Source organism: Sinomonas sp. RB5, assembly GCF_054063535.1.
Genome location: NZ_JBSSGJ010000018.1, coordinates 1 through 100,286, shown reverse-complemented (window position 1 = coordinate 100,286; position 100,286 = coordinate 1). Strand labels below are relative to the sequence as shown.

94 protein-coding genes, 1 tRNA gene, 4 pseudogenes and 1 other annotated feature are annotated in these 100,286 nt (G+C 68.0%); of the genes and pseudogenes, 52 read left to right on the top strand and 47 right to left on the bottom strand.

All coding sequences use genetic code 11. The features are described from left to right. Positions 1 to 156: 156 nt before the first annotated feature. Together ACVWWH_RS17660 and ACVWWH_RS17655 are read left to right on the top strand one after the other, a co-directional pair. Positions 157 to 660, top strand: a complete 504-nt coding sequence (locus tag ACVWWH_RS17660) for an SRPBCC domain-containing protein (RefSeq protein WP_457317445.1) — start codon at positions 157 to 159, stop codon at positions 658 to 660. Between the two features lie 169 nt (positions 661 to 829). After that, a complete protein-coding gene (locus ACVWWH_RS17655) occupies positions 830 to 1,462 on the top strand; it encodes a DUF2461 domain-containing protein (protein WP_457317444.1) in 633 nt (210 codons plus the stop codon). 2 nt (positions 1,463 to 1,464) lie between these two features. On the opposite strand, the gene ACVWWH_RS17650 is transcribed toward ACVWWH_RS17655, so the two are convergent. The 4 genes from ACVWWH_RS17650 to ACVWWH_RS17635 form a co-directional block, all read right to left on the bottom strand. Further along, complete coding sequence (locus ACVWWH_RS17650) at positions 1,465 to 2,859, bottom strand: DUF4032 domain-containing protein (RefSeq protein ID WP_447421184.1); 1,395 nt, start codon at positions 2,857 to 2,859, stop codon at positions 1,465 to 1,467. A gap of 121 nt (positions 2,860 to 2,980) precedes the next feature. Continuing rightward, a complete protein-coding gene (locus ACVWWH_RS17645; protein ID WP_066501966.1) occupies positions 2,981 to 4,063 on the bottom strand; it encodes an ABC transporter ATP-binding protein in 1,083 nt (360 codons plus the stop codon). A gap of 237 nt (positions 4,064 to 4,300) precedes the next feature. Continuing rightward, positions 4,301 to 5,089 carry a trehalose-phosphatase gene (gene otsB, locus ACVWWH_RS17640; protein WP_306505421.1) on the bottom strand — a complete coding sequence of 263 codons (789 nt, stop codon included), beginning with the start codon at positions 5,087 to 5,089 and terminating at the stop codon, positions 4,301 to 4,303. Next, positions 5,086 to 6,561, bottom strand: coding sequence for an alpha,alpha-trehalose-phosphate synthase (UDP-forming) (locus tag ACVWWH_RS17635; protein ID WP_276508651.1), 1,476 nt, complete (start codon positions 6,559 to 6,561; stop codon positions 5,086 to 5,088). Before ACVWWH_RS17635 ends, otsB begins: the two co-directional genes overlap by 4 nt. 236 nt (positions 6,562 to 6,797) lie before the next feature. Here ACVWWH_RS17635 and ACVWWH_RS17630 point away from each other — a divergent pair, with 236 nt between their 5' ends. Further along, on the top strand, positions 6,798 to 7,694 hold the full coding sequence (locus ACVWWH_RS17630; RefSeq protein WP_447421189.1) for a DsbA family protein: 897 nt from the start codon (positions 6,798 to 6,800) through the stop codon (positions 7,692 to 7,694). A gap of 271 nt (positions 7,695 to 7,965) precedes the next feature. Beyond that, positions 7,966 to 8,036, top strand: a tRNA-Thr gene (locus ACVWWH_RS17625). A gap of 328 nt (positions 8,037 to 8,364) precedes the next feature. Here the strand turns inward: ACVWWH_RS17625 and ACVWWH_RS17620 are convergent. Further along, positions 8,365 to 8,760 carry a hypothetical protein gene (locus ACVWWH_RS17620; RefSeq protein WP_457317443.1) on the bottom strand — a complete coding sequence of 132 codons (396 nt, stop codon included), beginning with the start codon at positions 8,758 to 8,760 and terminating at the stop codon, positions 8,365 to 8,367. A gap of 206 nt (positions 8,761 to 8,966) precedes the next feature. Here ACVWWH_RS17620 and ACVWWH_RS17615 point away from each other — a divergent pair, with 206 nt between their 5' ends. Continuing rightward, the gene (locus ACVWWH_RS17615; RefSeq protein WP_457317442.1) at positions 8,967 to 11,021 is read left to right on the top strand and encodes a restriction endonuclease; all 2,055 of its coding nucleotides are present in this window, start codon (positions 8,967 to 8,969) and stop codon (positions 11,019 to 11,021) included. 177 nt (positions 11,022 to 11,198) lie between these two features. Here ACVWWH_RS17615 and ACVWWH_RS17610 read toward each other — a convergent pair whose 3' ends face one another. Together ACVWWH_RS17610 and ACVWWH_RS17605 are read right to left on the bottom strand one after the other, a co-directional pair. After that, positions 11,199 to 11,363 carry a hypothetical protein gene (locus ACVWWH_RS17610; RefSeq protein ID WP_457317441.1) on the bottom strand — a complete coding sequence of 55 codons (165 nt, stop codon included), beginning with the start codon at positions 11,361 to 11,363 and terminating at the stop codon, positions 11,199 to 11,201. 431 nt (positions 11,364 to 11,794) lie between these two features. Continuing rightward, complete coding sequence (locus tag ACVWWH_RS17605) at positions 11,795 to 12,544, bottom strand: hypothetical protein (protein ID WP_457317440.1); 750 nt, start codon at positions 12,542 to 12,544, stop codon at positions 11,795 to 11,797. Positions 12,545 to 12,803: 259 nt separating this feature from the next. Here ACVWWH_RS17605 and ACVWWH_RS17600 point away from each other — a divergent pair, with 259 nt between their 5' ends. Continuing rightward, a complete protein-coding gene (locus tag ACVWWH_RS17600; protein WP_457317439.1) occupies positions 12,804 to 12,956 on the top strand; it encodes a hypothetical protein in 153 nt (50 codons plus the stop codon). Positions 12,957 to 13,929: 973 nt separating this feature from the next. Here ACVWWH_RS17600 and ACVWWH_RS17595 read toward each other — a convergent pair. The 4 genes from ACVWWH_RS17595 to ACVWWH_RS17580 all read right to left on the bottom strand — a co-directional run bounded on the left by ACVWWH_RS17595 (position 13,930) and on the right by ACVWWH_RS17580 (position 15,878). Further along, positions 13,930 to 14,130, bottom strand: coding sequence for a hypothetical protein (locus ACVWWH_RS17595; RefSeq protein ID WP_457317438.1), 201 nt, complete (start codon positions 14,128 to 14,130; stop codon positions 13,930 to 13,932). 378 nt (positions 14,131 to 14,508) lie between these two features. Further along, the gene (locus tag ACVWWH_RS17590; protein WP_457317437.1) at positions 14,509 to 15,279 is read right to left on the bottom strand and encodes a metallophosphoesterase family protein; all 771 of its coding nucleotides are present in this window, start codon (positions 15,277 to 15,279) and stop codon (positions 14,509 to 14,511) included. Beyond that, the gene (locus tag ACVWWH_RS17585) at positions 15,279 to 15,590 is read right to left on the bottom strand and encodes a hypothetical protein (RefSeq protein ID WP_457317436.1); all 312 of its coding nucleotides are present in this window, start codon (positions 15,588 to 15,590) and stop codon (positions 15,279 to 15,281) included. Before ACVWWH_RS17585 ends, ACVWWH_RS17590 begins: the two co-directional genes overlap by 1 nt. 78 nt (positions 15,591 to 15,668) lie before the next feature. Next, positions 15,669 to 15,878 carry a hypothetical protein gene (locus ACVWWH_RS17580; RefSeq protein WP_457317435.1) on the bottom strand — a complete coding sequence of 70 codons (210 nt, stop codon included), beginning with the start codon at positions 15,876 to 15,878 and terminating at the stop codon, positions 15,669 to 15,671. An 88-nt stretch (positions 15,879 to 15,966) separates the two neighbouring features. On the opposite strand from ACVWWH_RS17580, the gene ACVWWH_RS17575 reads away from it, so the two are divergent. Next, positions 15,967 to 16,311 (top strand): helix-turn-helix domain-containing protein, encoded by a 345-nt coding sequence (locus ACVWWH_RS17575; RefSeq protein WP_457317434.1) that lies wholly within the window; start codon positions 15,967 to 15,969, stop codon positions 16,309 to 16,311. A gap of 125 nt (positions 16,312 to 16,436) precedes the next feature. Here the strand turns inward: ACVWWH_RS17575 and ACVWWH_RS17570 are convergent. Continuing rightward, a pseudogene (locus ACVWWH_RS17570) lies at positions 16,437 to 17,003 on the bottom strand (recombinase family protein); the annotation flags it as partial. A gap of 357 nt (positions 17,004 to 17,360) precedes the next feature. On the opposite strand from ACVWWH_RS17570, the gene ACVWWH_RS17565 reads away from it, so the two are divergent. Together ACVWWH_RS17565 and ACVWWH_RS17560 are read left to right on the top strand one after the other, a co-directional pair. Then, entirely contained in the window at positions 17,361 to 18,401 is a 1,041-nt protein-coding gene (locus ACVWWH_RS17565) for a zinc-dependent alcohol dehydrogenase family protein (protein WP_457317433.1), read from the top strand. A gap of 27 nt (positions 18,402 to 18,428) precedes the next feature. Next, on the top strand, positions 18,429 to 18,809 hold the full coding sequence (locus ACVWWH_RS17560; RefSeq protein WP_310078293.1) for a nuclear transport factor 2 family protein: 381 nt from the start codon (positions 18,429 to 18,431) through the stop codon (positions 18,807 to 18,809). Between the two features lie 35 nt (positions 18,810 to 18,844). Here the strand turns inward: ACVWWH_RS17560 and ACVWWH_RS17555 are convergent, their stop codons facing one another. Further along, positions 18,845 to 20,185, bottom strand: coding sequence for an MFS transporter (locus ACVWWH_RS17555; RefSeq protein WP_457317432.1), 1,341 nt, complete (start codon positions 20,183 to 20,185; stop codon positions 18,845 to 18,847). Positions 20,186 to 20,403: 218 nt separating this feature from the next. On the opposite strand from ACVWWH_RS17555, the gene ACVWWH_RS17550 reads away from it, so the two are divergent. The 8 genes and pseudogenes from ACVWWH_RS17550 to ACVWWH_RS17515 form a co-directional block, all read left to right on the top strand. Next, positions 20,404 to 21,306 carry a helix-turn-helix transcriptional regulator gene (locus ACVWWH_RS17550; RefSeq protein ID WP_457317431.1) on the top strand — a complete coding sequence of 301 codons (903 nt, stop codon included), beginning with the start codon at positions 20,404 to 20,406 and terminating at the stop codon, positions 21,304 to 21,306. Between the two features lie 122 nt (positions 21,307 to 21,428). Continuing rightward, the gene (locus ACVWWH_RS17545; protein ID WP_457317430.1) at positions 21,429 to 22,190 is read left to right on the top strand and encodes a carboxymuconolactone decarboxylase family protein; all 762 of its coding nucleotides are present in this window, start codon (positions 21,429 to 21,431) and stop codon (positions 22,188 to 22,190) included. Next, the gene (locus ACVWWH_RS17540) at positions 22,187 to 22,972 is read left to right on the top strand and encodes an SDR family oxidoreductase (RefSeq protein ID WP_457317429.1); all 786 of its coding nucleotides are present in this window, start codon (positions 22,187 to 22,189) and stop codon (positions 22,970 to 22,972) included. Before ACVWWH_RS17545 ends, ACVWWH_RS17540 begins: the two co-directional genes overlap by 4 nt. 86 nt (positions 22,973 to 23,058) lie before the next feature. Next, entirely contained in the window at positions 23,059 to 23,940 is an 882-nt protein-coding gene (locus tag ACVWWH_RS17535; RefSeq protein ID WP_307115902.1) for an aldo/keto reductase, read from the top strand. A gap of 20 nt (positions 23,941 to 23,960) precedes the next feature. Beyond that, positions 23,961 to 24,818 (top strand): SDR family oxidoreductase, encoded by an 858-nt coding sequence (locus ACVWWH_RS17530; RefSeq protein WP_457317428.1) that lies wholly within the window; start codon positions 23,961 to 23,963, stop codon positions 24,816 to 24,818. Positions 24,819 to 24,959: 141 nt separating this feature from the next. Continuing rightward, positions 24,960 to 25,379, top strand: a complete 420-nt coding sequence (locus ACVWWH_RS17525; RefSeq protein ID WP_457317427.1) for a cupin domain-containing protein — start codon at positions 24,960 to 24,962, stop codon at positions 25,377 to 25,379. Positions 25,380 to 25,492: 113 nt separating this feature from the next. Beyond that, positions 25,493 to 26,698 carry an IS30 family transposase gene (locus ACVWWH_RS17520; RefSeq protein WP_457317426.1) on the top strand — a complete coding sequence of 402 codons (1,206 nt, stop codon included), beginning with the start codon at positions 25,493 to 25,495 and terminating at the stop codon, positions 26,696 to 26,698. Positions 26,699 to 26,767: 69 nt separating this feature from the next. Next, a pseudogene (locus ACVWWH_RS17515) lies at positions 26,768 to 26,905 on the top strand (LuxR C-terminal-related transcriptional regulator); the annotation flags it as partial. 57 nt (positions 26,906 to 26,962) lie between these two features. Here the strand turns inward: ACVWWH_RS17515 and ACVWWH_RS17510 are convergent. Further along, positions 26,963 to 27,364, bottom strand: a pseudogene (locus ACVWWH_RS17510) (FUSC family protein); the annotation flags it as partial. Between the two features lie 688 nt (positions 27,365 to 28,052). On the opposite strand from ACVWWH_RS17510, the gene ACVWWH_RS17505 reads away from it, so the two are divergent. Together ACVWWH_RS17505 and ACVWWH_RS17500 are read left to right on the top strand one after the other, a co-directional pair. After that, on the top strand, positions 28,053 to 28,472 hold the full coding sequence (locus ACVWWH_RS17505) for a MarR family winged helix-turn-helix transcriptional regulator (protein WP_457317425.1): 420 nt from the start codon (positions 28,053 to 28,055) through the stop codon (positions 28,470 to 28,472). 221 nt (positions 28,473 to 28,693) lie between these two features. Then, positions 28,694 to 28,920, top strand: a pseudogene (locus tag ACVWWH_RS17500) (3-hydroxyacyl-CoA dehydrogenase family protein); the annotation flags it as partial. A gap of 17 nt (positions 28,921 to 28,937) precedes the next feature. Here the strand turns inward: ACVWWH_RS17500 and ACVWWH_RS17495 are convergent. The 3 genes from ACVWWH_RS17495 to ACVWWH_RS17485 form a co-directional block, all read right to left on the bottom strand. Next, positions 28,938 to 30,533, bottom strand: a complete 1,596-nt coding sequence (locus ACVWWH_RS17495; protein ID WP_457317424.1) for an FUSC family protein — start codon at positions 30,531 to 30,533, stop codon at positions 28,938 to 28,940. Between the two features lie 95 nt (positions 30,534 to 30,628). Continuing rightward, entirely contained in the window at positions 30,629 to 31,462 is an 834-nt protein-coding gene (locus ACVWWH_RS17490; RefSeq protein WP_457317423.1) for an NAD(P)-dependent oxidoreductase, read from the bottom strand. A gap of 13 nt (positions 31,463 to 31,475) precedes the next feature. Further along, complete coding sequence (locus tag ACVWWH_RS17485) at positions 31,476 to 31,889, bottom strand: carboxymuconolactone decarboxylase family protein (protein ID WP_457317422.1); 414 nt, start codon at positions 31,887 to 31,889, stop codon at positions 31,476 to 31,478. 105 nt (positions 31,890 to 31,994) lie between these two features. Here ACVWWH_RS17485 and ACVWWH_RS17480 point away from each other — a divergent pair, with 105 nt between their 5' ends. Beyond that, the gene (locus tag ACVWWH_RS17480; protein ID WP_457317421.1) at positions 31,995 to 32,630 is read left to right on the top strand and encodes a TetR/AcrR family transcriptional regulator; all 636 of its coding nucleotides are present in this window, start codon (positions 31,995 to 31,997) and stop codon (positions 32,628 to 32,630) included. On the opposite strand, the gene ACVWWH_RS17475 is transcribed toward ACVWWH_RS17480, so the two are convergent. Both ACVWWH_RS17475 and ACVWWH_RS17470 read right to left on the bottom strand, forming a co-directional pair. Beyond that, positions 32,595 to 33,956, bottom strand: a complete 1,362-nt coding sequence (locus ACVWWH_RS17475; RefSeq protein ID WP_457317420.1) for an MFS transporter — start codon at positions 33,954 to 33,956, stop codon at positions 32,595 to 32,597. The genes ACVWWH_RS17480 and ACVWWH_RS17475 overlap by 36 nt on opposite strands. A 177-nt stretch (positions 33,957 to 34,133) precedes the next feature. Further along, positions 34,134 to 35,903 (bottom strand): sigma-54-dependent Fis family transcriptional regulator, encoded by a 1,770-nt coding sequence (locus ACVWWH_RS17470; RefSeq protein WP_457317419.1) that lies wholly within the window; start codon positions 35,901 to 35,903, stop codon positions 34,134 to 34,136. A 248-nt stretch (positions 35,904 to 36,151) separates the two neighbouring features. Here ACVWWH_RS17470 and ACVWWH_RS17465 point away from each other — a divergent pair, with 248 nt between their 5' ends. From ACVWWH_RS17465 to ACVWWH_RS17450, 4 genes are all read left to right on the top strand, one after another. Next, on the top strand, positions 36,152 to 37,072 hold the full coding sequence (locus ACVWWH_RS17465) for an alpha/beta hydrolase (RefSeq protein ID WP_457317418.1): 921 nt from the start codon (positions 36,152 to 36,154) through the stop codon (positions 37,070 to 37,072). Between the two features lie 46 nt (positions 37,073 to 37,118). Further along, entirely contained in the window at positions 37,119 to 38,744 is a 1,626-nt protein-coding gene (locus ACVWWH_RS17460) for a flavin-containing monooxygenase (RefSeq protein ID WP_457317417.1), read from the top strand. An 84-nt stretch (positions 38,745 to 38,828) separates the two neighbouring features. After that, complete coding sequence (locus tag ACVWWH_RS17455; RefSeq protein ID WP_457317416.1) at positions 38,829 to 39,905, top strand: alcohol dehydrogenase; 1,077 nt, start codon at positions 38,829 to 38,831, stop codon at positions 39,903 to 39,905. Positions 39,906 to 39,930: 25 nt separating this feature from the next. Continuing rightward, on the top strand, positions 39,931 to 41,316 hold the full coding sequence (locus tag ACVWWH_RS17450; RefSeq protein WP_457317415.1) for an NAD-dependent succinate-semialdehyde dehydrogenase: 1,386 nt from the start codon (positions 39,931 to 39,933) through the stop codon (positions 41,314 to 41,316). Here ACVWWH_RS17450 and ACVWWH_RS17445 read toward each other — a convergent pair. Further along, positions 41,311 to 42,267: a LysR family transcriptional regulator gene (locus ACVWWH_RS17445; RefSeq protein WP_457317414.1), complete on the bottom strand. Its 957-nt coding sequence runs from the start codon at positions 42,265 to 42,267 to the stop codon at positions 41,311 to 41,313. The genes ACVWWH_RS17450 and ACVWWH_RS17445 overlap by 6 nt on opposite strands. Positions 42,268 to 42,382: 115 nt before the next feature. Between ACVWWH_RS17445 and ACVWWH_RS17440 the strand changes: the two genes are divergently transcribed. From ACVWWH_RS17440 to ACVWWH_RS17420, 5 genes are read left to right on the top strand one after another with little or no spacing between them, the layout of a single operon-like run. After that, positions 42,383 to 43,624, top strand: a complete 1,242-nt coding sequence (locus tag ACVWWH_RS17440) for a CaiB/BaiF CoA transferase family protein (protein WP_457317413.1) — start codon at positions 42,383 to 42,385, stop codon at positions 43,622 to 43,624. Between the two features lie 29 nt (positions 43,625 to 43,653). Continuing rightward, positions 43,654 to 44,856 (top strand): acyl-CoA dehydrogenase family protein, encoded by a 1,203-nt coding sequence (locus ACVWWH_RS17435; RefSeq protein WP_457317412.1) that lies wholly within the window; start codon positions 43,654 to 43,656, stop codon positions 44,854 to 44,856. A 33-nt stretch (positions 44,857 to 44,889) separates the two neighbouring features. Further along, on the top strand, positions 44,890 to 46,122 hold the full coding sequence (locus ACVWWH_RS17430) for an acetyl-CoA C-acyltransferase (RefSeq protein ID WP_457317411.1): 1,233 nt from the start codon (positions 44,890 to 44,892) through the stop codon (positions 46,120 to 46,122). After that, positions 46,122 to 46,901 (top strand): enoyl-CoA hydratase/isomerase family protein, encoded by a 780-nt coding sequence (locus tag ACVWWH_RS17425; protein WP_457317410.1) that lies wholly within the window; start codon positions 46,122 to 46,124, stop codon positions 46,899 to 46,901. The genes ACVWWH_RS17430 and ACVWWH_RS17425 overlap by 1 nt, the downstream gene beginning before the upstream one ends. Positions 46,902 to 46,905: 4 nt before the next feature. Continuing rightward, positions 46,906 to 47,775: a 3-hydroxyacyl-CoA dehydrogenase family protein gene (locus ACVWWH_RS17420; protein ID WP_457317409.1), complete on the top strand. Its 870-nt coding sequence runs from the start codon at positions 46,906 to 46,908 to the stop codon at positions 47,773 to 47,775. A gap of 186 nt (positions 47,776 to 47,961) precedes the next feature. Here the strand turns inward: ACVWWH_RS17420 and ACVWWH_RS17415 are convergent, their stop codons facing one another. The 4 genes from ACVWWH_RS17415 to ACVWWH_RS17400 all read right to left on the bottom strand — a co-directional run bounded on the left by ACVWWH_RS17415 (position 47,962) and on the right by ACVWWH_RS17400 (position 52,503). Further along, positions 47,962 to 48,543, bottom strand: coding sequence for a recombinase family protein (locus ACVWWH_RS17415; RefSeq protein ID WP_457317408.1), 582 nt, complete (start codon positions 48,541 to 48,543; stop codon positions 47,962 to 47,964). Positions 48,544 to 48,869: 326 nt separating this feature from the next. After that, a complete protein-coding gene (locus ACVWWH_RS17410) occupies positions 48,870 to 50,078 on the bottom strand; it encodes an MFS transporter (RefSeq protein WP_457317407.1) in 1,209 nt (402 codons plus the stop codon). A 261-nt stretch (positions 50,079 to 50,339) separates the two neighbouring features. Next, positions 50,340 to 51,134 (bottom strand): shikimate dehydrogenase family protein, encoded by a 795-nt coding sequence (locus tag ACVWWH_RS17405; protein WP_457317406.1) that lies wholly within the window; start codon positions 51,132 to 51,134, stop codon positions 50,340 to 50,342. A gap of 25 nt (positions 51,135 to 51,159) precedes the next feature. After that, positions 51,160 to 52,503 (bottom strand): MFS transporter, encoded by a 1,344-nt coding sequence (locus tag ACVWWH_RS17400; protein WP_457317405.1) that lies wholly within the window; start codon positions 52,501 to 52,503, stop codon positions 51,160 to 51,162. 326 nt (positions 52,504 to 52,829) lie between these two features. Here ACVWWH_RS17400 and ACVWWH_RS17395 point away from each other — a divergent pair, with 326 nt between their 5' ends. The 4 genes from ACVWWH_RS17395 to ACVWWH_RS17380 are packed head-to-tail and all read left to right on the top strand — an operon-like array spanning position 52,830 to position 55,352. Beyond that, on the top strand, positions 52,830 to 53,726 hold the full coding sequence (locus tag ACVWWH_RS17395) for a helix-turn-helix transcriptional regulator (RefSeq protein ID WP_457317404.1): 897 nt from the start codon (positions 52,830 to 52,832) through the stop codon (positions 53,724 to 53,726). Further along, positions 53,723 to 54,160 (top strand): cupin domain-containing protein, encoded by a 438-nt coding sequence (locus tag ACVWWH_RS17390; protein ID WP_457317403.1) that lies wholly within the window; start codon positions 53,723 to 53,725, stop codon positions 54,158 to 54,160. The genes ACVWWH_RS17395 and ACVWWH_RS17390 overlap by 4 nt, the downstream gene beginning before the upstream one ends. Next, a complete protein-coding gene (locus ACVWWH_RS17385) occupies positions 54,157 to 55,014 on the top strand; it encodes an aldo/keto reductase (protein ID WP_457317402.1) in 858 nt (285 codons plus the stop codon). Before ACVWWH_RS17390 ends, ACVWWH_RS17385 begins: the two co-directional genes overlap by 4 nt. Before the next feature lie 14 nt (positions 55,015 to 55,028). Further along, positions 55,029 to 55,352: a carboxymuconolactone decarboxylase family protein gene (locus tag ACVWWH_RS17380; RefSeq protein WP_457317401.1), complete on the top strand. Its 324-nt coding sequence runs from the start codon at positions 55,029 to 55,031 to the stop codon at positions 55,350 to 55,352. 376 nt (positions 55,353 to 55,728) lie between these two features. Here ACVWWH_RS17380 and ACVWWH_RS17375 read toward each other — a convergent pair whose 3' ends face one another. The 9 genes from ACVWWH_RS17375 to ACVWWH_RS17335 all read right to left on the bottom strand — a co-directional run bounded on the left by ACVWWH_RS17375 (position 55,729) and on the right by ACVWWH_RS17335 (position 66,664). Next, positions 55,729 to 56,682, bottom strand: coding sequence for an amidohydrolase family protein (locus ACVWWH_RS17375; RefSeq protein ID WP_457317400.1), 954 nt, complete (start codon positions 56,680 to 56,682; stop codon positions 55,729 to 55,731). Then, positions 56,679 to 57,587, bottom strand: a complete 909-nt coding sequence (locus ACVWWH_RS17370) for an NAD(P)-dependent oxidoreductase (RefSeq protein ID WP_457317399.1) — start codon at positions 57,585 to 57,587, stop codon at positions 56,679 to 56,681. The genes ACVWWH_RS17375 and ACVWWH_RS17370 overlap by 4 nt, the downstream gene beginning before the upstream one ends. Continuing rightward, positions 57,584 to 58,510, bottom strand: a complete 927-nt coding sequence (locus ACVWWH_RS17365; protein WP_457317398.1) for an NAD-dependent epimerase/dehydratase family protein — start codon at positions 58,508 to 58,510, stop codon at positions 57,584 to 57,586. The genes ACVWWH_RS17370 and ACVWWH_RS17365 overlap by 4 nt, the downstream gene beginning before the upstream one ends. Next, positions 58,507 to 59,610 (bottom strand): ABC transporter permease, encoded by a 1,104-nt coding sequence (locus ACVWWH_RS17360; protein WP_457317397.1) that lies wholly within the window; start codon positions 59,608 to 59,610, stop codon positions 58,507 to 58,509. The genes ACVWWH_RS17365 and ACVWWH_RS17360 overlap by 4 nt, the downstream gene beginning before the upstream one ends. Next, positions 59,607 to 61,109 (bottom strand): sugar ABC transporter ATP-binding protein, encoded by a 1,503-nt coding sequence (locus tag ACVWWH_RS17355; RefSeq protein WP_457317396.1) that lies wholly within the window; start codon positions 61,107 to 61,109, stop codon positions 59,607 to 59,609. The genes ACVWWH_RS17360 and ACVWWH_RS17355 overlap by 4 nt, the downstream gene beginning before the upstream one ends. Positions 61,110 to 61,130: 21 nt before the next feature. Next, positions 61,131 to 62,183, bottom strand: coding sequence for a sugar ABC transporter substrate-binding protein (locus ACVWWH_RS17350; protein ID WP_457317395.1), 1,053 nt, complete (start codon positions 62,181 to 62,183; stop codon positions 61,131 to 61,133). Positions 62,184 to 62,220: 37 nt separating this feature from the next. Then, positions 62,221 to 64,119, bottom strand: a complete 1,899-nt coding sequence (locus ACVWWH_RS17345; protein WP_457317394.1) for a TRAP transporter large permease — start codon at positions 64,117 to 64,119, stop codon at positions 62,221 to 62,223. 80 nt (positions 64,120 to 64,199) lie between these two features. Beyond that, complete coding sequence (locus ACVWWH_RS17340) at positions 64,200 to 65,228, bottom strand: DctP family TRAP transporter solute-binding subunit (RefSeq protein WP_457317393.1); 1,029 nt, start codon at positions 65,226 to 65,228, stop codon at positions 64,200 to 64,202. A 92-nt stretch (positions 65,229 to 65,320) separates the two neighbouring features. Next, positions 65,321 to 66,664 (bottom strand): NAD(P)H-dependent oxidoreductase, encoded by a 1,344-nt coding sequence (locus ACVWWH_RS17335; protein ID WP_457317392.1) that lies wholly within the window; start codon positions 66,662 to 66,664, stop codon positions 65,321 to 65,323. Positions 66,665 to 66,855: 191 nt separating this feature from the next. Between ACVWWH_RS17335 and ACVWWH_RS17330 the strand changes: the two genes are divergently transcribed. The 4 genes from ACVWWH_RS17330 to ACVWWH_RS17315 all read left to right on the top strand — a co-directional run bounded on the left by ACVWWH_RS17330 (position 66,856) and on the right by ACVWWH_RS17315 (position 69,040). Then, the gene (locus ACVWWH_RS17330; RefSeq protein ID WP_457317391.1) at positions 66,856 to 67,893 is read left to right on the top strand and encodes a LacI family DNA-binding transcriptional regulator; all 1,038 of its coding nucleotides are present in this window, start codon (positions 66,856 to 66,858) and stop codon (positions 67,891 to 67,893) included. 55 nt (positions 67,894 to 67,948) lie between these two features. Further along, positions 67,949 to 68,260, top strand: coding sequence for a putative quinol monooxygenase (locus tag ACVWWH_RS17325; RefSeq protein WP_457317390.1), 312 nt, complete (start codon positions 67,949 to 67,951; stop codon positions 68,258 to 68,260). After that, the gene (locus ACVWWH_RS17320) at positions 68,257 to 68,772 is read left to right on the top strand and encodes a gluconokinase (protein ID WP_457317389.1); all 516 of its coding nucleotides are present in this window, start codon (positions 68,257 to 68,259) and stop codon (positions 68,770 to 68,772) included. Before ACVWWH_RS17325 ends, ACVWWH_RS17320 begins: the two co-directional genes overlap by 4 nt. A gap of 91 nt (positions 68,773 to 68,863) precedes the next feature. Then, entirely contained in the window at positions 68,864 to 69,040 is a 177-nt protein-coding gene (locus tag ACVWWH_RS17315) for a hypothetical protein (protein ID WP_457317388.1), read from the top strand. Here the strand turns inward: ACVWWH_RS17315 and ACVWWH_RS17310 are convergent. From ACVWWH_RS17310 to ACVWWH_RS17290, 5 genes are all read right to left on the bottom strand, one after another. Beyond that, positions 69,010 to 70,017 (bottom strand): carbohydrate kinase family protein, encoded by a 1,008-nt coding sequence (locus ACVWWH_RS17310; RefSeq protein WP_457317387.1) that lies wholly within the window; start codon positions 70,015 to 70,017, stop codon positions 69,010 to 69,012. The two genes, ACVWWH_RS17315 and ACVWWH_RS17310, sit on opposite strands and share 31 nt — an antisense overlap. A gap of 5 nt (positions 70,018 to 70,022) precedes the next feature. After that, complete coding sequence (locus ACVWWH_RS17305; protein WP_457317386.1) at positions 70,023 to 71,063, bottom strand: NAD(P)-dependent alcohol dehydrogenase; 1,041 nt, start codon at positions 71,061 to 71,063, stop codon at positions 70,023 to 70,025. A gap of 16 nt (positions 71,064 to 71,079) precedes the next feature. Then, positions 71,080 to 71,922, bottom strand: coding sequence for a carbohydrate ABC transporter permease (locus ACVWWH_RS17300; protein WP_457317446.1), 843 nt, complete (start codon positions 71,920 to 71,922; stop codon positions 71,080 to 71,082). A 35-nt stretch (positions 71,923 to 71,957) separates the two neighbouring features. Continuing rightward, positions 71,958 to 72,920 (bottom strand): carbohydrate ABC transporter permease, encoded by a 963-nt coding sequence (locus tag ACVWWH_RS17295; protein ID WP_457317385.1) that lies wholly within the window; start codon positions 72,918 to 72,920, stop codon positions 71,958 to 71,960. A gap of 131 nt (positions 72,921 to 73,051) precedes the next feature. Next, the gene (locus ACVWWH_RS17290) at positions 73,052 to 74,401 is read right to left on the bottom strand and encodes an extracellular solute-binding protein (RefSeq protein WP_457317384.1); all 1,350 of its coding nucleotides are present in this window, start codon (positions 74,399 to 74,401) and stop codon (positions 73,052 to 73,054) included. A 253-nt stretch (positions 74,402 to 74,654) separates the two neighbouring features. Here ACVWWH_RS17290 and ACVWWH_RS17285 point away from each other — a divergent pair, with 253 nt between their 5' ends. Continuing rightward, the gene (locus ACVWWH_RS17285) at positions 74,655 to 75,647 is read left to right on the top strand and encodes an AraC family transcriptional regulator (protein WP_457317383.1); all 993 of its coding nucleotides are present in this window, start codon (positions 74,655 to 74,657) and stop codon (positions 75,645 to 75,647) included. Between the two features lie 282 nt (positions 75,648 to 75,929). On the opposite strand, the gene ACVWWH_RS17280 is transcribed toward ACVWWH_RS17285, so the two are convergent. After that, complete coding sequence (locus ACVWWH_RS17280; protein WP_457317382.1) at positions 75,930 to 76,976, bottom strand: IS110 family RNA-guided transposase; 1,047 nt, start codon at positions 76,974 to 76,976, stop codon at positions 75,930 to 75,932. Positions 76,977 to 77,691: 715 nt separating this feature from the next. Between ACVWWH_RS17280 and ACVWWH_RS17275 the strand changes: the two genes are divergently transcribed. The 3 genes from ACVWWH_RS17275 (at position 77,692) to ACVWWH_RS17265 (ending at position 78,953) form a co-directional block, all read left to right on the top strand. Beyond that, positions 77,692 to 77,841 (top strand): hypothetical protein, encoded by a 150-nt coding sequence (locus ACVWWH_RS17275; protein WP_457317381.1) that lies wholly within the window; start codon positions 77,692 to 77,694, stop codon positions 77,839 to 77,841. Between the two features lie 12 nt (positions 77,842 to 77,853). Next, positions 77,854 to 78,036, top strand: a complete 183-nt coding sequence (locus ACVWWH_RS17270; protein ID WP_457317380.1) for a hypothetical protein — start codon at positions 77,854 to 77,856, stop codon at positions 78,034 to 78,036. After that, positions 77,991 to 78,122, top strand: a sequence feature (AL1L pseudoknot). (Overlaps the previous gene by 46 nt.) Next, complete coding sequence (locus ACVWWH_RS17265) at positions 78,066 to 78,953, top strand: IS3 family transposase (protein ID WP_457317379.1); 888 nt, start codon at positions 78,066 to 78,068, stop codon at positions 78,951 to 78,953. (Overlaps the previous feature by 57 nt.) Before the next feature lie 136 nt (positions 78,954 to 79,089). On the opposite strand, the gene ACVWWH_RS17260 is transcribed toward ACVWWH_RS17265, so the two are convergent. From ACVWWH_RS17260 to ACVWWH_RS17245, 4 genes are all read right to left on the bottom strand, one after another. Then, positions 79,090 to 79,554 carry a hypothetical protein gene (locus tag ACVWWH_RS17260; protein ID WP_457317378.1) on the bottom strand — a complete coding sequence of 155 codons (465 nt, stop codon included), beginning with the start codon at positions 79,552 to 79,554 and terminating at the stop codon, positions 79,090 to 79,092. Then, the gene (locus ACVWWH_RS17255; RefSeq protein ID WP_457317377.1) at positions 79,551 to 81,137 is read right to left on the bottom strand and encodes a hypothetical protein; all 1,587 of its coding nucleotides are present in this window, start codon (positions 81,135 to 81,137) and stop codon (positions 79,551 to 79,553) included. Before ACVWWH_RS17255 ends, ACVWWH_RS17260 begins: the two co-directional genes overlap by 4 nt. A 458-nt stretch (positions 81,138 to 81,595) precedes the next feature. Next, positions 81,596 to 83,191, bottom strand: a complete 1,596-nt coding sequence (locus ACVWWH_RS17250; protein WP_457317376.1) for a hypothetical protein — start codon at positions 83,189 to 83,191, stop codon at positions 81,596 to 81,598. After that, entirely contained in the window at positions 83,179 to 84,576 is a 1,398-nt protein-coding gene (locus ACVWWH_RS17245) for a tyrosine-type recombinase/integrase (protein WP_457317375.1), read from the bottom strand. The genes ACVWWH_RS17250 and ACVWWH_RS17245 overlap by 13 nt, the downstream gene beginning before the upstream one ends. 631 nt (positions 84,577 to 85,207) lie before the next feature. Here ACVWWH_RS17245 and ACVWWH_RS17240 point away from each other — a divergent pair. The 10 genes from ACVWWH_RS17240 to ACVWWH_RS17195 all read left to right on the top strand — a co-directional run bounded on the left by ACVWWH_RS17240 (position 85,208) and on the right by ACVWWH_RS17195 (position 95,483). Beyond that, a complete protein-coding gene (locus ACVWWH_RS17240; protein ID WP_457317374.1) occupies positions 85,208 to 86,488 on the top strand; it encodes a tyrosine-type recombinase/integrase in 1,281 nt (426 codons plus the stop codon). A gap of 245 nt (positions 86,489 to 86,733) precedes the next feature. Next, a complete protein-coding gene (locus ACVWWH_RS17235; RefSeq protein WP_457317373.1) occupies positions 86,734 to 87,993 on the top strand; it encodes an MFS transporter in 1,260 nt (419 codons plus the stop codon). A gap of 61 nt (positions 87,994 to 88,054) precedes the next feature. Further along, positions 88,055 to 89,218 carry an amidohydrolase family protein gene (locus ACVWWH_RS17230; protein ID WP_457317372.1) on the top strand — a complete coding sequence of 388 codons (1,164 nt, stop codon included), beginning with the start codon at positions 88,055 to 88,057 and terminating at the stop codon, positions 89,216 to 89,218. Between the two features lie 5 nt (positions 89,219 to 89,223). Next, positions 89,224 to 90,456 (top strand): alpha-hydroxy acid oxidase, encoded by a 1,233-nt coding sequence (locus tag ACVWWH_RS17225; RefSeq protein WP_457317371.1) that lies wholly within the window; start codon positions 89,224 to 89,226, stop codon positions 90,454 to 90,456. Next, positions 90,453 to 91,016, top strand: a complete 564-nt coding sequence (locus ACVWWH_RS17220; protein WP_457317370.1) for a Rieske (2Fe-2S) protein — start codon at positions 90,453 to 90,455, stop codon at positions 91,014 to 91,016. The genes ACVWWH_RS17225 and ACVWWH_RS17220 overlap by 4 nt, the downstream gene beginning before the upstream one ends. Then, positions 91,013 to 92,101, top strand: a complete 1,089-nt coding sequence (locus ACVWWH_RS17215; RefSeq protein WP_457317369.1) for an amidohydrolase family protein — start codon at positions 91,013 to 91,015, stop codon at positions 92,099 to 92,101. Before ACVWWH_RS17220 ends, ACVWWH_RS17215 begins: the two co-directional genes overlap by 4 nt. Then, positions 92,098 to 92,868, top strand: coding sequence for an HpcH/HpaI aldolase family protein (locus ACVWWH_RS17210; protein WP_457317368.1), 771 nt, complete (start codon positions 92,098 to 92,100; stop codon positions 92,866 to 92,868). Before ACVWWH_RS17215 ends, ACVWWH_RS17210 begins: the two co-directional genes overlap by 4 nt. Before the next feature lie 35 nt (positions 92,869 to 92,903). After that, positions 92,904 to 93,872, top strand: coding sequence for a phosphotriesterase family protein (locus ACVWWH_RS17205; RefSeq protein ID WP_457317367.1), 969 nt, complete (start codon positions 92,904 to 92,906; stop codon positions 93,870 to 93,872). A gap of 34 nt (positions 93,873 to 93,906) precedes the next feature. Beyond that, the gene (locus ACVWWH_RS17200; RefSeq protein WP_457317366.1) at positions 93,907 to 94,239 is read left to right on the top strand and encodes a 2Fe-2S iron-sulfur cluster-binding protein; all 333 of its coding nucleotides are present in this window, start codon (positions 93,907 to 93,909) and stop codon (positions 94,237 to 94,239) included. Further along, complete coding sequence (locus tag ACVWWH_RS17195; RefSeq protein WP_457317365.1) at positions 94,236 to 95,483, top strand: NAD(P)/FAD-dependent oxidoreductase; 1,248 nt, start codon at positions 94,236 to 94,238, stop codon at positions 95,481 to 95,483. Before ACVWWH_RS17200 ends, ACVWWH_RS17195 begins: the two co-directional genes overlap by 4 nt. A gap of 85 nt (positions 95,484 to 95,568) precedes the next feature. On the opposite strand, the gene ACVWWH_RS17190 is transcribed toward ACVWWH_RS17195, so the two are convergent. From ACVWWH_RS17190 to ACVWWH_RS17180, 3 genes are all read right to left on the bottom strand, one after another. Beyond that, positions 95,569 to 96,270 (bottom strand): GntR family transcriptional regulator, encoded by a 702-nt coding sequence (locus ACVWWH_RS17190; RefSeq protein WP_457317364.1) that lies wholly within the window; start codon positions 96,268 to 96,270, stop codon positions 95,569 to 95,571. 165 nt (positions 96,271 to 96,435) lie between these two features. After that, positions 96,436 to 97,140, bottom strand: a complete 705-nt coding sequence (locus ACVWWH_RS17185) for a hypothetical protein (protein WP_457317363.1) — start codon at positions 97,138 to 97,140, stop codon at positions 96,436 to 96,438. 171 nt (positions 97,141 to 97,311) lie between these two features. After that, positions 97,312 to 98,316: a DNA methyltransferase gene (locus ACVWWH_RS17180; RefSeq protein WP_457317362.1), complete on the bottom strand. Its 1,005-nt coding sequence runs from the start codon at positions 98,314 to 98,316 to the stop codon at positions 97,312 to 97,314. A 589-nt stretch (positions 98,317 to 98,905) separates the two neighbouring features. Between ACVWWH_RS17180 and ACVWWH_RS17175 the strand changes: the two genes are divergently transcribed. Beyond that, the gene (locus tag ACVWWH_RS17175) at positions 98,906 to 99,148 is read left to right on the top strand and encodes a carbon storage regulator (RefSeq protein ID WP_457317361.1); all 243 of its coding nucleotides are present in this window, start codon (positions 98,906 to 98,908) and stop codon (positions 99,146 to 99,148) included. On the opposite strand, the gene ACVWWH_RS17170 is transcribed toward ACVWWH_RS17175, so the two are convergent. Next, positions 99,145 to 100,286 (bottom strand): Nramp family divalent metal transporter (locus ACVWWH_RS17170; RefSeq protein ID WP_457317360.1); only part of this gene is annotated, 1,142 nt, incomplete at its 5' end. The genes ACVWWH_RS17175 and ACVWWH_RS17170 overlap by 4 nt on opposite strands.

The window sequence follows — 100,286 nt, the reverse complement described above, 5'->3', positions numbered from 1 at the left end:
CGCGAGGGTGTGGGAGAGTAGGACACCGCCGGACAACACCACACGGTCGAGCCCCCCAACCACCCGGTTGGGGGGCTCCCGCACTTAACAAGCACCTACGGAGCCCCTCGAGCGCACCCACGCCCGTGCATGGCGCTGCGGGCTACGATCGAAGGCGTGGATCCGCTCTTCTCCCATGCACCCCAGCCCTCCGGTGAGCCGGAGCAGGGCGGCGAGCTGCCGTCGTCGCGCGTGCTGCACATGCTGCTCCCGGCCCCGCGCGAGATCGTCTACGGCGCCTTCGTAGGAGACCTCCATCTGTGGTGGCCCTCCTCCTACACCGGGTTCGGAGAAGGGACGCACGCGTTCATCGAGGACTCGGTCGTGGGGGAGGAGGGCCCCGATGGGCAGCTCCAGGTCTGGGGCACCGTCACGGAGGAGCGCCCCGGTGAGCTGATCGAGATCGCGTGGACGCTCGCCGGCAGCCCCGATTCCCCGACGCGGGTGCGCGTCGAGTTCAGCGACGCCGACGATGGCACGCTCGTGCTCTTCACCCACGACGGCTGGGCCCGAGGCGCCGAGGGCGCGCAGCAGTACGCGAAGTACAGCGAGTGGCGCGTGATCCTGGGGCGCTTCGCGGCCTTCTTCGGCCAGCCTGGCGACGCCGTGACCGAGAGCTGAGGGTCCTAGCGGCGGTGCTGCGGGACCGCCGTGCTGGCCCGGACCACGAACTCGGGGTCGAAGATCCTGCTCCGGGGCGCCAGGCCGCCGTCGGAGGCTCCGACGGCCATCCCGTCCGGGGCCGCGCCGCGCTGGACGCGTGGCTGTCCCGGGCGCGAGGATGCTGGTCATGGTCACCTTTGAAGGCTTTCCCGCCGAGGGGCCGGCGTTCTATGCCGACCTCGAGGAGAACAACACCAAGGAGTGGTGGAGCGAGCACCAGGAGGTCTACGAGCGCGCGGTCCGGGCGCCGATGACGGCGCTGCTGGACGGCCTCGCCGCCGAGTTCGGCCCGGGAAAGGTCTTCCGGCCGCACCGGGACGTGCGCTTCAGCCGGGACAAGTCGCCGTACAAGACCTCCCAGGGCGGGTTCGTGCAGACCGCCGAGGGCACCGGGTACTACGTCCACCTCGACGCCGAGGGGCTCGCGGTCGGGGCCGGCTGCCACACGTCCACGTCCGCCCAGGTGGAGCGCTTCCGCGCAGCGGTCGACGCCCCAGCCGACGGGAGCTCACTGGAGGCGATTGTCGGATCGCTCGGCGGCGCCGGGTACGCGATCGAGGGCGAGCGGCTCAAGACCGTTCCCCGCGGCTACGCCAAGGACCATCCGCGCGCGGAGCTGCTCAGGCACAAGACCCTCACCGCCGGGAAGGCGGTCGGCACGCCGGAGTGGCTCGGATCGGCCGAGGCGCTCGAGCATGTCCGCGCCAGCTGGGCCGAGCTGCGCCCGCTCGTGGAGTGGCTCACCGCGCACCTGGGCTGAGGTCAGTCGTCGACGAGGTCCTCGTCGTCGTACTCGTCCTCCCGGTGCCTGGCTTCCTCCTGCTCGATGACCCTGAGCATCTGGGTGTCCGGGTTGAGCATGATCGCGGCCTCGTCCCGGCGGTGCCGCAGGACGCTGTCGATGTAGGACTGCACGGTCTCGGCGAGCGGGACGTAGCGGTCGAGCCGCTCGGACATGTACCACCGGTGCTCCAGGACCTGGTGCACCACCTCGGCGGGCTCGAGCTTGCCGGAGAGCTCGCGGGGGATGGCCTTGACGATGGGCTCGAAGACCTGGCTGACCCACGCGTGCGCGCTGATCTCCTCATCCTGGCCCGGGTAGTTCTCGGCGCGGAACGTGTCCATGTCGTTGAGCAGCCGGCGGGCCTGGTTCTCCTGGGCGTCGATCCCGGTGAGCCGCAGGAGCCGCCGCTGGTGGTGGCCGGCGTCGACCACCTTCGGCTGGAGCTGGATCGTGGAGCCGTCCGGGGTCGTCTTGATGGCGTACTCCTCCACGTCGAACCCGAGCTCGTTGAGCCGGCGGATGCGAGCCCCGAGCCGCCAGCGCTCGCCGAGCTCGAACGATTCCTTCTCGGTCAGCTCGTTCCAGAGGTTGCGGTAGGAATCCATGATCCGCTCGCTCGTGGCGACAGGATCGACCTCCTCGTCGATGAGGCCGCCGTCGAGGAGGTCCATGAGCTCCCCGGCGATGTTGACGCGCGCGATCTCCAGATCGTACTCGCGCTGGCCGGTGGAGAGGTCCGGGTACAGCTCGCCCGTCTCGGCGTCCACGAGGTAGGCGGCGAACGCGCCGGCGTCGCGCCGGAAGAGGGTGTTGGAGAGCGAGACGTCGCCCCAGTAGAAGCCCACGAGGTGGAGGCGCACCAGCAGCAACGCCTGGGCATCGATGAGGCGGGTGAGGGTGTCCCTGCGCAGCTTCTGGGAGAAGAGCGCGCGGTAGGGGAGGGAGAACTTGAGGTGGCGGGTCACGAGGGCCGTGTCCAGCGGCCTGCCGTCCGGGGTCTGGCGGTCGCGGATCACGGCCACCGGCTCCACGCAGGGCACATCGAGCCGCTGGAGCTTGCGCAGCATGTGGTACTCGTGCCGGGCCACGTGCTCGCTCGTCTCCTTGACCGCGATCACCGACCCGCCGAGCCTCGCGAAGCGGACGATGTGCCGGGAGATGCCCCGGGGGAGCGCGGCGAGGTACTGCTCGGGCCAGTCCTCGAGGGCCACGTGCCACGGCAGGTCGAGCAGCTCGGGGTCGGCCACCGCGGCCGTGATGTTCAGCGACCCCAGCGCCGGGGCCCCGGGGTCGGGCTCCTGCCGGCGGGCGAGCTTGCCCACCTCCTCGTAGTCGGTGGGCTCGTCCTGCCAGGTGGCGCTCTGGTCGGTCATGGCTTCCATTCTTCCGCTGATGGGCCAGGGCGCGCAGCCCCGCTCACACGAGTGCCCGCCGGGAGGACCCGGCGGGCACGTCGCTGTGGTGTGGTGCGGGCGGGCTCAGCCGCCCCCGGGCTCAGTCGCCGAGGCGCTGGGCCGACTTCGTGTCGAAGAGGTGGACGTGCCCCTGCTGCGGGCGGACCCAGATCGTCTCGCCCTTCATCGGCGGGCGGCGGCCGTCCACGCGGGCCACGATGTCGTGGTTCTGGCCGTCGAGGCTGGTGTGGCCGTACACGTACGCGTCCGCGCCGAGCTCCTCGACCACGTCCACCTCGACCTCGAGGCCCTCGCCCTGCGGGGCGGTCTCGAGGTCCTCGGGCCGGACGCCGAGCGTCACGGTGGGGCCGCTGGCCTCGGAGAGGACGTCGCGGGACACGGGGTAGATGGTGCCGCCGAACTTCACGCCGCCGTCGGCCTCCGGCAGCTCGAGCAGGTTCATGGCCGGGGAGCCGATGAAGCCGGCCACGAAGACGTTCGCCGGGCGGTCGTAGAGGTTGCGGGGGGTGTCGACCTGCTGGAGGATGCCGTCCTTGAGGACCGCGACGCGGTCGCCCATGGTCATGGCCTCGACCTGGTCGTGGGTCACGTACACCGTGGTGACGCCGAGGCGCCGGGTGAGCGAGGCGATCTGCGTGCGGGTCTGGACACGGAGCTTGGCGTCGAGGTTCGAGAGCGGCTCGTCCATGAGGAAGACCTGCGGGTTGCGGACGATCGCCCGGCCCATCGCGACGCGCTGGCGCTGGCCGCCGGAGAGGGCCTTCGGCTTGCGGTCCAGGTACTGCTCGAGGTCCAGGAGCTTGGCCGCCTCGCGGACGCGCTGGGCGCGCTCCTCCTTGGAGACGCCGGCGATCTTGAGCGCAAAGCCCATGTTGTCCGCAACGGTCATGTGCGGGTACAGGGCGTAGTTCTGGAAGACCATGGCGATGTCACGGTCCTTCGGCGGGACGTCGGTGACGTCGCGCTCACCGATGAGGATGCGGCCCGAGTTCACGTCCTCGAGTCCGGCGAGCATGCGCAGGGAGGTGGACTTGCCACAGCCGGACGGGCCGACCAGGACGAGGAACTCGCCGTCTGCGATCTCGATGTTGAGCTTGTCGACGGCGGGCTTGTCGGTGCCCGGGTAGAGGCGCGTCGCATTGTCGAACGTAACTGTAGCCACAGTCATCGATCCCTTCACCGGCAGGTACGTGCCGGACGATCCGTAGTGAATGGTTCTTGTTGTTCAGTTGTGTCCCCGGAGGGGGAGTGGAGCACTGGCCGCCGAAGCTGGCGCCGCCAGTGTGCCACAGCATCAGGAACGAGGGCAGCGCCCTCGCTCACACAGAGAGTATGGCATGGATCACATTCGGTTGGATAATGTGACGTGCGCAACGTCCACGATGCGGCCCTCGGGCGGTCAGGGGGTGCGCTGGGCCGGGAGTTCCGAGCGCAGCCGGGCAAGGAGGTCCACGACGTCGGCCACGTCCTCGGGGCTCCCGACGCGGAACGCGGCCGCGGTCTCGCCATCGCCGACCTTGAGCCCGACGTCGCCCGTCTCGAGGGCATGGAAGCCGTCCTCGTCCGTGACGTCGTCGCCCGCGAAGAACACCGCGTCCGCCTCGGTGACCTGCCGCAGGAAGGCGAGGCCCTCGCCCTTCGTGGCGTGCACCACGGAGCCCTCGAGCACTTCCTTGCCGTCCTTGAGGAAGATGTCGCTGCGGGCGGCGAGCAGCTTCTTGGCGCCCGTGACCGCGGCGGCGGCGTCCTCCCGGTCAGCCTGGCGGGTGTGCAGGACGCGTCCGGCGGGCTTCTCCTCCACCCACGTGCCCGGGGCCTGCGACGCGATCTCGGTGAAGACCCGGTGCAGGATGTCCAGTGCGTCGCGCTGGTCGGGATCGAGGGTGACGGGCTGCTCCTCGCCGCCGAGGCGGACCTCGGCGCCGTGGCTGCCGATCAGCAGCGTGCGGGTGTCCGGGGAGGCGACGGCCACGAGGCTCGCCAGCGACCGGCCCGAGACGTAGGCCGTCCACGTGTGGGGGAGTGCGGCGAGCCGCACCACGGCGTCCCCCGTCGCCGGAAGGGGGCGCGCGTCCTCGGCCCGGGGCACGATCGGCGCGACCACGCCGTCGAAGTCCAGGGCCACGAGGAGCTTGTCGACCTTGGCGAGGCGCGCGAGCGCTTCGCGCAGTTCCCCGTCGATGCTCACGGGCAGACCTCCTTGAGGCGGGCGAGGAACGAGGCGGACCATTCCTCGACATTGTGGACCACGATCTGCCGGCGCATGGCCTTCATGCGGCGCGCCGCGACCCCGCGGGGAAGGCTGATGGCCGTGGTGATGGCGTCCTTGAGGCCCGCGATGTCATGCGGGTTCACCAGCAGCGCCTGCTTGAGCTGGTCCGCGGCGCCCGCGAACTCGGAGAGCACGAGTGCCCCGGTCCCGTCGCGGCGCGCGGCAACGTACTCCTTGGCCACGAGGTTCATGCCGTCGCGCAGCGCGGTGACGAGCATGACGTCGGCGGCCAGGTAGAGGGCGACCATCTCCTCGACCGGGTAGGAGTGGTGCAGGTAGCGGACGGCCGTGTGCTGCATCGTGTCGAAGGTGCCGTTGATGCGGCCGACGGTGCCCTCGATCTCCTCCCGCAGGATCCTGTACTGCTCGACCCGCTCGCGGCTCGGGCTCGCGACCTGGATGAGGGTGACGTCCCCGACGCGGGCCCGGCCGTCCGTGAGGAGCTCCTCGAACGCCTTGAGGCGGTGGCGGATGCCCTTCGTGTAGTCCAGGCGGTCCACGCCGAGCATGATCGTGGTCGGGTCGCCGAGGTCGTGGCGGATCTGGCGCGCCCGCTCGATGATCTCCGGACGCTCCGCGAGCTCGCTGATCCGCGCCGTGTCGATGGAGATGGGGAACGCCTCGGCCCGGACCGTGCGCTCCCGCGGCGACCACTCGCCGTCGTGCGCGGGATCCGTGACCACCAGCCGGGAGCCCTTGCCCGCCGCGCGGGCATAGCGGCGGGCGGCGCGGGCGAAGTTCGCGGCGTCGTTGGGCCGCTGGAAGCCGAGCAGGTCCGCGCCGAGGAGGCCCTCGAGGACCTGCCGCCGCCACGGCAGCTGGGCGAAGATCTCCTGCGGCGGGAATGGGATGTGGTTGAAGAAGCCGATCTTCAGATCCGGGCGGAGCCGGCGCAGCATGGCCGGCACGAGCTGGAGCTGGTAGTCCTGCACCCACACCGTGGCGCCCTCGGCGGCCCGCTCGGCGGCGGCGTCCGCGAAGCGCTGGTTCACGCGCTGGTACGAGTCCCACCAGGCCCGGTGGAACTCCGGGGGCGCGATGACGTCGTGGTAGAGCGGCCACAGGGTCGCGTTGGAGAAGCCCTCGTAGTAGTTCTCGACCTCCTGCGCCGTCAGCGGCACCGGGAGGATCGTGATGCCCTCGTGCTCGAACGGCTCGAGGACCTCGTCGGGGGCGCCGTGCCAGCCCACCCACGCGCCGTCGGACTTCTCCATGACCGGCGCGAGCGCCGTCACGAGCCCTCCGGGGGAGCGCCGCCAGCCGGAGCCGCTGGCCTCCTCGACCCGGTCCACGGGAAGGCGGTTCGAGACCACCAGGAAGTCGTACAGCTCTCCCTGGGCCTCATCGGCGGCCTCTCCTGCGGTCTTGGTGGCACTGCTCTGGCTCACGCTCAGCCCCCTCAACTATTCCTCATTGGCCTCCAGCCTACCGGGGAGCACTGCGCAGCACGTCACACCGGGGTCCGGAACTGCCCAGCGGCGCAGGTCGTTGCGCAGTACGGAAGACCTGCGCGGGCAGGGGAGTGGCGCGGGCGCGGCCGGAAGGGCGCGGCGGCGCTGCACTACACTGGGCCCGTCGCCGCCATGCGCGCCGAGAAGGTGCCGCGAACCGATCATGAGGAACGATGAGCCCCGCCAACCAGCCACGACAGACCAAGGCAGAGCGCACCGCCGCCGCCCGTGAGAAGGCCCGCCAGATCCGTGAGGCGCAGCAGAAGAAGGAGCGGCGCAACAAGCTGCTGATCCGCTGGGGCGTCGTCGTGGCGCTCGTCGCCGTGATCGCCGTTGTCGCGCTCGTCGTGACCACGTCGATGCGGCAGAACGCCCCGGTCGGGGACACCGGGCCGCGCGCGGCCAACACCAACCAGTACGGCGGCGTGACCTTGGGGAAGGGCACCGCGGTGACGCCGGTGCCGGCCTCCACCGTCAACGTCGCGGACGTCCCCTCGCCGACCGCCCAGCCGACGCAGGGCCAGGCGGCCAACGCCCCCGGCGTCGAGGCGTCCGCGAAGGGCCAGCCGGTCAAGGTGGTCCTGTACGTGGACTTCATCTGCCCGATCTGCAAGCAGTTCGAGGACACCTACGGCTCCAAGCTGACGCAGGAGCGCAACGACGGGAAGATCACCGTCGAGTACCGGCCCCTCGGCTTCCTGGACCGCAACTCGACCACGAACTACTCTTCCCGGGCCGCGGCGGCCGCGGCCGCGGTGGCGAACTCCTACCCGGACAAGTACGCCGACTTCTTCAACGCCCTCTACGCCCAGCAGCCGGCCGAGGGCAGTGCGGGCCTGTCCGACGACAAGCTCAAGCAGATCGCCAAGGACCTCGGCGCGGACATCAGCAAGGCCGTGGACGACAAGACCTACCGCCCGCAGGTCAAGTACGACACCCAGCTCGCCTCGTCCTCCGGGGTGACCGGAACGCCGACCGTCTTTGTGGACGGCAAGCAGTGGGGCGTGGGCGCCGCCGCCAACACCCCGTTCGACCAGTTCCTGGACGCCGCGGTGGCGGCGAAGGGCTGATTCCCGCTCCCCGTCCGCGGCGCGGCGACGGACGACGGCGGCCCGGTCCCCTGTGCGGGGGCCGGGCCGCTTTCGTTTCTGGGACCCGGGCGGAGCCGGTAGGCTGGTGCTGCGCGCCCCGTGGGCGCCCCGCCCCCTTAGCTCAGTTGGCCAGAGCATCCGCCTTTTGGTGCAGATTGAGCGTGTCACACGGCTTCTGTGTCACACGGGTGGCGGGTACGAGAACTGAATAGAAGTGGACCGTGTGCACGTGTGTCACACTGGATCCTCTGCCGGATTGGCGTAGTGGTAACGCAGCTGCCTTGTAATCAGCCGTCGCGGGTTCGATTCCCGCATCCGGCTCTCTGCCGAGTGGGCCAGTCGGTCCTCCGTGCTTGGAATGGACGCTCAGGACGATCCGGGTGCCGGCCAGCCGACTATCGCACGTCCGGGAATGTGTCCCGTCCAAGGGCGGGTAACGGGAGCAGGTGCTCACTCCCGAGAAGGTCTTGACGCTCCTCTAACAAGCTGTCACTGCCCTGGGCGCGGGTTACTGTGCTCTAGAACAGAGGATTGCCTCTGCATCGGCGGCGAACTCGTCGCTCGTGGAGGTTGACGAGTCGTGCCGCACGGTGAGTTGGCCGCGACGAGCCCTTGCCTTGGCGACGAAGCAAGCTTTGCGAAGCTGTAGTCACAGGTGCCCGTCGGAGAGCAGCTTAGCCGTCAGATGAGGGTCCATCCCGGAAGAACCAATCCGATCAAGCTCCGAGAGGCGCTGTTGTAGGTGGTGCAGTTCTCGGACCTCCAGTTGGTGATTGTGAAGAGCGAGGTTCACCTCACACTCGAGATCAACCCACGCAGCCCAGAGAACAAGCAAAGGCTCGGGGACGTTGCCCTCATCGGGTGGTCCCTCCCGCCAACCAAGACCGCGCAGTCTGGATCCGGGGTCTAACCGATCCATCTTGGATTCAGCCTCTCTCTGACGGCGTCGGCCCGTCTCGTATGCGCGACGAACGGTCTCCCAGGGATCGCTGATTTCTTCCAGCTGACCCCGGATCTCGCTGCGTTCATCATCGATCCACGTCACGCGTCAATTCCCCCTGATCCGCCGAATGCGTTCTCACCATAACGCCCATTCGATGCCTTTTTCGCTGAGGCTGGGATGAATCAACAACTTTATTGGTGGAGCCGGTCGCGCGTGTTCACCTAAGCCTGTCTCGTGGGTTCGGGTGTGTCGGAATGGTTCGATGGCCTAGCCACGAGACATACTCATGGATGAGGGGGAAGCGCCAGGTGACAGCAGAACAGCCAGAAATGCAGCCTTTGCCATGGGCTCTGCGCGCGGGGGCTATGCCTTCCATGCCAGGTTCGGGGGTGGACTGGGTACGAACGCTTCGCGCGGTCCTGCAGGATCTAGAAGCCGGTTCATATAACGACCCGCAAGCTCTCGTCGTCAGTGGGACGGGAGGTAAACCCCAAACTCTCGCATGGTATGCCAACCAACTCGCTCCCGCTGGACTGCTGGAGCGAACCAGCGATGTGGGCGTTCAGCCCACTGTGTATGCTCAGGCGTGGCTGCATTCGCCGGATCCTGAAGCCACATTGGCGATGACATTCCACCGCCATATCCGCTATATCGGCGAACTCCTGCAAGCCCTCGCCACCGATGCAAGAACCATACGCCAGCTGCAAACGTCCGCCAATGAGGACTTTCGTCTGGGTTGGCAAGGACTCGATCCCGTGCGCCGGAGGGTGAAGTGGCTCAGCAACCTCGGGTTCGTGCAGGAGGTGCACGATCGAAACTACAGCCTGACGCCGGCGGGACAGGCGCTTCTTGAGAAGGTTGCTGTACAGGATCCGAAAGCCCTCTGGACGGCCGATGAAGATGAGGTATTCGTAGCCGAGCTGCCGGCTGCCGGGCCGATAATCCAAGGTCTCCTGGACGCCTTGGCTGGAGACGATACCCTTCACCAGAGTCGACGGCAGGGCGTGGGGTACCTCCCTAGCCGAGGAGCGGACACACTGCTGGACACGCTCAGGGCATTGACCTCTCTTGCTGTTCCCGAGGTCACCGTCGACGGTTTCGAGGCGCATTGCCGCGAGCACTTCGGGATCAAGGCAAGCTCTGCGCGGTCGGCCCTCAGCACTCTTCGCGCTGCAGGGCTCTACAAGCCGTGTGGACGGAATCGGTTCACAGCAACCGCGGCCGCTAGGGCATGGCTCGAAAGCAATGCCGACGTCGATCTCGTCCGCATACTTCACGCGAACTTCCGATTCGTAGGCGAACTCCTTGCCAAGGTGGACGAGCTCAAGCGTGCACCAGATCTGCACAGGTTCGCCATGACCGAATATGGACTTGAAGGAGCAAATCCCCAACAGACGGCAAGGACCATGCAGATCCTGCGTTCCGCCGGCTTGCTTCAGGAGACCGGGTACGCGCAGTACATGGCCACTGCGACTGCCAAAGCGCTGTTGCGGGAACTGCCTCTGTCCCCATCGAAGAGCGATCAGGAGCACAACCTTCTGTTGCAGAACCTCGAGGTGTCCTCAGAGGATGGGGAAGTCGAGCAGGTGGCTGCCGTAGTGGATGAACTTCGCGCCGCATCTGTGGACTCGATGGCACCGCGACGATTAGAGCATGCGGTGAAGGACGCATTTTCCCAGCTCGGCCTCTATGCTCAGCAGATCGGTGGATCGGGCGACACCGACGTCCTCGTCGAACTAGGACGGGGGGCCTTCTCCCGAGGCAAGGCTATCGTCGACGCCAAATCATCGGCGTCGGGGGCGGTCGGCGAGAAGGCCATCAACTTCCAGGCTCTGCGAGAGCACCGGACCAAGAATGGGGCCGATTACGCTGCAGTAGTGGGGCCGTCGTTTCCAGACGGGCGTCTTCAGCAGTGGGCGAGAGAAGAACGAGTTGCTCTGCTCCCCGTCGATCGTCTCGTCGCCCTGCTTGAACGTCAAGCAGTTACCCCGCTGTCGCCTGAGGAGCTCGTGTCGCTCTTCGATGGGTCTGAGGGCTGGGCCGTGCTTGAGCAAACGTGGGCTGAAAGAGACCGCCGAAACCATCTCATCAGACTCGTCGTTCAAGCACTGGCCCGGGAAGCCGAAGAGGATGACCCGCTCCTCGGTTCGGCGCTTGATCTCGTCGGAATTTATCGCGACCTCCGCGACCAGATTCACCCACGCCCAGACGCGAAGGAACTCCAAGCGGTCCTGGACTTTCTGGTGTCGCCGTTCGTAGCGATTGCCCGTCAGGACAAGAACGGATACTCCCTTCGAGAGCTGCCCATCACAGGCAGCCTCAGACTAAAGTCGCTGGGAGCTGTTCTGCACGCTGCCGGATAACTGACCAAGTGGCCGGAACGAACTGGCAAGAGCCGCCACTCGCGCGGATATGCAAAGAGCGCCCGTGGGAGCATAATCCATGATGACGGACGCGATAAGATCTGATGCCCCGATCCGCGCCCGCTCCTCGGGAGGCAGCTCGAGACCGTGGACCTTCTCAGCCACGGTCGTTTTCTCCTAGTAGGTCAGGAGAGTCAGGAACCGGTCGGGATAGGCGACCGACAGCACCATGGAGAGCAGAACCGCCTTGCACCCCGGGAACGAGATCGTCAGCCTCCCATTGATCAGACCGGGGAGCCGATCCTCCAGCGGCTTGCCAGTGCCGAGCAGCAGGTAGTCCACAATCTGCCTGACGTGGGCTGCTCCGTAGTCCGGGTTGTGGTCGAAGGCAACGAGGGACGTGCTCTGAATGCCGGGGTCAGCGCCCTCATCGCCTGCGGTGCACGCCCGCAGAGCGGCGGGACCAGCGGCGCGAAGGCTCGCTTGGCTGAAGACGTGCTGGTACTTCGTCCGGAAGGCCGGTACGCGCGGATCGAGCCCTGCGGCTATCGGAGGAAGGTGGGGATCAATCGGCGCATCTTCGCGCGTCGATCATCGCGGGCTTCCCGCTCAGCTGCCTCAAGCAGTCGCTTGTAAGTGCCTTCATCTGCGATCTTGGGGACCTTCGCCGCCGGGATGCGTCTGCGGGCCTTTTGAGTGCCCGATCTCTTGGAGTCAGCTCGCATGTCTTCCCTCCGATCCGTTCTGATACATCATGGGTCGTGGCTCCGACATTATCTCTTGCTTGTGGAGGCGCCCGCGATGCTGAGGACGTTGGCCGCGAGTGTCGCGATTGCTCTGTCATGCCCGGTCAGGTCTCCTGGGCGTGGAGCGTCAATCGTCAGCATGCCGACAGGTCCGTCCTTGCTACGGATGGCGGCCGAGATGAAGGTCGCATACCCACTACCGCTACCTTGCCAGCCGGGATCTACCTGGCTCACGTCCCGTATGAACTTGGCCGGATCGCCGCTGTCGACGAAGTCCAGTGCGGCTGCACCGCGTTGGGTATCACGTGTGAAGGCGCCGCTGGGAAGCCGGTCTCCGGAATGCCTGAGCGGTAGCAGCGTCTCGTCTTCGTACTTGTAGACCACCACTCGTACATCGTTCACCACTTTGGCATAGGCACGCCCCAAGGAGTGTGCCACATCCGCAGCCAATGCGACGAAGGCGTGGTGCCGGTTCTGCTTTCCACTTGGAAGATCGTCTGCAATCCTTCGGGCCACATTGGCGAGCTGATCGATCAGGATCTTCTCATCTGCGGAAGACCGGGAAGCTTGGCTCCCCCAGAGGTGCTCGGTGCCCTTCAGCCCGACCCAAATAGCCAGAGTCACTGCGCAGGCGATGGCGACTCCGAGCCTCCCCGAGGCTAGCCAATCGGTCTGGGGGTCGGCTGCAAAAGTGCCAGCGATCGCGCCGATCAAGACAGTGAAGCTGAAACCGGCGAGCCACTTGGCGCGAGAAAGCCACCAAACCAAGGTGCTCACGTCGTCCACCAGCCGGTGCGCTGCGCCTCGTGTCCGGCTAGAAATCCCCATGAGAGCAAATGCTAACGCTCGCGCAAGGGAGGAGGCGCTGGACGGACGGCGCATACTCGGTGTCGTGGCTGGCCTGGATGACACGAGATCCCCGGGGCTTCCCCGGCCGCGTCACCGCGCCTGAGCCTGGCGGCCCGGTGACGCGGCCGGCGAAGCCCATGCCCGGTCTGGCTCCGTCTCCGGCTGGGAGGACGGCACCGGGCGCACAGTGAAGGGCTTCGCCATGGCCTGGGCCGCCGGCGTCGTGCTCGTGCAGTACCTCGGTGCGGGCAGCTACCATCCCACGGCCCGCGAGATCTGGACCGAGGCCGCCAACGTGACACAGCGGAAGCTCGAGCCGCAATGGTTGGGCAGAGACTGACATGTTCGGTGGCTCGCGGAGCGTGCGCCCCTGCTAGGCTCGGGCGGTGCCTGAGTCGCCCCTCCCATCCAAGACTGCGGTCCGCAACGCCGGCTCCAACACGTCGCCGGCACCGGCTGCCGCCCGGCCGAGGCGCTCGGCCCGCGTGGGAGGACGTGCACCTGGACACGAGCAGCCGCTTCGGTGCGGGGGAGGGCGCAGGTGCGCGCGGCCGAGGCCCTCGCGCGAGCAGCTACGACCGCAGGGTGCAGCGCGCGCCGCAAGGGCCTGCGTTGCCATCGATAAGCGGCTCGGGATCCAGACTCCGGGGTGGGTGCTGGCCCTCTACCAACGAGGACCCGGGTTCGAAGTACGGGTCCGAGCGAGGGCGTGGTCCTTGGGTGCACCATGGCGGCATGACCGTCGAACCTGCACGCCGCCTGCCGGACGCGGGGCGAGCGTGTTCGAAGGAGGCGTGCAGGTGACAGAACGATCCCGGCCATTCCGCCCGAGCTATTCGGGCATGCGGATCAAGACGGGCGCCGGCTCCCTCATCAGTAACGACCTCAGCCTGAACGAGGAGGAGGCGGACCGTGCCGTCGCTGCCCTCCTGGCCAGGGCACGGAAGGCCGTGGCAGACCGAAAAGCGGCCAATCAGGCGATGCAAGGAAGACAAGGTGACGGGGGCGCAACCGAGACGTGGTGCCAGGAAGGCCCCCGCTGAGGCAGCACCGTCCGGGCGCGAGCACGAGCCCGTCCCAGTCCTCCATCTGGGCAGCCCGGCCGAGTACCGACCCAGTACGCCACCTTTCCACGGGTCCGGAGCGCGGTGTCCACGAGCACGATCCTCGCCGAGCTGCGCGGAGAGCGCTGAGGCCGTGCTGCCTGACGGACGGGCCGAGGAGGCCGAGGTTATGGGGGAGCGCCGGCCTCGCACCAGCAAGGCTCTCAGAGGGCCGCCAACGGATGCGAGCCCCAGTCAGCGGCGAAGGAGCTAACGGAAGCCGTGGGCGGTGGAGCCACTGCGCACCAGCTGGCCGACATCGATCTCCTCGTCGAACACCTGGCGGCCGCGTTCACCCCTGAACAGGCCCGGCTCTGGCTCGAAGGCCAGAACCCGGCCCTGGGTGCCCGCCCGATTGACGTATTCCGCCTCGGCGGAGCCACCCCAGTAATCGCTGCTCTTTGCGCCCACCCGCAGCCGGCCTTCGCGTAGCGGGGGCCCGGGAGGCCAAGGCCTGGGACCCCGACGCGGGGCCATACCAGGGCCGCGGTGGCTCTATTCGGAGGGCATCGCTACTTTGCGCCCTAGGGGGCTCACCTCTATGACGACAGCCCGGGGCACCAGCTTCGCCTTGGGTCGACTCGAAGGGTCGGCTGTTCGAGCTCGTCGTCCTCCAGTTCGAAAGGGGCAACGGGACGCTCATCCATGCCATGAATGCCAAGCCGCAGTACTCGACTTCCTCGATTCTCCCCGCAGAGCGGTACCAGTCTGGGCCGCGCCGGTACCCGGAGCGGCCCACACCCGGTACCAGGGCGGATTTCGGGGCGAGCGCCAGATGTTCGCGGCCGTTCAGGCCAGGATGGGCAAGGGGTTGACCTCGAGCCGGTCGTGGTCGACGACGAGCTCGACCATGCTGTCCTTCCACATCTCGTCGGCGGCGAGCACCTCCACCTTGGTGCATGACCCGTCCTGCCATTGCAGGAGGTCTGTGTAGCGGACATGCCAGTGGCCGCACAGGACGATGCGCGGCCGGAGCGTATCTACCACGCGCTGCAGGAGCTCGCGGGTCACGTGCGCACGGGCGGCGAGCTCCGGCGGGAGGTCCGGGTCCCGCAGGCCCGTCACCCCGGCGGGGGCGTCATGGGTGAGGAGGATGTCCAGGCGCCGCCCTGCGGCGTTCTCGACCAGTAGGGCGGCTTCGGCCTCGGTGGGTTCCTCCTCGGCCGCCCACAGCGACTTACCCTCGACTCTCCATGCAGCGTCCACTGAGAAGGCACCCCCTAGGCTGCCGATGAGCGCGCCGTCGATCTCGAGGACCAGGCCGCGGGGCAGGTAGGTCAGCCGGTCAGTGAGCCGGCGGGTGCCGTCGGATTGCAGTGGGAGGCCCCTGAGGGGGGGGGCGTCGTGGTTGCCGTCGGCCCAGTAGAACCGTGCCGAGGACTGCTCCATGAAGAAGTCCAGGCGGCGAACCACCTTGTCCCGGCCCAGGCCAGGCCAGAGGAGGCCGCAGTCGCCGACCTGCAGCATGGTGTGGATGCCGGCAGCCCGGATCGTCTTCGCAGCCAGCCGTGCGGCCATGACGTTCCCGTGCAGGTCACCCAGTACAGCGAAGCGGGCCATCATGACTCCTCGAGGCTACGGATGGACTGGACGGGGGTCGTCATGCGGAGGGTCGCCACACCATCGGTCCTTACTCGGAGGTAGAAGGCGCCTTCGACACCTGGAGTGATTATCAGGATCCCGATCAGCGGCAGGGTCTCACCATCGCGACGCAGGTCGGCCGAGATGTCCAGCTCGCTCGCCGGGTCTACCTGGCGTGGGAGCCGAGTCACTGTGGAGGTGCCGTCCGCGCGCAGATCGAACAGGTGGGTGGTTCCCGAACTGGTGGTCACAAGCCAATGGCCGGTGTCTAGGTCGGTCAGGGTCTGCATCGGTGACTTCCTCTACCGGTTCGGCATTCAGACAACGGGTGTGGGCGGACGCTCCGGTGCCCGACCATGGCGGGGGCTTCACTCGGCGGTCTGTTGGTTGGGTGCCGCCTCCGAGTGACGCGAGGCCGAGGGAAACTCCACGGCGAGGAAGGCGACCTTGTCGTCCTGCACGTAGTGGTAGCGGAGGTCTCTGGTCGCATCGACATACTGGGGCAGGCAGTTGAGGAAGGTGTTGAGATCGCGGACGGAGACCGAGTCCGAAAGGTCGAGTCTGACCTGTACTGCCAAGGGGCACTCCTTGTTTTAGATGGTGATTTGTGCCACATGTCCAACTAGTTGGACAGACAACAATGTCCCATCTTAGTGACATGGAACGATGCCCGTTCCCCGCAAAGCGTCCGCCGAACAGCTCGAGCTCTGGGCTACTCGGCGGAAGGCAGTGGGGGCTCGTCTACGCGAGCTGAGGCTTGAGCGAAATCTGACGCAAGAGCAGCTCGGGAACGCGGCTGGCATGGAACGGAAGACCGTTCTCTACGTTGAATTGGGCCAGAGGAGTCTGGGTTACGAAAGGCTGTGGGACATCGCTGCTGTTCTCAGGGTCGATGTCCGCGAGCTCCTCGTTCCGCCTGAGACTGTGCCAGGACGGATTGTCTACAGGGGTGGTCGCCGCCGCCACCGAGATCGGAACTTGGGCTCTCGAGAGCCAACTGCCGATGCCTAGTGCTCCTCTGCGAAGATCGGCGTGCTCCCGCCCTTCCCTCTAGGTCTCCTACTGACTTCGGTGTGGGACGTAACAGGGGTCGAAACCGACTTCGTCGGCCCAGACGCTGCTCCACGCGCCAACTGTGCCTTCTGGTGGCGATACAGTGTCGCCCGGCTCCAGCCCACCAAAGCGGCTGCTTCGGCCGCCGTGTGACCCCTTCCTCGGGCAGCCGCCACGATCGCCAGCTTCTCGGTGACCACCTTATGATCTGAGGAGGGTCGCCCAAACCGGATCCCGGATGCTCGGGCGGCTGCGATTCCGGCGCTCACCCTCTCTGAAATGAGCTCGCGCTCGTACTCGGCAAGGGTCGCGAGCATGTTCAGCATCAGCCTTCCCGAAGCAGTGTCCGGATCCATCCCGTCTTGAATAGAGCGCACACTAATCCCGCGCTCGCGCAGCTCGTCGACAGTCGTGAGTACGTCCAGGAGGGAGCGTCCGAGCCGATCCACTCGCCAGACCACGACGACGTCCCCGGGGGTCGCGTATTCGAGGAGTCGGACCATCCCCGGACGCCCGGACGCGGCCTGACGCCCGGACGTGACATCGGCAAAGATGTCGCGCGGCTCGACCCCCGCCCCGATCAGCGCATCGCGCTGAAGCTGGGCATCCTGAGCCGCCGTGCTCACCCGCGTGTATCCCAAGAGCCTCATGGTGCACATTGTGCCCCGAAAACCCTTAACCCGGATACCTGAGACACCGATAGGGGCGAGCCGACTTTCCGAGACACACTCGACCGCGGAACGGCGCGGATAAGCGGCAGCGGTGCGTAGTGGTGCCCCTTGTCTCAAAACCTCTAGGTTTTTGAGGCAATCATGATGTCCTCGTGCTCGAGGAAGGGGATCACGTCCCGGGCTCGTCACTTGGCGGTTGGAGTGGTCACTCATTCAGCTGCACTCCCGCACGTGCCGACAGGCACACCTTATACGTGTACTGGCGGTGCCTCCCTCACAGGCCGCGCGGCGCGTAGCGTCGAGACCTGCAACCATACGGAATCGGGAGAACCACTCATGAAGGCAGCAATCTTCAAGGCAGCACGCGATGTGGAGATCGGCGAACGCCCTGACCCGGTGATCCACGACCCGACTGACGCGGTCGTGCGTGTCGTGCGGGGCTGCGTCTGCGGCTCGGACCTGTGGTACTACCGCGGCATCAACCCGCACAAGGTCGGCAGCATCGGCCACGAGTACGTCGGCGTGATCGAGGAGGTCGGCGCGGACGTGAAGGATCTCGCCGTCGGCGACTTCGTCATCGCCCCGTTCACCTTCAACGACGGCACCTGCCCTGCCTGCCAGGCGGGCTTCCCTTCCAACTGCGAGCACGGTGGAGCCTTCGGCAACGGAGAGACCGACGGCGGCCAGGGCGAGTTCGTGCGGGCCCCGTTCGCGGATGCCACGCTCGTGAAGGTGCCGGGCTCGGACTTCACGGACGGGCAGTTGGCCTCGTTCACCGCCCTGTCCGACGTCATGTGCACGGGCTACCACGCAGCGGTCAGCGCCGGCGTCAAGGAGGGCGACACCGTGGCTGTCGTCGGCGACGGCGCGGTCGGCCTCAGCGCCGTGCTCGGTGCGAGGCTGCTCGGCGCGAAGCGGATCATCGCCCTGAGCCGGCATGCCGACCGTCAGGCGGTGGCCAAGGAGTTCGGCGCCACGGACATCGTCGCCGAGCGCGGCGAGGAGGCCATCGCCGAGGTGCTGCGCCTGACTGACGGGGTCGGGGTGGATGCGGCCCTGGAGTGCGTGGGCACGGACCAGTCGATCGAGACCGCGGCGGGGGTCACCCGGGCGGGCGGCATGATCGGCGCCGTCGGGGTGCCGCTGTACGAGGAGTTCACCTACCAGAGCATCTTCTGGAAGAACGTCGGCATCAAGGGCGGCGTCGCCCCGGCGCGGAGGTACATCCCGGAGCTGCTCGAGCGCGTCCTGGCCGGCGACATCAACCCGGGCCTGGTCTTCAACTTCACCACCGACCTCGACCACGTGGCCGAGGCCTACGCCGCCATGGACGAGCGCCGCGCGATCAAGTCGCTCCTGCGCGTCGGCAGCCTCTGACATGGCTGCCGCCCGGTGGGACATCTGATGCAGGCCTCACAGCAGCAGGCCAGGGCTGAGGTCCTGGCGAACTGGCGCGCCCAGCTCGAGGCCATGGTCCAAGGGGACACGGAAGCCCTCGGCGAACTCCTCGCCGAGGGCTTCACCCTGACGCACATGACCGGCTACGTCCAGCCCAAGGCAGAGTGGCTGGCACAGATGCGGGAGGGGCAGTTCGTCTACCACACGGCCCAGGAGCGGGACACCTCCCTGCAGCTGGAAGGGGACCGTGCCCGCCTCGTCGGGAAGATCATCACCGACGCCACCGTCTACGGGGCCCGCACGACGTGGCGGCTCCAGCTCGCCGTCGACTTCGCCCGCACCCCAGCCGGATGGCTGGCCGCCCGCACCGAAGCATCGACCTGGTGACCCGCGCGGCCGCAGCCGCGCGGGCCATCGCTGCGCTACCGGGCGTGCCGTGTACGGGGCAGGACCAGGGCCACGACGAGGACCACCGCGGCGGCCAGGATCACGCTCGCCGCCTCCAGGGCGCTGTGGACGCGGGCCCCGACCGCGGCCGGGGCCATGGCGTCCCCGGCCGCGCCGCTGCCGACGGCGACCAGCACAGCGAGGCCGACAGAGCTGCCGAGCTGGTGGAAGGTGTTCACCACCCCGGAGGCGGCGCCGGCCTCGGACGGGGCCACCTCCGTGATCGCGAAGCCGGTCAAAGGCGCCAGGGCCAGGCCCTGGCCCACACCGATCACCACCATGGGGACGGCCACCGCCACCAGGTACTCGCTCGCCGGCCCGGCCTGGCTCAGCCAGAGCATCCCGGCGAAGGTCAGGACAACCCCGGCCAGCAGCACCAGCCGGGCCCCGAAGCGGGCGACGAGTCTCGGCGCGGCCATCGCCACGGCGAAGTTCACGGCGCTCATCGGCAGGAACCCCGCCCCGGCCTGCAGGGGCGTCCAGTGCAGGACCTCCTGGAGGAACTGCGTGGTGAAGTAGAAGAAGCCCATCATCGCGGCCATGTAGAGCATCCGCACCGTGTAGGCACCGACCCGCACCCGGTTCCTGAACAGTCCCAGGGGCATGATCGGCTGCGCGCTGCGGGCCTCGTTCAGGACCAGGAGCCCCAGCAGCAGGATCCCGGCCGCCAGGGGAGCCCACGCCTGCGGCGCGGCCCACCCGTAGTCGGCCGAGGAGACGATCGCGAAGACCAGAGCGCCCATGCCCAGGGTCGACAGCAGCGCCCCGGCGACGTCGAACCGGCCTCGGCCCCGGCCCATCTGCGGGATGAACCGGACGCCCATGGCGATCATCGCGACCCCGATCGGGAAGTTCAGGTAGAACCCGGCCCGCCACGAGAGGAGGTCGGCCATCGTCCCGCCGACGACGAGCCCGAGGCTGGCCCCGATGCCGGCCACCGCTGCGTAGAGGGCCACGGCACGGTCGCGGGCCGGCCCCTCCTCGAAGGTGGCGGTCAGCAGCGAAAGGGAAGACGGGGCCAGGACGGCGGAGCCGATGCCCTGGAGCGCCCTGGCCGCGACCATCCACCAGCCTGCGGGCGAGGCCCCCACGAGGACGGATGCGAAGGTGAAGACCACGAGGCCGGCGATGAACATCCGCCGCCGGCCCACGATGTCCCCGGCCCGGGCGCCCAGCAGGAGGGCCCCGCCGAAGGTGAGCGTGTAGGCGTCCTGGACCCAGGCCAGCTCCGTGGGCGAGAAGCCCATCGTCCGCTCGATCGCCGGCAGGCCAGTGAAGATGATCGAGTTGTCCAAGATGATCATGAAGTAGCTCACCAGGATGATCGCTAGGATCGCCCCCCGATGCACCGGCCGCCCTTCCGCCGTGTCCTGGCCCGTTGCAGTCCCCTCAGTCAAAGCCATCTCTCCATCCAGATCTCTCGCCGGCAGCTTCCCTTCAAGACAATCCGCTCCCGCAATGCGGAAGAAGTGACCGCTCATCCGTGTACTGGCAGGGCGCCCCACGGGCCTCGCCTGCGACGTAGCCTCGAATCATGGACAGCAGAACGGAGGTGCGCGACTTCCTGCGCACCCGGCGCGCCAAGGTCACCCCGGAGCAGGCCGGGATCGTCGGCGGGAGCCGGCGGCGTGTGCCCGGGCTCCGGCGCGAGGAAGTCGCCCTGCTCGCCAACGTGAGCGTGGACTACTACGCCCGGCTCGAGCGCGGCGATCTCTCCGGGGTCTCCGAGGAGATCCTCGACTCGATCGCGCGGGCCCTCCAGCTCGACGAGGCCGAGACCGCCCACCTTTTCGACCTCGCCCGCGCCGCGCAGCGCCCGCCGGCTGCGCGCCGCCGCGCCTCCTCGAAGCCGCAGGTGCGGGAGAGCCTGCAGCGCCTCCTCGACGCCGTCACCGACGCCCCCGTGTGGGTTCGCAACGAGCGGATGGACTTCGTCGCCATGAACGCCCTCGGCAGGGCCCTCTACGCGCCCGTGCTGGAGGGCGGCGGGAACCCGCCCAACAACGCCCGTTTCCTCTTCCTCGACCCGGCCGCGACCGAGTTCTACCCCGACTGGAAGAAGAACATGGACGAGGTCGTCGCCACCCTGCGCGGCTACGCCGGCCGGAACCCGCACAACAAGGGCCTGACCGACCTGATCGGCGAGCTCGCCGCCGGCAGCAAGGACTTCAGCACCCGCTGGGCAGCCCACGACGTCCGCTTCCACCGCACCGGCCTCAAACGCATCCACCACCCCGTCGTCGGCGACCTCGAACTGGACTACGAAGCCATGGAACTGCCCGCCAACCCGGGCTGGACCATGTTCGCCTACACCGCCCCACCCGGGTCGCCCAGCGACGAACGCCTCAAACTCCTGGCCAGCTGGGCCGCCACGAACGTCCAGGCAGAGACCCGGACGCCAGAAGAGCTGCCCACAGACTCCGGGCGAGACGCCTGACAGGGAAGGCCCGGCTGATCACCGGCGCCGGCAGCCGCCCCGGAGGGGGGGCATCACCGGCCGCCCAGGCCGAGCTGGCCGCATCCACCGACCTCCCCCCGGGAACGAGAGGAACCATCCGCATGCCCACCGAGAACGCCCGCCGCAACCACGACGCGCTCTTCCCCGGCCACGTGTCCACCCTCGCGGAGACCGACCCGGAGCTGGTCGAGTACTTCGACAACTTCGCCTTCGACGAGGTCCTCGCCCACGACGACCTCGACCCTCGGCTGCGCCTGATGACCCAGCTCGCGTCCCTGATCGCGTGCCAGGCCCTCGGCGAGTACCGGGTCATGCTCGGAGCCGCGCTGACAGTGGGCGTCACCGCGGTCCAGGCCAAGGAGGTCCTCTACCAGGCCGTGCCCTACGTCGGGATGGCCAAGGTCTTCGACTTCCTCCACGCCACCAACGAGATCCTGGCCGAGCGCGGCGTCGAGCTGCCACTGCCCGGCCAGTCCACCACGGACCCGGCAACCCGGGTGCAGGAAGGCCTGGCTGTGCAGAAGCGCATCGTCGGCGCCGATGCCGTCGACGCCATGCGCGCCAACGCCCCCGAGGACGAGAAGCACATCCACCAGTACCTCGCCGGCAACTGCTTCGGCGACCACCTCACCCGCACCGGCCTCGACGTGCCGACCCGGGAACTGCTCACCTTCGCGATGCTCGCCTCCCTCGGCGGCTGCGAACCCCAGCTCGCCGGCCACGTCCGCGCCAACCTCAACGTGGGCAACGACCGCGCCCTGCTGCTGGACGTGCTCACCCAGCTCATCCCCTACATCGGCTACCCGCGCACCCTCAACGCCCTGCGCGTGCTCGACCAGACCACCCTGAAGGAGAACCCATGACAGACCGCCCCCAGAGCGTCCTCGTCGTCGGCGCGACCGGCAGCGTCGGCCGCCACGCCGTCGCCGAGGCCCTTCGCCAGGGCTACACCGTCCGGGCCCTCGTGCGGAACCCCTCCCCCTCCCGCACCCGCACCCTCCCGCCGGCTGCGGCGAGGTTCGTCGGCGACCTGACCAGGCCGGAGACCCTCAAGGCGGCGGTCGAGGGGGTCGACGCCGTGGTCTTCACGCACGGCTCGAGCACCAGCGAGCCGGACGTCAGGGAGATCGACTACGGCGGCGTCCGCAACATCCTCTCGGCCCTCGGCGGACGGCCAGTGCGGATCGCGCTCATGAGCGTCATCGGCGCCACCCGACGCGGCTCCGGCTACGCCGAATGGAAGCGCCGCTCCGAGCGGCTCGTCCGGGCCAGCGGCAACCAGTACACGATCGTGCGGCCGGGCTGGTTCGACTACAACAGCCCCGACCAGCGCACCATCGTCATGCTCCAGGGCGACACCCGCCAGTCCGGCAGCCCCGCCGACGGAGTCATCGCCCGCGACGAGATCGCCCGCGTCCTCATCGACAGCCTCAGCACCGACGCCGCCGACCACAGGACCTTCGAACTCGTCTCCGAGCGCGGACCCGAGCAGGACGACCTCGCCCCGGTCTTCGCAGCCCTGGCCGCCGACCCGGCCGGCTCCCTCGACGCCGCCGAGGACGCCGAGAACCTCCCGCTCGAGGGCGAACCGGCAGAGGTCCGACGGGACCTCGACGAGGTCGCCTCCGCCAGCCCCGAGCAGTAGCCGACGGACCTGCCCGTACGCATCGCATTCCAGACAATTCCGACCCCTGTGCACCCTCTCCCCGGTGCACTGTGAAAGGCATGACCATGGAACTCACTCTCAACAACGGCGTCACGATGCCAGCCCTCGGTCTGGGGGTCTTCCAGAGCGCCCCGGAGGAGACGACCGCGGCCGTGGAGGCCGCCCTGGCCGCCGGCTACCGGCACATCGACACCGCGGCAGCGTACGGCAACGAGCGCGAAGTGGGGGAGGGCCTGCGCCGCTCCGGCCTCGACCGCTCCGAAGTGTTCATCGAGACCAAGGTCTGGGTCAGCGACTACGGCTACGACCAGACCCTGCACGCCTGGGAGAAGGCTGCCGCCAAGCTCGGCCTCGACCAGATCGACCTGCTCATCCTCCACCAGCCCGCTCCCGACCGCTTCGAGAAGACAATCGACGCCTACAGGGCACTGGAGGCCCTGCTCGCCAACGGGCGTGTGCGCGCCATCGGCGTCAGCAACTTCATGCCACACCACCTCCAGCGGCTGCTCGCTGCGACCGACATCGTCCCCGCAGTGAACCAGGTGGAGCTCCACCCCTACTTCACCCAGCCCGAAGTGCAGGAGACCGACGCAGCGAACGGCATCCTGACCCAGGCTTGGTCGCCCATCGGAGGCATCACCTTCTACCCGGGCTGGGGCAACGAACGCAGGAACGTCATGCAGGACCCGGTTATCGGGGAACTGGCCACGACGCACGGCAGGACCCCCGCCCAGGTGATGCTGCGCTGGCACCTCCAGCAGGGCCGCTCGGCCATCCCCAAGTCAGTCAACCCCGGCCGCATCGCCGAGAACTTCGACGTCTTCGACTTCGAGCTCACAGCCGAGGAGCTCGCCCGCATCGATTCCCTCGACACCGGTGTGCGCAACGGACCCGACCCCGACCAAGTGCGCGCCGAACGGTTCGCCATGGTCATCCCAGAAGCCTGAGACAGAAAGGAAGGAGCACCATGAGCAGCGTCACCGTCGTCATCGGAGCCGGGTCGATCGGCCAGGCCATCGCCCGCCGAGTCAGCCCCGGACGGCACGTCCTGCTGGCCGACCTGAAGCAGGACAACGCCGACGCCGCGGCCGCCGTCCTCGCTGACGCCGGCTTCGACGCCACGACCGCCGTCGTCGACGCCTCGTCCCGGGAGTCCGTGCACGCCTTGGCAGCGCAGGCAGCGGGGCTCGGCGATGTCATCGCCGTCGTCCATGCTGCAGGCGTCTCGGCCAGCCAGGCCAGCATCGAGCAGATCCTTCGCGTCGACCTGTATGGCACCGCCGTCGTCCTCGAGGAGTTCGGGAACGTCATCGCCCCGGGCGGGGCGGGCGTCGTGATCGCCTCCCAGTCCGGGCACCGGCTGCCCGCCCTCACACCGGAGGAGGACCGCCAGCTGGCGACGGCCCCTGCCGACGAGCTCCTCACCCTGGCAATGCTGCAGCCGGAAAGCCTCAGCGATGGCCTGCACGCCTACCAGATCTCCAAGCGCGCCAACGTACTGCGTGTCCAGGCCGAGGCCATCCACTGGGGAGAGCGCGGAGCCAGGGTGAACGCCATCAGCCCCGGCATCATCATCACCCCGCTCGCCCGCGACGAGCTCGCCGGCGCCAATGGGGCCGGTTACCGCCGCATGCTCGAGCTCACCCCCGCCGGGCGCGCCGGCACCCCCGACGAGGTCGCCACCGTGGCCGAGCTGCTCCTGACCGACCGTGGCGCGTTCATCACCGGAAGCGACATCCTCATCGACGGCGGCGGCACGGCCTCCCACTTCTACGGACCCCTCGCGGGCCTCGCGCCCACGCCGAAGGTGGAGGAGCAGGCGTAGGCCCTCACCACCGGGGCTGAAGCGCCACGAGCGAATCCCACGTACTGACAGGGACTGCCGGCCCCGATCGGGGACGATGCCCGGCGTGGACAGCGCAGGTCGCGCCGACCCACGTCGACAGCGAACAGAAGAGGAATAAACATGACGGACAGCCACTTCGACCAGATCTTCCCCCTCGGGCAGCACAACGACGCGTATGCCCAGTACTTCACCGGGCAGAGCTACCTCGCGCCGCTCATCACCCAGGGGAGCGTCGGCGTCAGCAATGTGACCTTCGAACCGGGATGTCGCAACAACTGGCACGTCCACCATGGAAGCGGAGGCGGCGGCGACCAGATACTCCTGTGCACGGCGGGCAGCGGCTGGTACCAGGCCGAGGGCGAGGCCCCGACCAGCCTCGAGCCCGGATCGGTGGTCCGCGTCCCGGCGGGCACCAAGCACTGGCACGGCGCGAAGGCCAATTCATGGTTTAGCCACCTCGCCTTCATCACCCCCGGTCAGGACGTCAGCAACGAATGGCTCGAGCCGGTGACGGACGAGGCATACCAGAAGCTCGCCTGAATGACTATGGCAGCTTGGTTCAGGACCGGTGTGACGGGGTGGGTTCTAAGGATCGTCGCAACACCTGAGTAGTTTCAGGAGTTGTGTTGGCAGATGCGAAGTCTCGTCAGAGGATGCCCGGGGCGGTCGGGAAGACCGCCGAGCGGGCGAGGTACATCGAGCTGACCCGTCAGGGGCTGAACAATGCCGAGATCTGCCGGCAGCTCGGGATTCCCAGGAAGACGGGGAGCAAGTGGCGCAACGGCTACAAGGACCGCGACAAGTCCGGAGTCGTCCGCCATTACGCACCCATCGTCGAGGCTGCCCAGCGGGCTGAGAGGACGATTTCGGAGCGGTTCCTCTCGGAGGACGAGCGGGTGGCGATCGCGGACATGCTCGCCGCCGGACATAGCCTGCGGCGGATCGCCGCCACCCTCGGCCGGGCTCCCTCGACAGTGAGCCGGGAAGTGCGCCGCAACAGCGACGGGGCAGGAAAGTACCGCCCGTTCCACGCCCACAAGCTGGCCCAGCGTGCTCGACGGCGGGAGCGCAAGAGCAAGATCGCCGCCAGCCCCGAGCTGCGCGCCGAGATCCAGGAGCTGATGGGCAAGCGCTGGAGCCCGGCCCAGATCAGCCGGCACCTTCGCACCAGCCATCCCGACGACCCGACCCGGCGGGTCGTGCACGAGACGATCTACCGGGACATCTACGACTGGCGAGGCGGGGCTCTGCGCCGGGACTCGGCCCGGCTCCTGCGGACCAAGCGCAACCGGCGCCGGCCCTCCAGGCTCGTGCCCCGCCGCCGCTCCCGCTTCGGCCCGAACGTCCTGACGATCGCCGACCGCCCCTTCGAGCCCACTGACCGCACCATTGCGGGCAACTGGGAGGGTGATCTGATCATGGGCAGGAACAACTCCTCGGCCATCGCCACGCTCGTCGAACGCACGAGCAGGTTTCTGCTGCTCCTGCGCGTCGACGCCGCCCACCGGGCCGACAGCCTCAGGGACAGCCTCATCAAGGCCTTCCTCGAGCTGCCTGAGGGGATGCGCCGCTCGATCACCTGGGACCAGGGCTGGGAGATGGCCCGGCACGCAGAGATCACCCTCGCGACCGGCGCCGCCGTCTACTTCTGCGACCCGCACTCGCCCTGGCAGCGCGGGACCAATGAGAACACCAACCGGCTCCTGCGCGACTACTTCCCCAAACGCACCGACCCGAACGTGCACGGCCCCGCGAAGCTGAGGGCTGTCGCTGCCGAACTCAACGCCCGACCGCGGAAGACGCTCGGCTGGGCCACCCCGCAGGAACGATTCGCTACCCTTCTGGCAGGAGGCAGATAGCCGCCGGTGTTGCGACGAGCAATGGAATCTGCCCCGTCACCCTGGTCCTCGTTCGGGTTGACATGGCCACGCCCGCTTGCGAAGTCGCTCTTCATCTCCGAGGCCACGGTGAAGACGCACCTCGTGCACATCTACGCGAAGCTCGGCGTGGAGAACCGGACGGCGGCGATCGCCGAGGCCCGGCGTCGCCGCATCATCCGGGCGTAGGCGCTCGGCCCGGCGCTGCTCGACGGTCGTGGCCAGGATGACCCCGAAGGCGACAGCCGCCCCGACCAGGGTCTCCACGGCACGGTCACGGGTGAGGACCTCTCCGGGCACCGCGCTGACGAACTGCCCCAGCAGCAGCGCGACCGGCGTCATGAACACGAGGGCGACGCTGTAGTGCCGCACCACGTAGACCTCTCCGACGAACTGGAGGGCCGCGAGGCCCACGGCGAGCTGGAGCGGGGACCAGTGCACCGAGAGCAGCGCCCCCGTGAGGACGACGCCGCCGAGGGTCCCCACCGCGCGGTGGACGGCGCGGACGAGCGCGCTGCTGGCATCCGCCGCTGCGATCGGCGCGCAGGCCGCCACCATCGCCCAATAGCTGTGGCCGAGCCCCGCCGACGTGGCGACGAGTCCGGAGAAGCCGGTCGCCGCGAGGTAGCGGCCGCCGTGGCGCACCATGCGGCGCAGGCCAGGGCGGGGCGGCTCCACGAGGCCGCGCTCGGGCGTGCGGCGGCGGGCCCAGGCGCGCCCGGCGAACCCGAGGACGAGGACCACGGCGACGCTGCCGGCGGCCGCGGCCCCAGCCTCCCAGGGCGCGCGGGAGAAGGGCACGGCCGCGCTGCCCGTGAAGGCGAACAGGGGGAAGAACGGGCCCATCGGGCGCAGGCGCAGCACGTCGGAGACGACCGAGAGGACGCCGGCGAGGACCACCGTCAGGAACGCGACGGGCCACACCCCCGCCCCGGCCCGGTTGGCCGCGACGCCCAGGAGCACGCACAGGGTCATGATCGCCCCCGCCTCGGTCTGGTGCCTGAGCCGCAGCCAGTGGGGCTCCACCCGCCCGTAGACCCCCGTCAGTGCGCCGAACATGGCGTAGACCGTGAGGTCGAGCCGGCCCGCGAGCACGAGGGCCACGAGCGGTACCGCGATGCCGAGGGCGACGCGCAGGGCCGGGAGGCGGTGGCCGTCTCCCGGGGGCATGCGGAAGAACTGGCGGGCGTGCTCCTTCACCGGGCGGGCTTCCTCTTCTCAGTCGTGGGATGGGCATCCGTATAAGAATATTCGTATACGAACAATTCCAGTCTAGACTTGCCTGTGACCGCGGGACGGCCGCGGGCGTCGTGATATTGGACTCGGGCAGGGGCGGATGGCGGAGGAGCTCAACGGGGAGGTGTTCCACCTCATGCGGCGCCTCATGCAGGACCACGCGACCGCCTGGCAGGCGGCGGTGCCTGAGCTGACCAAGGCGCAGTACGCCGTCATGCGTGCCGTCGCAGAGCACCCCGGCATCGAGCAGGCGAGGCTCGGAGTCGCCGCTGCCACCGGCAAGGCCACCCTCGCCGAGCTCCTCGGCCGGCTCGAGAAGCGCGGGCTCCTCGAGCGCACGGTCGATGCCCGCGATCGCCGGCGCCGCTACGTGGCCCTCACGGATCAGGGCGCCGAGCTCCTTGAGAGCTGGCTCCCCGCCGTCCGCCGCGTCGACGAGGCGATGCTCGATGCGGTCAGCCCCGCCGAGCGCGCCGACCTCATCCGCCTGCTCCGCGCACTGCTCCGCGACACCCAGTAGCGCTCTTCCCCCGGGCACAATGGACCGGTGACCTCCCTGGCCCTAGGGATTACCATGACCGCCGTCGCCGAGGGGCTCGCGTTCGGGGCCCACTACAGCCTGCCGCAGGACGAGTTGCTGAACGGGTTGCTGCCTGTCGTTGTGTCGGGAAACGGCGTGCTGCAGTGAACGCCCCCGAGCGTGGGTGGCCTTGCATTGTTCGTCCCGCGAACTCTGCTTCTGCGAGAGCGGCGGACATCGACAACGCCATGGTGCGCAGCTAAAAAACACCGCGCCGGTCCCCTGGAGACTACGGACATCGTGGGCTTGGACCTCCGGCTCAGCATCGCCAATACCTGCAGTCGACCCTCGGCGCCCGGTTTGCCCCGCCGCTGATCCTGCGGGACGTGGTGGCCCGCGGAGAGCTAGGCCGCAAATCCGGGGGGAGGGCTTCTTCGACTGGAGCTGAACCTCGCTGCGCCGCAGTTAGACCCAGGTTTTCGCCAGCGCCGTGTACCCCTTGTCGATCAGGCTGTCGTCGGCTTCCTTCAATGTTGCAAGACGTGGGTCCTCGGTGGCGGCGCGGTCCAGGACGCTGTAGTGGTGGGTGAGTTCGTAGCTGAGCTCAACACGGGCGCGGCGGCCAGCTGCAGTGTTCGAGGTGCCTTCCGCGATGAAGCGTTCGACGGCGGCAATGGCGGCTTCCACGCGCATGTGTTGGGCGCGGAGGAGGCGTTCGGGGAAACGGTAGCTGGTGGCCCACGTGATGACCAGGGCGATGGCCCCTCCGATGATCGTTCCGAGCAACCGGTCCAGGAGCAGCCCGGAGGGGGGACCGCCTAGCCCGGTGGCTTCGATGGCCAGCAGCGTCATGGGGGTCACGAGGATCAGCGCGAGGAAGTAGTTGAAGGGGATCAGGACGTCCTGGCCGACCAGGCTGACAATGATGATGCCAACCACCCACCAGGGGCCGGGATCCAGGACCATGACAAACGCCACCACCAAGAGTCCGACGAAGGTGCCGATGGCCCGGTGGACTGCCCGCCGTGTGGTGGCAACGCGACCGGTCCATTGATGTAGCACGAGTGCGGCCGTCAGGATCGCCCAGTAGGAGTGCCCAATTCCAGCCAGCTCGCTCACGAGGCCTGCGAGGCCGGCTGCCAGCGCTATGCGCCAGGCGGTGAACCAGGGGACCGAGTCCCGGCGCAGCGCGTGGGCGAGCAGGAACGTGAAGCTGGGCCGGCCGAGCAGCAGCGGGGTGTCCGCGGTCAGCTGCCGGATCCGGGCGGGAGGGCTTGAGTGTTCAAGGACGCTGGCCGCCAGGTCCCGGTTGATTGCGAGGAGCTCGTTCTCGCGGTTGCGGTGGCCCCGGCCCGTCGTTGCCGGGTGCGCCGAGTTCAGTGTCAGCCAGGCGCGGTTGACGGCGCCGTATGCGCCGGCGAGGAGCCTGCGGCGCCGCTCGGGATTGGGGGAGCCGCTGCGCCCAGCTGGTCCTGCTGCAGCGCGGTAATCTTCGACGGCGCGCCGGGCGGCGGCAACTGCACGCTGTTCGGGGCGGTGCGGGTCGACGACGAGGACCAGCAGGGTCAGGCAACCGGTGAACAGCGCGGCAAAGGCTGTGATCCCCACAATCTTCCACCCAAGGTGGGGGTCCATGCCGAAATAGGTGCCGAGGACGGCCCCATAGAACAGCAGGAGGGGTCCCGGGCCGGAGGTCAGCAGAAACCCGTAATAGGCCACGACGGCGACCAGGATCAGGATCATGATGACCGGGATGGTGGCCCACCGGTAGGGGGCGAGCAGGACGCCGAGGGTCATCGAGAGGCTCATCGTCGCGGCGATCAGCAACCCGTTGCGCACCCTGGCCCACAATGGACGCTTTGACTCCCACAGGGCGAGCATCGAACCCAGCAGGGAGATGGCGCCGAGTTCCGGTCCGAAGAGGAGGCAGGAGGCCACCACCGTCAAGGATGAAATGATGCCCGCCTGGAGCGACGGCGCGATGGTTGCGCGCGCGTCCCGCAGGGCGAAGAGGTCGCCGAACCAGGCGCGGATACGGTCAAGGCTTGTGCGGAAGGCCACCGGGAGGGGGAATCCTTTCGAGGTAGGAGGGGCGCTGCGGGATCCTCCGACATCCCGACCGGTCGACCGGCGGTGTTGCAGGCCGCGCGCCGTCTTCACTTGCCGTGCGGTTCCTTGCCCATGGAGTGGAAGAGCTGGGTGGAGGAGAGCGCGTTGAACGGCATCGGGATGTTGTGCTCGAGGCCCTTGAGGTGGGCGGCCTTGAGGTCCTTCAGGAGCACGGCGAGGGCCGTGTCGGCGGTCCATTCGGAGACGGAGTCCCAGTTCCGGGCGACCCAGCTGTCGCCGGTGCTCACCTTGAACAGGTTCAGGAGTTCGTCCTGGGGCAGGCTGTAGTGTCCGCCGAAGGCGAGTCCTTCGGCGACGGCGTTCATGTTGATGCCGAGGACGAGGTTGTTGACGAGTTTCGCGGCCTGGCTGTTGCCGGGCTTGTCGCCGTAGTAGAAGACGTTGGAGCCGACGGCATCGAAGTAGGGGCGGGCGGCGGTTACGGTGTCCTGGTCGCCTGAGGTCATGATCGAGAGGGTGCCGGCCTGTGCGCCCGTGGAACCGCCGCTGACGGCGGCCGCGATGAGCTTGACGTTGCCGACGGCTTCGACGCGTCGGCCCAGCTCGTTCATCGTGTCCGGGTCGAGGGTGCTCATGACGATGATCGTCAGATCCGTGGACTCGGAGGACAGGAGCCCGCCGTCGCCGAGGATGACGTCGACATTCTGGGCGTAGTCGCGGACCATCGAGATGACGGCGTCGTCGGCCTGGGCGGCGACGTCCGCCAGGTTCTCGGCGATGGTGATGCCCGCGGCCCGGGCCTTGTCGCGGCTTCCCTGAAAGGCGTCGTGGCCGATCACCTCGAATCCTGCCTTGTTCAGGTTCACTGCCATGGGAAGTCCCATGGTCCCCAGTCCGACAAAGCCGATCTTCTTGCTCATGATGGGTTCCTTCCTAGTTAGCGTCGGTGGAAGTAGCCATGCCCCGCTCGGCCATGACCTCCTTGAGGAGGGTCAGGGCGTTGAGGACACGGGGGAACCCGACGTAGGGGAGAAGGTGGATCAGGGTGCCCACGATCTTCTCCTTGGTCAGGCCCACATTGAAGCCGACATTGAGGTGGAGCTTCAGCTGAGGCTCCGTGCCCAGCGCGGTCAGCGTGGAAATGGTCGCCATGGTCTGCTCCTGCTGAGTGAGGCTCTTGCGGGAGTAGATGTCGCCGAAGGCGAAGGAGACGATGTAGTCCGCAAGATCCGGGTCCAAGTCCCTGTACGACTCGACCAGCTTTGCGTGGTCGAACGTGTTCGCATGCTCTGAAGAGACGAGCTCCATCATGCGGTCCATGCCGCGTTGGTAACGGTCTACGGCCATCGTGTGCTCCTTAGCTGTTCTGGGCGCTTCGGTCGGATATAATGAAACGCTACGTTGCGTTTCAAGGATAGCACTGGGAGGGTGGGCGTGGTAGGGGTAAGGGTTGTGACTAACAAGACGGCGGAGGGCCCGAACCCGGAAACGGCGACCTCGGGCCACGGCAGGCGCCGCGCGCGGACGGAGCGCGCCGTCCTGGACGCCACCCGGGCCCTGCTGGGCGAGGCCGGCTTCGCCGGGCTGACGGTCGAGGGAGTGGCGGCCCGCGCCGGCGTGGCCAAGACGACGATCTACCGCCGGTACCGGTCCAAGACCGACCTCGCCCTCGCCCTCCTCATGGAGATGGTGGACCAGGTGAGCACCCGTCCCTATACCGGGGACACCGCGGCTGAGCTCGTGGCGCTGATCGACAAGACTGCCGAGCTCATGCAGACCTCCGTGATGGGGTGGATCATGAAGGGCCTCGTGTCGGAGGTCGCTGCCGATCCCCACCTCGCCGAGGTCTACCGCGGGCAGGTTGTCACCCGTCGGCAGGCCGAGGTCACTGAGCTTGTCGAGCGTGGCAAGGCGCGCGGCGAGCTCAGGGAGGACCTCGACCCCGAAATGGTCACCGACCTCCTCCTCGGGCCCATCTACTACCGGTTCTTCCTCAGCGGCTCTCCAATGGACCCAGGATTCGGACGCCGCCTCATCGCGGCTCTGCTTCCGTCACTCGCCCCGGCCGGACAGTCCGGGAACGACTGACCGGGTGTCCTGCGCCGAGGCGGCCGACGCACGGTATGGGTGATCCAGCTCGTCGATGGGAGTGAACGCCGTCTCCCTCATGTAGTAGACGGCTACCGAAGCGATGACCATGACCCCGGCGGCGCCCGCTGCAACAGGGACCCAGCCGAAGGTGCCCTCCCCGACGATGAGGGCCGCGATCATCGGCGCGAAGCCGGCCAGCAGATTGCCGATCTGGTTGCCGACGGCCATGCCGGAGTAGCGGATGGGGCTGGCGAACTGCTCGGCATAGAACGCCGGCCACACGCCGTTGTAGGCCGAGAAGAAGAGGGTCATGTTGACGAAGGCGACCGCAAAGACCAGCGGCAGGCTGTGCGACATGATGGCCATGAAGTAGAGCGGAAGCGTCAGGGCGCAGCCGACGGCCGAGATGATCATGAGGGGGCGGCGCCCGTACCTGTCGGCAAGCCTCCCGGCGAGCGGGAGCGTGAACATCGACAGGCCAATGGTGACGGCATTGATGGTCAGCATCGCGACCCGGTCGATCCCCGCCGTGGTGGTCGCGTAGCTGAGGATGAAGACCGTGAAGAGCGACTGGAAGATCGCGATGGTCGTCGCGAGGGCCACCCGGACCACGTCGAGGGGCTGGTGACGCAGGACCTCCACGATCGGCCTGCCCGAGACATCGTCGTTCGACTTCGCCTCCTCGAACGTGGGCGTCTCATGGAGGGTGTTGCGCACGAAGACGGTCACGGCGGTGACGACGATGGAGAGCAGGAACGGCACGCGCCACCCCCACGAGTACAGGGCCTCATGGGACAGGGTGGCGACGGGGAGGAAGACCACCGTCGCGAGGACCATCCCGAGGGCGTAGCCCACCATGACGAAGCTGGAGAAGAACCCGCGGCGGCCCTCGGGCGAATGCTCGAGCGTCAGCACCGAGGCGCCGGCGCTCTCGGCGCCCGCCGAGAACCCCTGCAGGAGTCGGCACGCGGTGAGCAGGACCGGAGCCCAGAGGCCGACCGAGCTGTAGGTCGGAAGGAGCCCGATCGCCAGGGAGACCAGGCCCATGAGGAGCACGGTGGCCAGGAGCGCCTTCTTGCGCCCCACCCTGTCGCCGAAGTGGCCCATCACGAGGGCGCCGATCGGCCGCGCGGCGTAGCCGACTCCGAAGGTGCCGAAGGCGGCGACCACTCCTACGGCCGGGTCGAGGCTGGGGAAGAACAGGGCGTTGAAGACGAGGGCTGCGGCCGAGCCGTAGATGAAGAAGTCGTAGTACTCGAGGGCGCTTCCGAGGAGCGACGCGATGGCCGCCTTCTTGGGGGTCCGGAGATGGGCTGTCTGCACGGGGGTTCCTGCCTGTCGGATCAGGTCTCGGCGGCGTCGTTGCCGGCGCGAAGACATGGAAGGGGTGGCGGACGCGGCGGGCGGAGGGCATCTGTATGTGATGGCCGCCACATCAGACTTCCACGGTAGGGGCGCGGTGCAGCCGGCAGGTGTTCCAGATTGGAACAGCCCTCGGGGTCAGCGCGCGGCCGAAGAACCCTCGTCGCGGTCCAGCCCGAACGAGCGCATCTTGCGGTACAGCGTGGTGCGGCCGATCCCCAGCGCGGCGGCGGCCGCGGAACGGTTGCCGCCAGCTCTGCGGAGGGCGTCGACGATGGCGTCGTACTCGAGGGCCTCGATGGCGCTCAGGGACCGTGCCCGGCGCCGGAGGTGCTCCGGGAGGTCCTCCAGCCGGAGGACGCGTCCCCCGCGCTGGGCGATCAGCAGTTGGAGCGTGGTCCTGAGCTCGGCCACGTTCCCCGGCCAGTCCCATCCCACCAGCGCCTGCATCACCGCGGGCGGCACCGCGACGCGGTCCTCCTCGGGCCACTCGTCGACGATGGCGCGGACGAGGGCCGGGATGCGGTCGCGCGTCCGGCGGAGGGCGGGAATCGTCGAGATCGGGGCCACCGCGACGATCCGTGAGCGGACCTGCTCGCCGAGCGATTCGTCGTCGAACGTCAGGGCAAGACGGGGCGCCGCCCCCTGCGCGTCCCCGGCCGCAGCCTCCGCGGCGAGGCGCACGGCCGGCTCGAGCGCGCGGTATCCGAGCAGATCGAGCGCGTCGAGGTGGCGGACGACGACGGACCGGCCCGCCGTCAGTGCCCGGCCGGCCAGCGCGGCCAGCTCCGCCATGCCGCCGGTGGGGGGCGCCGCAGCGTCGAGGGTGAGCGGCTCCTCGCCGGCGGACCTCCCGGCCAGCCACTCCCGGGCCGCATAGTGCTTGCCCGACCCCGGCGGCCCCGCCACCCCCACGATCCCGCTGGAGCGGGACAGCAGCTCGAGCTCCGCGGCGTTGGCGCCCGTCCGGCCAGGAGCGGCGGTGTCGTGCTGGGGGCTGGCCGTCCCGCTGTCCCTGAGCTCGAGCGCGAAGACCGCAGAGCCCTCGAGCCTGCGGGCCTCAGCCGTGGAGGTGGACGCGGGCAGCTCGACGACGTTCGACGCCGCCTTCCAGTCGAGCTGCTGGAGCCTCTGCCACAGGACGGCGTGGGCATCGGGGGACAGGTGCGAGAGGGCGCGGACGTCGGCGATGACCGTCTCCTGGCCGAGCACGAGGACCGGGTCCTTGGTGGACCGCGACCGGAGGAAGGCCGCCGTTGCGGCCAAGTCGATGGGCGCACTGATCTCGGTGAGCCGCGCCTCGATCTGCTGGGCGGCCTGCCGGGCCATCGCCAGCATGAGAGGATTCGAGGCTTCCAGCGTGGCGGCGAAGGCGATGGACCCTGCGACGCGTCCCGTCCGGGGGTCGATGATGGGGGCGCCGGCGCAGGCCAGCGACTCGAGGACGTCATTGAAGTGCTCGGGCCCTCGGACGGACACCGGGGTGCGGTCCTCCATGGGCGTCCCGAGCCCGTTGGTGCCCAGGGCTCCCTCGGAGAAGTCGAAGCCCTCGGTCGCGAAGGCCCGGTCCAGCCTCCGGCCGTCCCCGCGGTCCGAGAGGCGCCGGGCGACGATCTGGCCGCTGCGGTCGCTCAGGAAGACGGCAACCCGCATCCCGGAGAGGGAGTCCTGCCACATGTCCAGGACCGGCCCTGCGGCGACGACCAGCGGATTGCGCGCGTCGATCGCGTCGATGAAGCGGGGCGGCACCGGCGCGTTCGAGGCATGTACGCTCACCGAGCGGCGCCAGCTCCGCTCGATCGAGGGGCTGACCCCTGCGAGCTCCTTCTGGGCGAGCAGGCCGCGCTGAAGGAGGAGTTCCCGGGCAGCCTTGAGCCGGTCCAGCTCGCGCGCGTCGCTCTCAGCCACGTGGACCTCGGGACACTGACCGACGCTTCATCCTTCAATGATCCCAGCGCTGCTCATACGCGGCCAATACCAAAGATGAGGTGCATTGATTCCGCCTGTGCAATGGCGTTTGGGCGGCCGTCCGAGGGGGCTGGGCGGTGTTCCACATCGGAACAGTCGACGGGTCTTGTGCCACGGGACACTCGATGCAGTGGCCCCGATCACACCGATGTTCCCCACGGAGGCCAGACGTACAAAGGAGTATCTCGATGACTATCACCCAGGGCTCTTCGGCCACGGTCTCCCGCGAGTCGGAGAGCCTCCGCAGCCTCTACGCCGACTGGTCGGACATCATGGCCAGCAGCGAGCTCACGATGCGCCTCTTCCGGAGCATCTTCGACGAGTGGCACCAGCCGACGGCCGAGCCCGAGGACGTGACCTACAAGGAGGAGACGGTCGGCGGCGTGCCCGGCATCTGGGCCTTCCCCGCCGGCGCCGACAGGGCCCGTGTGCTCCTCTACACGCACGGCGGCGGCTTCGCCGTCGGCTCGGCCTCGAGCCACCGCAAGCTCGCGGCCCACGTCGCCAAGGCCCTCGGCGTGACGGCCTTCGTCCTCGACTACCGCCGCGCCCCCGAGCATCCGCACCCGGCGCAGATCGAGGACGGAGTGGCCGTCTTCAAGGCCCTGCTCGAGCGCGGCATCAAGGCCGAGGACATCACGACCATCGGTGACTCCGCCGGCGGGAACCTCGCCGTCGCCATCCCCCTCGCCCTGCGCGAGCAGGGCCAGCCCCTCCCGGGCCTTGTCATCGCCTTCTCCCCGTGGCTCGACATGGAGAACTCCGGCGAGACGCTCGTGACCAACGATGCGACCGACGCCCTCATCAGCCGGGGGCTCCTCGAAGGAATGATCGCCGGCGTCTTGGGCGGCCTGACCGACCCGGACAACCCGCTCGCCAACCCGCTCTACGCGGACTTCACGGGGTTCCCCAAGCTCTACGTCAACGCGGGCGGCGCGGAGGCCCTGCTCGACAACGCGACGCGGCTCGTCGAGAGGGCGCAGGCGGCGGGGGTCGAGGTGACGCTGTCCATCGCGCCCGGCCAGCAGCACGTCTTCCCGTTCCTTGCGGGCCGTGCGCCGGAGGCGGACCAGGAGATTGCCAAGATCGCCCAGTGGTACCGCGCCTGACCCTCACCGAACCCCATCTGACCCGAGAGACAAGGGAGTCCTCATCATGAGTGCACAGGACAACACGCCGGCCGAGAACTTCGATGCCATCGTCATCGGCGCCGGCTTCGGCGGCATCTACCAGCTCCACACGCTGCGCGACCAGCTGGGCCTCAAGGTCCGTGCCTTCGACCGCGCCGGCGGCGTGGGCGGCACCTGGTACTGGAACCGGTACCCGGGAGCCATGTCGGACACCGAGAGCTTCGTGTACCGGTACTACTGGGACAAGGAGATGCTCCAGGAGTGGGACTACGACCACCGGTACCTCAACCAGCCCGACATCCTTGCCTACCTCGAGGCGGTCGTCGAGAAGCACGACCTGGCCCGTGACATCCAGCTCAACACCGAGATCACGGCCATGGACTTCGACGAGTCGACGGACCGGTGGACCGTGAGGACGGGCGACGGCGCGGCCTACACCGCCCGCTACATCGTCTCGGCGCTGGGGCTGCTCTCCTCGACGAACTTCCCGACGTTCCCGGGCATGGAGACCTTCAAGGGCCGGATCGTCCACACGGGCGCCTGGCCGGACGACCTGGACATCACGGGCAAGCGCGTCGGCGTCATCGGCACCGGCTCCACCGGCACGCAGGTGGTCTGCGCCGCCTCCAAGATCGCCTCGCACCTGACCGTCTTCCAGCGCTCGCCCCAGTACAGCGTCCCCTCCGGCAACGGTCCGGTCACGCCCGAGTACGTTCAGGAGAAGCGGGAGAAGTACGACGAGATCTGGGAGCAGGTCCGCAACTCGGTCGTCGCCTTCGGCTTCGAGGAGAGCACGGTCCCCGCCATGAGCGTCTCGGAGGAGGAGCGCGAGCACCGCTTCCAGGCTGCCTGGGACCGCGGCAACGGCTTCCACTTCATGTTCGGAGCCTTCTGCGACATCGCGACCGACCCCGAGGCCAATGAGGCGGCAGCGGCCTTCATCCGCAGGAAGATCGCCGAGATCGTCAAAGACCCGGAGACGGCCCGCAAGCTCACACCGACCGACCTCTACGCGAAGAGGCCGCTGTGCAACTGGGACTACTACGAGTCGTACAACCGGGACAACGTCGAGCTGGTGAGCATCAAGGAGAACCCGATCGAGGAGATCACCTCCGAGGGCGTGCGCACGGCGGACGGCGTGGTCCACGAGCTGGACGTGATCGTCTTCGCCACCGGCTTCGACGCCGTCGACGGCAACTACCTCCGCATGAACATCCGCGGCCGCGACGGCCTCACCATCCAGGACCACTGGAAGGACGGCCCGACCAGCTACGTCGGCGTCACCACGGCGCACTTCCCGAACCTGTTCATGATCCTCGGACCGAACGGCCCCTTCACCAACCTGCCGCCGTCGATCGAGGCCCAGGTCGAGTTCATCACCGAGCTGATCCGCACCGCGGAGGCCGACGGCGTGACGACCATCGAGCCCACCGTCGAGGCCGAGGAGAAGTGGACCCAGACCTGCCGCGAGATCGCGGACATGACCCTGTTCCCGAAGGCCGATTCGTGGATCTTCGGCGCCAACATCCCCGGCAAGCCGAACACGGTCATGTTCTACATGGCTGGGCTCGGGGCCTACCGCGGGGTGCTCGCAGAGGTCGCCCAGAAGGGCTACGAGGGCTTCGAGCTCCGTTCGCCTGCCGTCGTCTAGCCGCAACGCCGCGTGGGGGCCGTCGAGCCCCCACGCGGCGCCCGGCACTGTCGATCCTGCAACGATCCGACCAAGAGGGATTCCATGCACGCCTACGCTGTTCTCAGCAACACTGCCCACGCCATTGCGGACATCGAGCTGCCCACCCACGAGCCCACCGGGACCGAAGTCCGGCTCCGCGTGGTGCGCTCGGGGATCTGCCACACCGACACCCATCTGCGCGAGGGCTACTACGATCTCGGGAGCCGGGGCAGGCTCAACCTCCTCGACCGTGGGATGACCTATCCCATGGTCATGGGGCACGAGGTGGTCGGCGTGGTCGAGGCGGTCGGTCCCGAGGCGACCGGGGTCGAGGTCGGCCAGACCAGGCTCGTCTTCCCCTGGATCGGCTGCGGCTCGTGCGATGCCTGCCGCGCAGGTCACGAGAACCTGTGCCCGGCCCCGCAGAACCTCGGAGTCGCGCGGCACGGCGGCTACGCGGAGTACATCGCCGTCCCGCATCCGCGGTACCTGCTCGACATCGACGGCCTCGACGAGAGCTGGGCGGCAACGCTGGCGTGCTCGGGTCTCACGGCGTACAGCGCGGCGCGGAAGGCACTGCCTGACACGCCCACCGTTCCCGTCGTCGTCATCGGCGCGGGCGGTGTCGGCCTGACGGCCATCGCGACCCTCGCCGCCCTTGGGCACCGTGAGATATGCGCCGTCGACCTCCAGGAGCGCAACCTCGGCCTTGCTCGCGAACTGGGTGCCAGCACGGTGGTCCGCGCGGATCAGGACAATCTGGCGGCGGCGATCACGGGTGCGCTCGGCGGTCCCGTCGCGGCCGTCATCGACTTCGTCAACACGGGCAAGACGGCATCGGTGGCCTTCGACATCCTCCAGAAGGGCGGTCGGATGGTGCAGGTCGGCCTCTTCGGGGGAGAGCTGACCGTGCCGACTGCACTGCTGACGCTCAAGATCATCACCATCCAGGGAAGCTTCGTCGGCTCGCTGGGTGAGCTGGGCGAACTCGTTGCCCTCGCCAAGACCGGCGCGCTGCCCCACATCCCGATCATCGAGGGGACGCTCAGTGCCTCCGAGGTCGATGCGGCCCTCGACAGGCTCGCCAACGGCGGGGTTCCGGGGCGCATCGTCCTCGGTGCCGCCTCCTCCATGTCCTGACCCTGCAAGGAAAGACAGCATTCCCGTGAGCATCTACCAGACCGTCAATCCCGCCACCGGCCAGTCCGTGGCGTCCTTCCCCGCGCTGAGCGATGCCGAGGTCGAGGAGGTCCTCGCCCAGTCTGCCGGAGCCTACGCGTCGTGGCGGAAGGCGCCGCTGAAGGACCGGGCGGCCGTCCTGAGGCGGGCGGCGGAGCTGCACCGCGAGCGTTCCGAGGAGCTCGCCGCCCTGCTGACCCTCGAGGTCGGAAAGCCGATCGCGGAGGCGCGCGGCGAGGTGGCACTCGTGGCGAACATCTACGAGTACTACGCCGACCATGCCGAGGAGTTCCTAGCGGATGAGCAGCTGAGCATCGCCGGACCCGGCGAGGCGATCGTGCGCACTGAGCCGATCGGCCCGATCGTCGGCGTCATGCCCTGGAACTTCCCCTACTACCAAGTGGCCCGCTTCGCGGCGCCGAACCTGGCCCTGGGCAATACGGTGATCGTGAAGCACTCCCGCAACTGCCCCCAGTCCGCCCTCGCCATCGAGGCCGTCCTGCGTGAGGCGGGCGTGCCGGAGGGCGTGTACACGAACGCGTTCGCCACTAGCGGCCAGATCGCGGCCATGGTCGCGGACCCGAGGGTCCGGGGCGTGTCGTTGACCGGGTCGGAGAAGGCCGGTGCGGCGGTCGCGGAGGTCGCGGGCCGGCACCTGAAGAAGTTCGTCCTCGAGCTGGGCGGCTCCGACCCGTTCATCGTCCTGGCCGACGCCGACCTCGACAGGGCCGTCGCCGACGCCCTCGCCGGCCGCCTCTACAACGCGGGCCAGGCGTGCACTGCCTCGAAGCGCTTCATCGTCGAGGATGCCGTCTACGACCAGTTCCGCACGCGCTTCGCCGAGGCGATGACATCGGTCCAGGCCGGCGACCCCACAGACCCGGGGACCAGGCTGGGCCCGCTCTCCTCACGCGCGGCGGCCGAGGAGCTCGCGGAGATCGTCGACGAAGCCGTCGCCCGCGGCGCCGCCGCGGTCGCCGGGGAGACCACGGAGGGTGGGGGAGCGTACTTCCCCGCGACCCTGCTCACCGGCGTCGTGCCGGGGATGCGGGCCTACTCCGAGGAACTGTTCGGCCCAGTCGCCGTCCTGCACCGCGCCTCGTCCGCTGCGGAGGCGGTCCAGATCGCCAACGACTCGCCCTACGGCCTCGCGGCCTCGGTCTACACCGGGGACGAGGCCGCCGCGCGGGAGATCGCCGCCCAGCTCGAGGCCGGAATGGTCTGGATCAACGGGATCAGCCGAAGCGCCCCGGACCTGCCGTTCGGCGGGGTCAAGCTCTCCGGCGTAGGACGCGAGCTCGGTCGCTACGGCATCAACGAGTTCGCCAACAAGAAGCTCGTCCGCACCCCCAAGCCCGCCACCGCCTCATAGGCCCGAGCCGGGACCGGAATGGGAACCGCCCTGAGGGGCCGTTCCCGTTCCCTCCGGTTCGCCGGACGGCCACACGGCCTCGGCGAGCCGGAGGACGGCGCCCAGCGCCTTGCTCTCCTCGTTGGGCATCCACGCCATCCGCAGCTGGATCGGCAGCGTCGGATCGAGCACCCTGAGGAACCTGACGTGGGGGTCGACCACATTCTCGGCCATCGAGGACAGGGTCAGGGAGCAACCCACTTCCGCGCCGACGAGCGCCATGGCGGTCCACGAGTCCGGGACGACCTGGACGATCTCGGCGTCGAATCCCGCCTCCACGCTGAGGCGGCGCAGCCGGTCGATGAGGACGGAACCCTCGTACGGAGGCAGCGAGACCCACGACTCTTCGGCCAGATCGGCCATGTGAACCTCGTCCTGCCCGGCAAACCGGTGGGAGGCGGGGACCGCCACGACGAGATGCTCCGTGGCGATGACCCGTGTGCTGACGCCCCCCGGGACCAGGTCCCAGCGGCCCAGGCAGATCTCGACCTCGCCCCGCAGGACCTTCCCGAGCGCGGGCAGGGCGAAGTTCTGGCTGTCCAGGCCGAACGTGATCCCCGGGTAGCGCCGCCGGACCTCCCGCGCGAGGACGCCGATCAGCACGTGGGTGGAAGCCCCCGAATAGGCGACACGCACGAGGCCGGCCTCGCCGCGGCTCGCGGCCAGGACCGCGGACTCGGCGCGCCGTGCCGACTCCAGCATCTCCCGGGCCGGCTCCACGAGGGCAACGCCCTCCTCCGTCAGCCGCACGTTGCGCGTGCTGCGCACGAACAGGTCTGCCTTCAGTTCGCGCTCGAGCTGCCGGATGGTCCGGCTGACGGGCGGCTGCGCCATGTGCAGCCGCTCCGCCGCCCGGCCGAAGTGAAGCTCCTCGGCGACGGCCAGGAAGACCCGCATCTGCTGCAACTCCATGTCCAGATTATTGCATCCGAGGCATATATATGGCCATCAATAGGTATTGGACGCGCAGTAATCATCGGTGGGACCGTAGCTGTATGCCGCCGCAGACGTCGACAGAGGAGTTGGGATGACTGCGCAATTGATCACCACGGAGCAGGATGCCAGCGTCCCGCCCGGGGCCGCCCCCGCGGTCCATGATGCGTTCGGCCGCAGGTCGTCCGGCCCGCTGGCCGGCCTCGTGGTCGCGGACTTCAGCCGGGTCCTGGCCGGCCCCTACTGCACGATGCTCCTCGCGGACATGGGAGCCACTGTCCTCAAGGTCGAGGGACACGGTGGCGACGAGACCCGCGCCTGGAAGCCCCCAGTCCGCGACGGCGAATCCACGTACTACCTCTCGATCAACCGCAACAAGCGCTCGATCGCCCTCGACTTCAACGACCCGGAGGACCTTGCGGCCGCCCGCAACCTCGCCGGCCGCGCCGATGTCGTCATCGAGAACTTCAAGCCGCACGGACTCGAGCGGTTCGGCCTCGACTACGAGACGGTCCGTGAGGTGAACCGGGCCGTCGTGTATGCCTCGATTACCGGTTTCGGGACCGCCGGCGGCGCCGCACTGCCGGGCTACGACCTGCTCGTCCAGGCCATGTCCGGCCTCATGAGCCTCACAGGCGCGGCAGACACTCCGGCGTACCGATCCGGGGTCGCGGTGTTCGACGTCATGACCGGCCTCCACGCCGCCGTCGGCATCCTGGCAGCGCTCAACGAGCGCGCCACCAGCGGGACCGGCCAGCAGATCGAAGTCAACCTGATGTCCTCGGCCCTGTCGGGGATGGTGAACCAGACGGCGGGGTACCTGCTCAGCGGCAAGGTCCCGGCGCGCCTGGGCAATGACCACCCGAGCATCTTCCCCTACGGGCCCTTCCCGACGGCGGAAGGCGAGATCGTCCTCGCCATCGGCAACGACCGGCAGTTCAGGGCGCTCTGCGACGCCCTCGGGGCGCCGCGACTCCGGGACGACCCCCGGTTCGCGACGGCGCACGAGCGCAGCATCTCGCGGGAGACCCTGCGGCCTCTCCTCATCGGCCTCCTGTCCGTCCACAGCGCGGCCGAATGGTTCGACATCCTCACCGCCGCCCGGCTGCCCTGCGCTCCCATCAACGATGTCCGCGGAGGCATCGAATTCGCCGAGGAGATCGGACTCGAGCCCGTCGTCTCGGTCGGCAACGGCGACGGCGCCCTGCCCGGCATCCGGAACCCGGTGGCGTTCTCGCGCACACCGGCCTCCTACGATCTGCTCCCGCCCGGGCTCGACGCAGACCGGGCCGCGATCCTCTCCTGGCTCGAGCAGAGCCGCCCCAGCCACCCCTGAATCCGCCCGAAGCCCCCGAAGGACCCCCCATGTCGACCTCCACCACCGAACGCACCGCGACTTCCGACTACTTCCACCTCGACGACGACCTCACCCCGGAAGAGATCGCGATCCGCGACAAGGTGCGCGACTTCGCCGAGAACCGGGTCCTCCCAGTCATCAACGGGTACTGGGAGCGCGCGGAGTTCCCCTACGAGCTCCTGCCAGGCATCGCGGAGCTGGGGATCATCGGCACGTTCATCAAGGGCTACGGGTGTCCCGGGATGAGCCGGAAGGCCGCCGGCATGGTGGCACGGGAGATGGCCCGGGCCGATGGGAGCATCAACACCTTCCTCGGGGTCCACTCCAACCTCTGCATGGGCACGCTGAGCATGCTCGGCAGCGAGGAGCAGAAGCAGCGCTGGCTGCCCTCCCTGGCCCGGATCACGACGACAGGAGCCTTCGCCCTGACGGAGCCGGACCACGGCTCGGACTCGGTGGCACTAGAGACCAGCGCCCGCCGCGACGGCGACGTATGGGTCCTGGACGGGCACAAGCGCTGGATCGGCAACGGCCACGCGGCCGACGTGATCGTGCTCTTCGCCCGCAACGCCGACGATGGCAATGTCAACTGCTTCGTCGTCGAGAAGGGCCCCGACGGGACCTACCCCGTCGGGTACGACCCGACGGTGATCACGGGCAAGATCGGCAAGCGCGCCATCCTCCAGGCGGACATCGTCATCAAAGGCCTGCGCGTCCCCGAGGCGAACCGGCTCACCGGGTGCCGCTCGTTCAAGGACGTCGCCCGCGTCCTGCAGGCCACCCGCGGCGGTGCAGCCTGGGAGGCCGTCGGCCACGCCATGGCGGCGTTCGAGATCGCCTCGGGGTACGCCAAGACACGGATCCAGTTCGGCAACCCGATCGGCTCGTACCAGCTCGTGCAGAACAAGCTCGCGAACATGCTCAGCGAACTGACCGCGATGCAGCTCATGTGCAATCGCATGGCCGATCTCGCAGAGCGGGGGGACCTGACCAACGCCCAGGCCGCGATGGTCAAGATGGCGACCTCGCAGAAGGCCAAATGGATCTGCAACGAGGCCCGCGACATGCTCGGCGGCCAGGGCCTGCTGCTCGAGAACCACATCGCCCGGCACATGACCGACATGGAGGTCGTCGCCACCTACGAGGGCACGGACTCGATGCAGTCCCTCATCGTGGGCCGCGACATCACCGGCATGTCCGCGTTCAAGTGACTCACGACTGACTGACGTACAAGGAGAGAAGACATGGCTGAGGCTTTTCTGGTCGGCGGGGCGCGGACCCCGGTGGGGCGGTACGGGGGTGCGCTCTCGGCAGTGCGTCCGGATGACCTTGCGGCGCTGACGGTGCGGGCCGCGGTGGAGCGGGCCGGGATCGATCCCTCCCTCGTGGACGAGGTGATCCTGGGCAACGCCAACGGGGCGGGCGAGGAGAACCGGAATGTGGCCCGGATGGCGTGGCTGCTGGCCGGGTTCCCGGACAGCGTGCCGGGCATCACGGTGAACCGTCTGTGCGCCTCGGGCCTGTCCGCGATCATCATGGCCTCGCACATGGTCAAGGCCGGGGCGGCGGACCTCGTCGTGGCCGGCGGGGTCGAGTCGATGTCCCGTGCCCCCTGGGTGATGGAGAAGCCCGCGACGGCGTTCGCCAAGCCGGGGGCCGTGTTCGACACCTCGATCGGGTGGCGCTTCCCGAACCCGAATTTCCTGTCCGGGGAGCTCTCCCGGGACGGGAAGGCAACGTTCTCGATGCCGGAGACGGCCGAGGAGGTCGCCCGCGTCTTCGACACCTCGCGCGAGGACTGCGATGCGTTCGCGGTCCGCTCCCACGAGCGGGCCCTCGCCGCGATCGAGGCCGGTCGGTTCGCCGACGAGATCGTGCCCGTGACGGTCACGGGCCGCAAGGGCGCCCAGACGGTGGTGGACACCGACGAGGGCCCGCGCCCGGGCACCTCGATGGAGGTCCTGGCGAAGCTGCGCCCGGTCGTGAAGGGCGGTTCCGTGGTCACCGCCGGGAACGCCTCCTCGCTCAATGACGGCGCCTCGGCGATCGTGGTGGCCTCGGAGGCCGCCATCGAGCGGTTCGGCCTCACCCCGCGGGCGCGGATCCTCGGCGGCGCCTCGGCGGGGGTGGCCCCGGAGATCATGGGCATCGGCCCGGTCCCGGCCACGCGGAAGGTCCTCGAGCGCCAGGGCGTCTCCGTGGCGGACCTGGGCGCGGTGGAGCTGAACGAGGCCTTCGCCTCGCAGTCCCTGGCCGTGATGCGCGAGCTCAAGCTGGACGAGGAGATCGTCAACGCCGACGGCGGCGCGATCGCCCTCGGCCACCCGCTCGGCTCCTCCGGCTCCCGCCTCGTGGTGACGCTGCTGGGCCGGATGGAGCGCGAGCTCGCGGGCGCGGGCGGCGGGCGGAGGCTCGGCCTGGCCACGATGTGCGTGGGCGTCGGCCAGGGCACCGCCCTGCTGGTCGAGGGGGTCTGATGGGGCTGGACGCCTCCGGCTTCACGACACTACGGGTCGAGGAGACCGAGGACCGGCTGCACGCCAGGCTGCACCGGCCCGAGGTCAGGAACGCGATCGACCAGTCCATGGTGGACGAGCTGCACGCCGTCTGCGCGCACCTCGAGCAGAACCCGAAGGTGCTGATCCTCTCGGGCACGCCGGCCGACCCGGAGACGGGTGCGAAGGGTGTCTTCGCCTCGGGCGCGGACATCGCCCAGCTGCGCGAGCGGCGCCGGGACGACGCGCTGGCGGGGATCAACTCGACAGTGTTCGACCGGATCGCCAAGCTCCCCATGCCCGTCATCGCCGCGCTGGAGGGCTATGCGCTGGGCGGCGGGGCCGAGCTGGCCTACGCGGCCGACTTCCGCATCGGCACTCCCTCGCTGCGGGTGGGCAACCCCGAGACCGGGCTGGGGATCATGGCCGCGGCCGGGGCGACGTGGCGGCTGCGCGAGCTCGTCGGCGAGCCGCTGGCCAAGGAGGTCCTCCTGGCCGGGCGCGTGCTCAAGGGCGCCGAGTGCCTCGCCGCGGGCCTGGTCACCGAGCTCGTGGAGGCCGAGGACCTGATCCCGGCCGCGCACCGGCTCGCGGACCGGATCGGCGCCCAGGACCCGCTGGCCGTGCGGATCTCCAAGGCCGTGTTCCACAGCCCGCGGGAGGTCCACCCCCTCATCGACACCCTGGCCCAGGGCATGCTGTTCGAGTCCCAGGCCAAGTTCGACCGCATGCAGGCATTCCTCGACCGAAAGAAGAAGTAGACACATGGGAAAGATCACTCTGGCCGAGGGGCTGCCCGCACGCGTGGGAGTGCTCGGCGGCGGGCGGATGGGCGCCGGGATCGCGCACGCGTTCCTCATGGGCGGGGCGGACGTGGTCGTCGTCGAGCGCGACGAGCAGGCCGCCCAGGGGGCCCGGGAGCGGGTCGAGGCGTCGGTGGCGAAGTCGATCGAGCGCGGCGCGGCCGAGGGGAACCTGGACGAGATCCTCGAGTCCTTCTCCACGAGCGTGGACTACGCCGACTTCCGCGGCCGGGACCTCGTGGTCGAGGCCGTGCCCGAGGAGCCGGCCCTGAAGACCCAGGCCCTGACCGCGGTCGAGGCCGAGCTCGCCCCGGGCGCGTTCCTGGCCACGAACACCTCCTCGCTGTCGGTGTCCAAGCTGGCCGAGTCCCTGGCCCGCCCGGAGCGGTTCCTGGGCCTGCACTTCTTCAACCCGGTCCCCGCCTCGACTTTGATCGAGGTCGTCATCGCCGAGAAGACGTCCGCGGAGACCGAGGCCGCGGCCCGGGCCTGGGTCGCCGGGCTCGCCAAGACGGCCGTGGTGGTCAAGGACGCCCCCGGGTTCGCGTCCTCGCGCCTCGGCGTCGCGATCGCGCTCGAGGCGATGCGCATGGTCGAGGAGGGCGTGGCGTCCGCCGAGGACATCGACAACGCCATGGTGCTCGGCTACAAGCACCCCACCGGGCCGCTGAAGACCACCGACATCGTGGGACTGGACGTCCGGCTCGGCATCGCCGAGTACCTGGCCTCCACCCTCGGCGACCGCTTCGCCCCGCCCCAGATCCTGCGCGACAAGGTCGCCGCCGGCGAGCTCGGCCGCAAGACCGGCAAAGGCTTCTACGACTGGAACTGACCTTCAGTAACGGCCCATGAATGCCAATTAGGGGACGACTTTTGGCCCCCGGGAACCGCAGGCAGATCAAGACGGTCGGAGCGCCTGCATTCAAAGGCCAAGCAGGCAATCGCTCGGGCCCCCGGGGCTCTCGCAGCGAAGGCGTGAGGCCAGCTGGACTGGACGCTACGGTTCAGTTCCACGCATTCAAATACGTTCGAGACTCAAATAGCGGTACACGGTGGCCCGGCCCACGCCGATGACCCTGCCGATGTCCGCCGGCCTGAGGCCCTGGGCCTTCAGCTCGCGCGCCCGCTTCACTCTCGGGTCCTCGGCGGTGACCTCGCGGCGGCCGGCCCGGCGCCCGTTGGCCGCTGCTGCGGCCATGCCCGCGCGGGTCCGTTCGGAGAGCTGGTCGCGTTCGAGCTGGGCGAAGGCGGAGATGATGGTGATCATGGCCTGGGCCATGGCCCCTCCGAGCTCGGTGTCCGGGTCAGTGGTGATGCCGTCGCGCAGCGAGCGGAACCTGATGCCCTTGGCCTTGAACGTATCGAGCAGCTCGAGCAGGTTCCGGGTATTGCGCCCGAGCCGGTCGAGCTTCCACACAACGACTTCGTCGCCCCGGCTGAGGCGGTCGAGCATCCTGTCCAGCTCCGGCCGACTGGCCCGGGTGCCGCTCACGCCATGGTCGCGGTAGATCCGCTCGCACCCGGCTGCCTCGAGATCTCGGATCTGCAGCGCCGTGTCCTGCTCCGCCGAACTCACCCGCGCATACCCAAGCCGTGCCATCCCGCCCCTCTCGGTCCAGACAAAGGTCAAATCTCGTCGAAGTTGAGAATACCGAAGTGAGACACATTGCTGGGACAGGAAGGATGCCGACACTCTGTTGAATTTTCAAGGTGATGGGGGTTCGGCTGTGCGTGTGGGCGTTGACTCCGCCCCTGCACCGCTTTTTTGGTCCACCCGGTGTGGCGGTGCCAGATCCTCTCGTGTCATCGACGAGTCGTTTACGCTCCGCCATTCCGAGGCAGCTTTCTAGGGCCCGATCCCCGGCAATGAGCCGGGGATCGGGCCGCTTCTCATCCGAGTGACGCGAGACCGTCTTCGCCTAGGCGTCACACGGCCCGACTCGCCTCGTCGTCGGTCAGCCGGAGCACCGCCATGACGAGGAGCACGACCAGTCCGAGCAGGGCCATCGCCAGGGCAACGGTCAGCGGACCCACCGTGCCGAGCGAGGAGCCGACGGCGATCGACCCTGCCCAGGTGCCCAGGGCAGTACCGCCGTTGAAGGCGGAGACCGCGAGGGCTGCGGCCAGCGTGGGTGCGGCCGGGGCGAACCGGACGGCAAGCCCGGTGCCGACGGGCGGGATGCCCATGCCCGCGACGCCCAGAAGGAGTATGAGCGGGAACAGGGCGGCGGCGGAGGTCGACAGCGGAACGAGCAGGGCTATCAGCAGGATCGTCCCGCCGGTCGTGGCGACGAAGGTGGTCAGGGGCCGTCGGTCGGCGAAGCGCCCGGCGAGGTCGGCGCCGATGACCGCGCCGACGCCGAAGGCGACGAACACCAGCGGCACGGCCCATCCGGGGATCCCTGCACGCTCGGTCGCCAGCGGGGAGAGGTAGCTGAAGGCGGTCATGTACCCGCCGGTGGCAAGGACCGTGGCGACGACGAGGATCACCATGCGCCGGGTCGCCACGGCGTCCAGCTCGCCGCGGACCGATGGGACGGTGCAGTCGGCGTCGCGGGGTGTCAACCTCGCGATGACGGGCGCGGCGAGCAGCGCGAGGACCGCCAGGGCCCAGAAGGTGCCGCGCCACCCCAGCAGCTGTCCGGCGAAAGAGCCGAGCGGCACGCCCACGACGGTGGCCAGGCCGACGCCGCTCATCATGACGCCGAGGGCGCGAGTGCTGCGCTCCGGCCCGGCGGCGGTCGTGGCGACTGCGGAGGCGACGGCCCAGAACGCGCCGGAGGCCAGGGCTGTGAAGAACCTGGCGACGAGGAGGAGGGCAAAGCCGCCGCTGAGGGCGGCGACGACGTGGCCGAGTGCGAACACGATCAGTGCCAGGACGAGGGCCGCGCGCGGGGGCAGGCGCAGCGTCGCGAGCGCCATCGTCGGCGAGCCGAGGATCATGCCGACGGCGAAGGCTGTGATGAGCAGGCCTACTTGGGCGACGCCGACGCCGAGGTCGGCCGCGATCTCCTGGAGGAGGCCGGAGACGATGTACTCGGTGGTGATCATCAGGAACGTGCCCAGCGCGAGCAGGGGTACGACGAGCGGGAGGCGCTGACCGGCCTGTCGGGCCGGCGCGGTGGTCTGCTGCATGCGGGGGCTCTCCTTCATCACGGCATGGGGGTGACTCGTCTGTCGGCGGCCGCCCGTCGTCCACGCTGCCGCGCCGGCGGCGCGCGCGGAAGGACCGGTTGAACCAGGACCTGACAGGTCCTGTCTCGTCCGACGGGGCGCGCAGCGTCGGGGGGCGTTCTACATGAACCCGGGTCCGTCCGGGTTCTGACCGGTTCGCGAGGATGGCGGGGACGGAATGGCCGGAGCCCGTCGGGATCCTGGCCGTTCCGTGCTGGATTGCTACTCGGCGAGCAAGAAGTCGGCCATGAGGTCCTGAACGGCCGCGACCATCTCGCTGCCGTCGGCGGCCGTGCAGCCGACGGCGCGCGCGGCGGCGATGAGCGGGGTGGTGCCGTGCCCGGCGATCACGTCGCCGACGTGCATCTGTGAGGTCAGCCGGCCGGTGTCGATCGGCGAGGGATCTCCGTCATGCAGTCCGAGGGGCGTGGCGTTGAGGACGAGGTCGAATCCGGTCGGGTCCGGCGATCCCTCGACGAGTCGGCCGCCTGCGGGCCCAGCGAGCAGCTCGGCCAGGGCATGGGCCTTGGCGGGGTCGGCGTCGTGGAGCGCGAGCTCGGCGACCCCGGCATCCAGGAGCGCGTAGGCGATCGCGCTGCCTGCGGCCCCGCTGCCGATCAGGAGCGCCCGGGACCCCTCGATCCTCGCGCCACGGACACGCTGGGCTCTGACGAAGGCGAGGCCGTCGAGCATGTCGCCGTGCCAGCTTCCGTCGCGGTTGCGGCGGATGACGCTGACCCCGCCGAAGAGGCTCGCGCGGCGGTCGCTGGTGGCGCAGTAGGCGAACGCGGCGTTCTTGTGCGGCATGGTGACGAGGACGCCGTCGACGTTGGCCGAGGCCGCCAGGCCCTTCATGACCGCGTCCAGGCCCGCCTCGTCCACCTCGACCGGGACGCAGATACCGTTGTGGCCGCGCTCGGCGAAGGTGCGGGTGAGCCAGACGGGCGACTGCACATACTTCACAGGGTCGCCGATGATCGGGTACAGGCGGGAAGCGCCGCTGAGCTGGTCGACCATGAGGGCTCTTTCTTTGGTGGAGGGATCAGGAGGGAGGCAGCGCGTCCGAGGCCCCCGGCCGGGGCCGACGGCCGATCGCCAGCGCACCGAGCACGGCGCCGGCGGCGACGGCGGCTGCGATCGCGAAGCTCAGGCGCAGCCCGGGCAGGAACCCGGCCGGGGCGGCGATCAGCGCACCGAACACGGCGATCGCGACCGCACCGCCAACCTGCCGGAAGGTGTTGAATACGGCGCTGGCGGTCCCCGCCCGGTCCGCGGGCACGGCCGCCAGGACGAGCGAGGTCACCGCGGGCATGGCTACCGAGCCGCCCGCGCCGATCGGCACGATCAGGACGGAGGTCAGCCACGGCGAGCCCAGAGGTGCGGTCAGGATCAGGCCAACGAGGCCGACGACCATGCCCGCGAAGCCGGTCAACACCGGCAGCCGCGCGCCGAACCGGTTGGTCAGCGGCCCGCTGGCCAGGTTGCCGAGCACGCTGACCAGCGCCGAGGGAAGGAACGCCAGCCCTGCCAGCAGCGGGGACAGCCCGAGGTGCTGCTGGAGGTAGAGGCTCGCGATGAAGACCGTGCCGTACCAGGAGACCATGAACGCGAACCCCGCCGCCAGCGAGATCCGCAGGTCCGCAGGACGGAACAGACCCAACGGCACCATCGGATGCTCGCGGCGCGCCTCCACGACGAAGAACGCGGCAAGAGCGACCGCGGCGACGACGAGGGAGGCGATCACGGACGGATCCGCGACGCCGGCCGCGCCCCCGCGGATCAGGCCGTAGACCAGTCCGGAGAGCCCGACGAGGGAGAGGGCCTGACCGTACCAGTCGAAGGGCGCAGAGCGGTGGGAGGAGGGGCCGACGGCGCGGAGGATGGCGAGCATGCCGAGGCCGACCGGGACGTTGACGTGGAAAACCCAGCGCCAGTCCAATGTGGTCAGGAGCCCGCCGAGAAGCGGCCCCGCCGCGGCGGCGACCGCGCCGCCCACGGCCCAGATGCCCAGCGCCCGCGCCCGCGGAGCCGCCTCGGGGAACTGCTCGCGGATCAGCGCCATCGACGCAGGCAGCATCAGGGCGGCGGCCACCCCCTGCCCACAGCGCGCCGCGACCAGTACCCCGATCGAGGGCGCGAGCCCGCACGCCAACGACGTCGTGGCGAAGAGGGCGGTGCCGACCACGAGCGCCCGCTTCGCCCCCCACCGCTCGGACACGTTCCCCGCCAGCAGCAGCAACGCGCCGAAGAACAGCGTGTACCCGTCGATCACCCACTGCTGCGCGACCGTTCCTCCGCCCAGCTCCGCCTCGATCCGGGTCAGAGCGACGTTGACGATCAGGATGTCGAGGGTGATCAGGAAGAAGCCCAGCGAGGAGACGATCAACGCGGGCCGGCCACCCCGAGGGCTCGGGCCGCCGACTGGGAGAGGGGCCGCGGCGCGGGCCCGGTCCGCAGGACGCTGTCCATCGGCTCCGGTCCCTCCGGGCAGCACCGGGAGACGTGCGAGATCGCTGCTGGCGGTCGAGCCTCTGGAATGGTCTTGGCGGGTCGCTCGTGTCATGAAGACGTCTCCTGGTGGGCCCCGCTCCACCGGGAGCGGTCGTGCGGTGCTTCGACGCTAAGCGAGCGCCCCGCGCGCGAAACAGGACCTGCCAGGTCTTGGTCCGTCAGTGCCTCCCCCCGAACGGACCGCGAACTTAGCCTTGCAGTATGGATTCGAAGGCCGAGATCAGCAGCTTCCTGACCTCCCGGCGGGCCAGGCTCACCCCTGAGCGAGCCGGCGTGCCGCTCTACAGCGGCGGCCGGCGCGTGCCGGGCCTGCGCCGCGAGGAGGTGGCCCACCTCGCCGGGGTCAGCGCGGACTACTACGCCCGCCTCGAGCGCGGCAAGGTATCGGGGGCCTCACGGGAAGTCCTCGAGGCCGTCGCCCGTGCCCTCCAGCTCGACGACGACGAGCGCGACCACTTGTTCGACCTCGTCCGGATCGCCCATCGCCGCTCGCCGCGCAAGAAGACCCCCAACCGCTCCACCGTGCGGCCCGGCATCCAGCGCGTGCTCGACTCGATCGACGCCCCCGCCTTCGTGCAGAACGCCCGACTGGACCGCCTCGCATCCAACCTGATCGGCCGAGCCCTCTACTCCTTGCCCGCTGACGGCTCCCGCGACAGGTACAACTACGCCCACTACCTGTTCCTCGACCAGCGGTCCGCGCGGTTCCACCGCGACTACGACAACGCCAAGCACAACGTCGTCGCCCTCCTCCACGCGGCCAGCGCCCAGGACCCCTACGACAAGGAGCTCGTCGAGATCATCGGGGCGCTCTCGACCCAGAGCGAGCAGTTCCGCAGGATGTGGGCCTCCCACGACGTCTTCCGCTACCGCTCCGGGGCCAAGCTCCTCACCCACGCCGACGTCGGGGACCTCGAGTTCGGCTACGAGTCCTTCGAGCTCTCCACCGACCCCGGCCTGGTCATGCTCGTCTACACAGTGGAGCCGAACTCGCCTACCGCGGAGGCGATGAGGATCCTCGCGAGCTGGGCAGCCGACCCGCCCGACGCAGCGGCCCAGCAGGGAATCATCGACCACGGAGAGAAGGACCTCGCATGACCAACGACCGATTCGACCAGATCTTCCCGCTCGGGAACACGAACGACGCCTTCGCGCAGTACTTCATCGGGCAGAGCTACCAGGCTCCTCTCGTCAGCGAGGGAAGCGTGCCCGTCAGCAACATCACCTTCGAGCCCGGTTGCCGCAACCACTGGCATATCCACCGCGGCACGAGCGGTGGAGGCGATCAGGTCCTCATGTGCACGGCCGGCTCCGGCTGGTACCAGGCCGAGGGCGACGAACCGGTCAGCCTCGAGCCCGGATCGGTGGTCCGCGTGCCGGCCGGCACGAAGCACTGGCACGGGGCGAAGGCCGACTCCTGGTTCTCCCACGTCGCCTTCATCACTCCCGGCGGGGGCGTCAGCAACGAGTGGCTCGAACCGGTCACCGACGAGGCTTACCGTCAGCTGCCCAAGAACGGAAGTGAAGCATGAGCATCCTCGACCAGGCCTACACCCTGTCCAACGGCGTCGAGATTCCCGCGCTGGGACTGGGCACCTGGTTCATCGACGACGACGAGACCGCCGACGCGGTGAAGGCCGCGGTCGGGATCGGCTACCGCAACATCGACACCGCGCAGGCCTACGGCAACGAGCGCGGCGTCGGCGAGGGCGTCCGGACCTCCGGCGTCCCCCGAGACGAACTGTTCGTCTCCACCAAGCTCGCCGCCGAAATCAAGGACTACGACGGGGCGGTCGCCGCGATCGACGAGTCGCTGGGGAAGCTCGACATCGACTACATCGACTTGATGCTCATCCACGCCCCTCAGCCGTGGGACGACTTCCGCGGCGGCGACTACGCCGAAGGGAATCTCGCCGCATGGCGGGCCCTCGAAGAGGCCCATCGGGACGGGAAGATCCGCGCCCTAGGCGTCTCCAACTTCCTGAAGGCCGACCTCGACAACATCCTTGAGCACGGCAGCGTCGCCCCGCACGTCAACCAGATCCTCGTGCACGCGGGCAACACCCCCTCGGCGCTGATCGACTACTGCGAGTCCAAGAACATTCTCGTGGAGGCGTACTCGCCGATCGCGCACGGAGAGATCCTCGGGAACGAGCGCGTCGCAGCGATCGCCGAGAAGTATGGCGTCGGCGTCCCGCAGCTGTGCATCCGCTACACGCTGCAGCTCGGCACCGTCTCCCTGCCGAAGGCGAGCAACCCCGCCCACATGCGAAGCAACGCCGACGTCGACTTCGAGATCGCCGATGCGGACATGGGCGCGCTGCGGGACCTCGACGAGCGCGACTACGGAAACTCCAGCGCGTTCCCCGTCTACAGCGGCAAGTGAGAGGAACCGGATCGATGGCAGAGAAGGTGACCGCGGGCCAGGACGCCCTCGGCGAGTTCGCGCCGAAGTTCGCGTCGCTCAACGATGACGTCCTGTTCGGCGAGGTCTGGTCCAGGGAGGAGGAGCTCTCCCCCAGGATCCGCAGCATCGTCACGGTGACGGCGCTGATGTCCAGCGGCGTGCTCGACAGCTCCCTTCAGCACCATGTCGCCCGGGCCAAGGCCAACGGCGTGACCGCCGAGGAGATGGCCGAGGTCCTCACCCACGCGGCCTTCTACGCCGGCTGGCCCAAGGCCTGGGCAGCGTTCCGCATGGCCAAAGAGGTCTACAGGGGCTGAGGCAGGCGCACCCGAAACAGCAGGGTGCCACCAGCCGGCCGGACGGGGTGGCCGCCTCGGTGCCCACGGGGGGACCGCGACACGAAACATTGTGGGGGGGTCCTTCACACCGGAGCTGAGCGAGGCACGCACGACCCGACCGGTCTTGTCCCGTCAATTCGACGGTTGTCGAGAGCCTGTCAGCAACTCGGAGCCCCGCCTCAGATTGCTGCGGCTGGGGAGGCCCCTGTGTCAGCCGTCGGTGCTCTGTCCGCGCTCGCGCTGGGTCATGCGGGTTCAGGGAACGTATGGATGTGGAGTTCCTCGAATTCGATGACGCGACGGTGTGAGGTGTCGGAGACCGCCCAGAAGAGTCGGTGGGTCGGAAGCATGTCGGTCACTCGTCCGGTGAGGTTGCTTCGGCGGGGCTCGTTTCCGGGGTGGCGCGGTTGATCCGGTAGAACTCGCGGGCGGTGCCGGCGAAGAGCCTCTTGCGCTCGTTCGGGGAGAAGTCGGCGGTGATGTGGTCGAAGGCCCGGAAGATGTCGGTGTAGGTGGAGTAGAGGCCGTCGACGGGGAAGTTGCTGGCGAACATGCACCGTTCTGGTCCGAAGATCTCGATGGTTGTGAGGACGATCTGGCGGATGCTGTCTGTGGTCCAGGTGTGGTCGTTGGTTCCCAGGGCCGAGATCTTCACGGTGGTGTTGGGCTCGGAGGCGAGGAGGCGCATTCCTTTCGCCCACCGGGCCAGCCCGTCCTGGTCGCGTTCGATCGGCATGCCCGCGTGGTCGAGCACGATGGGGGTCGATCCGTGGTCGGCGGCCAGGCGGGCAGCGTGGGCCAGCTGGTGAGGGAAGACCTGCAGGTCGAAGGAGAGCCCGAGGTCGCCGAGGGCCCGGAAGCCCCTGAGCCAGTCAGGGTCCCGCATGAGGTCGTCGCGGTCGCGGTGGGAGTAGTAGGGATCGGGGTGCCAGTTGAGGATGTCCCGCACGCCCCTGACCGACGCACGGTCCCGGTGTTCTGCGAGCTGCTCGTGCGCGTCGGGCGCGGTGAGGTCGACCTTCACGATCTGGACGCTGGGGTACGGTCCTCGGGCGATCAAGCCGTCGACCCACTTGGCCTCCCACAGGGGGTCGGCTGCGCCGTTCTCGATGTGCACTGAGCCGACGAGGCGGGCGTCGATCTCTGCGAGCCCGGACGCGTCGGCCAGATAGTCGTCGAGGAGGTAGTCCCGCCGCAGCGGCAGGTCATCGCCGTGGTACCGGTTCTGGGGTTGGCCCTCGAGCCAGGGGTAGCTCGCTGCGCTGAGCAGGCAGAGGTGGTGGTGGGCGTCGATGACTTCCAGCGTCACGTTGCGGTGCTCCTGGTCTTCCCGGTAGTGCCCGCGATGGTGAGCTCGACGGCGGAGTGGTCGAGGTCGCCGAGCCCTTCATTGATCATCTGCTCGAAGACGTCCTTGAGGGTCAGGGACACGGGCAGACGCAGGCCCTTGCCGGCGGCGGTGTCGGCGGCGAAGCGGAGGTCCTTGAGCTGGTTGACGGCGCTTCCGCCGCCGGTGAAGTCGCCGGTGAGCCATCGGTCGCGTTTCTGCCGGAGCACTTCGGAGTTCGCGAGGCCGCCGCCGAGGATCCGCAGGAGCTGGGCTCTGTCGAGTCCCCAGGCGTCGGCGAGGACGAGCGCTTCGGAGATGGCGGTGACGGTGCTGGCGACGATGACCTGGTTGCAGGCCTTGGCGATCTCCCCGGTCCCCGGCCCCCCGAAGTGGACGACGGTGGAGCCGACGTTCTCCAGCACGGGCATGGCTTTGGTGACGGCCCAGTCCTGGCCGCCGACCATGACGCTCAGGGTTCCGCTCTCGGCTCCGGCGACGCCGCCGCTGAGGGGAGCGTCGACGACGCCGATGCCATCCATGGCGAGCTCTTCGGCGAGCTCGGCGACCCCGGTGGGGGACACTGTCCCGTGGACGACCAGTACCGGCCGGTCGGTTCTGGCCCGGCGCCAGCCGGCCAGCAGCCCGTCCTCGCCATGGAGGACGTCCCGGACGTCGGACAGGTCCGTCAGCACGGTCAGGGCGACGTCAGCGGCTGCGTCCGCGGGGGCAGCGGCGAGGCGGGCCCCGCGGGCGGCGAGGGCATCGGCCTTCGACGCTGTCCTGTTCCACACCGTCAGGGTGCCCAGGGAGTCCAGGAGCCGCTCTGCGATGGGCAGGCCCATCCGCCCAAGGCCCAGGAGCGAGACAGCAGGCTGCTCTGTCACGGGTTCACCTCATCAAGGTCGACGAGAAGGTCTTCGGAGAGCTGCTCGAGCGTGTGCTCGGCCTTGAAGCCCAGCAGATCGTGCGAGCGGCGCAGGGAGACGGGGACGTCCCGGCCGGCGACCGGGTCGCGCGGGACCGTGGGGGCGTAGCGTTCCAGGGCATCCTCGGTCGGCTGGCGCAGGTAGGTCTGCGGGGCCGCGACGAGGATACCGGGCGCAGCAGGGGTCGGGCGGGACAGTGCCGCCTGGACGGCGGCGGCCGCGTCCCGGACGTCGAGGTAGGTCCAGCCCTCGCAGGCCTGCCTCCTCGGGTCCTCTTCGATCCCGCGCCGGATGTGCCGGGCGAAGACCCTGCCTTCGTCCTGGTAGATGTCCCGGACGAGAGGGAAGCGCAGTCCGGTGAGCTCCGTCCCGTGCCTCGATGCCATGGCTGTGGCGGCGTTCTCGTTGGCCTGCTTCGAGAGGGAGTAGGCGTCGGCGATGGCTGCCGGCTCATCCTCGTCCCAGGGGTAGTGGGAGGGGAGGACATCGTGCGGGTTCAGCGGGAGGCCGAAGGCATTGATGCTCGAGGCGTACACGACCTTCGCCACCCCGGCCTGCCCTGCAGCGTCCATGACGATGAAGGTGCCGAGGGCGTTGGCGGCGTAGATCTCCTCCGGTGTGCCGCGGTCGAGCCCGGCGCGGCCGGCCAGGTGGACGACCGCGTCCTGGCCCGCGACGGCGCGGCGTACGGTCTCCGCATCGGTGACGGTGCCCGGGGTGAACGACGCCGCACCCTCCGGAACCCTGGCGCCGGTGATGTCGAGGACGGTCACGTGGTGGCCGAGGGCGGCCAGGTGCCCGACGACGGCGGCTCCGATGAGGCCGCTGCCGCCGGTGACGAGCACCCGCAGCCCGGACCCGTCGGCGTGGCTGGGGGTCACAGGGGCGCCCCGGTCCGCGGGCTGGTGCCGCTGCTCCCGGTTGCCTGGTCCGCGCTCGTTCCTGGGGCCTCCGCAGCGGCGGCCGTGCCGGGAGTGGCGCCCTTGTCGGTGTCGCCCTTGGCCCGGCGGAGCATGGGCCAGCCCTTGCTCATCTGGTCGACGGCGACCGCGACGACGACCACGGCGCCGGTGACGATCTGCTCGTAGAAGCTCGGCACGTTCAGCAGCACGAGGCCGTTGGTGAGTCCGCCGAGGATGAGGGCACCGATGAGGGTGCCGCCGATGCGGCCCTCGCCGCCCATGAGGTTGGCGCCGCCGATGACGGCCGCGGCGATCGCGGTGAGCAGGTAGGGGCTTCCGGCCTCGGACTGGGCGGCGGAGATGCGGGCGACGACGACCATGCCGGCCAGGGCGGCGAGGAGCCCGGAGATGCCGTAGACGAGGAGCTTGACCCGGTTGACCCGGATGCCGGAGAGCCAGGCGGTCTCCTCGCTCCCGCCCGTGGCGATGACGTTCTGCCCGAAGACGGTGCGGCGGAGCAGCAGCCAGGCCAGGATGGCCACGACGATGACGACCACGACCACGATGGGGATGCCGCCGATGTAGCTGTTGAGCATGAACACGAAGGAGGAGGGGACGTTGTAGACGGGGGTGCCGTTGGTGGTCACGTAGGCCAGGCCCTGGTAGATGCTCATCGTGCCCAGTGTGGCGATGAAGGGCGGGAGCTTCAGCAGGGTGATCAGCAGTCCATTGATCACTCCGGCGGCGAAGCCGAGTACCAGGCCCACCAGCAGCGCTGCGACGGGGGAGACCCCTGCGTTGACCATGAGGTCCGCGGAGACGATGCCGACGAAGCTGGCGATCGATCCCACCGAGAGGTCGATGCCGCCGGTGACGATGACGAAGGTCAGCCCGATGCCGATGAGGGCGTTGACGCAGGCGGAGACCGCGACGTCGCGGAGGTTGTTGATATTGAGGAAGTTCGGATTCAGCAGGCCGAGTCCGAGGAAGATGACCACGGCGGCGATGACGATGCCGAGGGCCTGGATGTTGACCGGACGCCTGCGTCCGTTCGGGCGTGCCGCGCTGTCCTTGTTCATGAGGTTTCCTTCGCGATCCCCATGGCGCTGGCCACGAGGCTGTGTTCGTTGATGTCTTCGCCGACATGTTCGGAGAGGATGCGGCCGCCGCGCATGACCAGGACCCGGTCGCTGAGGGAGATGATCTCGGGCAGGTCGGAGGAGACGACGATGACGGCGTTGCCGGCGGCGGCCAGTTCGTCGATCACGTGGTAGATCTCCGCGCGGCCGCCCACGTCCACGCCCTTGGTCGGCTCGTCGAAGAGGAAGACCCGCGAGCCACGGCGCAGCCACTTGGCGATGACGATCTTCTGCTGGTTGCCGCCGGAGTACTGGCGGGCGAGCAGCCGGACGTTGGCCGGCTTGAGGGCCAGCGACGCGCCGATCTCCTGGGCGACCGCGGCCTGCCGGCGCGGGCTGGTGAAGGGCCCGGGCCCGTTGAGCTCCTTCGCGCCGGCCAGGGCGATGTTGGCGTACGCGGGCATCTGCAGGGCAAGGCCCTGCTGCTTGCGGTCCTCGGGGATGAAGGCGATGCCCGCGGCGCGGCTGTCGTTCGGGGTCCGGAGGTGCACTCGTTTCCCGTCGATCTCCACCTCTCCGGAGGCGCCGCGGTCTGCCCGGATGAGGGCGCGGAGCAGCTCGGTGCGGCCCGAGCCGACGAGACCGGCGACCCCCAGCACCTCGCCGCGGCGGACCTCGAGGGAATTCGCGTGCGGCGAGGCCGGGCTGGCGATGCCGGTGGCGCGGAAGACGACGGGAGCATCGTCGGAGACGGGGTGCTGCCTGCGGAAGCCGAGCAGCTCGCGTCCGACCATGTTGCGCACGATCTCCTCGACACTCGTGTCGGCGATGCGCTTCTCGAAGCCGACGCGGCCGTCGCGCAGGACGACGACGCGGTCGGACACGCGCATGACTTCGGGCATCTTGTGGGAGACGAAGATGACTCCCACGCCCCGGTCCGTGACGATCTGGCGGACGCGCTTGAGGACGGCCTCGACGTTGTGCTCGAGCATCGAGGTCGTCGGCTCGTCCAGTGCGACGATCTTGGCGCCGAAGGCGAAGGCCTTGGCGATCGTGAGGGCGTGCCGCTGGGCCGGGCTGAGGTCCGCCATCCGGGCGGTGCCCTTGAGCGGGAATCCCATGGCGGCCACGTCGGCCAGGGCCCCTTCGACTGCCTTGGCTGCCTGGCGGCGCTCCTTGGCGCTCCTGCCGAGCAGGAGGTTCTGCTCGACGGTCAGCTGGGGCACGATGGCCGGTTCCTGGTGGGCGATGACGACGCCGTCGGCCAGGGCCCGGCGCGGCGTGTACTCGCTGCGCCGGACCCCGTCCACCGTCACCGTTCCGTGGTCAGGGGTCAGGGAGCCGCCCAGGATGCCGAGCAGGGTGCTCTTCCCGGCCCCGTTCTCGCCGGCCAGGGTCAGCACCTCGCCGCGGTCCAGGTGGAAGCTCACGTCGTCGAGTGCCCGGACGCCGGGGAACGACTTGGCGACGTTCCTGATCTCAAGGAGGGTGTCAGTCATGGTGTGTCCTGTCGTGCCCGATCAGGGCATGCCGGTCATGTACTGGGAGACATTCTGCTTGTCCACGACGAAGGCCGGAACATCGACCCACGCCGGGACCTGCTTGCCGGCCAGCAGCCACAGCGCGGTGTCGACGCCGGTCGCACCCTCTGTGGTGGGCCGCTCGCTCACCGTGGCGGTGTAGGTGCCGGCCGCGATCTGCTTCTTCGCCTGCGGGATGCCGTCCGTGCCGACGAGCATCACCTTGCCGGTCAGGCCCTTGGCATCGATTGCTGCCTGGACGCCGAGCCCCATCCCATCATTCTGGGAGTAGAACGCCTTGATGTCCGGATTGGCGGTGAGCATCGCATTGGCGATCGTCTGGGCCTGGTTCGTGTCCCACTTGGCCGTCTGGGACGCCACGAGGTTCAGATTCGGGTGCTTGGCGAGGCCCTCCTTGAAGCCCTTGCCGCGGTTGAGGGCGTTGGACGAGCCGGGGTCGCCCTCGATCTGGGCGACCTTGCCCCCGTTGGGGAGCTGCTTGGCGATGTAGTCGGCAGCGCTCTGCCCGATCGTCTCAGCATCGGGGCCCACATACACCACGCCCGGCACGGTCCCCTTGGCGTCGTTGAGCACGATCGCCGGCACCCCCTTGGCCAGGGCCGCCTTGAAGACCGTGTCCAGCGCCGTCGCGGAGATCGGGGAAGCCAGGATGGCGGAGCAGCCCTGGTTCAGTGCGCTCTGGGCCTTGTCCAGCTGCTCGGTGATCGAGGACTCGTCGTTCACCGCGTAGGTCTGGTACTGCACACCGAGCTTCTTGGCCTCGGACTCGAAGCCGTCGCGCTCGAAGCCCCAGAACTCGTTGGCCAGGGTCCGGGTCACGTAGCACAGCTTCACCCCGGACTTCGCCGTCGGGGTGCCTAGGCTCTTCTGCACGGTGGCCACATCGGTCTTCTGGTCCGCTTGGACCTGGGAGGCGAGGTTGGCGGTCGCCCCGGAGCTGGAGCCTTCGGGGGTCGCCGAGCATGAGCTCAGGGCGAGGGCCGCCACGGAGGCGCCTGCAAGGGCTGCGAGCCAGCTGGTTCGTCGTGTCATCGGAGTTCCTTTCATCGTTGAAAAAAGAGGGGGAGGGTCAGTTGGTGCTCAGCCCCATGAGGGTGGGAAGGACGGTGCTGAACCAGGGGACGGCCGCCAGCAGGAGCACGCCGGCGACGAGGACGGCAAGGTACGGGAGGAAGTGCCGGATGCTCCCTTCGACGCTCTCCCTTCCGGTTGCTGCGGCGACGTAGAACCCGATGCCGGCCGGGGGTGCGAAGGAGCCGATGCCCATGGCCATGACCAGGACCATCGAGTACTGGACGGGGTTGATGCCGAACTGGACGGCGATCGGGAGCAGCAGCGGGGCGAAGATGAGCACCGCGGGCATCCCCTCGAGCAGCTGGCCCATCACGATCAGGATGACGATGCTCACCAGCATGAAGAGGAAGGGAGAGTCCGACAGCCCGGACATGGCGTCCGCGATCGCTGCGGACACCCCTGCGGTGGCGAGCGTCTGGGCGAACGGAGACGCTGCCGCGATGATGAACAGCACCATGCCCGCGGTGGTGACCGTCTCGCGGAGGGCCTGCCACGAGAGCGCCGCCCGGTCGCGCCGGGAGACGCAGGCGAGCACGGAGGCATAGGCCACGGCCAGAGCTGAGACCTCGGTGGGGGTCGCCACGCCCGTCACGATCCCGGCCACCAGCCCGGCGGGAAGGATCAGGGTGGGCAGGGCCAGGGCAACCGTCCGGCCCTTCTCGGCAATGGAGCTCCGGGACGCGCGTGCTGTCCCGCGGGCCCTGAAGAAGACCAGGAGCATCACGCAGACTCCCAGCACCCCCGCCGGTACGAGGCCAGCCATGAAGAGGGTGGTCGTCGACAGGGACGTGATGGAGCCCAGGATGAGCAGCACGATGCTCGGGGGAACGGTCTCGCCCATGATGGCCGAGGCCGACAGCACCGCGACGACCTCGCCTCGGGCGACCTTCCGTTCCTCGAGCATGTCCCGCATGGTGGTGCCGACGGCGGCGACATCTGCCACCTTGGATCCGGAGATGCCGGAGAAGACGTACATCGTCACCACGACGGCCATCAGCGCCCCGCCCCTGATGCGGCCAAGGACGGCGTCGACCAGTTTCGCCAGCGGGGCGGTCAGCCCTGCGCGGCTCATGAGCGCTCCGACCAGGATGAAGAACGGGATCGCCAGGAGCAGGAACGAATTGGCGCCGGACTGCATCCCGACGGGGACAGCCGAGAGGTCGGACAGCCCGCCCCAGAGGATGTAGACGCCCGAGCCGAGCATGAGGACGAACGCGACCGGCACCCCGAGGAAGAGGACCACGAAGAGGAAGACGAGCACCACCACCAGGAGCGTGTCCGAGCTCATCGCCAACGTTGCCTGCTGCAGGCCCAGGACCCCTGCGCCTGCCGCCGCAGCGAGGACCAGCCCGCCCAGGGCCGCCCGGCGCGGTCCGCGGACCAGCTTGACCAGGGCGAACCACGACGTCATCGCCAGTCCCACGGCGAAGGGCAGCGAGACGTATGACTGGGGGACGTTCAGGATCGGCGTGGACTCGCCGGAGCGCTGGAGGAGCACGGGCACGAAGACCGCCAGCATGCCCGCCGAGATGCCGAGGACGACCGCGTCGACGAAGGCGCGCTGGTACGCCCGCCAACGGTCCGGGAGCCTGTCGGCGAGGATCTGGATCGACATGTGCGCACCGCGCGCATAGGCGATCGCCCCTCCCACGAACGCCGCGATGTAGAGGGCGAACTCGGAAACCTCCTGTGTCCAGGTGACGGAATTCCCCGTCACGAGCCGGTACAGGACGTTGAACAGGACCACGAAGAATTCGACGACGATGGCTGCTGCGACGATTGCCTCGAAGACGCTGTCGAGCCATTTCGTGCCGCTCCAGGCCGCCGGGCCGTGGGCCTCGGCCTGCTCCTCGGTCCTGACGATGCCTGTGCTCTCGTCGATCACTGTTTCCATGGGGCTTGCTCTCCTAGCGGATCCCGTTGGGGTCAGTGGCTGGCCGTGCTGAGGACGGCCAGCCACGGGCCGGCGGGCTGTCACTGACCGTCGACGAAATCGACGGTCTTCTTGAGGAAGTCGGCGCCGCCGACGGTGTCGGCGAACTGGGGATAGAGCGCGCGGGCGACCTGCTTGAACTTCGCGGCGCCGTCGGGTGAGAGGTCGTTGACCTTCACCCCGCCCGACTCCAGCTGCTTGACCTGCTGGTCGGCCTGGGCGGCGTCGTTCTTCGTCTTGAACGCGGCGGTGTCATCGGCCGCGGCCTGCAGAGCCTGCTGGGCGTCCGAATCCAGTCCGGCCCACTTCTTGTCGCTGAAGGACAGGACGAAGGCGTCTTCCATGTGGTTCGTCATGGAGAGGTACTTCTGCACCTCGGCGAACTTGTTGGTGGCAGGGACCTCCACCGGGTTCTCCTGGCCGCTGATCGCCCCCGTCTGCAGGGCGGTGTAGACCTCGGAGAATGCCAGTGGCGTCGGGCTGGCCCCGACAGCGCTGAAGAACTTGGTCCACAGCGGATTGCCCGGGACACGGATCTTCAGGCCCTTGAGATCATCCGGCGTCTGGATCGGGCGGACCGAGTTGGTCACCTCCCGCGGGGTCCGCGAGAGCATGGCGAGGCCCTTCGTGCCGCTCTGGCCCAGATCCGCCAGGAGCTCCTTCCCGGGAGCACCATTGAGGTACTTCACCTCCTGGTCCACCGATGAGAACAGGTACGGCAGGCTCACCGCGTTCATCTTCTTGTCCGTCCCGGCGTAGACCGAGGTGGAGAGGATGACCGCGTCCAGCGACCCGCTCTGCACCCGCGACACGGCGGCGTTCTGGTCTCCGCCGAAGCTCGTGCCGTTGGGAATGACCGTGACCTTGACCTTGCCGTTCGACTTGCTCTTCACGACGTCGGCGAAGTGCTGCGCGGCCGCGCCGACCGAGGACCCGATGGGGTCGGGGATCGACAGCTTCACCTCCACACTGTTCGCGGCGGCGGAAGCGCCTCCGGAGCAGCCGCTGAGGGCTAGGGCGGTGACGGATGCGGCAGCGAGGGCGGCAAGCCAGCCGGCTCGTCTCGTCATGGGTGGTCCTTTCATCGTTGGAAGGGTGGGGCAGGTTGGTGCAGCGTGCCGGGAGGCATCTCGCGCGGCCGTCCCCGGCACGCTGCCGGGATTCAGACGGTGGCGCGGATGAGGGCTTCGGTCTCGCGGCGCAGCTCGAGGGCGGTCGCGAGCGATTCGTCGATGACGATGTCGTCCCACTTGACGTGCTCGCCCTTGGCGACGCTGTTCTTCAGCTCCACGTGATGGGCAAGCGCGACAGGCAGGAGGCCTTCCCGGACCGAGGTCTCGGCGGAGACCAGCTTGCCCCAGACGGTGTAGCCGCCCTCGCCGTCGAGGAACTCCCCGGCAGTGAGGTCCTTCTTGGCCGTGGCGACGACGTCGCCGAAGAAGCCCTTCGGCGATCCCGTGGAGATCCCGCGCAGGACGGCATTGGCGATGGACATGTTCAGCTCCAGGCCGACGTAGTGGTACGGGCGGTAGAGCGCGGCGTACTGGCCGGTGGGATCCGGGTGCCAGGGGTACTCGGTGAAGCAGCCCGAGACGTAGTCGTTGGTCGCCTTGACCACGACGAACACGCCCTCCTGGGTGTTGAACGGGATCCAGTCGCCCTCGCGGGTGACGCTGGACATGACCTCGACCGAGCCCTCGTGGGCGAGCACGCCGCCGACTGCGGAGGGCCGGCAGATGGTGGCGATCTCCTCCACGTTGCCCGGGGTGAAGGTCAGCCCGCTGTCGGAGGGGACCAGGCCGGCGGCGTTGGCGACCGCGGCCATCTCGATGGCGGCCTTGGTCCCGTCGCGGAAGGAGGTGTGCATGTAGGGGTTGAGCTGGCCCGAGTCTGTGAGCTCCTTGGAGAACTCCCAGTTCTCCCAGACGTTGTCGGGGTTCATCTCGTGGTATTGGGGCAGGTACTTCGCGCCCTTGCCCGCGCAGACGACGTCGAAGCCTGAGGTGCGGGCCCAGTCGACGAGCTCCATGATGAGCGCCGGCTGGTCGCCGTAGGCCATCGAGTAGACGACCCCGGCCTCTTCGGCCCGCCGGGCCAGGGCCGGCCCGGCCAGGGCATCGGCCTCGACGGTGACCATGATGATGTGCTTGCCGGTGCCGATGGCCCGCAGGGCGTGGTCGATCCCCACGATCGGGTTGCCGGTTGCCTCGACGACGACGTCGATGTCCGCCTCGAAGAGCGCGGAGGCATTCGGGACGACCGCGGTGCCCCGCTGGGCGAGGGCGTCCTCGATCGTGCCGGAGACGGCCTCGGCCGGCCAGCCGACCAGCTCGAGGGCGCCCTGGGCGCGCTTGGTGTTGATGTCCGCGATGGCGACGACGTGCACGCCGGGGATGTTGCGGGCCTGGGAGAGGTACATGGTGCCGAAGCGGCCGGCGCCGATGAGGCCGACGCGGATCGGGCGGCCTTCGGCTTCGCGCTGCTCGAGGAGGGAGTGGAGGTTCACGGTGCTTCTTCCTGTGAGGGCGGCCGACGGGGTGAGTCAGGGACTTCGTGCCGGCTCTGCCCGACTCCCTCGTCGCTCGCTTGGTTCCCTAAGTGGTAACGGTTACACTTTTGTACCAGTGGACCGTGAGTGACGTCAATCACCCTTCGGGAAACTGGTCTAGTGTTTCCCTCACGACCTAGGAGGAGCCGGTGAAGAAGCCAGCGACTATCCGCGACGTGGCCCGCGAAGCCGGGGTCTCCGTCGCCGTTGTCTCGCGGGTGCTCAACGAGGGCACCGGCCCGGTGGCGCCCCTGACCCGGGCGAAGGTCCTCGAGGTCATCGAGCAGCTGGGGTATCGGCCGCGCGCCGCCGCCCGCGAGCTCCAGCAGCGCACGACCTCAACGATCGGCCTTGTCGTCGCCGACCTCGCGAACCCGTTCTTCGCCCGCCTGGCGGACCGCGTGGTCTGGGAGGCCCGGGCGCGCGGGGTCCACGTTGTCCTGCTCACCACGCAGGAGGATCCCCATCTCGAGGCCGAGTCCATCGCCACGCTCATCGAACGGTCGGTGGCCTCGGTGATTGCCACCCCTGCCGGGGACAACGTCGACAAGTGGGCCAGGCTCATCGAGTTGGGCATCAACGTGGTCTTCGTCGACCGGGAGATCGACCAGCTCGAGCAGATCGACGTCGTCACCATCCGCAACGACGTCTCGGCCGAGGTCGCCACCACCCACCTCATCGGTCTAGGACACACCCGCATCGGGTTCATCTCCGGGCCCGCCACGACTTCGACCGGGCGGGACCGCGTGGCCGGCTTCCGGCGGGCCATGGCGGCTGCAGGCGTCTCGGTGGACGACGAGCTCGTCCACCACATCCCCTTCCGCGGAGACAATGGGAGCGACTCGGTCGGGGCCTTCCTGAACATGCCGGAACCGCCCACCGCGCTGATCGTCGGCAACACCGCCCAGGTTCGTTCGGCCCTGCGGAGGATCAAGCAGTCCGAGATCCACGTGCCGGAAGACCTGAGCCTCGTCGTCTTCGATGACAACCCCTGGACCGAGCTCGTCTCCCCGCCCCTGACCGTGGTCCGGCAGCCCATCGACATGCTCGCCGTCCACTCGGTGGAGCTCGCGGTGGGCCGCGCGAAGGGGCTCCTCCCCGAACACCGCCGCAGGATCGAAGTCGACGCCGAGTTCGTCCGGCGCTCCAGCAGCGCCCCTGCCCGCCAGAGCGCCCCGACCACCTGAAACCTTCAGCGCTTGCCGCCGCACTCGCACTAACCAACGAACCATTAGGAGCACCATGCCCGTCGTCGTCACGGCCGTCTTCCACCCCGCCGAAGGCAAGAAGGACCAGCTGCGCGAAGCGCTGCGCTCATCCATCCCCGCCGTCCACGAGGAAGAAGGCTGCCTCCTCTACGCTATCCACGACGCCGAAGACGGAACCATCACCATGCTCGAGAAGTGGTCCACCGCCGAACTCCTCGACGCCCACGCCAAGGGCGCCGCGGTCGAAGCCCTCGACGCGGCAGTCGGCCCCTTCCTCGCCTCGCCCACCATCGTGACCAAGATGGCTCCGATCCCGGCCGGCACCGACGAGCAGGGCCTCCTGTGAACGGCGTCGGCACGGTCTTCGTCACTGGCGTGTCCGGGGTCGGGAAGACTACCGTCGCTTCGTCGCTCGCTGCCGCGTTGGGGAGGGTGTTCATCGACGCCGATGACCTCCATCCCGCCGAGAACAAGGCGAAGATGGGGGCTGGCACCCCGCTGACGGACGATGACCGATGGCCGTGGCTGGATGCCGTCGGGCTCGCAGCAAGCAGGCAGCCGTCAGTCGTCGCATGCTCGGCCCTGCGTCGCCGCTACCGCGAATATCTCAGTGCTCTCGCCCCGTCGGCTGTCTTCATCCACCTTGATGCAAGCCACGAGGACATCGCTCGCAGGATTGCCGGCCGCGCCCACGAGTACATGCCCGCAAGCCTCCTCGAGAGCCAGCTCGCCACGCTCGAACCCCTCGAAGCGGACGAGCCCGGATTCCGCGTGGATGCAGCCACGCCGGTCGACGACCTCGTAAGTGCCATCACCGTCGGTCTGGAAGACTGTGGAACTCGCTCCGTCGGAGCCTGAACCTGCAGCACCCCCGTAAGGCGCATTTCGGCACCCGGAGGTGGACCGCCGAGGTTCCAATCAAAGGAACCAATTGCGGGCGGCTCGGACCGTGTCCGGGACCGACTTCGTCTTCCCCGACCTCCTCGGCCTCGACCAGGCCCTGGACGGTGCGGACCTGGTGGTCACGGGGGGACGGCTCCACAGCCACGGGGCGGCGGACTCCGAGCTTTCACGCCAGCTGCTTGCGCGGGCCGGTCAGGACATCGCAGGGTGCTTGCTGCTGTAGCCGCCCGGGCCGGCAAGCGGGCGGAACTCCTCCAGCCGTGGGGAGTCGGCTCCGGGGCGGGAGCAGGTGAGGGCGGCTGCGTCGTTGGCGTACTCGATGGCCTCTGTGAGGCTCCGGTGGTCGAGTTGCCGCAGCCGATCCCGGTTGGTTGCGCCGAGGAGGTCGAGCTGGGCCAGGGCGGCGATGAGGGCTGCCATGAAGGAGTCTCCGGCGCCGATGGTGTCGGCGACGGTGACTGCCGGTGCGGGGATTTCGACCTGTGCGGTTCGGGTCATGGCGATGGGGCCGGAGGCGCCGCCGGTGACGACGATGAGGGCCGGTCCGGCGTCCAGCCAGGCGTGCATGGTCTCTTCGAGGGTCCGGTTCGGGTAGAGCCAGAGGAGGTCTTCGTCGCTGGCCTTGACGAGGTCGCTGGAGTGGACGAAGAGCTCGGCCTGGCGGCGTGCCAGGGCACGGTCGGGGATGATGGTGGGCCGGCAGTTGGGGTCGTAGCTGATCGTCGCGTGCTGCCGGGCTTGCTGTACGAGGGAGTGGACGGTGTGGTGCCCGGGCGGCAGCATGGCCGCGATGGATCCGGTGTGGACGTGGGAGGACTCCTCTATAGAGGCGAGGGCGGCGAGGGCCGCGTCGGCGATGTCCCAGGCGAGCGAGAACGTGTAGGTGGCGGCGCCCTCTGTGCCGAGGACTGCCGCGGCCGTGGAGGTGGGGGCGCCGCCGCCAATGACTGCTTCCACGTTGTTGGCGGCCAGGTGCTCGGCGATCGTCCGGCCCCGGGGGTCTTCGCCGAAGTGGGTGACGAGGCGGGTGGCCGTTCCGAGGCGGGCGCAGCCTACCGCGACGTTGAGCGGGCTTCCGCCGACGTGCTCGGCCACCCGGCCCCGCGCGTCGTCTGCCTGGATGATGTCGACGAGGGACTCGCCGATCACGGTGACGCGGGCGGGGGCGCTGCGGGGCGGGCGGGGCTCGGATGTGCTCATGGGAGTCACTTTCCCGGGTAGACGACGGCTTTGAGCTGGCCGGGCTGCCTTCCGGCGTTGAGCGCCTCTTCGGCCTGGTCGAGGGCGAAGCGGCCGGTGACGAGGACGTCGAGGTCGACCTTGCCCTCGGCGACCAGCTGGATGGCCAGCGGCCAGGTGTTCGTGTACCGGAAGACGCCGGAGAGCCAGATCTCGCGGTTCTGGATGTAGGACACGGGCAGTTCGACGTCGTCGGCGCCGAGGCCCACGAGGATGACCTTCCCGGCGGGGGCGACGGCCTTGATGCCGGCGCGGACGGCGGGGGCGGCGCCGGAGGCGTCGATGAAGGCATCGACGTCGAGGCCCTCGACGCTGTCGGTGCTGGGGTTCAGGGCGTGGGTGGCCCCGTGCTGGAGGGCGAAGTCCAGGCGGTCCTGCGCGATGTCGGTGATGTACACCTCGGCGGCGCCGAAGGCGCGGGCGGCCTGGGCGGCGATGATGCCGATGGGGCCTGCGCCGGCGATGAGGACGCGGCTGCCCGGTCGGATTCCGGCGCGTTCGCAGGCCCAGATCCCGACGGAGAGCGGTTCGATGAGCGCGGCGGCCTCGTCGCTGACGTTGTCGGGGATGTCGAAGGCGAAGTCGCTCTGGATCCTCACGTACTCGGCGAAGGCGCCGTCGATCGGCGGGGTGGCGTAGAACTCGATGTCCGGGCAGAGGTTGTACCGGCCGGCTTTGCACTGGGCGCAGGCCCGGCAGGGCCGCTGGGGTTCGACGGCGACCCGGCGGCCGAGGCGGGTGGGGTCCACGTTCTTCCCGACGGCTGCGATGCGGCCGGAGAGCTCGTGGCCGAGGACCAGGGGGTGGTCCACGACGTAGGGCCCGATCCGGCCGTGCTGGTAGTAGTGGACGTCGCTGCCGCACACTCCGACGGCGGCGACCTGCACGAGGACCTGGTCGTCGTCGGGGGCCGGGACGTCCAGTGTGTCGAGGACGACCTCGCCCTGACGTCGGAGGATGGAGGCGCGCATGGTCGTGGGAGGGGCCACGGGGGCGGTGGTGGTCATGGGGTTCCTTTGCGGGTTACTTGACGGCGCCGAGCGAGAGGCCCTGGACGAGCTTGTCCTGGGCGGCGAAGCCGGCGACGAGGACGGGGAGGGAGACGGCCAGGGCCGCGGCGCAGACCTTGGCGAGGAAGAGGCCCTGGCTGGTGACGAAGCTGGTGAGGAACACCGGGGAGGTGTAGGCGGCGGTGCTGGTGAGGACGTTGGCGAACAGCAGTTCGTTCCAGCTGAAGATGAAGCAGATCAGGGCGGTGGCGGCGATGCCGGGTCCGGAGACGGGGATGATGATGCGGCGGAAGATCGTCAGGAGCCCGGCGCCGTCGATGGCGGCGGCTTCGAGGATCTCGACGGGGACTTCGGAGAGGAACGAGCGCATCATCCATACGGCGATGGGCAGGTTCATCGAGGTGTAGAGGATGACCAGGAGCAGGACGCTGTCCAGCAGGCCGGTGGACTTGGCGATGAGGTAGATCGGCAGCAGGCCGGCGACGACGGGGAGCATCTTGGTGGAGAGGAAGAAGAACATCACGTCCGACCACTTCTTCACCGGGCGGATCGAGAGCGCATAGGCAGCGGGGATCGACAGGGCCAGGACCAGCAGGGTGGAGATGATGCTGGCCATGGCGGAGTTCAGCAGGGGCGGGATGGGGGATGCGCCGCTGCTGGCGCCGAAGAACTCTGCGTAGCCGTCCAGCGTCAGGGGCGCGAAGAGGGAGGGCGGGTTGGTCGCGGCGTCGGTCTCGGCGTGGAGGGAGGTCAGGACCATCCACGCCGCGGGTGCGACGAAGAGCAGGCCTACGGCCCAGGCTGCCAGTCCGAGCAGGAGCGTCGCGGACTTCCTCCTGCGCGCGGTCCGGGACATCGGGGCGGCGGGCCGGGTGGTCGTGGCGGTGGCGGTCATCGGTTCTCCTCCTTCAGGAGTGTCGAGACGGTCCGGAGGGCGAAGGTGGCCAGCAGCAGGGAGCCGATGACGATGACGACGCCGGCGGCCGATGCGGCGCCGTAGTCGTGGGCCAGGAAGAACGTCTGGTAGATGCTGTACGGAAGGTTGGCGGTGCCCAGGCCTCCGGAGGTGATGGTGAAGACCGCGTCGAAGTTCTGCACGATGTAGATCGAGCCCAGGAGGGCGGCGAGTTCGAGGTAGCGGCGCAGGTGCGGCAGGGTCATGAACCGGAAGAGCTGCCAGGTGCTGGCACCGTCGATGCGGGCCGCCTCGATGACGTCCAGGGGGCGGGACTGGAGCCCTGCGAGCAGGATCAGCATCATGAACGGGGTCCACTGCCAGATCAGGTCGACCTCGATCGCGCCGAGCGGCTGCATGGAGATCCAGTCCGGCTGGGGCGCCTGGACCCCGAAGATGCCCCCGACCCAGTTCAGGATGCCGTTGAGGAGGCCGTACTCGGGGTTGAACAGGGCGTGCTTCCACAGCAGGGCGGCAGCGACCGGGACGATCAGGAACGGGGTGATCATGATGGTGCGCACGATGCCGCGTCCCCAGAAGTGGCGGTCCAGCAGCAGGGCGATGCCCAGTCCGAGGACGAGGCTGACCAGGACCACGACGACGGTGAGCACGATCGTGGTGATGACGGAGCTGCGCAGGGCCTCGTCGGTGAACACGCTGACGTAGTTGTCGAACCAGCCGAACTTCACGTCGTTGGGGTAGAGGGCGTTCCAGTCGAAGAAGGAGATGACGATGGTGACCACGAAGGGCAGCTGGGTCACCGCGATCATGAAGACCAGGGCCGGGAGGAGCGGGGCCCTGCGCGCCCATGCTGCGGCCCGGTCCAGGCCAGTCCTGCTGGTGCCGGGGGCGGGTGTCGTCCTCCGCCTGCCGGTGTGGATGGTCGATGCGGTGGCCATGGTGCTCTCCAATGTCTCTGTCCCGCCGGGTCCTGGTCCGGGCCGGCCTGCCCCGGGCGGGATGGGGGAGGGGGCCGCCGGTCGCGGCGGGCGGTGGGGCGATGAGCCCATTGGCCGCCCGCCGCAGCGGGTTACTTCTTGTACTTGTCCGCGACCTTCTGGGCCAGGGACTGGCCCTTGTCGAGGGCCTGCTGGACGCTTTCCTGTCCTGCGATCGCGGAGGAGATCTCCTGGGAGACCTGGGTGCCGAGGTCGGCGAACTCGGGGATGGCGACGAACTGGATGCCGGGGGCCGGGCGTGGCTGGACGCCGGGGTTGGCCGGGTCTGCGGAGTTGATCGCGTCCTCGGTCGGCTTGTAGAACGCGGCCGCGGCCTTCTGGTAGTCGGCGTTCTGGTAGGTGGAGTTCCGCTTCCCTGCCGGGACGCGGGACCAGCCCAGCTGCGTGCCGACGAGCTGCTCGTACTGCCTGCCGGAGGCCCATTCGATGAACCTCGCTGCGGCGTCCTGGTGCTTGGAGGCCTTCTCGACGCCCCAGGCCCAGGAGTAGAGCCAGCCCGAGCTCTTGGTCTGGTCCACCGGTGCGGCGACGTAGCCGAGCTTGCCGGCCACGGGGGAGCCCTGGGCCTCGAGCGACCCGGCCGCGGCCGTGGAGTCGTACCACATGGCCACCTTGCCCTGCTGCAGATCGTTCAGGCACTCGGTGTAGCCGGCCTGCGGTGCGCCGTTCTCGCCGTGGCTGCGCACGAGGTCCGTGTAGAACTGGGTGGCCTTGAGGAAGGCCGGGGCGTTGACCTGGGCGTTCCAGTCCTTGTCGAACCATGTCCCGCCGAAGGTGTTCACCACGGTCGTCATGGGCGCGAGGACCTGGCCCCATCCGGGCTGGCCGCGCAGGCAGATGCCCTTCATGCCCGGCTGCGCGCCGTCGGCCTTCGCGGCGAGGTCGGCGACCTGCTGCCAGGTCGGGTGGTCAGGCATGGTCAGGCCCTTGGCGGCGAAGACGTCCTTGCGGTACATCAGGAAGGAGGACTCCCCGTAGAACGGCTCCGCGTACAGCTTCCCGTCGGCGCCCGTCAGGGACTTCGTCATCGGGGCGAGGACGTCCGACTGGTCGAACTGCGCGTCCTTGGCGACCGTGTCGTCCAGCGGTGACAGCCAGCCGTTCTTGGAATAGAACGGGACCTCGTAGTTGCTGATCGAGGCCACATCGTACTGGCCCGCCTGGCTGGAGAACTCCTGGCTGATCTTGGCCCGCACGTCGTTCTCGGGCAGGACGGTGAAGTTGACCTTGATGCCCGTCTGCTTCGTGAAGTTGTCCGCGGTGAGCTTCTGCAGGTCGACCATCTGCGGATTGTTGACCATCAGCACGTTCACCTCCTTGTCGGAGGCGCTCGAACCGCCTGCACCACCGCAGGCAGAAGCGGACAAGGCGATGCAGAGGGCGCCTGCAGCCATCGCGGCCGTGCGCAGAGTGGGGCGCATCAAGGACTCCTTTGTTCTTCGGGGGCACGCCGCAGCACGGGTGGCTGGGGGCAGTTGGCTTCACCGTGGGGCGGGTCCGGGTCCGGCTCCGCAGGAACCTCGGCCCCGTGGCGTTCCACAACTGTAGGCTTGGGGCGCAGATCACAACTAGCGTCCTGGTTGCCGGTTTCTGATACTTATTTTCCGAGCGTTTGGGCGCCGGTGGAGCAGGCCGTAGGGCGGCCGCCTGCCTGGGGCAGGGAGGGGAGGGCCGATGGAACGTTCAGGAGACGAGCTGGCGACGGCACGGATCGCCGAGCGCCTGCTCGGGATGCGCGCCAACCGGGAGGTCATCCCACCGGACCCGAACCACTGCGTCAGGTGGCACGAGCACGACTACCCGAGCCCCATCGCCAGGTGGAACTACCACCCCGAATACGAGATCCACCTGATCCGCAGGGGAACCGGGAAGTTCATAGTCGGCGACCACATCGGGACCTTCGAGGCCGGCCAGGTCTCCCTCATCGGATCGGGGCTGCCACACGACTGGGTCAGCGACCTGGAGCCCGGGGAAGTGCTGGTCAACAGGGACGCCGTCATCCAGTTCGACGGCAAGTGGCTCGAACAGTGCACCGGGCTCATCCCCGAGCTCTCCGAGATGTCCCCGCTGCTCGAGGAGTCCTCCCGCGGGATCGAATTCCTCGGCCCGTCCGCGGCCAAGGCGGCCGAGCAGATCGAGGCCATGGGCGCCAGCAGCGGCATGCAGCGGCTCCACCACCTCTTCGAGCTCTTCACCGTGCTCGCGCGGGCCCCCCGGGAAGACCGGCGCTACCTCGCGGACGCCTGGTTCAAGCCCGAACTGGACAGCGAGGCAGCAGCGGTGGTGGACATCGCGCTCGAATACCTCTTCAGCCACCACGCAGGCAGCGCCCGCATGTCCGACGCCGCTCAGCTCGTCGGCATGGCCGAGCCGACCTTCTCGAAGTACTTCAAGCGCTCCACCGGCCAGAACTTCAGCGACCTGCTCAGGAAACTCCGCATCGCCCCTGCCCGCCGCCTCCTGGAACAGACCGACAAGGCCATCTCCGAGGTCTGCTACGAAGTGGGCTTCTCCAACCTCTCGAACTTCAACAGGCACTTCCTCAGGGCGACCGGCCAGACCCCGCGCGACTACCGCCGACAGGTCCCAGGTTCCCAGCCGCCATCGCACGTGGCCTCTGCATCCCACAGCACGCCCGCAGCCGGCATTCCCAGCGGTAGCCCCTAGGCCACGCGTTATTTCGAAGGGACGTCGGGACTTCTCCGGCTACCACAACGGTGGGGCTGAATGAACCCAAAGGCAGCCCATACCGCCAAGCCGGGCTCGGGCCTTGAGGCGTACGTCTCATCAAAGTTGCTCCTATGTCAAGGTCCCCCGTCCCGGCGCTGGCAATGATGGCCGCGTTCTCGCCGGGGTCAAGGCCGGGGCCCTGCGGGTGGCCTGGCGGCCAGCCTTTGACCGCGGCTGCGGGCGCGTCCGGTCAGCCGGGAGCCGCGAGGGGGCCCAGATTCAGGCTGCGGCCCGTTCGGCGGTCTGGGCGTTCGAACTGAGAGCGCGGTAGACGGCCCTTGTGATCTGCCGTTTGAGGCAGCGGAGTGCTTCCTTGGTGCTGTCGCCGCAGCCGAGGCGGCGCTGGTAGTAGTCGTGTCCAAGGCCTTCGTGGCGGGTCTGGGTTACGGCGATGCGGTGAAGGGCGGCGTTGAGCTGCCGGTTCCCGGCGCGGTTGAGCCGGACGCGCCCTGCTGTGCTGCCGGACCAGGCAGGGATGGGCGCCGTGCCGGCGAACATCGCATACCGGGCCTCGGAACCGAAGCGGGCGATTCCCGCTGTCTCGCCGACGATCTTGGCCGCGCTGAGCGGACCGCAGCCAGGGACCGCGAGCAGGGCGGGAGCGCACTCGCGCACAGCGGCCCCGATCCGGGCTGCGAGGGCCTCGATCCTCGGGCTGAGCCGGTCAATGTCGGCCAGGATCTCCAAGGCGAGCTCGGCCACGAGCCCGTCCTGCGTCCGGAGCCACTCGGCGAGCTGGTCCCTGACGGACTGGCGGGCCAGCTCGCTGCGGGAGGGATCGCGTGCAGGGTCTAGCTCGTGCAGGTGCCAGCGCAGCCGGTTCACCGCGCGGGTGCGCTCGGCGACGAGGTCATCGCGTCGGTCGGTGAGCAGCTTCAGCTCCCGGGAGGCCGCCTCGTGCGCGGCGACCGGCAGCTCCGGTTCACGCAGGACGGCGCGGGCGACGGCCAGAGCGTCGATCGGGTCGGACTTGCCCCGCGTGCGGGCCGAGGAGCGTGCCTTCGCGGTGAGCTTCGGCGGGACGCGCACGACGCGTTCGCCGAGGGCCAGCAGGTCCCTCTCGAGGCGGGCCGAGAGCTGCCGGCAGTCCTCGATCCCCCAGAGGCGCTCCTGGTCACCGAAGCCGCACCTGGCCCAGCAGACCGCCTTCTCATGACCTGCGGGCGTGGCCGGGACGGTGATCCCGTCGAGGCGGCGTCCGTTGCCGTCGACGGCTTCGAAAGTGTGGGACTTCTTGTGGACGTCGCCGCCCAGAACCACCACCATGGTATGTACCTTCCTCTTTGCAAGGGAATGGCCGGACCGGTCGGCGGACAGACCTCAGTCGAGGGCGCTACCCACGCTCCTATCAAGTCACGCCGGCCGGTCCCTTCACACCCGGTGCCGGCAGAACTTTAACCAGCCAGTCCCTCGAGGGGACGGCGGGAACCTTTAGAGCCAAGCACCGGATGCGAAGGATCCAACCACCGCAGCGCCTGCGGCACCACCCACGATCACACTGAGGAACCATTGCTGAGATCGAGGATCATTCTAAGGTGAATGGGGCTTGTCTTCGGAGCCCGCGAGAGTGCTCCTCCTCGTGAAGAGGGCATCGAAATTACCTGACCTCGCATTTTCGGAAAGATGTCGACTCCTTGGTGTGAGATCGACTTCGATCACGTGTGTGGAGGACTTCGAACATTGACATCGGAAAAGCGACATCGAACGTTGACAGCTGTCTCAAATAGTCTGTCTCGCGGCATGTCTCGGAAAGTGTCCCCTCGCGTGGCGAGACGGCTGGGGGATGGGGTAGGCGTCTGATCCGTCCTGCGGAGCGGCGGCGATCAAGGGTCGCGCTTGCAGGTCCTGCAATAAGGGCCCGGGAACGGTCCCCGGACGCTGCGCCCGAAGACGTGCTTCTGGCACAAACCTGCAATTAGCCGTACCTTGAAGCGCACTGGGTTTCTTGGAGGCTCCTGACCTTGGAAACGAGGATGGAGTTATGCCGAAGGAACTGGCGTCGGGGAAGCCGACGACGCGTCGCTACTCGGATGAGGAGAAGGCGGCCGCGGTGCGGATGGTGAGGACGCTCCGTGCCGAGCTCGGTGTCACGCAGGGGATGGTGCAGCGCGTCGCGACGCAGCTCGGCTAAGGGGTCGAGTCGGTGCGGATGTGGGTGAAGCAGGCCGACCTCGACGACGGTGTCGCCCCGGGCATGAGCAGCAGCGAGCCACAGGGGATCAGGGAGCTGGAGCAGGAGAATCGGGAGCTTCGCCGCGCCAACGAGGTGCTCAAGCGGGCCGCGTCTTTCTTCGGGGCGGAGCTCGACCGCCACTACCGGAAGTAGTCGCGTTCATCGACGCGAAGGACGACGTCGTGGGCGGTCGCCGGCTCGGAGTCGAGCTCATCTGCAGGCTGTTGCAGGTGGCTCCGAGCACCTACTACGCCGCCAAGGCCCGCACGCCGTCAGCGCGTTTGGTCCGGGACGGGGAGCTGGTCCCGCAGCTTGGTGGAGCTCTGGGAGGCGAACTACCGAGTCTACGGGGTCCGGAAGCTGTGGAAGGCGGCCCGCCGCACCGGATCGTGATCGGGCGGGATCAGACCGCGAGGCTGATGCGCGTCGCGGGGATCGAGGGCGCCAGACGCTCGAAGCGGATGAAGACGACGAGGCCGGACCCGGCATCGGCGAGGCACCCGGACCTGGTCAAGCGGCAGTTCACCGCAACCGCGCCGAACCGGCTCTGGGTGACCGACCTGACGTTCGTGGCGACGTGGGCCGGCGTCGCCTACGTGTGCTTCATCATCGACGCGTTCTCCCGCATGATCGTGGGGTGGCGGGTCGCGTCGCACATGCGCACCGAGATGGTTCTCGACGCGATCGAGATGGCCCGCTGGTCCCGTGGCCATCACCACGACGGCCTGCGATGCCACAGCGACGCGGGATCCCAGTTCACGTCGATTCGCTACGGCGAACGGCTCGCGGAGATCGGTGCGACCCCGTCGATCGGGACCGTCGGCGACAGCTATGACAACGCCCTGGCCGAGACGGTGAACGGGTACTACAAGGCCGAGTTGGTCCGTGGGCCCGCCCGCTCCGGGCCGTGGAAGACGGTCGAGGACCTCGAACTTGCGACCCTCGGCTGGGTTCACTGGCACAACACCCAGCGGCTCCACTGCTACCTCGGCGACACCCCGCCCGCCGAGTTCGAGAACGCGTTCTATGCTGTCCAAACCGGCCGCGAACGGCTGGTCGGAATCAAATAGCGCGAGTCTCCATCAGACCCAGTGCGCTTCACTTGGCCAGGGGCAGATTCGCGTGAAGCCCACGCTTGGCGCGACTGTGCCTTTCGTGTTGGACGGATGGAGCCGCCATTCAGGGGGAATCGTGCGGTCAGCCTGATCAGGGATCCGACTCCTGTCTCTCGCGACGTTCCGAGAGGCGGATCACTTTGCGGGCTTCTTCGAGCTGCTCGCGGAGCATTCGATTCTGCTCAGTGAAGTAGATGATCTGGCTCGCCGCGCGCCGAATCTGCTCATGGACCTCGACAAGCTTCTTCCGCGCGGCCTCCAAACGATTCTTCGCTTCGCCCAGTTCAGTCCTGAGCAGCTCAATCTGGGCAGCCCGGCGGTCTGGGTTCTCATCGGCCAGGCGGGCCAGCTCGGCGCGGCGGAGGAAGTCCTCCGCAATCGGCTTGTACTCGCCGCGGTAGAGATAGACGCGCGGCACCCCTGCCTCGTCTGCGAGGGATTTGAGCGTCAGCTGTCCGTCGCTGGCCTCCGCCCTGCCTCCCAGCAGGCGATCTGCGGCGGCGAGGAAGCGCCGCTGGTTGCGCTCGGTGGATTCGCTGGGGCTCTTGCCGCTCACGTGTCGCTCAGTCCTAGGTCCTCGACAACTGACCTAAATGAGGCGATCTTCAAGTTCACGCGTTCGCATTCTCCCGCCGCGATTCTTCGCGTCCTGATTGACGCGCTCAACTCGTCCATCCCGGCAAGCCACACTCCGGCATGCTCGGGGTGAATGGTGGCATTCACGCATTTCGCGGGTTGACATGAGGCGCCGATGGGGCGGGACTTGTCCGCCACGCCTCGCAGGCAGCGCGCCCGAAGGGGATCTGTGAACCAGCAGTGGGCCAGCGGCATTGGGTAGAAGATCTCGGCACGCGAGGCGATCAGTGCGACGACCGCGTCGTCGCGCTCGCGCGTCTGAGGCCCCTCCCCGCCTTCTCCGGGGAGAGATGCGACTGCTGCCCTGAGCTCCTTCGCGCCGAGCCCGGCGACCTGCTCGCCGCGTTCGATAGCGGATATGACTTCCCGCACGGCCTGTTCTCTCGCCTCAAATTGTTCTTTCTCGACCTCTTTGAGGAATGTTGACGATGACTCGCCCCGCCCGCCCGCATAACCTTCCGTCGTCGCCACCGAGATGTGCTTGAGATGGATTTTGGCGGCTATGATGCCGTTCGGCCGCCACGCAAGCTCCCTCGCAAGTGTCTTCCGGAACTGCCGAAGCGAAACCTGCCAGTCTTCAGGGACCGGCCTGAGGCCGGCTTCGCGCCCCGCAGTGTTGATCCATTTCCGTAGAGCCCTGTACTGGTCTTCAAAACCGGCAACAGATAGAGGGTGCTCGCTGTCCGTGAGAGACTCGGCTGCCTTGAGCGCCTGGGCTACTTGTTCGATCACCGTCCATGTCCCCCGGCGTCCGCCAGGCGGCTGGCCCTTCAAGAGAAGGCTCCGCACCCGGTGCCTGACCAGACCGAGTCCGCTGTCCTCCGTGAAGTATGCGGCTCTTTCGAGGGCCGCGAGTTCGCTGGTCCGCATTCCCGAAAGGGCCGCGACCACCACGAGGCACGCAGTCAGGGCCACGCGTCTGGCGTTCTCCAGCGTTGACGGGTCGGGTGTGAATTCGGCCCGGCTGGGGCCCCTGATCTCGACCTGGGAGACGGGGTCGAGGCTTTTCCACCCGAGTCCGAGCCGTTGCGCCGCAGCTGTGATCTTCTCCCACCGGTCCGGTCGGTAGAGATACATGTGATCCTTCATCCCGATGCTCTGTGCGATAGCGAGCACTGAGATTCCTTGGTTCTTCTTAGTGGGCTTCCGGGCTGCAGGCAGGCCCCGACCCTGCCGCCCCGCGTTGTCGACGAGCTCGTCTAGCCGCCGATCGAAATCGGCGCTGACCCCGCCGCGACGCGAGGGGGGAAAGTCGTGCCGCACGGGAGCGGTCGCAGCCCCGAATATGTGTGGGGGGCCGGATTCGACGAGAAATAGTGCCCCTTCCAGCAGTGGGGCAAAAACTCGATCGGGTATCACAGGGGTCTTGTTCTGGCTGCTTCCTGTGTTCGGGAGCCCCGATAGCGTGGAAGCGGAGATCTTCCCCCAGGGGCGGAAGCGAAGTTCGTCGTGAGTGAAGGCTGCGGCATAGTCGAAGAAGGTCCGCACTGAGTCGACAGCCATGGGCCGGCAAGCAGCAGTTATCGTTGTCAGGAACGAATCGCACATGGACTGCGACGCCGAAGACATGCTCTCGAGTCCAAGGTCCTCCAGGAAGCCGAACCAACGCCGCCAGTAGGAGAGCCGCTGGTTGTACATCGCCCAGGGCGGGAATGGGCGCCGGCGCGCGTTCGGAAGCCGAAGTTCAAGTGCGTGACTCGGCTGCATCAAGCACACTGCCGCTTCCTTGGCCGTTGTGCGCCAGAATGAATTCTCGATAGATGACCAATTCAAGCGGCCATTACGTGAGTATTTCGGCCAAGTGGACAACCCGCTCAGATCCCATATGGGCGCGTCGAATCTCACGCTCGGCGAGTCCGGGCGAGCAGCTTCCCAAGGAAGGATCCGGAGGACGTCGAGGTTCGGGGCGAATCTTGTGGAGTCCCAAGGCCTGATTTCGCTGGCTGGGTTTGCGCTGCTCATCAGACGCTTCTCTCATTCGGGCCAATCGGAAGCGGGGATGGCGCGGCCTCGTCGAGGACGGACCGAGCACGCTGAATTGCGGTTTCGCTGAATGCGGGCAGTATTCTTGTGGTGAGCTGCACCCATGCGGGTGCGTAGACCCGGATCCACTCAGCCTGGGACACCCCGGCCGCTTGGTCTTCAAGGAACTCCTTGAGCAGGAGCAGAGCAGGGAGTTTCGATGTGGTGATGACCGCTAGCGGGCAGACAAGACAGGTCCATACGCTCGCTTGGCAGAACTGGCCGCGAGGTGTGAATGGCGAACTGTAAGGGTCGCGGCAAATGGCGCCGAACATGTCTCGCGACCCCAGGCTCGAGGGCGGCGACTGGAGCCTCAGCAGTTCGTTGTTGTCCACAAGGTCAGAGAGTTCTCCATCCTCGGCTGTGACGATTTCCGCGAGGCTTGCACGCCGCAGCAGGTCCTTCTGTGCGCTGGCGACCGTATCGGCGACGTCGTCTGCGTCGGCGGATGCCGTGAGGTAATCATCGCCTTCGATTCGTGGGCTGTGATTCGGATCGATTGCTGTGGATCCGTTCCACGCTTTTTGCTTCCGAACATGGTATGTCGTACGCAGCCGGCTCAAATCGAGCGACATCTCCGAACCAGAGTCGTCGACAAGCTTGTGCCGAGCAATGAATGCCTGTCGCCATTTTCGGAACTTGAATTCGCTGAACCGGACTACGTCAATTGAAGCATCCGGGTACGAGCAGAGCCAGAACCGATCGGAATCGAGCTCATTCCTGGCTGTGGCGGTCAAGGCCAGCCAGCGGTCAATCAGGCCGATGGCACCCCAGGGCCCGGCAGAATGAAAATTTCTCACCTCGGCCCCGTGGCCCCGGCGCTTTCGGTACTGGATCCGCACGTCGCGTTCCCCCTCCCGGCGAATATCGTCAAGGCGGAGCCGTTCGAGCCCTTCCGAAGGGATGCCTGTCTCTAGGCCGAGCAGTATGCGAAAGGCGAATGCGACGCCCGTGCCGGGGGTCCTGGGAGTATCCCGGTCAGATCGCCCGCCGCGGTCCGGTCGTGTGCTGATTCCCGGGTTGTAGTCGAGAATCTCTTGTTTGCACGCCGAGATGATCCGATCGTATTCCGGACGCGTATAGGCAACGTGGTGACCCCTTGATCGTGGCACCGTGCTGACACAGTTCCCATCGAGATATTCCACTACGCCCTGATTCAAAGGGCCGCAGAATTCCAGAGTGTGGCTTTCTCGGAGAAGTCCGCGCAGCATCCATTCGGAAGTCTTGGTCTCGTTGCCTGCAAAGCCATACAGGTGGTCAACGGTGAGGTCCCGCAGATTCCCCTCGAATCCTTTCCCGTGCAGCCATCGACTGAAGCGGGAGATCGTGTTGCGGTAGTGCTTCGCAGTCCACAATGTCTTGATTTCGCCGTCGGCATTTGTCGACGCGAGAAGGCTGCGTGCGAGAGCCTCCACGATCGCTGGGCACGGCAGATGGCCGAGTCCAATACGCTTGGTTTCGTCCCCTTCGAAGGAGAGGATAAGGCCGAGAGGATCCGCGACGAGCCGGTGCTCTCCGGGGATCAGGAGATCCATCGCAGGTCCTCAGTTTCGCCCTCGTCCGCTAGTAGGGCCAGTTCGGCGTCCGAGAGAATTGTGTCTGGGTCCTGGAGGCTGAGGTATATTTCGGTGGTTTGGACGCTTTTGTGTCCTAGCATGTCGCGGACGATGAGGAGCGGGTCGTTGCGCCGGAGGATCGCCATCAGCATCGGGTCAGTTCCCGCGACTTTCGCCAACTTCTCCGCTCGGGACATCGCGGCCCGAGTGAGAAGGTTCAGCGTCTCGATGGCGAACGTGTGGCGCAGCGTGTGCGGGGTCACGTCGGGGAATCGGGGATCGAATTGCCGGCATCGCTTCACGGCCGTGTCGAACGCGTAGCGCCAGCTGTTCTCACCGAGTGGGGAACCGGCTCGCCCTCTGAAGAGGAGGGCGCTCCCACCGTCGGGGCTCACGAGCCTGCGCCGCTGGCTGATCGTGAGCCTGTGCCATTCGACGCGGGAGCCGTTCAGCAGTCCGCTGTGGCTGCTCGGCTCGCTGACGTATAGAGGGTTCGAGGGCCTCCACTGGGTTGCGCCAAGTGACCGTTCGAGAGCCGCGTAGTCGTGCACCGCGTCCAACGCTCCGCTCGAGGCCCACGTTGTGCGTTCGCGAGCCCCCTTGGCAATCTGCGGCGATACGCGAAGGGCGACGAAGTCACCGAAGAGCGGAGCCGACTGCGGTACCTCCCACAGGAGCAGGTTTGAAAATTCCTGCCTTCGCAGGCCAGAGGACCGCACGAGCGCGGCCACGGCGCGATTCCTTGCTGCCGTCCGTCCGCCGAACGCCGGATCGGGAGTGCCATCGGGAAGCTTTCCCCCGAGCCCCACCTCGATGAACAGATCAGCGAAGTCCGGGCTGAGGCTTCTTATCGAGGCCGCCCGACTGCCTGTCTTCGATCGGGCCTGATTCTTCTCAACCGTCTGTCCGGCGAGCGGACCTGTGCTGACGTACGCCGAGCGGTACCGAAACGGACGGGTGCGGACAAGGTTTTCCTCAACCGCCCAGCCATAAAAGTTCTCCATCGCCGAGATGGTGCGGTTCCAGGCACGAGGGCCCAGCTGGCCAGGTGCTCCCGAAGGACCGCCTTCAAGACGCTCCCGGCGGAAGTCGGCGACATCGCGCGTGAGAGTCCGATGCTTATCGAGCACTGCATGTCCCCGGCTCTGGAGGAACCGAGCCCAAGAAAGCATGTCGTCGGCATAGCTGTCCCAAGTCCTTCTCGAATGGCAACCGCGTTCTGGAAGCGCCCGGAGCCAAGCATTCAACTCGCCCACGGGCTCGAACGAATCATCAAGGAAGAACGGCAACCCGAGAGGCAGCGCTGGTGCCGGTTGGCTAGGCAGCTCCGACGTATGAGAGGGATCAAAACGGAACTTCCTCATGCGACCTCGCAGAGTTGGTCAACAGGGTCACCGCAAACCTGTGGTGTAGATCACATCAGGCTACTTCGCGTTCGGCTATGCCGCCCGCATCGACCCGCCAATTCGTGCAGAAACCTAGATGCCGTTCCCGGAGGCGAGTTTCCCCGCCGGAGTGCGAGAGCGCGAAACTCTGGGCGGTCCCGCGGTGGCTGTTACACGGCGAGAGTCTGCACCTAACTGTCTTGTAAACAGAGGGTCGCCGGTTCGAATCCGGCAGGGGGCTCCACGAACCCCCCTCTCACCTGCGGAAACGCGGATCAGAGAGGGGTTTTCCTATGCTTCGGCCACCCAAGTCTCCCATTTACTCACCCACTTTCGACGACGGATCTCTCCGACGTCTGTCGGGGTCACCCACAATGGCGGGGAGAGCTCCTCGGCTCACCGCACACATGGCGTTCATGATCGAAAACACGAACGTTCGACAGATCCGGCGCGAAGACCTCCCCGAGCTCCTCCTGACCCGTGCGGAAGCCGCCGCGTATCTCGGCCTGTCCGTGAAGCGGCTCGCCAACCTCGCCTGCCTCGGCCGCGGGCCTCGTTACCGGAGGTTCCCGTGCGGAAGCGTCAGGTACGAGTGGAGTGACCTTCAGACGTGGGCGGCTTCGGCGCGGAAGGCAGCCTGATGGCCCGACCAAGGCTCGAGCCGGGCCAGCACGGCGAGATCGAGGTCAGCTCGAAGAAGAACGCCAAAGGAAAGTACCGGGCTCGCGCTCGGTACCGGGATGACAGCGGCAAGCGGCTGGACGTCACCTCAGAGAAGGGAACAAAGGGGGAGGCCCGCGCCGAAGTCCAACGGAAGCTGGCCAGACTCCGTGAGGGGGCAGAGCCACCGAAACCTCCGACTGTCGCTGAGGTCGTGTGGGACTGGTGGGAGCACAAGCCACTGAAGAAGGTCGACCCTGTGGCTGGCATTCTTGAGCAGACAAAGAGCGGCTACTGCGAGGTCATCCGGCGGTCTGTCGTCCCCCTGTGGGGCGGCCTGCCGGTCGACCGACTGACGGCGGGCAGGCTGCAGGACGAACTGAACAGTATGGTCGCGGGCGGAACCAAGTACACCGAGGCCAAGCACGTTCTGACCATCATGTCCCAGGCACTGCAGCGGGCCGTGCTCAATGATCTGGTACCGCAGAACGTGGCGCGGGAGTGCACGGCGCCGAGGAAGAAGAAGACGCCGCCTAGGTCTCTTCGAACGGACGAGCTACTCGCAGTGCGCCAAGCTGCCCGGACATGGCAGTTCGGCGGCTCGAAGTTCGGTCCGTCGAGGTCTGAGTACCTCGCCGACGTGATCGAGTGCCAGCTGGGGCTCGGAATGAGGATCGGGGAAGCGCTCGCGCTGAAGTTCGAGGACGTGGACTGGGAGTCCAACCAAGTCCGGATACATTCGACGCTCGTTGAGAGACGGGCGATGACCCTCAAGGATGGGGCCAAGGTGCCCGGCTGGTTCGGGTACCAGCCGTTCACCAAGTCAGGGGAGGGGAAGGAGCGGATCGTCGAAGCTCCTAGTTTCGTGATGGAGGTCCTGCTCCGGAGGCTGACCGCCTCTCCGACCCTCAATCAGTACAACTCTGTATTCGTCACCCGCAAGGGCACATGGGTGCGCCCCAATTCGGTCCGGAACCATCTCCGGGCGGCGCTCAAACAATCGGCGCTCGAGATAGATCTTGACTGGTTCACGCCCCATGATCTCCGGGCCACGGCTCTGACTGCTATCGCAAGAGCCGTGGACGCCGAAGCCGCGGCTGAGTTCGCCGGGCACAGCGATCCCGCAATCACCCGAGAGCACTACATCGAGCCGGAAGCGGCTCGGCCGATCCTGCGGGCAGCGATCCTGGATCAGTTCGCGCAGCAGTCGTGGACTGCGATGGGTGTCTAGAGCGCCTCCCGCGCCCGTGGAGGAGGTGGATCGGCTCAGCTCTGTCTTGCCTGCCCGGCGGACAAAAAGGGCCCAAGAGGGCCTTCTGTAATAAAAAATAAAATGCTACCGTCTGTGGCGTACACCACTTCCTGCCACGGAGGCTATCCATGAACGACTCAACGGCGAGTGCATCGAATGAGCTGGAACTCACTGAGGAGGACCTGTCCCCGGCTGTGACCCCCGCCCGTGAAAGGCGGCGGGTGATGGTCTCCAGCCTGATCGGCGCCCTAATCGAGTGGTACGACTTCTACCTCTACGGGATCGCTTCGGCGGTCGTGTTTAACGTGCTGTTCTTCCCACAGTTCGACTCGGCGATCGGGACCCTGCTGGCCTTCACCACACTCGCTGTCGGCTTCTTCGCCCGGCCGCTGGGAGGGGCCATCTGGGGGCACTTCGGCGATCGGGTGGGCAGGAAGCAGATGCTGGTCCTTTCGATCATCGCCATGGGCGCGGGGACGCTCGCGATGGGCCTGCTGCCCACGTATGCGCAGATCGGGATGTGGGCGCCGGTGCTCCTTCTCCTGCTCCGCCTGGTCCAAGGGATCGCGTCGGGCGGGGAATGGAGTGGTGCTGTGCTGATGGCCATGGAGCACGCCCCGGAGAAGCGAGGCCTCTCTAGCAGCTTCCCGCAGATGGGCCTCACGGGCGGAATCCTCGTCGCCGACGGCGCCTTCGCGCTCGTTGCCCTTCTACCGAAGCCGGAGCTCCTCGCGTGGGGTTGGCGGCTCCCGTTCCTCTTCTCTGCGGTCCTGGTGGTCGTGGGCTTGTGGATCCGGCTCGGGGTGAGTGAGAGCCCAGTGTTCCTCGCGGCACAGAGGAAGGCCGCCCTCGGCGACAGCGGAGCGACTTCCACCAGGGCCCCGCTTGTCGAGGTCTTCCGACGCCCGCGGACCCTCATCGTGACGGTCCTCCTGGTGAACGGCCCCTTTGCCGTCAGCGCCGCCTACCTGACCTTCGCCGCCTCGTACGGGCTCCAGACGGGCTTCACTGCCTCCCAGATGCTCAATGCCTCGCTGATTGCCGCGGCGCTCGGTGTGCTCGGGCAGCCGGTCTTCGGCATGTGGTCGGACTCGATCGGGCGGAAGAAGGTCGTGGCGATCGGGCTCCTCATGCAGGTCGTCGGATCATGGCTCCTCTTCGATCAGATGAACCGAGGCAGTGTCGCGGGCATGTACTGGTCCATGGCCTTCATCGCGACTGCCCACGCCGCCTGCTACAGCCCGCTCGCCGCCTGGCTCGGGGAGCTGTTCCCGACCCACCTGCGGTACACCGGCTCGTCCATGGGCTACCAGATCGCCGGCTCGCTCGGCGGCGGTCTGACCCCCGCCATCTGCTCAGCCCTGCTGCTATGGGCGGGCGGCGGCCACAACTCGATCCTCGTCGTCGCCTACATGGCCGCAACCAGCCTGCTCTCGCTCGTCGGCGTCCGGATGGCCAGAGAGACGCACAAGGAAAGCCTGTAGACCAAGTCGTCCGTCCGCGCTCATGGCGCCGAACCGAACGCAGAAACGAAGAAGGAGAGTCATGACGATAACGTCCCAGGCCGCGCCACAGGTAGCCAGCGGATCCAAGCTCGGGGTCATCGACGTTGATTTCCACCCCATGCCCCTGCCGACCGACCCCCAGGTGGCGGACCACCTGCCCCAGAAGTGGCGCGATTACATCAGCCGATACGGCCTGGGCGCGATGGGCGGCGGAGTCTTTCCCTCCCAGCGGGAGTTCACCCATCGGCTGGACGCCCTCGATGAGAACGGCCGTGTCGGCGTCGACCCGTATCTGGCTGTGGAGCAGGTCCTGGACCTGTACGACATGACAGCAGCCGTGCTGACCTGCCCGCAGACCTACATCATCACCAACGGCGGGGCGAACATGCCTCACCGTTTGGCCACCGCCCTCTACCGCGCCTACAACGACGCCCTCGCCCACACCTGGTGCGGGGCCGACGACCGCTTCCGCGCCTCGGTCACCGTCGCGCGCGACATCCCGGGAGGGGAGAAGGAGATTGTGCGCTGCAAGGAGGGGGAATTCGGAGACAAGTTCGTTCAGGTACTCATGTCGCCCTCGGGGCAGGATCCCATTGGCAAACAGCGGTACTGGCCGATCTTCGAAGCCTGCCAGCACTACGGCATCCCGCTGTCCTTCCATGTCCCCGGTATGGGCCGCCAGCCCACCGGCGCAGGTCGGCAGAACTTCTATGCCGAAACGCACGCCGCTTTCGGCGTGCTGCCGCTGGCCATGGTGCCCAGCCTGATCTTCGAGGGAGTCTTCGACCGGTTCCCGGGGCTGAAGATCGCCGTCTTGGAAATGGGCTGGGACTGGGTCGCCCCCTTCAGCTGGCGGCTCGACGCCGTGTGGGAGAAGCTACGCGACGAGCTACCGCACCTTCAGCGCAGGCCTTCGGACTACCTCCGCGAGCACTTCTGGTTCAGCACCCAGCCCTTGGAGGAGCCTGAGCGTCCGGACCAGACCGAGGACGTCTTCCGCATGTTCGAGGAGTCCGGCTTCGCAGACCGGCTCATGTTCTCCTCGGACTACCCGCACTGGGACTTCGATTCCCCCTATGAGTCCGTCCCCGAATCCTTCCCGGAAGACCGCCGCCGCAGGATCCTGGGGCAGAATGCCAGCCGGCTATACGGCATCCCGCTTCGCGAGAACAGCGGGCTGCCGTCGCCCAACGCGGGGCGGTGACGCGTATGGCTGTCAAGGACCGACTGGCGGCGCAGCGGCTCGCTGCAATCCTCAACTACGAGGACGCGAGGCAGGCCGCACGACGTCGACTTCCCCGGGCCGTGTTCGACTACGTAGACGGCGGGGCCGAGGACGAGGTCACACTGAAGCGCAACACCCAGGGCTTCCGGGATCTCGCATTCGAACCACGCGGTGCCGTGTGGGTGTCGGAGCCAGAGCTGAGCACGCGGGTGCTCGGGCTTGACTTGTCGATGCCCGTGCTGACGGCGCCCTGCGGTGGGATGCGCCTGGTCCACCCTGAGGGCGACTTGGGCATCGCGGCCGCCGCCTCTGGCGCCGGGATCGCGCACGTGGCCACCTCCGCCTCGGGCTTCAGCCTTGAGGAAATCGCCCAGACTCCAGGGCCGCAGTGGTTCCAAGCCTACCGATTCTCCAACCAGGAGGCCATGAAGACGTTGGTCCGCCGCGCAAAGGCCGCGGGATTCGAGGGACTGGTCGCCACGATCGACACGAGCGTCTCGGGGAACCGGGAAAAGGACTTCCGCAACGGTTTCAGCTACAACATGCGCATCAACCTCGCTAACGCGGCGCGGATGGCCCCGCAGATGAGCACCCGCCCGGGATGGGTCTTCCGATACGTCCGGGACGGGATGCCCTTCCAGTTGCCCAACACCGCGGACCTGACCGTGGACGGCAAGCCTATGGAACTGACCGAGATGATCCGCACCGGCAGGGACTCCCATTCGCCCTCCTGGGAGGACATCGCGTGGATGCGCGCAAACTGGGACGGCCCACTGGTCGTCAAGGGCATCCTCGGCGTCGCCGACGCCCTGAGGGCAATGGAGTCGGGGGCCGACGGAATCATCGTCTCCAACCACGGCGGCCGCCAGCTCGACGGTGCTCCCGCGTCCATCGCCGTGCTGCCCCGCATCGCAGAAGCGGTCGGAAGCCAGATGGAGGTCATCCTGGACAGCGGGGTGCGTCGCGGCAGCGATGTCCTCAAGGCCGTCGCTCTCGGTGCCAAGGCCGTGTTGGTGGGCCGGCTCCCGGCCTGGGGGCTGGCCACGGCAGGCCAAGCAGGCGTAGCCCACTCCTTGGAGATCTTGCGCGCCGAGATGGTCAGGACCATGCGCCTCCTGGGCTGTTCCTCGGTCCACCAGCTGGATCCCTCCTGGCTGGTCGAGGTCGGCGACGTCGCCGCTGCAACGTCCCTTCTAAAGAAAGCGAACGCACAGTGAGCCAGGATCAAGCTTCCGCAAAGCGACCCCAGAAGTTCGTTGTGGCCCGCGTCCAAGACATCCCGGAAGGAGAACGCCTCATCGTCGATGTCGGCGGTCGGGAAGTGGGGGTGTTCAATATCCGCGGCACGTTCTACGGGATGCTCAACCGCTGCCCGCATGTCGGCGGCCCGCTCTGCCGAGGACAGCTGGTCAACACGGTCACCTCCACCGGTCCGGGGCAGATCATGCTGGACGATTCCGAGGACCTGCTCACCTGCCCGTGGCACAACTGGGAATTCGACATCAAGACCGGCCAGTCCTACTGGGACCCCAAGCATATGCGGGCACGCCCCTTCGCCGTGGACGTCCAGCACGGATGCGAGGTGGCCGAACAGGTCGAGAGCGGGACTCTCGGGCGCATCAAGGGCCCCTACCAGGCAGAGACCGTCGAAGTCACCGTCGAATCGGACTACGTGGTCCTCTCCCTCCGGCCCCAACGCCGGGGACAGGCCCCCAGCGCGGGCGCCTGCGCCCCGCCTGAACAGAGTATCGAAGAGAAAGCAGAGGTTGTCCGATGACCACCGCCCTCCTGTCCGGCACCGCGCGCAGCGCGTTGTGGTCCGGATCCGTTATCGACTGCGACGTCCACGCCAACGTCCCCTCGATCGAGACCCTCTTCGACTACATGGACCCGGTATGGGTCCAGGGGACTATCGAGCGGGGATGGCACGGGCCCATCGGCCCGCGGTTGAGCTACCCGCCCGGCGCGGCCACGACGGCCCGTGAAGAGTGGCGGCCCGGCGGGGCGGAGCCGGCCTCCGAACTCGCCTTCCTCCAGAAGGACATCCTCGACCCGTGGCAGGTGGAGCGGGCGGTGCTGAACTGCTACTACGGCGTCGACTCTCTGCGGCACCCGGACTGGGCGGCGGCGCTGGCCAGCTCGGTCAACGACTGGCTGATCGCCGAGTGGCTGGAGAAGGACCCCCGTCTCGCGGCCTCCCTGGTCATCCCGGCTCGAGACCCCCAGGCTGCCGCGGCCGAGATCGACCGGGTCGGCTCCCACCCGGGGTTCGTCCAGGTGATGCTCCCGGTGCGCTCCGAGCGCCTCTACGGGCAGCGGGTCTTTCACCCCATCTACGAGGCAGCGGTCCGGAACGGCCTCGTGGTCGGCCTTCAGTGGGGTGGCACCACCGAGGACGCGCCCTCGCCCACCGGCTACGCCTCCTGGTATGCGGAGGAATACGCCGCCGAGACCCAGGTCTATCTGGCACAGCTGACCAGCATGGTCTTCGAGGGCGTCTTCCAGAAGTTTCCCCAGCTGCGCGTGTCCGTCATGGAAGGCGGCTTTAGCTGGGTGCCCATGTGGGGATGGAGCATGAACAAGAAGTGGAAGGGCCTCCGCCGCGAAACACCCTGGGTGGACCGCCTGCCGCTGGAGATCGTCCGCGACCACGTCCGCTTCTCCGTCGCCCCTGCCGACCTTGGCCCGAGGGAGCACTCGGAACGGATCATCGAATGGCTCGGCTCCGAGGACATGCTCATGTTCGCCACCGACTACCCGCACCGCCACGACGACCGGATCGAGGAGCTGCTGGAGATCGTCCCGGAGACCATGCGCCCGAAGCTGATGTCCGAGAACGCGCGGAACTGGTACCGGCTGTGAGTGCCGGCCGACACAGCAGGCTAAGGCGCATCCTCGGCGAGGGAGGCACCGCCGTCGGCCTCTCCTGCGCCCTGGGCAGCGCCCAGATCGCCGAGGAATTCGCCCTCGCTGGCTTCGACTTCGTCTACATCGACCAGCAGCATGGGCTGACGCCCCAGCACACGCTCCTCGAGATGCTCCGCGCCATTGCCCGCAGCGACACGACACCGCTCGTGCGCGTCGCCCGCAACGATTCCGCTCTCATCGGGCAGGCTCTGGACGCGGGTGCCGAGGGAGTCATCGTCCCGATGGTCAACACCGCTGCGGAGGCCTCCCGTGCAGCCCGGGCCTGCAGGTACCAGCCGCTGGGCCAGCGGAGCTGGGGGCCGATCCGCGCCGCCCACGGACTGGGCACAGACCCGGAGCACGTCAACCGGGAGGTCCTCTGCTTCGTCATGATCGAAACCGCCGAAGGCCTCTCCAACGTGGACCAGATCGTCGATACCCCCGGGGTGGACGGGGTCTACCTTGGGCCCGCGGACTTGGCTGTCAGCCTTGGAGGCGCCCCACTGAGCTTCGACCAAGCGGTCGACCCCCGCCACCTCGAGGCCATCGCCGCAATCCGCCAGGCCTGCACCTCATCGGGACGGATCGCAGGCATCAGCGGCGACCCAGAACGGCTGGCTGCGGAAGGCTTCCGGATGATCACGGCGGGGATGGACCTCTCGCTGATCCGCACTTCGCTCGCCGGGATCCTAAGGCCCCAGCCCATCGCGTCGACACGCTAAATCAACGACTCACCGTGAAAGGCACCACCATGACAATGATCGAAACCGCCCGCGGACCCGTCCCGATCGAGGACCTCGGCGCGACCCTCACCCACGAGCACCTCTTCACGAAGAATCCCGAAATCGAGCAGAACTACCCTGACCCCGAATGGGACGAAGAGGTCTTCGTTCAGAAGGCCGTCGACGGCCTGAATGCCCTCGCCGCCAAAGGCATCCGGACAGTGGTTGACCTGACCGTTCCCGGCCTCGGCCGCTACATACCCCGGGTTCAGAGAGTCGCGGCCGCGGTGGATCTGAATATCGTCGTTGCCACCGGGTTCTACACCTTCAAGGACCTGCCCACCTTCTTCCAGACTCACGGACCGGGACGCATGGTCGAGGGCCCCGACCCTCTCGAGGAATTCTTCATCCGCGACATCAAGGAAGGCATCGCCGATACCGGGGTGAAGGCCGCGATGATCAAGGTCGCCACCGACGAGTACGGCATCACCCCGGACGTGGACCGGGTCATGCACGCCGCCGCAACAGCCCATCAGGAGACGGGGGCGACGATCACCACTCACACCCACGCCGAACACTTCACTGGACGCGACCAACAGAAGTACTTCCAGACCCACGGCGTCCCGCTGGAACACCTCGTGATCGGTCACTGCGGCGACAGCACCGACATCAACTACCTCCGCGAGATCATGGACAACGGGTCCACGGTCGGACTGGACCGGTTTGGCATGGAGCAGGTCCTGCCCGACGAGCAGAGGATCGACACTCTCGTGAAGCTCTGCGAGCTCGGCTACGCGGACAGGATCACTCTCTCCCATGACGCGGGCTTCTTCAGCATCAACACCCCACCGTCCTGGAGGGCCAAGAACGCCCCCAACTGGCACCACGCCAACATCTCCGACCGTATCCTTCCGGCCATCCGTCAGCGCGGGGTTTCGGAGGAGACGATCCACCAGATCATGGTCACCAACGCCGCCCGCGTAGTCACAGGACGACGCGGCTGAGCAGGCCACCCGGACCAAGGAAAGGCAATCCGACATGCCCAAGATCTACTACCATCACGCCTCCGGTGACACCGACGTCATTGAGGCCGTCCCAGGAGCTTCGGTTATGCGCGCCGCCATCTCCCACGGCGTCAGCGGGATCATCGGCGAGTGCGGGGGTCAGGCCATGTGTGCGACCTGCCACGTCTACGTCCGCGACGAATACATCGGCCTGCTGCCTGAGATGGGCGAGGACGAGGACGAGATGCTAGACGTGACATCCTCTCCCCGCGACTCGATCCGCTCACGGCTCGGCTGCCAGATCAAGATGGGGCCCACCCTCGAAGAGATCGCCGTCGACCTTCCCCTCACTCAGGGGGAAGCGTGAGCGGCGTCGTCATAATCGGGGGCGGCCACGCCGGCATTCAGGTCGCAGACTCCCTCAGGTCCGAGGGGTTCCAAGGCCCTATCACGATCTTCTCCGACGAGGAGCATCTGCCATATCAGCGTCCACCTCTGTCAAAGGACTTCATGGGGGACGTCACAGCAGCTGCTCCGCTCCCGCTACGGGCAGCGCGGTTCTTCGCCGAAAAGGACATCACCCTCCAAACGGGCACAAGGGTAACGGCCATTGACCCCGCCGAGCGCACCGTCAGCATCGAGTCGGGATCGGCAGTGTCCTACTCTTCACTCGTTCTCGCCACAGGAGCACGGAACCGCGAACTCGCCGTCGAGGGAGCCGACCTTGCCGGCGTCCACTACCTGCGCACGCTCGATGACGCCTCAGCGCTGCAGGCGGAGCTCGGGCGGGCTCGAAGGGTAGTGGTGATCGGCGCCGGATTCATCGGCCTGGAGTTCGCAACAGCCGCCCGTCAGCGCGGCACTGACGTTACCGTGCTCGAGATGGGCCCCAGACCGATGGCTCGCGTGCTCTCGGTCCCCATGTCGGACTTCTTCACCCGCACCCACGAGCACAGCGGCATCCGATTCCGCTTCGGAGCAGGCGTCTCCCGCCTTCGAGGCAGGGACGGCCGCGTCGAGGGCGTGGTCGGAAGCGATGGATGTAACTACCCGGCCGATGTCGTCCTCGTCGGGATCGGCGTCATTCCGAACACCGAACTGGCGGCAGAAGCCGGACTCGACGTCGGCAACGGGATTACGGTCGACGGACGCTTGCAGACCAGCGATCCCCACATCTACGCCATCGGCGACTGCGCAAACTATCCCAACCTGCACGCCGGGTCCACCCTGCGCCTCGAATCCGTGCAGAACGCAGTCGACCACGCCAAGAGTCTGGCTAAGACCATCGCGGGATCACCCACGGCGTACACAGAACTCCCTTGGTTCTGGTCCCAGCAGGGACCGGTGAGACTCCAGATCGCGGGCATCATCCGCAGCAGCGACGAGACCGTAGTCCGCGGCGACATCGGGACCGGAAAATTCTCCATCTACTGCTTCCGTGAGGAAAAGCTCGTGGGAGTCGAATCGGTCAACAACCCCTCCGACCACGTCGCCGCCCGGAAACTCCTCGAACACGGTATCGGGCTCACCCCAACCCAGGCGGCCGACCTCGAATTCGATGTCCGAGCGCATTCCCGACGGGAACTGCAGGCAACTGCGTCCAGTACTTGACGACATCCTACAAACCGCCGGAGGTCGCCGAGGCATCGCTGCCCGGCGGCCTTCGGCGGTTTGCCGCCGGCGAGAACGGGCGGATTCAGAGAATGCTCCCCACCTCCGGAGCGGTCGACGGCTCGGACCAGAACGAGAGCGTATCGAGCCAGCGAACGAGTAGATCCCCGGTGCTGGAGAAATGGTGGCGCATCAGCTGGCGAGCACCCTCTTGGTCCCCGAGCTCAATGCAATCGATGATCGGCGTATGGCCTTCGCGGTTGATCTCAGCCCAGCCCGGTACCGAATGGAAGGATGAATCAAAGCGCAAGGGCACTAGGCGCCGCGCCGCATCTGCGAACCACAGCAGCTTCGGTGCATCGGCCATCTCATGGACCGCCGAATGCAGTTCGGCGTTCAGCCCAAGCGCATCGCTCGTGTGGTGGTCCTCGAGGCTGCGGAGACGCCCGTCAAGGCCCCGCAGAGCTGACAAACCCTCCGGCGTGACTCGCGCAGCTGCACGAGCGGCCAGCTCTCCCTCCGCCACAGCCCACATGAAGTAGGTATCCACTACGTTGTCGCGCCGAATCGGCATGACCTGGAACCCGCGATTGGGCTGGTGCGCCACCCAGCCGTCCTGCGCAAGCATGAGAAGAGCCTCCCGAACAGGGGTCAAGCTCATCTCGAGCTTCTCGGCCAGAGGTGCCAGCCGCAGGGTCTCGCCGGGTCGGGCCTCCCCGGTCATGATCAACTCCCGGATGGCCGCGGCGACTTCCTGCCCCATCAATTCACGTTTGCCCTGCCTCATCTTTATATTTTATCAGCTTTGCCTTTCGATTCTGAGGCCTGATTAGCGGACCGAGGCGGACCCGAGTTCGCACGGGCCCGTCGTGCGCCGAGAATTATCCTCATCGGAAGATCGGAGCGGCCAAGGGCTGGCCAACGGGTGCGGCCAGCCCTTGACGCCAGTTTGTCAGCGAGCGATCAGCCTGGGGCTCGTAAGTGCTGCGATAGCCGCAGCGGCCCCCCAGGCGACTTCGTCGAGCGTCGCCTTCATCTTCTCGTGGTGCAGCACTGCGACCGACTGGTCCTCTCCGGCGCTGAAGACGAGCGTGACCCGTTTGCCATTGCTCCACATGGAGCAGCCGAGGCCGAGGTCGCCTGCGTAGAGGACGGCGGACTTGCCGAGCTCCCAGAGCCACGGCTCGGCGTCCGCGTCGACCGGCCGCTGCATGGCGTCGGACGGGATCCCCTGAGTGCGCGACTTGGACTTCATGCCGTCGTAGACGCGCCGGTGTTCCGGGGTGGCGTTGCGCGGTGCGATCGCGGAGCACTCCCACAGGGCGGGGCCGGCCCGGAGGATTGCGGTGGCTGCTTCGTCGAAGAGCTTATTGAGGATCATGTGGCCCTCGGACGTCGGGATCGTGAGAAGCGCCGTGTGCCGTGTGCCGCTGATCTTCAGCCCGAGGTCTTCGGTGTCCAGGTCATCGCGCGCGATCTGGATTGCGGCCGCCATTCGCGCTTCGGCGATGAACATGGTCGCCTTCATGACCGTGATTGCAGCTTCTACCTCGGTGCAGTCGTCGAATGACGCCCCGAGGCGGTCGAGGATGGCATCTGCCTTCCTCTCGACTTCGGCGCTGACGCCCTTCCATGTCTCGGTTGGGATGCCGTACACAGCAGTCCTCTTTTCTCTAGTTCTGAGTCTTGCGTACTCCCATGTGTGCGGCAGGTCGTTGGTGTCTCCACACGCTGCGCGGGGAGAATCAGTGGAGGAAGCGACGTAGCGCCCCGGCCGGACTCCCCACCCGAGGGACGGCCAGCTCGAGGCGGGGTCAGGCGAGAGGACTCAGGCTGGAACTGGGAGGATCTGGCTGACGGTGTAGTGGGCGCCGGCCCGGGCGAGGCGGGGCACGATGAAGGACTCCACCGTCTCGTGGCTGAGCTCCACACCGGTCCAGGCGCGGCCGGTGCGCTCGGCGACGGCCAGGGTGGTGCCGGACCCGGCGAACGGGTCGAGGACGAGGTCGCCGGGGTCGGTCGCGGCGAGGATGAACCGCTCGAGCAGGCCTTCGGGTTTGGGGGTGTCGAACCCGCGGGAGCCGCCGAAGATGGCGACGTTCTCGGCGTGGGCGTCCTCGTTGGTGGGCGCCCCGTTGACCCGGAACGACTGCAGGTTGGTCAGGACCTTCCCGTGGGACTCCTGGGACAGGTAGGAGGGGCGCAGCAGCGGCTTGGGGGCGATGATCGCGCCCGGGGTCTGGGCCATCTTGTCCAGGGCGGCCTGCTGGTACCGGAACGGGCCGGTCATCCGGAACGAGCTGGCGTTGGTGCCGCCGGTGATCTCGATGTCGTCGAGCAGCTCGGAGGCGATGGTGCGGGTGTCCATGCGCCCGGCGGGAAGGACCTGGTCCTCGAACCCGAAGGTCACGGACCCGGCCGGGAAGGTCAGGACGGCTTCCTTGGAGGAGCCGTTGTGGAAGGGGATCCGCTTGCCGGCCTGGGTGGCCGAGTGCACGAGCGGGGCCATCCGGGCCCGGTCCTTGGCGTAGACGAGGATGTGGTCGGTGACGTCGGCCAGGTGGGCGTGCAGGAACGAGGCCCGGTTCTTCTTCTCCCACACGATGGTGCCGACGTAGTTGTGGTCGCCGAAGACGTCGTCGAGGAGGCACCGGACGCGGTGGATGTGCCGGTCGTCGAGGTGGACCCAGACGGACCCGTCCGGGCGGAGGGCGGCGTGGACACCGGTCAGGATGGCCTCGAGCATGGCCAGCCACTCCTGCAGCGGCGCGGAGTCCTTGTAGTGGCTCGTCCGGTACTTGCCTGTGTTGTACGGGGGGTCCAAGTAGGCCATCCGGACGCTTGAGCGGAGGGACGGGTCCGAGAGAGCTGATGCAGCTTGGCCGACTATCAGCCGGTTCAACCGAAATCCTTACTCTGCGCTGTCGCCACGGCTCAACGTTAGACATGTACGACAGCTCAGGCGAATCCGGGTCAGGCAAAAGGGGTGCCGAGTACTCAATGGAGCTGCGGGAAGCGCAACACTGACGGTTTTTCAATGACGATGTGGTGCTTGCCGAGGTCGACGGAGCCTGCGATCCCTTGGTCGCTGCCGTGAGCCCCGTCGGCCCAACAAAGGATCCGTTCGTGCCTAGAGCCGACCCGCCCGACAAGTTTGCTCGCGCACTCCTGCGTGCGCTTCGTCCCGGACTCAACTTGCCACTGACCCCAAAGCGGAAGCGCGCAGTCGCCAACGGCGTCCTGTATAGGCGGCGAGGAACTTCCCGACCGAAGGAGCCTCGGCTGTAAACCACCGACACGGTGGTGGTCCCGGGCCTGGGGCCGGTGCACCCGTCTACCTGGGAGGCCCGGTTCGAGGACGTCCTGCGGTCCGTGACCGCAGAGACCGCACCAGACGGTGTCGGGGCGGGGGAGGGTGAGTCGTGCTCGTCCTGACCCGTAAGCCCGGCCAGAAGATCATGGTCGGGGCCGACATCGTCATCACGGTCCTGGAGGACAAGGGCGAGGACGGGATCCGCATTGGCATCGAGGCGCCCCGCCACGTGTCGATCAAGCGCGAGGAGATCCACACCGCCGTCTCCGAGGCGAACATGGCGGCCACGGGCGCTCGAGCAGAGGACCTGCTGAATGGGCTCGGCCTTCAGGACCCTGCCTTACGGCCTTAGGACCCCTGACCGGTGAGCGTCGTCCAGACGCCGAGGGTGCCGGCGACGGCCATGACGGCCGCCGTTGCCCAGCCGATGGCGGCGGCGGTCTTGCCGTTGGCGTAGTTGCCCATGATCTTCCGGTCACCGGAGACGAGCATGGTCACGATCAGGAATGGGGCTGCGGCGATGCCGTTGATGACGGCGACGAAGACCAGCAACTTGATGGGGTCGTCCAGGGCGAGGGCGAGGAGGATGCCGCCGAGAATGCCGACCCCGAGCAGGGCGTAGAACACCCTGGCGTTGCGGGGGTTGCGGTCGAATCCCCATCGTGTCCCGAGCAGGCCGGCGAGCCCGACCGAGGCCGAGCCGGCCAGGACGGGGATGGCCAGGAAGCCGGCACCGATGAAGCCGATGGAGAACAGGGCCTTGGCCGCGGGACCGGCGACGGGCTCGAGGGCCTTGGCCGCGTCGGCTGCGCTGCTGATCTGTGTGCCGTTCCTCCCGAGGGTCGCGGCACTGGCCGCCATGATCGCGAACATGACCAGCACGGAGAAGCCCATGCCGGTGAAGACATCCGTTCGGGCGGCCCGGAGCTTCTGGCGCGCAGCCCAGTCGTCCCGGTAGGGGAGAGCGACCGCTTCGCGGCCGCCGAGGTCTTGGGCGCGCATCTCCTCGACGCGGTGGGCGGACTGCCAGAAGAACAGGTAGGGGGAGATGGTGGTGCCCAGGACGCCGACGAGGAGGCCGAGGTAGTCCCAGCTCCACCGGAACTGCAGACCCGCGAGCCCGGCGAGCACGTCGGCCCAGTCCACCTTGGCGACGAACAGGACCCCGACGTAGGCCAGCAGGGCGGCGCAGAGCCATTTGAAGACCTTCGCGATGACGGCGAAGGAGCCGGTCATCAGGGTCAGGGCGATGGCCACGCCTGCGATCGCGGCCCAGAGGTGGTCGGGGCCGGCCCCGAGGAGCTCCATGCCTTGGCCGATCGCCATCAGATCCGCGGCGATGTTCAGCGTGTTGGCCACGAGCAGGGCCGCGACCAGGATCCCGATCACGGTCCGTGGCTTCCGGGAGAACTTCCGCCGGATCAGCGTCCCCAGACTCTCCCCGGTGGCGAGGGCCGTCCGGTCGGAGATCTCCTGGGCCGCGATCATCA

Excerpts from the sequence above, each read along its gene's own strand:
- ACVWWH_RS17200 (WP_457317366.1), top strand. The coding sequence starts at position 93,907 with ATGCCCAAGATCTACTACCATCACGCCTCCGGTGACACCGACGTCATT.
- ACVWWH_RS17310 (WP_457317387.1), bottom strand. The coding sequence starts at position 70,017 with ATGAGCACATCCGAGCCCCGCCCGCCCCGCAGCGCCCCCGCCCGCGTC.
- ACVWWH_RS17560 (WP_310078293.1), top strand. The coding sequence starts at position 18,429 with ATGCAGGCCTCACAGCAGCAGGCCAGGGCTGAGGTCCTGGCGAACTGG.
- ACVWWH_RS17575 (WP_457317434.1), top strand. The coding sequence starts at position 15,967 with ATGCCCGTTCCCCGCAAAGCGTCCGCCGAACAGCTCGAGCTCTGGGCT.
- ACVWWH_RS17440 (WP_457317413.1), top strand. The coding sequence starts at position 42,383 with ATGACTGCGCAATTGATCACCACGGAGCAGGATGCCAGCGTCCCGCCC.
- ACVWWH_RS17350 (WP_457317395.1), bottom strand. The coding sequence starts at position 62,183 with ATGACACGACGAACCAGCTGGCTCGCAGCCCTTGCAGGCGCCTCCGTG.
- ACVWWH_RS17535 (WP_307115902.1), top strand. The coding sequence starts at position 23,059 with ATGGAACTCACTCTCAACAACGGCGTCACGATGCCAGCCCTCGGTCTG.
- ACVWWH_RS17385 (WP_457317402.1), top strand. The coding sequence starts at position 54,157 with ATGAGCATCCTCGACCAGGCCTACACCCTGTCCAACGGCGTCGAGATT.
- ACVWWH_RS17490 (WP_457317423.1), bottom strand. The coding sequence starts at position 31,462 with ATGAGCAAGAAGATCGGCTTTGTCGGACTGGGGACCATGGGACTTCCC.
- ACVWWH_RS17360 (WP_457317397.1), bottom strand. The coding sequence starts at position 59,610 with ATGAACAAGGACAGCGCGGCACGCCCGAACGGACGCAGGCGTCCGGTC.
- ACVWWH_RS17550 (WP_457317431.1), top strand. The coding sequence starts at position 20,404 with ATGGACAGCAGAACGGAGGTGCGCGACTTCCTGCGCACCCGGCGCGCC.
- ACVWWH_RS17295 (WP_457317385.1), bottom strand. The coding sequence starts at position 72,920 with ATGGCCACCGCATCGACCATCCACACCGGCAGGCGGAGGACGACACCC.
- ACVWWH_RS17190 (WP_457317364.1), bottom strand. The coding sequence starts at position 96,270 with ATGAGGCAGGGCAAACGTGAATTGATGGGGCAGGAAGTCGCCGCGGCC.
- ACVWWH_RS17345 (WP_457317394.1), bottom strand. The coding sequence starts at position 64,119 with ATGGAAACAGTGATCGACGAGAGCACAGGCATCGTCAGGACCGAGGAG.
- ACVWWH_RS17285 (WP_457317383.1), top strand. The coding sequence starts at position 74,655 with ATGGAACGTTCAGGAGACGAGCTGGCGACGGCACGGATCGCCGAGCGC.
- ACVWWH_RS17485 (WP_457317422.1), bottom strand. The coding sequence starts at position 31,889 with ATGGCCGTAGACCGTTACCAACGCGGCATGGACCGCATGATGGAGCTC.
- ACVWWH_RS17460 (WP_457317417.1), top strand. The coding sequence starts at position 37,119 with ATGAGTGCACAGGACAACACGCCGGCCGAGAACTTCGATGCCATCGTC.
- ACVWWH_RS17650 (WP_447421184.1), bottom strand. The coding sequence starts at position 2,859 with ATGACCGACCAGAGCGCCACCTGGCAGGACGAGCCCACCGACTACGAG.
- ACVWWH_RS17565 (WP_457317433.1), top strand. The coding sequence starts at position 17,361 with ATGAAGGCAGCAATCTTCAAGGCAGCACGCGATGTGGAGATCGGCGAA.
- ACVWWH_RS17255 (WP_457317377.1), bottom strand. The coding sequence starts at position 81,137 with ATGGCTGTCGACTCAGTGCGGACCTTCTTCGACTATGCCGCAGCCTTC.
- ACVWWH_RS17410 (WP_457317407.1), bottom strand. The coding sequence starts at position 50,078 with ATGCAGCAGACCACCGCGCCGGCCCGACAGGCCGGTCAGCGCCTCCCG.
- ACVWWH_RS17300 (WP_457317446.1), bottom strand. The coding sequence starts at position 71,922 with ATGTCCCGGACCGCGCGCAGGAGGAAGTCCGCGACGCTCCTGCTCGGA.
- ACVWWH_RS17395 (WP_457317404.1), top strand. The coding sequence starts at position 52,830 with ATGGATTCGAAGGCCGAGATCAGCAGCTTCCTGACCTCCCGGCGGGCC.
- ACVWWH_RS17655 (WP_457317444.1), top strand. The coding sequence starts at position 830 with ATGGTCACCTTTGAAGGCTTTCCCGCCGAGGGGCCGGCGTTCTATGCC.
- ACVWWH_RS17520 (WP_457317426.1), top strand. The coding sequence starts at position 25,493 with ATGCCCGGGGCGGTCGGGAAGACCGCCGAGCGGGCGAGGTACATCGAG.
- ACVWWH_RS17540 (WP_457317429.1), top strand. The coding sequence starts at position 22,187 with ATGACAGACCGCCCCCAGAGCGTCCTCGTCGTCGGCGCGACCGGCAGC.
- ACVWWH_RS17305 (WP_457317386.1), bottom strand. The coding sequence starts at position 71,063 with ATGACCACCACCGCCCCCGTGGCCCCTCCCACGACCATGCGCGCCTCC.
- ACVWWH_RS17280 (WP_457317382.1), bottom strand. The coding sequence starts at position 76,976 with ATGGTGGTGGTTCTGGGCGGCGACGTCCACAAGAAGTCCCACACTTTC.
- ACVWWH_RS17505 (WP_457317425.1), top strand. The coding sequence starts at position 28,053 with ATGGCGGAGGAGCTCAACGGGGAGGTGTTCCACCTCATGCGGCGCCTC.
- ACVWWH_RS17465 (WP_457317418.1), top strand. The coding sequence starts at position 36,152 with ATGACTATCACCCAGGGCTCTTCGGCCACGGTCTCCCGCGAGTCGGAG.
- ACVWWH_RS17435 (WP_457317412.1), top strand. The coding sequence starts at position 43,654 with ATGTCGACCTCCACCACCGAACGCACCGCGACTTCCGACTACTTCCAC.
- ACVWWH_RS17425 (WP_457317410.1), top strand. The coding sequence starts at position 46,122 with ATGGGGCTGGACGCCTCCGGCTTCACGACACTACGGGTCGAGGAGACC.
- ACVWWH_RS17405 (WP_457317406.1), bottom strand. The coding sequence starts at position 51,134 with ATGGTCGACCAGCTCAGCGGCGCTTCCCGCCTGTACCCGATCATCGGC.
- ACVWWH_RS17525 (WP_457317427.1), top strand. The coding sequence starts at position 24,960 with ATGACGGACAGCCACTTCGACCAGATCTTCCCCCTCGGGCAGCACAAC.
- ACVWWH_RS17590 (WP_457317437.1), bottom strand. The coding sequence starts at position 15,279 with ATGGCCCGCTTCGCTGTACTGGGTGACCTGCACGGGAACGTCATGGCC.
- ACVWWH_RS17180 (WP_457317362.1), bottom strand. The coding sequence starts at position 98,316 with ATGGCCTACTTGGACCCCCCGTACAACACAGGCAAGTACCGGACGAGC.
- ACVWWH_RS17630 (WP_447421189.1), top strand. The coding sequence starts at position 6,798 with ATGAGCCCCGCCAACCAGCCACGACAGACCAAGGCAGAGCGCACCGCC.
- ACVWWH_RS17585 (WP_457317436.1), bottom strand. The coding sequence starts at position 15,590 with ATGCAGACCCTGACCGACCTAGACACCGGCCATTGGCTTGTGACCACC.
- ACVWWH_RS17225 (WP_457317371.1), top strand. The coding sequence starts at position 89,224 with ATGGCTGTCAAGGACCGACTGGCGGCGCAGCGGCTCGCTGCAATCCTC.
- ACVWWH_RS17545 (WP_457317430.1), top strand. The coding sequence starts at position 21,429 with ATGCCCACCGAGAACGCCCGCCGCAACCACGACGCGCTCTTCCCCGGC.
- ACVWWH_RS17325 (WP_457317390.1), top strand. The coding sequence starts at position 67,949 with ATGCCCGTCGTCGTCACGGCCGTCTTCCACCCCGCCGAAGGCAAGAAG.
- ACVWWH_RS17230 (WP_457317372.1), top strand. The coding sequence starts at position 88,055 with ATGACGATAACGTCCCAGGCCGCGCCACAGGTAGCCAGCGGATCCAAG.
- ACVWWH_RS17275 (WP_457317381.1), top strand. The coding sequence starts at position 77,692 with ATGCCGAAGGAACTGGCGTCGGGGAAGCCGACGACGCGTCGCTACTCG.
- ACVWWH_RS17245 (WP_457317375.1), bottom strand. The coding sequence starts at position 84,576 with ATGAGGAAGTTCCGTTTTGATCCCTCTCATACGTCGGAGCTGCCTAGC.
- ACVWWH_RS17235 (WP_457317373.1), top strand. The coding sequence starts at position 86,734 with ATGGTCTCCAGCCTGATCGGCGCCCTAATCGAGTGGTACGACTTCTAC.
- ACVWWH_RS17530 (WP_457317428.1), top strand. The coding sequence starts at position 23,961 with ATGAGCAGCGTCACCGTCGTCATCGGAGCCGGGTCGATCGGCCAGGCC.
- ACVWWH_RS17355 (WP_457317396.1), bottom strand. The coding sequence starts at position 61,109 with ATGACTGACACCCTCCTTGAGATCAGGAACGTCGCCAAGTCGTTCCCC.
- ACVWWH_RS17390 (WP_457317403.1), top strand. The coding sequence starts at position 53,723 with ATGACCAACGACCGATTCGACCAGATCTTCCCGCTCGGGAACACGAAC.
- ACVWWH_RS17250 (WP_457317376.1), bottom strand. The coding sequence starts at position 83,191 with ATGGATCTCCTGATCCCCGGAGAGCACCGGCTCGTCGCGGATCCTCTC.
- ACVWWH_RS17380 (WP_457317401.1), top strand. The coding sequence starts at position 55,029 with ATGGCAGAGAAGGTGACCGCGGGCCAGGACGCCCTCGGCGAGTTCGCG.
- ACVWWH_RS17445 (WP_457317414.1), bottom strand. The coding sequence starts at position 42,267 with ATGGAGTTGCAGCAGATGCGGGTCTTCCTGGCCGTCGCCGAGGAGCTT.
- ACVWWH_RS17205 (WP_457317367.1), top strand. The coding sequence starts at position 92,904 with ATGATCGAAACCGCCCGCGGACCCGTCCCGATCGAGGACCTCGGCGCG.
- ACVWWH_RS17455 (WP_457317416.1), top strand. The coding sequence starts at position 38,829 with ATGCACGCCTACGCTGTTCTCAGCAACACTGCCCACGCCATTGCGGAC.
- ACVWWH_RS17340 (WP_457317393.1), bottom strand. The coding sequence starts at position 65,228 with ATGACGAGACGAGCCGGCTGGCTTGCCGCCCTCGCTGCCGCATCCGTC.
- ACVWWH_RS17415 (WP_457317408.1), bottom strand. The coding sequence starts at position 48,543 with ATGGCACGGCTTGGGTATGCGCGGGTGAGTTCGGCGGAGCAGGACACG.
- ACVWWH_RS17215 (WP_457317369.1), top strand. The coding sequence starts at position 91,013 with ATGACCACCGCCCTCCTGTCCGGCACCGCGCGCAGCGCGTTGTGGTCC.
- ACVWWH_RS17430 (WP_457317411.1), top strand. The coding sequence starts at position 44,890 with ATGGCTGAGGCTTTTCTGGTCGGCGGGGCGCGGACCCCGGTGGGGCGG.
- ACVWWH_RS17420 (WP_457317409.1), top strand. The coding sequence starts at position 46,906 with ATGGGAAAGATCACTCTGGCCGAGGGGCTGCCCGCACGCGTGGGAGTG.
- ACVWWH_RS17290 (WP_457317384.1), bottom strand. The coding sequence starts at position 74,401 with ATGCGCCCCACTCTGCGCACGGCCGCGATGGCTGCAGGCGCCCTCTGC.